Raw genomic sequence first — 115,343 nt, forward strand, 5'->3', positions numbered from 1 at the left:
TAATTCGTCACCAGCAAGCTAGGTCGGCTATATTACGCTTTATTTCTAAAGTGTCAACTAGTAATTCAAATTATTTTAAACTTTCTTTCTAAAACCTAACTTAATCAATCTTAACTAAGTCACTGTTTTATCAGAAGTTTTAATCTTCATCACCGCCGATGGATGTGCATTCTACAGCATTTCTTACCCAACGCAACACCTTTTTTGAATTAATTTACACATATGTCGGTTTTTTATTCATTTTGCATTTTTTTATTCATTTTTTGTTCAAATTTGCTTTAATAGTCGCAATTCTAAGACTACAGAGGATGTTTTTTATTTATCATCGCGTCTAATCGCCGTTTTAATATAAAAACTCCCAGGATTTTTTATGCATCAATCTTCTTATCTATATGTAGGTATGTTTTTAATTGCATGTTCTACACACCTTAATGCCCAAGATGTGGAAACATCGACGACAGATACAAATACAACGAATACTGTTCCACATGATTCACGTACTGCTGCTGCCATAAAAAAACTAACTGTAAATGCCAATGCCGCACAATCAGAGGATGACAAAGATCCGTTTCAGCCATTGAATCGTCAAGTTTATGCAATGAACGATTACTTAGATATTCATATTGCTCGCCCCTTAGCTGTGCAATATGTTGAAAAGACACCAAAGGATGTGCGTGATTCTTATCGCTTATTTCGTAAAAATTTAGGAGAACCTTGGAATGCCTTTAACCAGCTCATTCAAGGGCGCCCTGTTCGTGCAGCACAATCACTTGGACGCTTTACTGTAAACACACTAACAACACTTGGCTTTGCTGACCCCGCAAGTCGTTTAGGTTTGACTACTGAAGATGAAAATTTCGGTGCGACCTTAGGATATTACGGAATCCCATCAGGCCCATATATTGTTTTACCAATTTTTGGCCCAAGCACTATTCGTCAAACAGTTGGTCTAGCTGTAGACAGTCAAGGCCGTCCACAAAAATATATGCTTGATGGACATGATGGCGCTTATTGGACAGAACAGACTTTACGTGGTATTGATGCGCGCTCACAACTTTTAGATATTGATAGTGCAATACAGGGAGATAAATACTCACAAATTCGCGATATTTATCTACAACGATTGAGCTATTTGATTGCTGAAAAGAAAGGTATTGCTGAGGAAAATTTATTTATTGGCGATGAAGATGACAATTTTGATGATGAAGATACATCTATAGACAATACAGATGAGACGACTCAACAGAATCCAGATGATGTCATTAATGAAGATAATGATGTGACAGAATAAATATTTTTTTTCAATTGGCTGGTGGGTTTTTTCCTCCAGCTAGCATTTGCTTGTTATAGTACATCTTATTGTATGTCGTTGGATCGTTCTTATTCTTTATGTATTTCATTCAGCCTACTCGTGATATTCCATATTTAGATCAGGTACTTGATGCGCTTCCTAGCGTGCAAATGATTCACATTGAAGATCTAGATTTATATGACCCAACCATCATTGCAATTGCAGATGTCGCCGATTACCTGCATTATAAATGGACAATTCCCACAATAGTACTGGCCTTCGAACATGAAGGTGCTGCTCTTGCTCAAGCATGGCAACAAGGCGCGCTTGCTGGCTGGGTTTGGGATCATATTCCAACTAATCTACAAGATGCTCTTAGCCAAATTGACGCGCAATATAAGCGTAATCAAGACAGCCGTGATCTACCCTCTGCTGCTGAATTACAAAAAAGATTGCTCCCAAATCCAATTGAACTCAAAAATTATAAAATTGAAACTTTCTTTCAGCCATCTGCCTATCTGTCTGGTGATTGGTATGATTATTGGAAGTTAAATGATAAAGAAATTATTTTTTATTTAGCTGACGTTTCAGGTCACGGGGTTACGAGTAGCTTACTCACCTCTTGGATGGCTGCATTTCATGGACGTTCTAAAACCCCGCGCGAGTTAATTAAAAAACTTAACGGCATGCTTGTTCAAGAAAATATTGAAAAGCACATCACCATGATTGCAGGTACGTTAAACCTTGAAACCCACGTTTTAAAGTGGTCAAGTGCTGGTCATTATCCTCCTGCTATCTTATTTGAACCAGGTCTACCTGCACGTATTTTAAATACCAGTAGTTTCCCACTCGGTTTGACGGAAGACTTAGAAGTTGAAGAGTTTGAGTGCCAGCTTAATCGCTATACGCGCTTCGTCATCTGCTCAGATGGCGCACTTGAACCTTTCGATGGTGGCTTGAATGAACAGCTCGGTCAATTGGTGTATCACTTGCAAAATCAATCATTTCAAGCACCTGACCACGTCGCTGACGATATTGCAATCCTCAGTATACGACGAATCAATTAATCCAAAAATCAAATACTTAATGATAAGTCCTTATGCTTAAGTCGTTAGGCTACTTGAGTAAGCTGTAGCCCTATGGGATAATTTACTATCCTTTTCTGCAAATGGCATTTATATGTCAACAGGTCATGTTGAATATGCAAGCTTGAACGGAACGCATATTTTTAAGCTTATTGGCGAAGTGCGTGCCCAATCTTGTATTAGTCTAGACAAGCTACTCAACAAAATTGAACAGCAACAAAATGTAGTCGGTGCAATTGTAGATTTAACCCAAACTACATTCATCGATAGCACTGTGCTTGGTATTTTGGCAAAACTTGGTTTAAAGCTGAAACAAATCCACCACATCCAAGCGGTAATGTTATCCACAAACACTGACATCACCACGCTTGCAAACAGTATGGGCTTGGGTCAGGTTTTTGTTATCTTAAATTATTGTGGTGATCCAAATGTTTGTACACGCGAACTGATGGAAGAACATATTACACATAACAATATGTTGAATACCGTTTTAGATGCGCATAAAACTTTAATGAAGTTAAATGAAAGCAACCAAAATATGTTTGAGCCATTGGTCAAACAACTGCAAAAAGAGCAGGAAAATCTCGACCAGACTCGCCAACAAAACGTCTAATTTCTAATAAAAACAACGGACTTTCTCCCAATGACCTTACTTTCTGTTGCACAAATGAATTCACAAAATGACATTGAAGATAATTTCAAGGTCATAGAATCATTGATGCAACAAAGCCAAGCACAAGGAGCAAGTTTAATTGTTTTTCCAGAAAATTTTGTTTGTTTCGCTGCAGGTAAACAACGTGAAACAGCTGCTCAGTTTGAAGTTATCCAACAAAGACTTGAGCAACTTGCACACCAATACCAACTTTGGATTATTGCTGGCACACTCCCATGCCCGTATCGTCCAGATGGCTCTATCATTGAAGATGGTCGTGTTCGAACAGTAAGTTTATGCATTAGTCCCGAACGTACTGAAGCTCGTTATGACAAAATTCATCTGTTTGATGTACAAGTTGGTGATGCTGTCGGAGGTTATCAAGAATCAAAATTTTTTGAACCTGGAACTCATACCGTTGTTGCAAAAACACCATTTGGCAATATTGGCTTAATGGTATGTTACGACCTACGTTTTCCTGAATTGGCTCTCAAGTTACGTGCACAAGGTGCAAATATTTTGACAGCTCCCGCAGCATTCACCTACACCACAGGTGAGATGCATTGGCAATTGTTGTTACAAGCACGTGCAATAGACAGTCAATGCGCTGTTTTGGGTTCGGCACAACAAGGTTGGCATGGTGAAAAACGTCAAACTTGGGGTCACACGGGTGCTGCAAATAGCCGTGGTGAGTTACAAGAGATGATCCAAACCGAAGGTGCTGGCTTAATCACAGTACCTTTTGATTTAGTAGAACAAGTGAAAATCCGTGAATCTATGCCACTGATGCAACATCGTGTCCTCATCCAATACTAAGCCCTCAGTTACACGTTATATTTAAATAAATTACAAAAAAGCTGATTATTGTTTAAGCAAAATCCCCCACGATAGACAATTGATGGTTAATCACAGGGGTTTAATAATGACTTTAGAAAAAGCTGTATATACCGCAAAAGCAAAGGCAACTGGTGGCCGAGACGGCCGTGCAACAACTTCCGATGGACTATTAGATATTCCTTTAGCTGTGCCAAAAGTCATGGGCGGCACAGGCAATGGCAGTAATCCAGAACAATTATTTGCAGCGGGTTATTCAGCCTGCTTCTTAGGCGCAATGAAGTTTGTTTCTAATCGAGATAAAATTGCCATTCCTGCAGATGCTTTCGTCGAAGGTGAAGTCGGTATTGGACCAATTCCTACAGGTTTTGGTATTGAAGTCACACTACATATTCACCTTGAAGGCATGGATGCAGCAGAAGCTAAAAAATTAGTTGATGCAGCACACATTGTCTGTCCCTATTCGAATGCTACCCGAAACAATATTAATGTGACCTTAGATATTGTGACTTAAATCTAATACCAGCACAGCTTCGAACAACCTTATCCAATGTCAGTATGTTTTTAGACTCTAAATTTAAACATGCTGACAATATTCTTATCTATTACATCTCATTATTTCAGCGAAAATTTAACATGTCACTATCGGTAATTTTTTGGGGAAGCATTTCAAAATACACACTAGCTTGCTAATATAAGAATGATTCTTATTAATATTTAAGTACATCTTTATATGTTTAAACCTATCCTACTCAGTGCACTACTATTAAGTGCTTCGTCTTTAACTTTCGCTGAATTAAAAATTTCGGAAGAAGTACGTCCTGAAATCAAATCACTGGTTAATCCTGACATTCAACGACTACCGCTCCCTCCAACGCCAGGCAACATCTCATTACCTGCATATGGTCAAGGCATAATTGGTTGGGGTACAGGCCCAGATGGTGCAGCAGCTCGCTTAGCCAATGTCACTAAAGCAGATGTAGAAAAATATAAAACTCAAGGTGTAACTTTAGACATGATACAGACTTGGCAAAAGTTTTATGAAAATGAAACCCGTCGAAATGCTGGTAACCCCACCGCCCCAATTCGTGCTGAACTGATGAAAAAAATTATCAGTTTATGGTAAAGCTAATGTTCTAAACAGCCCGCGAAAGTGGGCTGTTTTTTTAAGATCAAACACTATAAAAATTAACCGATCAAAACATTTTTATAATTTTAAAAAAGCGTTATATTGAATCAATTCAAAATAATCATGATAAAAAATTCATTAATTACAGGGTTTAAAATGAAAAAAATCTTTTCGATATTTACCATCTTTCTTGCACTTACAGCATGTAGCCAAACACCTGCTCCAGATTTTCCAGGAGAATGGAAACAAGTCCCTGAAACCGACAGTCTGCGTAAATTAACGATCTCAAAACAAGGCGATGACTATCAAATTAAAGATGAATTTTGGCTCAATAAAAACAATACTGAACGTACGTCAAGTGCTGCTTCAGGCATCGCTGAATATGATCATGAGGTCTTAAAGTATAAAGATAGTCAACAAATTGAATTAAAACTAACTGATCCAACACATCTCACCCTGACGGACAAAGAATCTGATGCAGTTATTCAGTTTGAAAAAATAAACTAATCAGTAAAAAAAGCCTCGAAATATTTTAATTATTTCGAGGCTTTTTATCGCACTTGTTTTTCTACAAATTTTTATTCAGCAGCTTCATTCGTTACACGTAGCACCTCTTCAATCGTGGTTTTACCCGCAAGCACTTTACGTAAACCATCATCTCGAATTGAGCCCGCATTTGCACGTACATGATTTTCCAATTCAAATTCTGCCGCATTACTATGAATTAAACGACGCGTGTGCTCATCAATCGGTACAATTTCATAAATTGCTGTACGCCCCATAAATCCAGTGTGTGAACACTGTTCACAGCCTTTGGGCTGCGGCACTTGAATCTGTTCAGCATGTTCAATATTGGCAAATAATGATTGTTCAAATTCATCCGCATCATGCCAAGTGGCACAATGACTACACAGCGTACGTACTAAACGCTGCGCAACTACGCCAATCAATGAGCTTGAGAGTAAGAACGGTTCGATCCCCATATCTTTTAAGCGTGTCACCGCACCAATAGCGGTATTAGTATGTAGGGTTGAAAGCACCAAATGGCCTGTGAGTGAGGCTTGAACTGCAATTTCCGCTGTTTCTAAATCTCGAATCTCACCAACCATCACCACATCTGGGTCCTGACGCAACATAGCTTTTAAGGCACGAGCAAAGGTCATATCCACTTTGGTATTGACTTGGGTCTGACCAATCCCTTCAAGTTGATATTCAATAGGATCTTCTGCAGTTAATATATTTTTTGAACCATCATTGAGATCAGACAGTGCCGCATACAAAGTGGTGGTTTTACCTGAACCTGTCGGCCCAGTGACCAAAATAATACCGTGTGGACGATGAACCAATTGCTTTAATCGGTCATAGTCATGTTGCATCAATCCCAAGTGAGTCATGTTCAATCGACCCGCTTGTTTATCCAATAAACGCATCACGACACGCTCACCGTAAGATGATGGTAATGTCGAAACACGCACATCAACTTCGCGCCCAGCAAGACGTAATGAAATACGACCATCCTGAGGAATACGCTTTTCTGCGATATCCAGTTTAGCCATGACTTTAATACGAGACACCAGTAAAGGTGCAAGTTCACGACGCGGCTGTACAATTTCACGTAATTGACCATCGACACGTAAGCGTACTGAAAGTTTTTTCTCAAACGACTCAATATGAATATCGGATGCACCGACACGAATGGCTTCAGAGAGCAAAGCATTGATCAAACGAACAATCGGAGCATCGTCCTCTTGATCCATCAAATCTTCTGCTTCTGGAACAGAATCGGCTAGGCTGAGTAAATCGGGATGATCTTCCAGGCCAGCTGCAACTTGTTGCGATTCACCCGTATCACCTGCAAAACTTGCACTTAACAATTGGTTAAATTCTTGTTCAGTTGCCAATTGATGCTGTGCTGGATGGCCTAAATATCGTCGTGCTTCTTGTAAGGCCAATAACGGTGTACTCTGACGACGTACAATAAATGCCTGATCACCCTCATATCGAAGCAAAACGCCATGCCGCTTGGCAAAACTATATGGTATTTGTAATTGTTTAAGTACTTGCATCACGCATTATAATGATGAAAAAAGTTGTTTTGAGTGTACTCTAAGCATCTGACAGCGTGAAGTCTGTTTTTAGGATTTATCAATTTAAGGGAAATGAACATTGCCATTAGAGAACGAAATCACTGAAAAAAGTAATCCAAAAATTAAATGGTGGGGTGAATATCACTTTGAACTTAATCATCCACAAAGTTGGCAATTTGGTTCTTTGCTGTTTCGTTTAACCCGTGGTATGCAAGAGTGGCGCATGGAATACCATCGTCCAACATTTCAGTTTGATTATGAACAACAGTGGCACCAAATCCACGATCCTGAATTCGGCTTTCCACAACCAGTGAAGATGGAACGTTATATGTTCCGTCAAACCCATGACAAAATTCAGATCATGCCGCGTTTGGCCGACCGTTCTGTGGTGATCAAACCTGTTGATCCTATATATATCCCTGCCGGTCAACGTGGAACCTTGTATATAAGTACACCACTTTGGATTGCAGGCTTCGTTGACCACTTAAAAGAACCGTTTTTTGATCTACCGGTAATTTTACCCAAAGACACTTGGTTTGGCCCAAATCATCGTATGGGTGAAGTTTGCTATGCTACTGCTGTTGATGGTCGTACTGAATTAAAACAATTAAAGCCTCGTGCATTTCGTGCAGTAACCCCTATTGAGTTTCATAACACCAGTAATCAACAAATTCGCTTTGACCGCATGAACGTACCCGTACCTGCTTTACCCTTATTTTATAGTGAAAGTACTGGACGCTTATGGACATCGCAAATTCGTGTCGTCCATGAAAGTCATGACAAACCGCCTCGGGTGAAAATTGAAACACGTACACCGCCTCAAGCTGGTGATGTGATTTATCTACACCCACCTCGAGAGTCTGCAAATGTACTCTTCAATATGTTTGATTCATTCTTCTAAGGGCGTGATATGGCAGATTTAAGTATTTCAAAAGAGATCACTAGCAGCCTTAAAGGAATGGTGAGTAATTTAAACACCGATCGTTTAACTGAACTATTGGTTGCTGTATTACTGGCAGTTATTGGTTTTTTAATTGCACGGTTTATTTCTAATACCTTTATTCGCACTGTCGGCATGCGTTTCAACGCACACCAACAATTGGTCTGGCGTCGTGGTATTTTTTATTTTATTTTCTTAATTTTTGTTATGGCCAGCTTAAAAGAGGCTGGCTTTAAACTCAGCGTATTTTTAGGCGCAGCGGGTATTTTAACCGTGGCATTGGGTTTTGCCTCGCAGACATCAGCATCCAACCTCATCAGCGGGATGTTCTTGATTGGCGAAGGCTCATTTGAAGTTGGCGATACCATTCAACTGACCTTAATTCGCGGCCATACAATTGAAGGTGAAGTGATTTCCATTGATCTTCTTTCCGTCAAATTATTAACCCAAGATAATGTTTATGTGCGTCTACCGAATGAACAGTTAATACGAGCCCCAGTACACAATTTGTCGAAGTTTCCAATTCGACGAATTCCAATTACTCTCGCGATTAACTTCCATGAAGACATTATTAAAGTACGTGAAGTGCTTTTAGATGCCGTCAATAAATACCCCTTAGTATTGGCCGATCCAAAACCCGCAGTCACTGTAACAGCCTTTCGCGAATCATCAATTGAGCTATTATTTGCGATTTGGTGTAAACGCGAAAACTTTTTACAAGTACGTGATGAAATGCAGGAACGAATTCGTAATGCATTTGTCGACAATAAGATTGAAATCCCAGTCCCTAAAATGGGCTTTGTCGATCATCCTCTTTCGACGCAAGCAGTTGATGCTGATATCGATCAATATTCCAATGCACAAGACATTAAACGTGAGCCAAATTTAAAGTAACCAACATTTTTATCTTTAACCTTGGTCAGATCGACCAAATAAAAAAGCCCTAATGCTTATGCCATTAGGGCTTTTTTAAATTCAGACATTATTTTTTGACAGACTGACTTGATATCTGAACATTATCATTCGGCATCGGTGCAATATAAGCAATCAATAACATGGCAAAGCCTGCCGCCATAAAAGAAATCACGCGCATTAAGGTACCAACATGCGACAAATCGAGTAAGACTAATTTTAAAGTCACTAAAACCAAAATGCTGCCACCCAACAACCAAACTGGTCTCAATAGACGCTGACTGGCAAAACGCATACTAATAAGCGCCAAACTGACCCAAAGTACAGTAAAACTCAGCTGCACCGTGGCATCTGTCCAAATATCCAAGCTGTTATACGGGGTATCCAAATATATATGCAGCGCACGTAACATCACGTAGCTACTTAACCACAATAATCCCAATACACTGAGTATCGCCGCCCAACTTCGATCTAACCCAGCCTTAAGTTGTTGATTCAGCATCCATAAAAATGCCGCTAATAGCATTAGACTGATCACATCAAAGGGATTGAAGATTGGTAATACATAGCCCATAAAGGCTTGCTGACTAAAGAGTTGTGAACAAATAATCCAAGCCAAACTTAAAAGCAAGCTACTGCGTGCCTGCCAAAACATTTTCCAGACAGGTTCTTTGGCTTGCCAATAACACCATGCACAAAAGAGTAGCGGTAAAATCACGACACTGATGTATGGCATCGTTGAAAGAAGCGTCAAACTCGTCCAAGCCAAACTGGTTAAAACACCTAAGCTCACCCATTCTTTTTCTTCACGCACGCCTAAAAGCGGGCGCAGCCAAAGCACAGTCAATAACAGCCCCGCCAATGCAAAATAAACTTGCTCTGACACCGAATGCCAAAGCAATTGTCCTTGCTGACTGACTGAAACCACTTGATAAAATGCCATCGCATAAACTGGAATCAACCCCGTCCATTTGATGAGAGACCAACTCCATCCCGCTTGACGAAACAGCAAGAACTCATTCATCAAGGTATAAATCAGTGCCACAAACAACAAGCAAATCGCAAGTTGATACGAGCTATGCAAAGCATCCAGTAACAACACCATCAGCATTACCGTTGCTGAAAGCATTTGTAAACATTGAAATGCAATACTTGAACTAGAAAGCTGCCGATGAAAAGATGGCACTGCATGCGTTACGATAATCGCAGCCAAATAACTGAGACAGATGCCCCAATAGATTTCAGTTGGGAAACGTTGTAGCTCAATCACATAATATAAACTTGAGCAGCCTGCCATGACCAAAAGTGCCATGCCGAGATAGCGACTAATCGTCGACTGGCGGTACAGGGCAAAAATAAAGATCAGTGCGCCTTCCACGGCCCACCCCACTACACTCCATTGCTCAGGCAATAAAATCGGTGGTATCAGTGCTAAGAAAATTAAAGTGAGGCTGAGATAACTTTGCGCAATCACCTGAACGGTTTGACTCCGTTTACTCCATATATATAAAGCCGCAAAGACCGCAGCAAACAATAAGCTCAAACCTGCTTGCCATGTTGTTTCTTCAAAATACATCAAATACAAAGCCAAATATGCGACAACTGGCGCAGCAAAAATTAAGGCAATATCTAATACAGGTTGATATTTAAAAGCCGTGTCTTGCTGGCTTTGCAATTGACAAAAACGGAACCCTAACCAAATAAAGATTGCCGCATGAGCTACTACCAACACGCTTAGGGTATTTCGTTCAGTGTTATAGCCATGGTAGAAGGCATAACTTCCACCAATCAAAGCCGTCATAAAAAAGGCGATTTGATTTAAATATTTCCAAGGTCTTAAGCTACTCAATACCGCAACTGCGATATTGATCACCAGATAATAAGCAATTAACTCCGTCGCAGTGGCATCACGTACCGGCAAGGTAAACGGTGCAATATAGGCAATCAACATTGCCATAATGGCCAATTCCACCGACTGTTGTTTAAGACTCAGCCATATGGTCAGCAGCATAATCGCGATGAAGGCTCCACTGGCAAGGCTAAAACTCGCTATGACCAAATTGTAGTAAGCAAAAAATAGTGTCAGGAACAGTGCTGCCAGCCCCAACCCTTCCAAGGCCAAAGCGAAACTGCGGTTTTTCGGCTGCATCCAATAGCCAAGGACGACCACCACAGCACTGACGGCACTGACAATCAATAATTTGATAGCTAAACTTAATTGCCAATGTTCAGTGGCAAAACGTAATAAAAGCACTACACCAATAATCAAGACAACAACGGCAACTTTTAAAACAGGATTACCCTGAAATAACCACTGTTGAATTTGTGTAGAAAGATTAGGCGCTGCTGTGGATGTTGATGCCTGCTTGGAGTTATTAATCTGTTGATTTTGATGCTTGGTGGCACTGTCAGATGGTATTGCCACAGACTGTGTTGCATTTGTTATTTCAGAATCATTGAGAGCTGGGGGATTTAAAGTTTCCGAATTCAAATCCAGCTGATTTGATGTTGTGTTAAGTGTTTGAGATTTAATTTGAGTATCAACAAGCTGAGTTACACGATGTTGTAAAGCATTCAGTTGCCGTTCTAAGCGTTTCAACCAACGTAAAAAGAAATACACCCACAAACTAATGCCTAAAGCGACCAGATAACTCAGCTCAAGCAGCAAACCAACCACTGTAATGATCGAAGCAATATAGAGCGGAATTTTAGACGTTGTCTTAATGGGCTGCAATTTTGCGCCAATCGTTTCTGCACCATGTTGCAAGTCATCGATATAATTCATCACACTGAGCATAAAGCCCGCACCACAGATGTAGCTCAACAAGCGAACATCAAAAAACCACGCTGCAATCCCTACCATAATGAGCAACAGCAACCAAATCATTTTTATTTCATTATTCTGTTTCAGCATACCTGCTTCGTCATGATCCTGAATCCTTTGATGATACATGAGCCTGACAGATGCTCCGAACATATTCATCAGTTATTCGGTAAGTTGGATATACAATCTTGACTCAGCGTACAGGCAAAAAATCACGTACAATGAGAGTGTTTTCAGGATTAGGAAATTATCAATGCCACCATTTGTCTTGGTCGATGGCTCATACTTTTTATTTCGTGCGTACCATGCACTGCCACCATTAACCACTTCAACCGGTTTACACACCAATGCAATCCGTGGTGCCATTTCTGCCATCCAAAAATTAATGCGTCGTATACAACCGACGCATATGGCAGTTATTTTCGATACGCCTGAACCGACTTTTCGTCACGAACTGTCACCGATCTATAAAGGTGACCGTCCTGCGATGCCGGAAGAATTATCACAACAAATTCCATATCTTCACGCTTTAATTCGCGCATTAGGTATTCCCTTGCACATGCTACCGGGCGCAGAAGCCGATGACATTATTGGTACATTAGCCAAGCGTGCTGAAGCCGCGGGTCATCAAGTCTTGATTTCGACTGGTGACAAAGACATGGCGCAGTTAGTCACTGAACGAGTCACACTTGAAGATAGCTTCAAAGATAAACCGATGGATGTACAAGGTGTTTTTGATAAATTTGGCGTGTGGCCAAATCAAATCATTGACTACTTAACCCTAATGGGCGACGCCTCTGACGGCATTATGGGTGTGCCGGGTGTCGGTGCAAAAACTGCGGCGAAACTATTAACAGAATACGGCTCAATTGGTGGCATTTTAGAAAATGTTGACAAAATTAAAGGTAAAGTCGGTCAAAACATTAAAGAACATGCTGACGGCATTGCGCTCGATCATCAACTTGCAAGCATTGTTTGCGATCTAGATATGGGCTTGAAATATGAAGATCTAAAACTAATGGATCCGAATATTTCTGCTTTACGCGAACTCTATACGGAACTTGAATTTCGTAATCAGCTTCAGTCTTTAGATCATCCGAATAACCCGAATGGTGCGACCTATAAACAAGCAGCAAAAGCCATCACCACGACTGCATCAGTGGCAAATGCACCTGAAGTTGAAGATCAAGCCGATAAAACCAGTGTAGACGATCAATTGGGTGAAGCACGTTATCACACTGTGTTAACTCAAGAAGATTGGGATACCTTGTTTAACCGCCTGAACACCGAAAAACGTTTTGCCTTTGATACTGAAACCACCAGTCTGGACTATCGTGTCGCACAAATCGTTGGTTTCTCTGTGGCACTCGATGCACATGATGCCTATTACGTGCCGCTTGCGCATGACTATGAAGGTGCACCACAACAACTAGATCGTGACACGATTTTGAATCAGATCAAGCCTTTGCTAGAAGATGGCAACGTTAAAAAAATTGGTCATCATCTGAAATATGATGCACACGTATTAGAAAATCATGGTATTCATTTGGCAGGTTGGTATTTCGATACCATGTTGGCGTCTTATGTATTGAACTCTGTAGCAACACGTCATGGTATGGATGATGTCGCACGTTTATATCTCAGTCATTTGACCACAACTTTTGAACAAGTTGCTGGTAAAGGTGCGAAGCAAAAAACCTTTAACCAAATTGAACTGGAAACTGCTGCACACTATGCTGCTGAAGATGCGCATGTGACTTACCGTTTGTATGAAGTTTTGGATAAAAAATTACAAGCGCATCCTGAACTGATCAATATTTTACATAATATTGAAATGCCCGTTGCACGTGTACTCACATCAATGGAAGAAAATGGGATTGAATTGGACATGGATTTCCTTGACCAATTGGGCGTGGAATTTGCCAATACTATTCAAAATCTTGAATCAGAAATTGTTGATATTGCAGGACAAAGTTTTAATGTCAGCTCGCCTAAACAAGTGGGCGAAATCCTGTTTGATAAATTGGGCTTAAAAGGCGGCAAGAAAACTTCTACCGGTCAATACAGTACCAGTGAAAGTGTCTTAGAAAAAATTGATCATCCAATTACAGATTTGATTTTGGAATATCGCGGTTTATCAAAGCTGAAAAGTACTTATACCGATGGTTTGTTGAAACAAGTAAATAATGATACGCATCGCGTGCATACCAGCTATCACCAAGCTTTAACTGCAACAGGTCGTTTATCATCTACCGATCCAAACTTACAGAACATTCCTGTGCGTGAAGATATTGGCCGTCAAATCCGTAAAGCTTTTATTGCCCCTGAAGGTCGTATATTACTGGCTGCCGATTATTCACAAATTGAACTGCGTTTAATGGCGCATTTCTCACAAGACCATGCATTGGTAGATGCGTTCAACCATGGGCAAGATGTACATAAACGTACCGCGGCTGAAGTATTAGGCATTCCACTTGATGAAGTGACCAGCAATCAACGTCGTCAAGCCAAAGCCGTGAACTTCGGTCTACTCTATGGTATGTCTGAATTTGGCTTAACACGTCAGCTTGGTTTTAGCCGTGAAGAATCACGTAGCTATATTGGTAAATATTTTCAGCGCTATCCAGGTGTTTTGGAATATATGGAACGCACCCGCCAAGTCGCACGTGAACAAGGTTTTGTTGAAACTATTTTAGGTCGTCGTCTGTATACACCAGACATTATGGCGAGCAACAAAATGGTCAAACAAGGTGCTGAACGTGCAGCAATTAATGCGCCATTACAAGGCTCAGCAGCGGATATCATTAAACTTGCAATGATTGCTGTCGATAAAATTCTACCGAAAGATCAAGCCAAAATGCTGCTCCAAGTACACGATGAATTGGTCTTTGAAGTGGAAGAATCCATTGCCGATGAACTTTCTGCAAAACTGACTGAAGTAATGCAATCTGTCTTGAAAATTTCAGTTCCACTGATTGTAGAAGTGGGCAAAGGCAATAATTGGGACGAAGCACATTAATTCATTCACTCCTTCCTCCTTTTAGGAGGAAGGTTAGAATGGAGGTGAAATATTCACGAATAGAAATATTTCGATTTACCTCTCATTATGAAGCCATAAAAAAGGACGCCTCAGCGTCCTTTTTTATATTTATTCGATCAAAGACCCGTTAAAAGGGTAATCGCCACTTGCTTCATGATAGTTTCAGCAACCAATAGTGCGAGAATCGCAAAGATGGGTGAAAGATCAATCATACCCATATTCGGTAAAATACGACGGAATGGTGCTAGTAAAGGTTCAGCCAACTCTTGAACAACTTCAATATAAGGCGAGCGTGACTGACTAAACATCACCACCCAACTCAAAATAATAGATGCAAAAATTAAGTAACGACAGAAACGGATCAAATCCTGAATCATCGTCACAAAGGTCATAATAATCAGATGAAACGGACTATTGACCGCTACACCGGATAGATACATCAGACCAAACATTTTCAGCAAATACAGAATCACCACCAACACTAAGGCCGCAGTATTAACCCGCCCTTTTGCCAAAGTGGGGAAAATTCGGCTAAAGATATCAACAATTTTTGTTGCTTTCGCTGTAGCCAAAACCACAGGGTTATATGGACTGACCGCAGCAAGCTGCATTAAAAAACGGAAAAATACGAGCAAAATTGCAACGTTAATAATGATTCCAAAAATTTGAGCAGAGCCCATACTTGAACTTTCCTAAATCAAATCGAATTATTTGGTGCTTTCGCTTAACTCTTGTGCCAACTCTTGACTACGTTTTTGTGCAGCAGCCAACGCAGTTTGAATATTTTGAGAAATCTGCGCGCGATCAAAAACCTCTAGCGCAGCTTGAGTCGTACCATTCGGTGACGTAACATTTTTACGCAGTTCTGCTGGACTGTTTGCACTGGTAATGGCCATTTGTGCAGCACCTAAAGCCGTTTGTAAGGTCAAGGCCGTCGCGACTTTTTCATCCAAGCCCATGTTTTTACCGGCGCGAATCATACTTTCCATCATATAGAAGAAATAAGCAGGACCTGAACCTGAAACAGCTGTTACAGCATCAATCTGTGCTTCAGAGTTTACCCAAAGTGTTAAACCAGTAGAAGCCAAAACTTGACTTGCCAATTCACGGTCTTCGGTTGAAACAGCTGCGCCTGCATACAAACCATGTGCACCAGTTTGTACTAAAGCTGGGGTATTTGGCATTACACGCACAATACGGTCTGTTTCCAACAATTTAGCAATCGTTGCAACTTCCGCACCAGCAACAATTGAAATCACCAACTTACCTGCGAGTAGACCTTTTAATGGCGCTAAAACACTCGCCAACACTTGAGGCTTTACAGCAAACAAAACGATGTCAGCATCACGAATCGCAGCAAGATTGTCATCTGTTACATGCAAATCTTTTTCAGCCAAAAGTGCACGTACTTTTTCTACCGGATCTGAAACTGTAATACGTGTTGTCGGGACACCACGCGCAATCAGGCCACCAATTAATGCCTGTGCCATGTTACCGCCACCAATGAAACTGATATTACAATTTAAAATTGCGCTCATGATTGAAGATCCGATATTGCTGTTTTAGCGTTAAGAGATAAAGTTGGTAACCAGCCTGATTTTGTACAGTAATCCGACTGCGCTAACCAAAAGCCCTGAGGCGTAAAGACACCTAGCATAACATTATCTCGGCTTAATATTTGAATAGTATGACGCTGCCACGGAAAAATTTGCGCCTGCTGTATGGCTTTTTTCAGTGGCCAACTTCCGACACGACCATATAAATGGATTTTTTCCCCGCCAAGGCGTGGACTCAGTTTGAGGGGTTGATTCAACAATTTCGTTGAAAGCCCCATCGGGGAAGATTGAATTTGAAAACTTCCTGAGGCTAACGATACGCTCTGCCCCATTTGAAAACTCAAAACAACAGATTTATTTTCGAGAGGTGATACTAAATAATCCGCTTTGGCCACACGATGAAGTTGCTGCTGAAAACGTACATAGTAAAAACCATTCCAGTGTAATGCTGCCTGCGAATCTTTTCGTGAAGCAATCACTTCCGTCATCAGTCGCTGTACCATATCAAAACTCGGGCGATACTGACTTCGGCCTTTCATCCAACTCGATAAAAGCTGACGTTGTCTTGGCGCTGTGAGTTGCTGTAAAGCATCTAGATTTAAAAGTTCTACCGAACCACATTGTTTTAAATCATCATTTAAGACTTGCTGCAAAATTTCATCTGCATCTTGCATCAAATAACTGGTACGGCTCAGTGCCTGTTGCATTTTAGGAAAACGAGAACTGAGTACTGGCCACAATATTTCACGACTCCATGCACGGTCATATTCGGTGTCAAAGTTAGTGCTGTCTTGAATATTTTGCACATCAAGCTGCCCTGCCCATTGGCAAATTTGCTCATGAGACAGATCTAATAATGGCCGCCAAATGGTTAAATCATCACGTCTATCAAGCTTTTTCATGGCAGATAGACCCTGCACGCCAGCACCAGAAAGCAGGCGCAACATTAATGTTTCGGCTTGATCTTGCTGATGATGTGCCAAGACTAAAATATCTTGAGGATTCAAATGCTGCTGAAAAGCTTGATAGCGTGCAGCTCTGGCTTGATTTTCAAGATTACCATCTTCAACCTGAACCTTTTGAATAATGCATGGAATATTCAGCAGTTGGCATTGCTTCTGAACAAAGCCGCCCCATGCTGAACTCACATCTTGAAGTTGATGATCAATATAGACTGCCCGAATTTTATCGGGGCATAAAAACGACATAAGATGCAGTAGCAACATGGAATCCATGCCACCACTACATCCTATTAAAAACGTGCTGTGTTCAGGCAGTGCCTGAATTTGACTTAAGCAGTCAGCCCTAAATTGTCGCTGCCAAACTTCATTAAACGCTGATAACGCGCTTCGCATCGTTCGTTTGCATCCATTGGTTGCAATTCTTCCAGAGCCTGCTTCAACACGACTTTTAAATCCTGCATGACTTTTTCAGGGTTTAAATGCGCGCCTTCAGCTTCGTCCACCACATATTCCACAATACCGATTTTTTGCAATTTGTCGGCAGTTAACGCTAATGCTTCACTTGCTTGTTCTGCTTTTTCAGCAGTTTTCCACAAAATAGAGGCACAGCCTTCAGGTGAAATCACAGAATAAATACTATGAGATAGCATGATTACACGGTCAGCAACACCAATACCCAATGCGCCACCTGAACCACCTTCACCCAATACCGTTGCAACAACAGGTACTTTTAAAGATGAAAGTTGTGCCAAACTGGTCGCAATCGCTTCTGCTTGACCACGCTCTTCTGCACCTACACCTGGGTATGCGCCCATAGTATCAATAAAAGTAAACACCGGTAGATTAAAACGTTCCGCCATATCCATTAAGCGCTGCGCTTTACGGTAGCCTTCAGGATTACTCATACCGAAGTTGTGCTGTAATTTTTCACGGGTACTGCGACCACGGTGCTGACCTACGATCATGACTGGTTGACCATCTAGACGAGCCAAACCGCCTATCATCGCACCATCATCACCAAAGAGGCGATCACCATGCAAAGCATCGAACTCTGTAAAAATTTCGCCAACATAATCCAAAAACTGCGGACGTTCAGGATGACGTGCGATCTGAACCGTAGTCCAGGCTTTAGATTGAGCTGCTTTATTTTTCATAGGTCGATCATTATCCCTAACTTAACTATCTGTTAATTGATAAATTGTTCCGACTGAATATTCAATTCAATATCCCAATGTTTAAATTGCAGCTGCTCATCATGCAAGTCCGCAACCAACAAAGGCCACTGTTTGGCATCACCAGAAACACTTAGTTGCCATTGTTGCGCATTGTCCACGCTCAATTCAATGGCAGGAAGCATCTCATCGCTACGACTATGATTCAGTAAAACTGCTAAACGAAGCAATAGACATAAGTACACAAGTTTGTTACCACCGACTTTCATCACATCGACACGTGCATCACCACGTAACTTACGGCGATGGTGTGCAACCAAATGTGACAAATGGTTTTGATCAATTTGTGAAAAACCTGGAATGTCTGAATGCTGTAACAAATATGCACCATGACGATGATAGCCACTATGACTAATCGCCAAACCAATCTCATGTAAATAAGCTGCGCGGCGCAGTAAATCACTGTCATCACTGGTTAAGTTCAAAGCAGTAGCGACACCATTAAACAGTTGCTGTGCCGTATTCACCACGCGTTCAGCTTGTTTAGTATCTGCATTATAGCGACCCATTAATGCATGCACAGAACGATCACGAATATCTTCATGTTGGAAGCGCCCCAAAAGGTCATACATCACACCTTCACGTAATGCACCATCGGAGTAAACCAATTTATCAATACCTAATACATCAAACACTGCATACAAAATGGCAATCCCTGCTGGCAAAACTGCTCGACGATCTTCTTTTAGACCTTCGAACTCCATTTCACTGACATGTTTGTATTTGAGTAATTTATCTTTGAGTTTAAATAAGCCGTCGCGGGTCAATTCTTCTTGGTCATTGCTCCAACCCATGTTGACACAAATCTGACGACAAGCCTTAATAGTACCGCTTGAACCCACAACGGTATCCCAACCTGCTGCCTTGTAGGTATTGGCAATACCTGCAATTTCTTTACGCGCTGCATTCACTGCACGATCAAAGCTTTTCAGGCTAATTTCACCATCCACAAAAAAGGCTTTAGTAAATGCTACACAGCCCATCTGAACAGATTCAGTGTGAATCGGCTCAAATTCCTCACCGATAATCAGTTCAGTTGAACCACCACCAATATCAATTACCAATCGACGACCACTATTGGCCATCGTGTGAGAAACACCTAAATAAATCAGACGTGCTTCTTCACGTCCAGCAATAATTTCAATTGGTTTTGGTAAGATTTCAGCGGCTTTTTGAATAAATTCATGACCATTCTTGGCTTGTCGCAAAGCATTGGTCGCCACAATACGTAAACGATTGGCTTGAACAGGACTCAAACGCCCAACAAATCGTGCTAAACATGCCAAACCACGTTGCTGAGCTGCCTCTGTTAAATTCTTATTTTCATCGAGACCAGCTGCAAGTTGAACTTTTTCTGACATTGATGCAACTTTTTTAACTTCCCCATGATCGACACGTGCAATGGCTAAGTGGAAGCTGTTCGACCCCATATCGATGGCAGCAAGTAATTCTTCATCAATTAAAAAATCAGACATTATTTGAAAAGACCTGTTCAGAATTGCACTTAGATTAATTCACATACATGCAATTTAAAAGCCATTTGTGCGATTCAACATCGGATCTTCATAATTTTTCGCGTATCACGCCATAGCAATACACGATCATCGGCATCGTGATCATCCATTAGACAAACTCACCATTCAGGTTGAAAATTTACATAACCCCCTACATTGTTATAGTTGGCTATGTAATACTTATAAGTATAGAGTCAACTTAAAAATTAATTCCGGAGCAAAATCCATGTCTGGCAATATCGTAAACACGACTGATGCAAACTTCCAAACTGACGTATTAGAGTCAGATACTCCTGTTCTTGTAGACTTCTGGGCTGGCTGGTGTGCTCCTTGTAAAGCTATCGCGCCTGTACTTGAAGTACTTTCTACAGAATTTGAAGGCAAAGTAAAAATCGTAAAAGTGGATGTAACTTCTTGCGAACAAACAGCCGTGAACTACAACATCCGTAACATTCCGGCTTTATTGATGTTCAAAAATGGTGAAGTTGTTGCGACTCAAGTGGGTGCTGCGCCAAAATCAAAATTAACAGCTTTCATTGAAGAAAATATCTAATATTTTCTCTAAGATAAAGCATAAAAATACGCTGTCTGATGCAGCGTATTTTTTTTTGTCGATAAATTGACAAATCCTTGATTCTCTCTTATATTGCTTAGTCAAGAAATAAAGGATCTCAAATCCTGTCATTTTCTTACAACACACAACACATAAAATGCCGCTCGGCAACAGAATTGTTTTTCACATATCTCTTCAAATAACGAATCAGATCTCTGAATTGTTTTGTGCAAATCAATTGCTATCGTTTATTGCGTGATTGCGGCAAATTGTTGCTCCCTTTTCCAACTGTACCTCAGAATTTTAGATTCTATCTGATCACCTATGAACTTAACCGAACTCAAGAAAAAACCGATTGGCGAACTCATCAAGATTGCCGAGTTTATGGGCCTCGAAGGAATGGCTCGTAACCGTAAGCAAGACATTATTTTTGCCATCTTAAAGCGCCATGCGATGAACGGCGAAGAGATTTTTGGTGATGGCGTTCTAGAAATTCTGTCGGACGGCTTTGGTTTCTTACGCTCTGCAGCGGGTTCTTACCTAGCCGGCCCTGACGATATCTATGTGAGTCCATCACAAATCCGTCGCTTTAACTTACGCACAGGTGACACAATTACCGGTACGATTCGCCCACCAAAAGAAGGCGAACGTTATTTTGCACTATTAAAAGTTAATCAAATTAACTACGACACACCTGAAAACTCACGTAACAAGATCCTTTTCGAAAACTTAACGCCTTTATTCCCGACTGAACAATTGGTTATGGAATTAGGTAATGGTACGACTGAAGATTTAACTGCTCGTGTGGTTGACTTGGTTGCTCCAATTGGTAAAGGCCAACGTTCAATTATTGTTGCACCGCCAAAAGCGGGTAAAACAATGTTGCTGCAAAACATTGCGCAATCGATTGTTCGTAACAACCCTGAATGTTTCTTGATTGTCCTTCTTATTGACGAACGTCCTGAAGAAGTGACTGAAATGGAACGTACTGTTCGCGGCGAAGTCGTTGCATCAACATTTGATGAATCTCCAGCGCGCCACGTTCAAGTCGCTGAAATGGTGATTGAAAAGGCAAAACGTCTGGTTGAACACAAGAAAGATGTCGTGATTCTACTTGACTCAATTACCCGTCTTGCCCGTGCTTACAACACTGTGATCCCATCATCAGGTAAAGTATTAACAGGTGGTGTGGATGCTCATGCCTTAGAACGTCCAAAACGTTTCTTCGGTGCTGCACGTAATATCGAAGAAGGCGGTTCACTGACTATTATTTCAACTGCCTTAATCGAAACTGGCAGTAAAATGGATGAAGTGATTTACGAAGAATTCAAAGGTACAGGTAACCAAGAGATTACGCTTGACCGTCGCATTGCAGAAAAACGTGTGTTCCCTGCGATGAACATCAAGAAATCTGGTACTCGTCGTGAAGAACGCCTAATGTCTGAAGACAATCTACGTAAAGTGTGGATCTTACGTAAACTCCTTCATACTCAAGATGAACTTGCGGCAATGGAATTCTTGCTTGATCGCATGAAAGAAACCAAAACCAATGATGATTTCTTTGATCAAATGAAACGCAAAGCATCAAACTAAGTTTGATTCTTTAAAAAGAAGGCTATCTATAACGATGGCCTTTTTGTTTGGTTGACTTTATTTACACAATGAAACAATCGAATTGCAATCATGTAAACTTATTTTCAAGTTGATGATTTTGAAAATATTATGAGAGAAAACCCTAGTGTTTTTAGGGTGTTATTTAGCATTTCTCCAATATAAATCTTTTTTTTGATTGTTATTTTCTGTTAAAAACTCCACGAATTTCATGCTTTTTTGACTGATTTTTCAAACTTCCCAGTAGCATTTAAAAAGGTGCAGTGATAGCATACTCGCAGACCAGTTAGGCTGCTCTGCATTGTTCATACCTAATAAAAATTAGGCATAATAAAAGCACATAACAGACTAACGCAGGTTATTTTTTAATCTCAAATTTAGAGAGTGATGCCATGTTATTCAAAAAAATCGCTATTGCTGCTGCAGTTGCTACTACTTTAGCTTTCGTTGGTTGTGCTAAAAAAACTGAAGAAGCTGCTCCTGCTGCTGCATCTGAAGCTGCTGCTTCTGAAGTAGTTGCTGCATCTGACGCTGCTGTAGTAGAAGCTGAAGCTGCTGCTTCTGAAGCTACTGTTGCTGCTTCTGAAGCTACTGTTGCTGCTTCTGAAGCTACTGCTGCTGCTTCTGAAGTTGCTGCTCAATAATCTATACGATTATTCAGTACAAAAAGAGAGCCCTTTGGCTCTCTTTTTTATTGCCTATACTATTGTTAAAAATATCAAATCACAGAATAACGAAGCCTAGATATTTACTCGCATTGCTCACAAAATTTATTTTTTCTTTCTGTCTTTCTCAAAGAGAGTGCTAGCTTTTATAAAGCTGAACAATCGCAAATACAATCCTTAAGCAGAGTTTTATAACGCCTATCTGTAACTCCCATCCAATATCGTTGCAACGTAAAATGATGAACTCATCATAAAATCACGTACTATTTTCTAGCGTTAATCACCCTTTAATTTTAGGCAAAAAAAAGCAGATCAATCGATCTGCTCTGTTCCTACGCGTTGACGGAATTTTTGTCCCGCACGGAAGGTAACTACACGACGGGCAGAAATCGGAATTTCTTCACCCGTTTTCGGGTTACGGCCTGGGCGTTGACGTTTGTCACGCAACTCGAAGTTACCGAAACCAGAGAGTTTAACTTGTTCCCCAGAGATTAGCGCTTGGCTAATCTCATCGAAGAATAACTCGACCATTTGTTTTGCTTCACGACGGTTTAAACTCGTGAGCTCACTTAAATGATCAGCCATTTCTGCTTTTGTTAATGCTGTCATGAAGCCCTCAATGTCGCATGGTAAGTGTTTTCCAACACCTGAAGTATGTTATCCATACCGGATTTAATTTCAGCATCTTCAAGTGTACGTGTTGGATGTTGCCATTGAATTGCAAACGCTAGAGAACGCTTACCTTCCTCGACGCCTTGACCAGTGTACACATCGAACAACCAAACTGCGTCTAAAAGCTCGCCGCCCGTTTTTTCGATAAGTTGCTGAATTTCACTAACATTAATCTTATCACTAATTAAAAGCGCAATATCACGTCGAACCGACGGAAAACGTGATAATTCTGTAAAATTAGATACATAAGTTTGCAAAACAGCCGATTGATCAAACTCAGCAACCCAAGTTGTCGCTAAATCCAGCTCATCTTCTAAAGATGGATGTAAACGACCTAAGTAACCAATAGACTGACCATCAACCAAAATTTCAGCAGATTGACCTGGATGCAACCAAGCACGTTCTGAACGTACATACTCAACATTTAAACGTGCTGAATTTAAAATTTCTTCAACATCACCTTTGAAGTCAAAGAAATCCATTGCTTGTGCTTTACCATGCCAAGATTCAGTGGTACGTGAACCCGTTGCAATTAAAGCAAACGTTGGAATTTGTTTAAGATCATGGATGCTGCTTGCACCTTGATAATCAAAACGTAAACCTAACTCATAAAAACGTACACGACTTTGTTGACGGTTAACGTTGTACTGAACGCAAGGAATCAAGCTTGATAACAAAGTCGAACGCATGACCGCAAGATCGCTAGAAATTGGGTTTGCAAGTGCTAATGGCTGACCTTGTGGATGCAATTGCTTTTCAAGTTTTGCATCAGCAAAGCTAAAGCTGATCGCTTCTTGATAACCCAAAGCGACCGCTGTTTGACGAAGTTGTACCAATTCAAATTGATCTTGGTATTTGGCTAATTTCACATCAATCACAGGCAAGCTGATTTGAATATTGTCATAACCGTGAATACGCGCCACTTCTTCAATCAAGTCTTGGTAAATTGTCATGTCAAAACGATGTGATGGTGGCACTACAGTCCACTCACCTTCGGCTTTAACGGTCACATTACAACCTAACCGAGTTAAAGCATCCGTAATAAATGCACTTTCAACACTATAACCAAGTAATTGATCAACTTGTGCTTGATTCAATTCAATCGCTTCACGTTTTGGCAATAATTCTGCTTTTTCTGCAACGGTAATTGGACCAAATTCACCACCTGCAAGCTCAGCAATTAACTGAGAGGCACGGTGCATTGCGGTCATCGGCAATTCAAAATCTACACCACGTTCATAACGCTGAGATGCATCGGTATGCAAACCAAAGCTACGTGCACGACCCGCAATGTGCAGTTGATCGAAGAATGCAGATTCTAAGAAAATCTCAGTGGTATTGTCAGATACAGCAGAAGACAAGCCACCCATAATACCCGCAATAGCTAATGCTTTTTGATCATCAGCAATCACCATCACATTTTCAGAAAGCTCAACTTCTTGCTCATTTAACAAGGTCAGTTTTTCTGCAGCTGTCGCTTGGCGTACACGAACCGCGCCATCAACCTTACCACCATCAAATGCATGTAAAGGCTGACCGAGTTCCATCAATACATAGTTGGTAATATCGACCAAAATACTGTGCTGACGAATACCTGAACGTGCTAATGCACGTTCCATCCATTCTGGTGTTGGTGCTTTGGTATTGACGTTTTTGATGACACGACCTAAGTAACGTGGGCAACCATCAGTTTCAACAACAACTTTCTTCTCATCAGTAATTGTTGCAGCAACTTCTTTAATTTCAGGGGCAGTTACAGGAAGTTGATTGATCACTCCAATTTCACGTGCAATACCACGAATGCTGAAACAGTCTCCACGGTTTGGTGTAATACTGATATCAATGACATTGTCATCAAGATCTAAATATTCACGGATATTTACACCAACAGGCGCATCAGCAGGAAGCTCTAATAGACCATCGATTTTGTCTTCAAGATCGATTTCTGACGCACCACAAAGCATGCCTTGTGATTCAATACCACGAAGTTTGCCTTTTTTGATTTTGAAATCACCTGGAAGTACTGCACCAATCGTAGCAACCGGTGCTTTCATGCCTGCACGAACATTTGGTGCACCACATACAATTTGTAAAGGTTCAGCTGTACCAATATTTACTGTCGTTACACGTAAACGATCAGCATCGGGATGCTGCTCTACAGTCAAAACCTCGCCAACAACAACGCCTGTAAATGCTTTTGCTGCTGGTGCAAGTTCGTCTACTTCTAGACCTAACATGGTCAATTGGTCAGATAAAGTATCGCTATCAATGGCTGGATTCACCCACGTGCGTAACCAATTTTCGCTAATTTTCATTTCGTTAAAAACCTATTAATTCTAAATTTCTAATCCCCCTCTAACTCCTCCTTTAATAAAGGGGGAGAACCACTCGAGTATTTGCTTCGAGAAGTCCCTCTCCTTTTATAAAGGAGAGGTTAGGAGAGGATTAATAAAAAATCTGTTTAAGCAAATTGGCGTAAGAAACGCACATCGTTTTGGTAGAACATACGTAAGTCATTAATGCCATAACGTAACATTGCAAAACGTTCTACACCTAAACCAAAGGCAAAGCCTTTATATTTGTCAGGATCGATACCCGCTGAACGCAATACATTAGGATGCACCATACCGCAGCCCAATACTTCTAACCATTTACCGCGCTCATCCATAATATCCACTTCAGCACTCGGCTCAGTGAATGGGAAGTAAGATGGACGGAAACGTACTTTCAAATCTTTTTCAAAGAATTCGTTCAGTAAGTTCACTAACAAACCTTTTAACTCAGCAAAGCTCGTATTCTCTGCAACGTATAAACCTTCAATTTGGTGGAACATTGGTGAATGCGTTTGGTCTGAGTCACAGCGGTATACACGGCCTGGGCAGACAATACGAATTGGAGGCTGCTGAGTTTCCATCGTACGAATCTGCACACCGGAAGTATGCGTACGTAACAAATGGTTCACATCAAAATAGAAAGTATCGTGCATAGCACGCGCAGGATGGTGACCTGGAATATTCAATGCTTCAAAGTTGTGATAATCATCTTCAACTTCAGGACCAGTCGCAACTGTAAAACCTGATTTCGTAAAGAATTGACAGATACGTTCTTGTACTTGAGTGACAGGGTGAATACTACCCACCGTTTGACCACGGCCAGGTAATGAAATATCAATCGTTTCGCTAGCAAGCTTTTGTTCTAATGCAGCTTTTTGTAATTCAGCTTGACGAGCAGTCAGTGCGCCTGTAATCGCTTCACGAACGGCATGAATTTGAGCCCCAAAAACTTTACGTTCGTCCGGGTCCATTTTACCGAGTGACTTCGATTGTTCCGCGAGCTGGCTTTTCTTCCCTGTAAATTGCACTCGCACTTGGTCGAGTGTAGCAAGGTCCTCTGCTGCTGCAATCGCAGCGAGCGCTTCAGTGGTCAGGGCTTCCAGTGACATAGTAACTCTCAAAGCAACAATTTAAAAAAATATATAAACCCCTTATTCTAACAGTTTTTAGCCGTTATGATGAAGCGCATTCGCAAGTTAAAATTGCAATAGCATCAAGATTTAAAAAAAGTATAAAATAAATGCAATTTCAACGGGATCCTATCTCTATGGCACTTGATCCAATCTGGAAACAACAACTCACTTTAGTGACGTACGGCAATGAATTCCTAAATCAGGATTTAAGTTTCCAGCGCTGGCTGCAGCACAGTATTTTTGATCAGCACAGTTTCCATTTTCGTGATCTACTTTCGCAGCATTTGTTGGCGCAACATTTTCAAGTTTGGCTCGAAGGCTTAAAAAAACAAGGGGTTCGTCGCTTGAGTTTACATAGCTCAAGTCTTTTAAATGATGAACAAAACCCAAATACCAACGTGGAACTATTACCTTTCGCACACTTCATTGTGAGCCATGAACAAAATAAAAAGCAGGCATGGATTTTTGGTAAAGAATTGGCTGAGTGGTACACCGCAGACAATGATTATGAAATCCCGAAAGCACAACAAATCCAAGTCCGTCGTGAAACCTTATGGTGTTATGACTTAAATCATAAATTAATTAAACGTGTCGATGCCGATTTGCTGCAACCGAATTGGGATGATATTCGTAACTATACCAACGATGAGCTATTTGAGCAGAAATTAGCAGAAGGTTTTGTTGAACCCACTCTTTTAGGCTCACCTTATTTTGGAAAAAATATACCAGCAGATTCAGAACAAACAGACTCTGTGTATCTATCGCTGCTCCCCACAGATGCCCAAGCAGATTTTGCCCATGATAGTCTGCACCGCTTAGACGCCTTAAACAGCTTTATTGAGGCCAAAATTCAACATCCCTATCATGACGATGGCACGGTTTTAACACCTGAAGAGCAACTCAACCTACGGCATTTTTTACAAAAAATTGAAGATTTAACCGCTAAACTGATTGTCAAAATTGCCAACCATTACAAAACTGCGCGTTTAAATCCAAAGATTGAAAACTCCCCACTCGATGGTTTTAAAACTGATCATCGCCAAGCAGCACACAGTAAAATAACGCCGCCACATTCATCACATAAACCAGGTGCAGGTAGCGTCATTACGCTTATTCTTATTACTGTGATTATCTGCCTATTGGCTTATTATTTTGGACTATAAGCGTTAATTGCAACCATCCTAATTTTTATCGATCAAAAAAAGGCACTTTTCATAAAGTGCTTTTTTATTAGGTAGTGATTAAATAATTAAATGGTCGAATCTCAAGTTGAACACGATGCTCATCACGATGTTGATTAATATAGTGATTGACTGAAACCACTTCACCTTCTAGCTGTGCATCTGCACCATACATAATTTTAACGGATTCACCTTTTCGCGGAATCATTTGCAATTCAACAGTGATGCTCCCCTGTCCCATACCACGAATTTCAGCAAGCATTGTGTCTTCCTTTTTTATTCTCAATATTTAATCTCATTAGGAATCGTGCACAAGAATAATTAAAGCTATTTTGTGTAACCAATGACTGAATTAAAAATCATTTGAAGCTACATCTCGTATTCGTATGAATCAAGCTGATCTAAAAATTGTTCTACTTGTTTGGGCGTTTTTAAATGAATCCATTGAATATGTTGATATTCAGCTGCGTTCATCATATTAAGGTATTTTTCACGGTTCTTTTTATGCGTTTTGATCATCCACCAAACGATCGAATCACGCCCAAACATACGCCAAAGGCTTTCCTGATTATTTGAGTCAGCCCATAAGTTTTGCTGAGTCAAGGCTCGACTCAAAGCGCGTTTAATTGATCGATAAAGATTAATCGGAAAGGGCAAATCCAACCAAATCACGGTATCTATTTCTGCCCATTTCACTGGAATACTACGTGTATAATTCCCATCAATCACATAACCATTTTTTGCTTGCTTTACTTCTGCTTCAATGCGCGCAAAAAAGATTTTATCGGGACATTCCTGCCAGTCATCTAACCAAAATAGATTATCCAATTCAATATAGTGCAAACAGAGTTTTTCTGCCAAGGCTCTAGAAAATATCGACTTTCCTGTAGCAGATGTACCAACCACATTTATTCTTTTCATGACTTTTATTCTATTTCAGTGGACTGAATGAATACCACGATAGCAGCATTCATGGCATTGGTTAATCTTTATTCTCATGCATAATCTAGATCACCCTCATCCACATTGATAAAGTTTGGTTTAGGCGTGTGTTCAAATTGTACAGCTAAAATATGCGTTTGATGTCCTAAAATTGCTTTAGCAATACGATGCATACCATCCATTACGCGCCCTTCAGCACATAAAATAATCGGATAACTTAAATCAGCCGCATTGACCAATTGCATATGTTCAATCATTTGCTGAGTTGTCGGATGTGTGTCAGGAAACCAATAGGCTTCGTTTAATTCTTGAATATCGGTAATAAGAATTTCTTTGACGTTTAGTTTTTCGCTTAATGCAACAAGGCTGTGTACATCCCAAATATAGATATCCTCACCCACTTGGCGAAAATGGTATTGTTTGCGCATTTGAGAATTAATCATGTCGGGCTGAATGGATTGATTAAATCACACATTGCCCTTTCAATCATAAAACTAGCCATAAAAAAAGACCGCTAAAAGCGGTCTTTTTCAAGTCATAAAGACTTATGCAGCCAATGCATCTTTAGCTTTAGAAGCTAAAGCAGCAAACGCAACTGCGTCATGCATAGCGATGTCAGCAAGTACGCGACGGTCGATAATTACTTGAGCTTTTTTCAAGCCAGCAATCATACGGCTGTACGACAAACCATTTTGACGAGCACCAGCATTGATACGCGCAATCCATAGAGCACGGAATTGACGTTTCTTTTGACGACGGTCACGGTAAGCATATTGACCTGCTTTGATTACCGCTTGGAACGCTACGCGATAAACACGTGAGCGAGCGCCGTAGTAACCTTTAGCACGAGCAAGAATTTTTTTATGACGACGATGCGCCTGTACACCACGTTTTACACGAGCCATTTATAAATCTCCTTAGATGTATGGGCACATACGGCGAACTGAAGCAACGTCACTTACGTGAACCATTACACAGCCGCGTAATTGACGAATACGCTTAGCAGATTTTTTGGTCAAAATGTGGCGTTTGAACGCTTGTTTACGCTTAAAACCGGTTGCAGTCGCTTTAAAGCGTTTTGCTGCACCACGGCGAGTTTTCATCTTAGGCATAACAACCTCTTTTGAACACCTGTTCGGAACGTCTGCACCATTGCAAAAACGACCTGCAGGTAAGGGAGCGAATATTCTAAAGGATCTTTGATTAAAACGAAAGCGATTATTTTATGCTGAAATTAATCTTAGTCGATTTTCTGATAAAGCATGTGCGATGAATTTATAAACATCTCAGCAGAAGGCTTATATAATATGCGCACATCAAATCAAAAGACCAATTATGAAATCTGCACAGGATGCTTTTGCAGCTCTTCGTTATCGAGACTTCTCGATTGTGACGCTAAATCAGTTTTGCCTTACTCTAGCCATTTTGATACAAGAAATTATCGTTGCTTATTCTCTGTATCAAATCACCAAAGACCCTTTAACTCTAGGCCTTATTGGACTGGCTGAAGCAATTCCATTTATTGCACTCTCGTTGTGGGGCGGCTATTTTGCTGACCGCTTTAATAAACAGACCATTATGAAAATATGTCTGTTTTTTTCAGTACCCATGCCATTGATACTTTGGGCCTTATTTCATAATTATGGTTTAGAAAAAATCAATGTCGATCAATTATCGTGGGGCATTTATGCCGTAATTTTTGGCCTCGGGACAATTCGTGGTTTTTACAATCCATCTGCAACATCACTCAAGCCTTTTTTGATTCCACGTGAGTTGTATGCCAATGGCGCAACATGGACCACCATTGGCTGGCAAAGTGGCGTGATTATCGGCCCAATGTTAGGCGGTTTTATGCTGGCTTTTCTAGGTCGTGAAACTAGTCTACTCACCGTTGCAGGCCTCCTGAGTGTATGTTTTGTGCTGATTAATTTACTTAGCAAACGTAGCTTTCCCAAAATTGAATCAGATAATTTAAAAGACAGTCTGAGCGAAGGTTTTCGCTTTATCTGGAAAACTAAAATCGTACTTTGGTCTATTTCCTTAGATTTGGTCTCTGTACTTTTTGGCGGTGTAATCGCCCTATTACCCATTTTTGCTGAAGACATATTAAAAGTTAGTCCTGAAGGTTTAGGTTACTTACGTGCTGCACCTTCAATCGGTGCATTAATCACCATGATTGCACTCACCAAGTTTCCGCCCACCCATCATGCATGGCGCAACATGCTGCTTGCAGTGGCAGGTTTTGGCGTATTTACCATTCTTTTTGCTTTCTCAAATAACATATGGCTTTCCCTCTTTGCTCTTGCAATGACCGGTGCATGTGACAGCGTTTCCGTTGTTGTACGTCAAACGATTTTACAACTCTATCCACCTGAAAATATGCGTGGTCGTGTTGCAGCAGTAAATGGCATGTTTGTCTCTAGCAGTAATGAACTTGGGGCTTTTGAATCCGGTTTAGCAGCAAAATATATGGGCACCATCATGGCGACGTTGTTTGGTGGCTGCATGACCATGGCGGTCGTCGCGATTAGTTGGGCAAAAACCAGAGACTTGTTTGGCGTCGACATCACACATCAGTCGAAAAAATAATCGGCTATTTTTCATTTAAACCTTGCCAGTATTTCTAATACAGGAAATACTGCGCAGCAATATTGAAGCAAAATCACCCTATGAGTGATGCAAGACGAAACCTATGAAACAAATCCTGTGCTTATCTCTTCTCGTTAGTATTCCATTTACTACAGCATTCAGTGCATCAACTAAAACCCATCAACTCCCTGCACAAAATATTGACGTTGCGCCAGCACATCTTACTACTCGTTTAAATTGGTCAATTTTCCCAAAACCGATTTACGCCAATGAAGATTTAAAACAACGTGACCGAGCTGCCATTATTCGGGTAGCTGCAAATGCCAAAGGTAAAATTACCGATGCGAGTGTTGAAGAAAGTACAGGTGTCGATGCACTGGATCGTATTTTGATTCAAGCGGTTAAAAAAGCTGAAGTGAAACCGCACACAGAAAATGGCGAGGCCAAAGCGATTATTGGTTATCAAGCCTTTAATTTAAGGGTTAAAGGCAATACACCTGAATGTGATTTCAACTTTGATTCAAAAGTTTGGAATGCACAAAATGCAGATAAAAAAACTACTTTTAAATATGCCGCTCAACCTAATTTAGACATCAATAGCAGTGAATTGAAGCAGCATGATCGTAAAGTCAAATTCAACTTCAAAGTGGATAAACACGGGCAAGTGAAAAAGGTGAAGATCAAGCAGGGTTCAGGCATTTATGCAATTGATCAGAAAGTGGTTCAAGCACTGAGAAATAGTCAAATCTCTGTCAAACGTACAGCGAGCACGCTATGGGTCTATAAAAAATCGAACTTTAAAGATGAAATTCAATTTAGATTGAATAGTTGTAAATAACTAAAATCTTCGTACAAAGACAAAAAGACAGAGATAAATAAAATATCCTCTGTCTTTTTTATGCAAAGAAACCAATAAAAACTAAATAAACCACTAAATAACGTGCAACTTTTGCTGCTGTAACGATCAAAACAAAGCGCCAAAAGTTTTCTTTCATTAAGCCCGCTATTAAGGTGATTGGATCACCAATTATCGGCAGCCAACTTAAAAGCAGTGACCAATAACCATATTTTTGGTAGATGCCCTGCGCTTGCAGCATTTTGACTTCAGACACTGGAAACCACGACTTATTTTTATAATGTTCAATTTTAAGGCCGAGCCACCAGTTCACACATGAACCTAAAATATTTCCAACACTTGCCACACTAATAAGCGCCGCAGCACTCCATTGACCTTGCGCCAGTAAACCTAAGAGTACTGCTTCAGATTGAAGCGGTAATAACGTTGCAGCTCCAAACGCACTTAGAAATAAAGCAATGAGCGCCATATGTAGATACTTAAAGCCCTAACTTTTTCTTCGACTTTAGATATTCAACGTTCGACCAAATTACTGCGGCAATAATAACCACGATTCTAGACCATTTATATTGCTGCGAAATCGGCTCAATTGCAGCCCGCATGATGCTTTGATCCTTGGTATGTAAATCTGCAAGAATATTTTGCACATGCACAATTTCAGCGATGAATAGAACTAAACAGCCTGCAATACCAAAAATAATACTCCAATAGATTCTTGGGTTATTTTCAACAATGCGGGTAAAATTTAAGAAAAAGTCTTTCATCACAAAATCATCCAACTAGACTGTCAACAATGTATTTATTTCGGCAGCGCCGCATTCTAACACAGCACGATAATTTTCTTTTGTTTCCAGCTTAAAACTCAATTTAAGCCTTTATGCAATTTACATTCAAGCAGGACACTTTTAATCTGCGTCACATCTATTGATAAAACTTAAAAACTAGATCTATGAAAAAAACTATTGCCTTGAGTATTTTAATATTGCTGCAAAGTTTGACCGCCTTACATGCGGAAATACCAACAAACGCTGCCAAACAAGAAGTTCACACACGTGGTGAAATTGTTTGGCTAAAAAGACCTGTGTTTGATTTTAATAATGCAGAACTTGGCAATCAAAATCGTGAGTTAGCCTTTAAATTATATGTTTTGACGACAGGCGAAATTAAAAAGGCCGAATTAGTCAAAAGCTCAGGGATCACCCAAATTGATCAACGAGTTGAACGTTCACTTTTACGCGCTAAATTTAAACCTTATATTGAAAATGGTGTGGCCTATCCATTTGTAGCTGTACAACCATTTTCCCTCACCACCACTCAAGAAACAGAAAAACCGTGGTGGAAAAAGTTACTCTTTATTCAATAAAAAAAAGAGCATGTTTCCATGCTCTTTTTTTAGACTTGTATCGATAATGCTTTTTGCACTGCGGGTCGAGCGGTTAAACGCTCAACATATTCTTTCACATAAGGATACTCTTCGAGCTGAATTTGCTGCCACTCATGACGTAAGATCCAAGGTAAAATGGCCATATCTGCAATAGAGTATTCACCTGCCACGAATTTTTGCCCGATTAACTGATGATTCAATACTCTATATAAACGTTTGGTTTCATTCACATAACGCTCCGTTGCATACGGAATACGCTCAGGTGCAAAACGACTAAAGTGATGATTTTGTCCAAGCATTGGTCCAAAACCACCCATTTGCCACATTAACCATTGTTCAACTTCAACACGCTCAAATTCATCTTCAGGGTAATACAAACCCGTTTTACGCCCCAAATATTGTAAAATTGCACCCGATTCAAACACTGAAATTGATTCGCCGCGCGGTCCATTTTGATCAACGATGGCAGGAATTTTATTGTTTGGAGAAATCCTTAAAAAGTCAGGTTGAAACTGATCATCTTCCATAATATTAATCGGGAAAATTTGATATTCCAGCCCCATTTCTTCCAAGGCAATGGTAATTTTATGGCCATTGGGCGTGCCCCAATAGTATAGATCAATCATAACGATGTCCTAAAACTTATGTTTCTTGTTGAACTTATTCAATCTTATCTTTCGTTTATAACATGAAATTCTTGCAAAAACCTTAAGCCTTTTTGAATTTTACTGCTGTATTTATGAACTACTTTTCAATATATGACTTAGTATTCTCGCAGCGTAATAGTGAGCTTCATTTCTATAAATATCGACTTGTCTAAATTTAATACAACGATTTTCTATCTAAAAAATTAAGCAGACACATTCTTTTTAAGCTGTTAAAGCACACAACAAAGGTTAATCGTTAGCGTATATATTTCATTATTTTTAGATTATTTTTTATACATAATTCTTTATTTTCCAATATACTCAGCGCTATAACCAATAAAAATTGCCCGATCATAATAGGATCAATAATGAATTATATCCGCCATAACTCAATCAGCCCACTTAGCTTATTTGTCATATTATTCTTCGCCTTAATACTGATTTTATTATTGATGTTTGCATGGCCGCATTATAAAGTTTGGAAACAAGGAATGGATGGTCAAGCTGCACTCGCTGAAGCGGAACAATCCAAAATGATTCAGGTTCAGGTAGCAAAAGCCGAACTTGAAAGTGCTAAACTTCGTGCACAAGCAATTAAATTAGTCGGGCAAGCGGCCAAAGAATACCCTGAATACCGTAAACAAGAATTTATTGGCGCCTTTGGTGAAGCGTTACGTGATGGACGTATTCAACAAATTATTTATGTACCTACTGAAGCCAATATTCCAATTGTAGAGGCAAGTCAGCAACGTCTTGCTGAATAAATTAATTCTAATGATTAGACGTAAAAAAAGCCCTGCTAGTGCAGGGCTTTTTCGCTCAATGAGTGCTTACTTTTTACGTTTAGGTCCAAGTAGCATACCCATTTGACGACCTTCCATTTTTGGTATTTGTTCAACAACACCAAATTCAACTACGTCAGCTTCAATTTTTTGCAATTGAGCAAGACCCAGTTGTTGGTGAGCCATCTCACGACCACGGAAACGAAGGGTGATTTTGACTTTGTTGCCTTCTTCAAGGAACTTGATAATTGCACGTAGTTTTACGTTGTAATCACCTACATCAGTACCAGGGCGTAGCTTGATTTCTTTCACCTGTACTTGATGCTGTTTTTTCTTCGCTTCTTTCTGCTTTTGCTTAAGATCAAACAAATGCTTGTTGAAGTCCATAATCTTACAAACTGGTGGCTCAGCATTCGCTACGATCTCAACAAGATCAAGCTCAACTGCTTCTGCAGCACGTAAGGCATCAGCCAAGCTTACGATACCTTTTTGCTCGCCATTTTCGTCTACAAGACGGACTTCTTTTGCACGAATTTCATCATTCAAGGCAGGACGGTTTGATTTGTTACCGCCCTGTTGATTACGGTCAGGCTGTTTAATCGCTGTTACTCCACAATGTACCGGCCGCGTTCGGCAACGGCTGCTTTTACTAGGTCAACGAAAGCATCGATAGACATAGTACCCAAATTTGTTCCAGAGCGTGTACGTACGTTTACAGTACCTTCCTCTACTTCACGGTCCCCAAGTACCAATAAGTATGGAATACGCTCTAATGTGCGTTCACGAATCTTAAAGCCGATTTTCTCATTTCTCAAGTCAGAAATAGCACGAATACCGTTTTCTTTAAGTTTAGCGACGACTGACTCACTTGCCTCAGCTTGTGAATCTGTAATATTCATTACGCATGCTTGGATTGGTGACAACCAAGGTGGCATAAAGCCAGCGTAGTGTTCGATAAGTATACCAATAAAACGTTCGAAACTGCCAAGAATTGCGCGATGCAACATAACTGGTTGATCTCGATCGTTATCTTCAGTTACATAAGATGCATCAAGACGTTCTGGTAAGTTAAAGTCACATTGGATTGTACCACATTGCCATACACGGCCTAAGCAGTCTTTCAGTGAGAATTCAATTTTCGGACCATAGAATGCGCCTTCACCCGGTTGAAGTTCCCATTCCAAACCGGCAGCATCTAAAGCATCTGCTAAAGATTTTTCAGCCATATCCCAAAGTGCATCATCACCCACACGTTTCTCTGGACGTGTAGACAACTTCATCTGCACTTCTTCGAAACCGAAGTCTTTATACACATCTAAAGTCAATTGAATGAAGTCAGCCACTTCTTGACCAATTTGCTCTTTGGTACAGAAAATGTGTGCATCATCTTGGGTAAAGCCACGAACACGCATAATGCCGTGCAATGAACCCGATGGTTCGTTACGGTGACACGAACCGAACTCAGCCAAACGAATTGGCAAATCACGGTATGATTTTAAACCTTGGTTGAACACTTGTACGTGACAAGGACAGTTCATCGGTTTTACTGCGTAGTTACGGTTTTCAGAATGTGTCGTAAACATGTTGTCTGCATAGTTTGCAGCATGTCCAGATTTTTCCCAAAGCGTGAAATCAACCACTTGCGGTGTACGAATTTCTTCATAGCCGTTCGCTTGTTGAACTTTACGCATGTACTGTTCAAGAACTTGGTAAATTGTCCAACCGTTCGGATGCCAGAACACCATACCCGGTGCTTCTTCTTGCATATGGAACAAATCAAGTGCTTTACCAATTTTACGGTGATCGCGTTTTTCAGCTTCTTCAATACGTTTTACATAAGCAGCAAGCTGTTTTTTGTCTGCCCACGCTGTACCGTAAATACGTTGTAACTGTTCATTTTTCGCATCACCGCGCCAGTAAGCACCAGAGATTTTAGTCAGTTTGAATGATTTTAGGAATTTAGTATTTGGAACGTGCGGACCACGACACATATCCAAGTAGTCTTGATGATAGTACAAGCCCATTTCTGTTTCGTTAGGCATGTCTTCAATCAGACGGAGTTTGTACTCTTCGCCACGTGCAGTGAATTCTTTGATCACTTCGTCACGTGGTGTCATTTTTTTGATGACATCATAATCTTGATCGATGAGCTTTTTCATACGCTCTTCAATCGCTGCCATGTCATCTAAAGTGAATGGACGTGGCATCCAAATGTCATAGTAGAAACCTTCTTCAATGACAGGACCAATTACCATTTTTGCTTCTGGGAACAGTTGCTTAACTGCATGACCCACTAAATGTGCACAAGAGTGACGAATGATATGAATACCATCTTCATCTTTAGGCGTGATAATTTGAAGGCTTGCGTCTTCGGTAATCAGATCAGATGCATCTACTAAACGATCGTTTACACGACCTGCAACTGTATTTTTTGCAAGACCAGGACCGATGCTTTGAGCAACTTCCATCACAGATACGGCATGATCAAATTCTTTTTGATCGCCATTTGGCAAAGTGATAATTGGCATAGAAAATCCTTAAGGAGTGATGCCCCGTACAATAGAGCATATCACCGCGAGATTATGATCGAGGGAATCCCTCAAAAGATAAAAACGGTGGATAAATAAATTTCGACCTAAATTTTACACGCCCTGCCAACTTTAATAAACCTCTAATCCCATGGAAGTTGATTTTTCTACCGCCTTTTACAAGACTCCTGATAATTCAAGCAGATTTAAGCCGAAATGCGCTTTATGCTGTCAACATAATAATCGCGTTCTAATTCATAAAATTATTCCGAATTTCGAACACCTATACCCACTGAAATCTCTATTTAGGCAGGTATCATGCAAGCACATTCACTTATATCTTGGTCGAGTTTAAAACCGCTCCAACCCGCTTATGCGCTCGCAGTCAATGTCCATCTTATGGTCTTAAGGCTTGAAGATGATGATGCAGAACAAGTTGTGGTCATGTATGGTCGCTGTCAGCATCGCGGCGCACTTATGGCCGATGCCCATATTCAAGGGGATAAAATCGTCTGTGGACTGCATGGCTCGCACTATATTTATAAAACGGGCATCAACCCACGTTATCTGAATAAAAATCTGCAAAAATTTAAAGCGTGGGTGGAAGGCGATCAGGTGTATGTCGATCTTGAAGAAATTCAAGCGTGGGAGAAAAGAAATCCTCAACAATATAAGCGTGATCAATACCAAGGCCTATATGCTGACTCTGCGCCCGCGCCAGAAGAACCACATAATAAATTGATCTTGGAACTTGCACGCAATGGCTTAAGTAAATTTGGACATCATGGCCCGACAGCTGCCATGGGCGTGCCTTTCAATCAACTCCCGAAATGGGAGGACATTCAACTGATCACCGCACAACTGTGGAAAATTCCATTGTTAGATGATGCACCCGTAGCAACCGAAGTGGTAATTGGCCCAAATGCTAAAAAACCCTTAAAACTCAAAATCCCCCTGTTTGTGTCAGATATGAGTTTTGGTGCGTTATCTCAAGAAGCCAAAGTTGCCCTTGCAACAGGTGCTGAACTTGCAGGTACAGGCATTTGCTCAGGTGAAGGCGGAATGCTTGCTGAGGAACAAGTGACCAACTCACGTTATTTTTATGAACTTGCATCAGGTCGTTTTGGCTATGACATCGAAAAAGTTAAAAAGTGTCAGGCCTTTCATTTTAAAGGCGGTCAAGCGGCAAAAACAGGTACGGGAGGACATCTGCCAGGCCATAAAGTGGTTGGTAAGATTGCAGAAGTGCGTAAATTACCAGAAGGCACCGCAGCAATTTCACCAGCGACCTTCCCTGACTGGACGGAACTGTCTCAATATCAAGACTTTGCGAATTATATCCGCGAAGAAACTGGCGGTATTCCGATTGGCTTTAAACTGTCTGCACAGCATATTGAAAAAGATATTGATGCGGCTATCGCCATTGGTGTCGATTACATTATTTTAGATGGCCGTGGTGGTGGTACAGGTGCAGCACCTACGCTATTCCGTGACAATATTTCTGTTCCAACCATTCCTGCACTGGCACGTGCGCGTCGTCATTTAGACCGTTTAGGACGGTCAGATATTAGTTTAGTGATCACAGGTGGACTTCGTGTACCCGCTGACTTTATTAAGGCACTGGCTTTGGGAGCAGATGCCATCGCGATTTCAAACTCTGCCATGCAAGCCATTGGCTGTTTAGGTATGCGTGCCTGTCAGACCAATGATTGTTCTGTTGGCATCGCCACGCAATAAGATCATTTACGTCGTCGTTTAGAAATAGACAAATCGGCACAACAACTGGCGAATTTTCTAAATGCATCCGTTGAACTGATGCAAGTCATGGCACGTGCCTGCGGACATCATCATCTCAATCAATTCTGCAAAGATGATCTGACCACATGGAAAAAAGAAATGTCGAACCTCACTGGTATTCACTACGGTGGATTTGATTAAGCTTCAAATCCTGAGCTTTTTTTCAAAATCATTGAGCCTAAAAAAGGAGTCCAAACGGGCTCTTTTTATTCTCTGAACGTCTCGAAGGCCATGAGTCGATCGGCTTGGTACCACCAAAGCTGTGCAAATTGAGGGATAATCATTTCACTTTGCGCAGGGCGAAAAAAAACATAATCATCCACTTCTATGCTGCTTGTCTGTGGAATTTGCACAAGTTCCTGATTACTACTACGACCATATAACCCATGGGGCTGACTGCCTTGAGGATAAACATAGTTCCCTCGCCAATAACCTCCATAAATAAACACAGCCTGAGATTTTGCCCAACGACTTAACCATTCTAACTGCGGTAATTCTGTCCGCGATAACACTTTTAGCACAGGTGTGGCGATCCACAAGGCATTTTGAAAAGCGTGCAAAGCTTTCAGTTCAAAATCTGCGGGTTTTAACAGCATCGAACCAAATGAGACTTCGTTACAGACGCTCTGCTGACAATGAAAACTAAAACTAGGACTACCACCACCATTCCAACAGGTGTGTTCATCACATAAGGACGGATAGCGCTGTTGTAAATAATCTTTGAATTGTTGATAACTTTGCTGTGACAGTTGATAAGTCTGTTCAGCAGATTGAATCAGTCGTGGAATCTTCGCCACATGTGCGTCGTAGCCCATCAATCCTGAAAATTTTAAATGTTGAGGATGTCGAATGATTACATCCAAAATAGCCTTTAGCTCATTGATGGTTTTCAGGCCACCACGGTGTAGCCCCACATCGATTTCAATATTAATGCGTAGACACAGTTGATGCTGCTCAGCAAATTTTAGGTATTGGCCTAAACGCTGTTCACTATCAATCAGCCATTGCACTTGCAATTGCGTTGCCTGCAAAAACGCCTTGTCTGTATGGTTCAAGGCCTGAATCGGCATCGGTTTTCCAAACAACACATCAGCTTGCGGCATCGACTCGAAAAGTGTTTTCAGGTGTGCAAAATGAAACAGCATGTAACGCTGTGTCTTGAGCTGTGTAGCACAATGTTGAAGCAATGCCATGCATGCCAAGGATTTCACCACCAAGCGAGGATGCAGACTGCGTGGTATTTGCTGCTGAGTGATCACCAAGTTGTGATTTAATGCGGCAACATCCACGATTAACTGGGGCATACCTGTACCAATGTGTTTGAGCAAGGTATTCAATTGTTGATAATATGCATCCATGCATATGCTCCAATATCTTTATTAATATCTTATCTTCCAGATTATTCAAAAAATAATTTTTGCAAATAAGGGTTAATCCACTTTTGTGTTGGATCAAGCTCCTGTCTAATCTGCATGAACTCATCCCATTTCGGATATAACGTTCTTAACTGCGCCGCCTGTAGGCTATGAATTTTGCCCCAATGTGGTCGGCCACCGTATTTAAGTAAAATTGGCTCAACCCATTTAAAAATAGCTTGATAATCTTGTTTATAAAATTGGTGTATGGAAATTGAAACAGAAACTTGCTGATAGAAAGGACTCAGCCAAATATCATCTCCGCGCACCAAACGATATTCAATCGGAAAAAACATCGGCGCTTTATGGCGTCTCAATGTATATAACACTTCTTCAAAGCATTGCAGACCGTGCTGTAAAGGTATTTGGTACTCCATCTCATTAAACTTGGTATTCCGAACCGAAGGAAAAATACGACTCGACCAATCCACCACAGTTACAGGTTGAATAAATACACCTAAAAATTTTTGCAGCCATGGATTTAGCTTTGGGCAAAGCCGTGTCAATTCAGCACAAAAATTTAAGAGTACATCTTCTTCGACCCATTCATTCGGTCGGGCAATTAAATCCTCCTCAGTTTCATCTAAAGTTTTTAAGATCACTTGATCGGCATGGCTAAATGCCCAAAACTCGATATGTCGATGTTGATATTGCCACTGCTGCATGTGTTGCATCAATTCGCTAAGGGCACATAATCGTGTTTGTTCTTTAAGTTTATACATCGGGCGGTTTTGCATTTGAATTTTTGTCAAAATTCCAAAACTTCCCATCGCCACGCGGCCTGCATAGAAGATTTCACTGTTTTTTACTGAATTACACTGAAGAATTTCACCTTGTGCCGTTAACAGATCAAAACCATGTACCAATGCTGACAAACACGGCAGTTCTAAACCTGTCCCATGCGTTCCCGTCGCAATTGCACCAGCTAAACTTTGTCGGTCAATATCTCCTTGATTTATTAAGGCCTGATCGAAAACTGCCAGCTTTTCTCCAAGATCTGATAAGCGCGTCCCCCCCTGTACCACACTCTGACAGCGCTCTTCATCAATGTCGGTTATGCCTTTCATCTGCTCCAAACTGATTAACAGATCATCCGTTTGTACCAACCCATTAAAGGAATGACTTGCTCCCACAACACGAATTTTTTTGTTCTGCCTAACCAATCCCTGTAGTTCAAATATATTTTGCGGTTGTGCAAATTTTGGCGTCGCAGAAAATGAGCCCGACCAATTTTGCCAATGAGTTGCTCGCTGTATCGTCATGATATCCCCCACTGTACGAGCTGTTTATTGTTTTTATTTTCTTGATTATTGTTCTGCACTCATTCTCCTAAAATAGGACGAATCAATGCATCGATATTTTCTCATTTATGCCGTTTAAAATGATGATCGTCAATCAAATTTTTATCAGATCAAATATAAGACTGCGGCGTGGTTATAGATTATTACAAAGTTATTTATGTGACTTTTTTCTTATATTTTTCATTGAGTTTTTCAACATTTTTTTAATTTTAAACCAGTGTAAATGTCATTGACGCTCCTTATTTAAACCGAGAGTTCTATCCATGAATGACATATTTTGTTTGTTGTGTACGACTTACAAAATCAGTCAATTTTTACATTTAAACTTGATCGTTTTTCAGCTAATTTATTTAAGCTTTAAAATCAAACTTTAGAACCAAACAGTTCACTTTTACTGCGATTTAATATTTTATAGCTATAAAAATCAAATAATTAAATTTTTAGTGCAAATACTCGACTAAAGCATAAATGCAAGACATGGCATGACTGCCTTATTGTGACAGTAGCTTAAAACAAATATACATGGACTTGGAGTACTACAATGGTTAGCGCATACGATGAATTGCCACGGACCCCGGCGAATTTTGTTGCACTTTCACCTCTACGTTATCTAGAGCGTGCGGCATATATTTATCCAGATCAGGATGCCATTATCCATGGTAATCGTCATATTTCATGGCGTGAAACCTATAACCGTTGCCGTCAGTTTGCCCACCAATTACAACAATTGGGCATTGGTAAAAATGACACCGTTTCAGTTTTACTTCCCAACGTCCCTGCAATGATTGAAGCACACTTCGCCGTTCCTATGGCAGGTGCTGTACTGAATACCTTAAATACGCGATTAGACGCGAAAACCATTGCTTTCATGCTTGAACACGCTGAGAGTAAAGTATTGTTGGTCGATCCTGAATTTGCTCAAGTTGCAACTGAAGCTTTGGCTTTAATCGATCAAGAAATTTTCATCATAGATGTTGCAGATGTGGAATACGAAGGCACTGCAAATAACATTGGACAAATTGAGTTTGAGGAATGGCTTGCACAGGGTGATGCAAACTTTGAATGGCATCTTCCAGGTGATGAATGGGATGCTATCAGCTTAAGCTATACCTCAGGCACCACAGGTAATCCTAAAGGTGTGGTGTATCATCACCGTGGTGCTTACATTAATGCAGCAAGCAACATTATTGCGTGTGGCATGACACCTCGTGCGACCTATCTCTGGACTTTACCACTTTTCCATTGCAATGGATGGTGCTTCGCTTGGACCATGGCTGCCAATGGTGGTACCAATATCTGTTTACGTAAAGTCGACCCTGAATTGATTTTCAAACTAATTGCAGAGCATAAAGTTGATTATTTCTGTGGTGCACCAATCGTACTTTCAATGCTAATCAACACACCTGAAGATAAAAAGACCAAAATTGACCACCGTGTTGAAGTCATGGTGGCTGGTGCTGCACCACCCGCTGCGATTATTGAAGGCATGCGCAACATCGGCATTAATGTCACACATGTATACGGTTTAACTGAAACCTACGGCCCTTCTGCACTATGTGCTTCTCAGGCTGGATGGTCTGACCTTTCGATTCAAGAGCAAGCTCAATTACACTCACGCCAAGGTGTGCCTTACCCACTACAAGATGGTATGAAAGTCATTGATCCTGAAACGATGCTACCTGTTGCACATGATGGTCAAACCATGGGTGAGATCATGTTCCGTGGCAACATTGTCATGAAAGGTTACTTGAAAAACCCTGAAGCCACTGCTGAAGCATTTGCAGGTGGCTGGTTCCATACTGGTGATTTGGCCGTTTGCCAACCTGATGGCTATGCAAAAATCACCGATCGCTCTAAGGATGTCATCATTTCGGGTGGAGAAAATATTTCTTCACTTGAAGTAGAAGAAATTCTATACCAACATCCTGCAGTATTAACTGCGGCGGTAGTTGCCAAGCCTGATCCACGCTGGCAAGAAGTTCCGTGTGCATTTATTGAATTAAAAACAGGCAAAGAAGCGACACCTGAAGAACTGATTGAATTCTGTAAACAACATCTCGCACGCTTTAAAGTGCCAAAAGATGTGGTAATTACGGAAATTCCAAAAACATCTACAGGAAAACTGCAAAAATTCGTTCTACGTGATTGGGCAAAAGAACGTGCTGTCGGTGAGTTTAATTAACCTCTTTTGAGAGTCGTATTTCATTGAAAAATGCGACTTTTTCATAAACACCACACATAAAAAAGCGACCTGAACAGGTCGCTTTTTTTATTCTACAAATCGTACAAATCAGTTATCTGAAATTAACGCAACTTGTTGAATATAATTAAACAATTTCAACTTAGAAGCGGCAATTTGTTCTTCAGGCATTTGTTTAGTGATGTCACGCTGAATACGCAAAAGATGCTGACGAATTGGATGATGTTCAGCTGCATTGTGTGCTTTCATGAACTCTTTAATCACAGGTTCACCCTGTGCAATCATACGATCAACCCAGCGCTGCAATTGTGCAGTTTTTTTCGCACCCTGCTGCGGTGTTAAATAAGACAGAATCATTGCCTCATCTTCATTACGCAACAATTTACCAATACGTAAAAATTGACGACGACGAGCTTCTCCCGAAGTAATCGAACGTACATCAAGTAAAGCATCAATCAAGCGTTCTTCAACTGGAAGTTTCTGAATTTGCTTAACACTCAATTCAGCCAATTGTTCGCCCAAAGCAGCCATACGTTGCACTGCTTTTTTTTGTTCAGTTTTGCTCGCACGTCCATCTAGGGATTCAAAGTCTTCTTCAGTAAAACGCTGTTGCGGTCGACGTGCCACGGTTAATCTGCCTCGTAAAATTTTGCTGCAAATAGTGCTTGAATTTCAGATAAAGCTTTTTCTTCATCTGCACCTTCAATCACTAAGCGTAAAGTTGTGCCCTTGCCCGCACCTAGCATGAGCAAAGACATAATATTTTTGGCATCCACTAATTTTCCGCCTTTACCAATTTGAATCGACGAGCGAAATTTGGTTGTCACTTCGATTAGCTTGCCAGATGCACGCGCATGTAAACCCAGTTTATTAATTACGTCAACGGTTGTGTCGATCATGACCAGTGCTTCATTTCTCTATGTAGAACCTGAATAGACCATTTTGCCTCAAGAGCTTTTTTTAGTCTATCTACAATATATACCGAGCGGTGTTGTCCACCTGTACAACCGATGGATACCGTCATGTAGTGACGATGCCCTTCAGCAAATGCCGGCAACCATTTATCCAAGAAATTATAAATATCTTGAAACATTTCATTGGTTTGCTCACTCTGCTGTAAAAACTGACGAACCGGCTCATCCAATCCTGAAAATTTACGCAGCTCCATATCCCAATGCGGGTTAGGCAGATGGCGCACATCAAACACATAATCTGCGTCGAGCGGAATACCATGCTTATAGCCAAAGGACTGTAAAATCAGAATTAAATTATCTGCTTGCCCAAGTTTCGACAGTAAAGTGTGCTTTAAATCATGTACGCTCTTATCCGTAGTATCAATATGCACGGTAGAACGTAACTGAATTGGAATCAGAAGATTTTTCTCTTCTTGAATACATTCATTTAAACTTTTGAAACGGTTTGCCAGCGGATGTGGTCGTCGAGATGAACTGAAACGCGCAATCAATTCCTGATCACGTGTGGTCAAGTAAATAATATCAACTGAGCCATGTCGCTGTAATTGTTGAAAAACCTGATCGAACTCTTGAAGATCAGCGCGGGTGCTTCGAACATCGACACCCAACGCTAACTGTTCTAGATTGTTTTCAGCATTAAGTTTTTCAACAATTTCGGGGAGTAACGCCAAGGGCAAATTATCAATACAGTAATAGCCAAGATCTTCAAGTACCTGCAATGCAGAAGACTTACCTGAACCGGACTGACCTGTAACAATTAATATGCGCTTCATCGCGGAGTTACCCCATTCCCGTTTTAAGCTGCAGGGTATTTAACCTGCAAATTATCAATTAGACGTGTTGCACCCAATTTAGCTGCAACAAATAACACCACATCTTGATCAAACTGCTCAATTTTTTGCAATTCTGGTGTTCGTGCTTCTATATAGTCCACAACAAAGCCAGCTGCTGTCAATGTGGTATTCATATTCGCTAACACTTCAGCCAGTGCTGTACCAGCAAGCAATTCAGCTTCTGCTGTTTGCAAAGTCTTATAAATCGTTGGAGCAATCGCACGATTTTCAGCACTTAAATAGCCATTACGTGAACTAAGTGCCAAGCCGTCTTCAGCGCGAGTAATTGGCACACCAATCACTTCAAGCGGAATATTTAAGTCACGAACAAATTGACGAATCACTGCCAACTGCTGGAAATCTTTTTGACCAAAGAAAGCAAAATTCGGTTGAACAATATTAAATAATTTAGTGACAACCACAGCAACACCGTCAAAATGGCCTGGGCGCTGTAAACCACATAGGTCATTGGTGATATCACTCACTGCAATATTGGTCAGGCGTGGCTTATTACCATACATTTGCTCTACAGTCGGTGCAAATACAATGTCGCAGCCCACTTCAGCAAGTAAATGCTGATCTTGTTCTAAAGTACGTGGGTAGCTATCGAAGTCCTCATTTGGGCCAAACTGAATAGGGTTAACAAAAATACTGACCACTACCACATCGCAAAGTTTACGAGCTTCACGTACCAAGTTCAGATGACCTTCGTGCAAGTTCCCCATTGTTGGTACAAAGCCAATAATTTTACGTGCAGCGCGCGCTGGATTAAGTGAAGCGCTTAAACCCTGGATCGTAGTTTCAGTTTTCATGTATTACAACTCAATCTGGAATGTATGTTCTGGTGCTGGGAATGTGCCATCGAGCACAGCCGCGTGATACGCTTTAAACGCATCAACAATTGCAGTTTCACCTGCTTGTTCTTTCATAAAATTACGGACAAATTTAGCGACATGGCTAAATGTGAGCCCTAACATATCTTGTTGAACCAATACTTGTGCATCAGTTTCTGCACCTGCACCAATCCCAATTACTGGCGTATTCGGGAACAATGCACTGATTTCTTTGCCGACTTGTGCTGGAACACATTCAAGCAGCAACATGGCTGCACCTGCATCAACCACCGCCTGACAATCAGCAATGAGTTTATCCGCAGTTTCACGGGTACGCGCTTGAACTTTGTAGCCACCAAAAACGTGTACAGACTGCGGCGTTAAACCTAGATGCACGCAGACTGGAATACCGTTACGAGTTAGAACTTCCACGGTTTCTGCCAACCAAGCACCGCCCTCTAATTTGACCATTTGCGCGCCAGCTTGCATGACGGTTTTTGAGTTCTGTAACGCATCATTTAAAGTGGCATAGGTCATAAATGGTAAATCAGTCAAAATAAACGCATGTTTATTTCCTCGACGTACCGCCGCAGTGTGATATGCCATATCTTCAACGGTAACAGGTAAAGTTGAATCACATCCTTGAATGGTCATTCCTAATGAATCGCCAATTAAAATACTATCAACTTCAGCAACTTCCATTGCTTTCGCCATGCTTGCATCGTAACAAGTCAGGCAGGAGAATTTGCGCCCTTCGGCTTTACGTTTTTTTAAGTCACTTAGACTAATCATTTCAATATTCCTCGGATGACGACTTTCACAAGTGGTCTTTCAATACTAAATATTCGCCCAATTCCCAGCATCCAAAACTGTTAAGTTTGGATTATCCAAGATGGCTAAACTTTTTAATAATTGTCCTTTAATCACTAGATTTGGATCGATATCAAGCAATGGTCGCAATACAAAATCACGCTCTAACACACCCACATGTGGAACCGTTAGACGTTCATTTTGAATCTGCTCATCACCATAAATTAACAAATCTAAATCTAATGTCCGTTCGCCCCAATGACGTAGACGAACACGACCCGACTCTTGTTCAAAGCGCTGTAATTCATCCAATAAGGCCAATGGCGCTAAATCAGTCTGAAGTTGTACAGCAGCATTTAAATAATTTGGTTGATCTTGCGGTCCCATCGGTGGACTTTGGTACAACTGGGACACTTGAAGCGGCCCCAGAGTTGCAAGTTTATGTACTGCTTCAGTCAAAATCTGAAGCGAGTCACCTAAATTACTCCCCAATCCAATATACGTCTTAATCATTGAGTTGGCCCAAAAATCACTTGGCTCAAATCCCTTTTCACACGACGACGCTTCATAATTGGATGATCTGCCCCAATTTCACCACTCGCAGAAGCAGCAACAACAGAAACAGTACGCTCATGCGCACTCACTTTCGGCTTACGTTGACGACGATTACGCGGCTCAGGCTCATTTACCAAAGGTTCAATTTCAGTTTGCTGTTGAGCATTTTTTGGCTCAACCTCATCTTGAGTCGCTTTGCGTCGATTTTTCGCACGTTGGCGGTTATATTGGCTAATGGCACGTTCTTTCTCATCCGTACTCATTTGCTGATATTCATCCCACCACAAGCCCATACCTTGCGTGCTGTCATCACCTGATTTTTCGCGCAGCAACAAGAAGTCAAAACCTGCACGGAAACGCGCATGGCCAGAAAGTGCTTCAATTTGTTGTGGTTTTGGATTTAACAAACGAGTTTGCATTTCCCAAACTTCACGAATAAATGTTTCAGCAAAACGTGGGATAATGGTACGTGTTGCTTGACGTTTTAACACGTCTAGACCAGCTTGCGCACGGGCTTCAGCAGGTACCATGCCTTTATTTAAATAAAATTGGCAACGCTCTTGGAAAGGAATCCATAACAACACTGCATAGAAAAATGCAGGGTTAATGGTCTTCCCTATCGAGATTCGTTGATCGGTATTTTTTGCTGCCAATTCAATAAATGCATTCACATCTGGTTTGATATCTGCAAATAATTGATGCCAAATACCAAAATCAATCAGCATCGGAAGTACGCGCTTCAAATGCCCCATCGTGAATAATTTTTGCGATTCATCATATAGACGATGTGGAGAGACATCACGCAGTAATTGAGTTAATTCGGGTGTAAATACATCCAAAATTTTCTCATCAATACTAAAATTCAGTTTTGCCGCAAAACGTAGAGTACGAAGCATCCGAACGGGATCTTCTTCAAATCGTAATTGCGGATCGCCCAATAAACGTAATGTCTTATGTTTGATATCATCAACTGCATTACAAAAATCAAGCACAATGCCTTTGCGTGGTTGGTAATACATGGCATTGATAGAAAAATCACGGCGGGCAAAGTCTTGTTCAATCGTGCCCCAATTATTGTCGCGTAAAATCATCCCAGCTGCTGAGGTAACAGCCTTTTTCGGTGGCGCACGGAAAGTTGCAACTTCAATTAGTTCACGGCCTGAGTAGACATGAGCAAGCTCAAAACGACGGCCAATAATTCGGCAACGTCGTCCAAAGACTTCTTTCACTTGGGCTGGAGTCGCATTGGTAACAGCATCAAAATCTTTAGGTGCATGACCAAGCATGAGGTCACGGACACCGCCCCCCACGATATAAGCTTCATAGCCTGCCTTATTTAAGGCATCAATCACATCTAAAATGGAAGAAGGTAATTGTGCGGTTGATAAACCACATTTTGACGCGCGCAAAGTTTGCAAAAGACGCTGTCTCCTACGTCTGAACGTAAAATTCTTAAGATGTTGCTAATGATATCTCTAACACAATCAAAGGGCAATTTGATTCTCCCTCTGTTGGATTCAAAGCTTAATAGATTTACAAAGTTTTCAGTTGGCTTAGAGTGCCATTCTAGCTTTATTTTTGGCAAATAAAGCTGGCCCAATCCCCTTCACCAACTGAATATCTTCAATGGTTTTAAATTTTCCATTTTTAGTGCGGTATTCCACAATGGCATCAGCTTTTTTTTGACCGATACCGTTCAATGATTGCAACTCTGCTACCGAAGCCGTATTAATGCGGATTTGATTGGCTTGTGAACTCGCTGATAATGCAGGCCGTGCTAAATAATGATTGGTTGACTGTGTCGCTGTTTGCTTTTGAGTTGAATGTTGCTGATGCTTTATAACACCCGCTTTTTTGAGTTGCTGATCTTGTGATTGCTGCAAGGCTTTCCACTCGGCATAACCCGAATTACTTTCGGCATAACCAAATGGTGAAAACAAGACAGCAATACACATCAAATAAAATACTTCAATCTTGAGTTTTTTTCTCATAATTAGCCTGTTGTTTTAAGTATAATTTCGCTTGTTCCCAAAGCTGATCCATTTCAGCCAAAGACAAGTCTTCTATATTTTTTTGTTGTAATTCAGCCTGTTGCTCAATATAAGCAAATCGACTTCTAAACTTGTGAATCGTACTCAGCAGTGCCATTTCACTCGAAACGCCTATCTTACGGCCAACATTGACCAGTGAAAATAAGCAATCTCCAAATTCATCGAATATTTCGTCGGAATTTTGCGATTTTAAAGCATCTTTCAACTCTCCCAGTTCTTCTTCAAGCTTGCCATAAGCACCATCAATATCTGCAAAATCAAAACCAATTTTTGCTACATTTTTTTGAATTGCATCTGCTTGTGACAACGCGGGTGCATGTTTTATTTCACTTAATCTAGATTGAGATTTGCCTTGCTTTTCTTGTAACTTTATTTGCTGCCAAAGTGTTGCAACATCTTCGGCACTTAACGCTGAAAATTGTTCTGCTTGAAAAACATGTGGATGGCGACGAATTAATTTATCCGTAATGGCTTGTACGACATCATGAAAATCAAAAGCCCCTTGTTCACTGTACATCTGTGACTGGAAAACCACTTGTAGTAATAAATCCCCAAGTTCATCTTTTACATCATTGACCTGCCCAGAACGTACAGCAGCTTCGACCTCATAAGCTTCTTCTATTGCATAGCGTGTCAAGCTTTCTGGCGTTTGTTGCTGATCCCATGGACATTGTTCACGAAGTTGTTTCATTACCGCCAATAACTGTTCCATGTGGACACTCACTTTTTTACTCACCAGTACATGTATTCATTCAGTTTTGTTTGCTATGCTCAAAAATCACTCAAGGATTGAGCACAAAAACTAGGAGCAGAATAACATGCAAAGTATTTTTATTAGTGGTGCTGCACAAGGAATTGGCGCAGCAATTGCTCGCTTATTTCATCAGCAAGGTTATAAAGTTGGGATATACGATATTAATGGCAGCCAAGCCCAACAAGTTGCAAATGAGTTAGGAAAAAATACCAAAGCTGGTCAGTTAGATGTAACTAATCCAGAGCAATGGCTGACCGCTCTCAAAGAATTTGAAACATGGGCCGGCAGCATTAACATCTTAGTGAATAATGCTGGGGTTTTATATTCAGGTGCTTTTGAACACACAGATTTAGCTGACCACCACAGAACCATTGATATCAATATTAAAGGGGTGATCAATGGCTGTTATACCGCTCTTCCCTTTTTAAAACGTGCTGGCTTTGCCCGTGTTATTAACTTGTCGTCAGCGTCCGCTATTTATGGTCAAGCAGACCTTGCAAGCTACTCAACTTCTAAATTTGCAGTTCGAGGGTTCACTGAAAGTTTAGATATAGAATGGCAAAAACATGGGATTCGTGTATTAGATGTTATGCCGCTATTTGTCCAAACAGCCATGGTCAAAGATATGGATGCACAAAGTATCAAGAAAATGGGGGTGAATTTAAGTGCTCAAGATGTGGCTGCACAAATTTATACTTTAGCCAATCTCAAAGAAAATGCCTTTACACCAACACACACGCCAGTAGGTGCTAAAGCCAAATTTTTATTCCATTTATCTCGCTTCAGTCCGCAGTTTGTAAACCGTTTGAGTAACCTATTTATTGCCAAATAGAATCGAAAAAAGTGATGAGTTTCAAAAAACACGAAGAATACACCAATTACATAACTTTACATTTTTGTCACATTTGAACAGGACAAAGCAACTTTTTTTGCATAATATTCGACCGTCCTTTACATAGGTCTTTTATTTTCTAACAAAAAAAGTGAAATTATTCATGAAAAAATTACTTGTACTTGCAACTGCGACAACTATTTCTATTTCTGCTTTTGCAACTACGCAATTCGCATCTTCAGAATTAAAAGCGATGGACTGTGCTACACTTGCAGTTGAAAAAGCAAACTCAAAACGTGCAATCGAAGCTGCTGACAAAAACATTGCGAACATCCAAGCATCTGCTCAAGCACCTGGCAAATCTTTAAGTAAATTTGCTGGTTTAGCTGGTGGCGCATTGGCAGCATTTGGTGGTAACTCTGAAAAAGCAGCACGTGCGGGTAACATTGCAAACAGCTTGGCTGGTGAGCAAGATACTTCTGAAGCATCTAACCTTGATATTCAACAAGCAAATAAATCTGCTGCTCAAGCAAACTTAGACAACATTGGTATCTACCAAGGTTCTAAAAAATGCAAAATCTAATCTAAATCCTGTTTAGATTAAATTTGAAAAAACCTTGTTCAGCCAGAGCAAGGTTTTTTTATGGTGAAAATTTCAATTCAATTTTTGGAAAATTAAAACCTTTGCAATTCAATGAGCTTGACCAAGCGATGGTCAGCATTACCTGTGCTAACTGAATATTCTGATAAGCAAATACACCCAATTGAGGATGATGACAAATACCGCCATTTTGTGTCGCATGACACTGTGTATTCAGCTCGGTCAAATTCAATCGAATGCCTAAACCAGATGCTTTAAGAACAGCCTCCTTGGTGGTCCAAACTTTAAACCAATAGTGTGGATCAAAATCAATACTCTCCCATTGTTTCATTTCCTCAGGGTGAAAGATGTGCTGCGCCATTTGTTCAAAGCGTACTTTTCGATTTAAGTCCTCTATATCGACACCCAAATTTGCCATTTTTTGGCTACTGGCCAAAACATAATGCTGCTGACTATGGCTATGGTTGAAATGAAAATTAGGGAAATGACTAAGATAAGGCTTACCAAATTCAGTTTTGGCAAAATCTGAGCTTTTAATTTCACTATGCAGCTTTAGGGTGAGTAATTGATTTCGATATTGATAGATCGCTTGTTTACGATGCTCAATCAGTTCTTTTCGTGTTAAACCATGTGTCAGAGGAACAATATCGTTCAGCGAACTAAAATCCAAAACTATATTCGCCATGACACTCTTGCCCCTTCTGATTATGACTTGCCTTATTTACGGTCTAGTTTACTACATCAAAATATTCAGATTAAAACGAAGCATGACATAAATATTAAACCTAGCTAAATAGCAAACCAAAATTATTTATAAAAAATAAAATATAACGTTTATTTTCAAATATTTATTTTAAATAAACCTTTATTTAGATAAAATACTCTAGTTTTTTAAATACGGTTTATTTAAATATATAGGGGTTTATAAAATGCTAAGAAAATTATTATTCGTATGTACGGTGAGTACTTTAACGTTCAATGCACACGCGGGGCTATTAGATGCTGCCGTTGCGGTGATGGGTGCACAAAATGGCGCAATTATGGACCAAGCTGAAGCGCGTATGAGTCAAAGCCGTGCTCAAGCAGCAAGTGCAGTGGCACAAGCTGATCGTGGATATGCATCTAATTTTAATCAAGCGAGCAATAGCAACAACAGTGTATATAGCACGAGCTACTTAAAAACTTTAGATTGCACCGACCTTGCTGTAGAAAAGAAAACATTTGAACGCACCTTAGAAGCGTCTGAATTAGCAGCAAGCCAAGCCACTGCTCAACAAAATAATAAAATTTCAAAATGGGCTGGACTGGCTGGAAATACCTTGTCTGCCTTTGCAGGTCAATCTGAAACTGCGGGACGTATGGGACAATTGGCAACCGCATTTTCTGGCAACAAAAATGTTCAAACAGATGCTGCAACAGCACAGCAAACCTTAGAAGTCGCGCGTGCGAATCTAGACAATATTGAAATCTATCGCCAAGCCAAAAAATGTAAAATCTAAAAAAAATTAAATATTAAACATAAAAAAGCCCATCATGTGATGGGCTTTTTTAGAAATTTAGCAGTAATTAACGTTTAAATTTCTTCTCTGCTTTCTTAAACTTCTGAACATAGCGACGTTTACGCGCTGCCGTACGTTCATCCATTTGAGACTTACGACCTTCAAATGGGTTATCTGAAGTTTTAAATTCGATGCGTACTGGTGTACCTTCAAGTTTATACACTTTACGGAATACGTTTTCTAAATAACGACGATAATCCGCGGGCGTTTTATCAACTTTGTTACCGTGTACAACAATCGTTGGTGGGTTTTGTCCACCCATGTGAGCATAACGCATTTTAATACGACGACCACCTACCATTGGTGGTTGATGCGCTTCAGTTGCATCATTCAAAATTTGCGTAATCTTCGCAGGCGACACTTTCAAGTGTGAAGAATCATAAGCACGGTGAATTGATGGGTAAAGATCACCTACACCAGTACCATGCAATGCAGAAATTAAGTGAATTTTTGCCCATGGAATAAAGTCAAAACGACGATCAACATCTAACTTACATTGTTTACGATCATATTCAGACATGTTGTCCCATTTGTTGATCGCAATTACCATGGCACGCCCTGCTTCCAGTGCATAACCAATCAAATGTAAATCTTGCTCAACAATACCATCACGCGCATCCACTACAATCACAACAACATGGGCATCTTTCATCGCTTGTAAAGTTTTCACAATTGAGAATTTCTCAATCATTTCATCAACTTTACCCTTACGACGCACACCTGCTGTGTCAATTAAAGTGTACTTACGACCGTCACGTTCAAACGGAATATAAATCGAGTCACGTGTTGTACCCGGTTGGTCAAATGCGACCACACGGTCTTCGCCTAGCAAGCGGTTTACTAGGGTAGATTTACCCACGTTTGGACGACCAATGACAGCTAAACGTAAGCCTGTATCTTGGTCATGTAAATCTGGATTTTCATCTTCAGGGACATCAGCCAATACTTCTTCAAGCATTTGCTGTACACCACGACCATGACTTGCTGCAACTTGTAAAGGCTCGCCCATACCAAGTTTAAAGAATTCAACCAAAGCAGCTTCAGCGTGTACGCCATCTACTTTGTTGGCAACCAAAAATACTTTTTTACCTAAAGTACGTAAGTCACGCGCAATTTGTTCATCAGATGCTAAAAGACCTGCACGTGCATCGACAACAAAAACAATGATGTCTGCTTCATGGATTGCAGTTTTTGACTGTTCTGCCATGTATGAATCGATACCACCTTCAGCTTCACCAATACCACCAGTATCGACAACAATGAAGGATTTATTTTGATAGGTCGCATCACCATATTTACGGTCACGAGTCAGACCGGCAAAATCAGCAACGAGAGCATCACGGCTCTTGGTAATCTGGTTAAATAACGTTGATTTTCCGACGTTCGGACGACCAATGAGCGCAATTACGGGTTTCATAGATTAACCTTTATTCCAGATCAGCCAGTTAGGTCTGGTCTGAACATCAGAAAGCTTAGGAAGAATGGAATTAGGATAAATGCCTAAAATAAATAAAAAACACGGGGCATTGACTGTTCAATCCCCCGCGTTCAAAAATACGGTTTGGCTTATTTTAACATAAGCCGCAGAAAAATTAACGATTCTGCCAAATGCTTAATGCACCCTTACGTGTAGAGACATAAAGTTGATTGTCAACCACACGTAATGTACGAACTTCACCACTGGTTTTAGAGCGTCCAACCAACTCACCTGTCGCAGGATTTAATAAGTGCAAGACACCATCTAAATCGCCAACCACAAGGTCTTGACCAAGCATCACAGGGTTACTCAAATTACGATTAAGTAATTGGTCATTTTCCCACAATTTTTGACCCGATGTAATTTCGTAAGCCACAATTTTACCATCAGTCTGAGCAACGAACACGCCATTACCAACAACTTCTGGGCGTTGAATACTGCTTGCGTCATTACTCCAAATAACTTGCTGGGTTGCCAAGTCTAATGCAGTCACTTGACCTTGATAGCTTGTAGTAATTAAGAATTGACCAGCAACAGTCGGTTCACCATCAATATCAATTAGACGTTGAATATCAGAACGACCATCGGACACTGCAACACGACGTTGTAATTTTGGCACACCGCTAATTGCATCAATCACATAGATATATGCATTTGATGAAGCAATTAAAATATTACGTGCATCAAGTGCAACTGGTGCCGCCATGCCACGTAAGCTAAATTGCACGTTTGGCAAACTGTAAGTCCAAGTTTGGTGACCTGTCGCAACTTCATTCGCGTAAACAGTGCCATCATTGGTCACAGAAATAACACGACCCGCTTGAATAAGTGATGGTGAAAGTAGCGCACCTGTTAATTGTACAACCCACTTTTGCTCACCTGTTGCTTGATCTAAAGCGAACAGTTGACCTTTGGCATTCCCGACCACAACAATGCCATCAGCTGCTTCTACGCCAGCAGTTAAGCCAGATTTAGAAACTTTTTTCTGCCACAGACGCTGTTTGCCATTAAATGCTTCAACTTCACCGTTTGGATTTACGGTAAAAACGACACCTTGATCAACATCCATACGTAAACGCAGTGGATCTGCTTCATCAGTCGACGCAACACTGTTAGAAAATACAGGGACTAAAGTTTTTGCCTGCACTAATTTCGGTAGCGGATTTGGTTTTACTTTTTCTACTTTTCCTTTGCTGGCACAACCAGTCAAAGCAAGTGTTAAAACTGTCAGCGCACAGGTAATTTTGTATTTTCTATTCATTCAGTTGCTTCCACTTGTGTATCTATAATTGGACGTTCAATTTCAGGATCATCAACTAAAACGCCTACACTTTCGAGTTTAATTTGTAAAATTTGACGTTCTTCTTGACGTTCAACCAAAGCATCCCATGCACTTTGGTAAACTTTTTTTGCATTTTCGATATCATTTTTTGCAACATAAATGTCGCCGCGAGCTTCATCAGCTGTCGCTGTAAATGCAGGTTCTTTTACAGCCTCTAATGTTTTTAAAGCTTCATCATATTTCTTTTGAGCCAATTGCGCATAAGCTAAACGCAATTTAACCAATTGAATTAAGCCTGCATCATCAACTTTAGAGTTTTCAACTTTCTTCAAAGCTTTTTCAGCATTTGCATAATCAGCTTTATCATAAGCTAATTTCGCCATAAGCAATTGAGTTTGAATGGCTTGTGGCGAGTCAGGTGCTTCTTTCACAATTTTGTCTGCAGTAGCAGAAAGTTGTGTGAACGCATCACCTGTCGCCGTTTGCGCATCATCCATCAATTGTTGCACTTTGGCTGTTTGCATTTGCGATTCAGCCAAAGTTTTCTTCTGCCAGTATTCCCATCCGAAAAAGGCAATTAACGCAATTAAAATGCCGCTAACAATGGCAGAGCCATATTTTTTAGCAAACGATTTTAAACTATCAAGTTGTGCTTCATCACTCAATGCGCTCATGAAATTACCCTTTTCCTTATGTTATATGGCTTATTTTGAAGAAATTTTTTCGATGATGAATGTAACAAATTCTGCCACATTTACTTCATGCTGTTCAGCAATAGCAAGCTCTTTCACCAAAACTTGACTCGCTGCTTGTTCACGTTCACCAAAGATCACCGCAAATAAAGCACCCGCTTGGTCTGCTTTTTTCATTTGTGATTTCATTGAACCTTGCGAACCAACTTTGAGGCGAATATTACTACCAGCTGCTTCAAGCTGGTCACGGATCTGTTCTGCAAGCACTAATGCTTTACCTTGTGTTACAGGATCAGATACCAAGAACAATTCACAGTCACGTACTGGCGTATTGTCTTCAACTTGCTCTAAAAGTAAAAGTAATCGCTCCATACCCATCGCAAAGCCAACCGCAGGTACAGATTGATCTGCTTTACCTTTTAATTGCCCCACTAAACCGTCATAACGACCACCCGCACAGACTGTCCCTTGAGAACCTAAGTGTGTTGTCGTCCATTCAAAAACGGTTTTGTTGTAGTAATCGAGACCACGAACCAATTTTTGATTAATGACAAAACTTACACCCGCCTCAGTGAGGTACTGTTGCAATTGCGCAAAATGCGCCAACGTTTCTTCACCCATGAAGTCGTGAAGTTTTGGTGCATTTTCTAGAATGCTCTGAGTTTTCGCATCTTTCGAATCCAAAATACGCAGCGGGTTTGTAGTCAAACGGCGCTGAGAATCTTCATCTAAATCTGCTTTATGAGATTCTAAGAATTCAACCAATGTAGCACGGTAGTTAGCACGTTCTTCAGACTCACCCAAGGTATTGAGTTCAAGCTGAACTTTATCTGCCACACCCATGCGTTTCCACAAACGTGCTGTCATCAGAATCAATTCAGCATCTTGATCCGGAGTTGCCACACCAAAGGTTTCTACACCAAACTGATGGAACTGACGGTAACGGCCTTTTTGTGGTTTTTCATAACGGAACATTGGGCCAACATACCACACACGCGGTGTCGCGCCACGAAGCAAGTTATGCTCAAGCATTGCACGTACACAACCAGCAGTCCCTTCTGGACGCAGCGTTAACGATTCTGGAGGATTACCCTTATCCAAAAAGGTGTACATTTCTTTTTCAACGATGTCTGTTGCATCACCAATTGAACGTTTGAACAGATTTGTTTGCTCAACAATTGGCAAACGAATTTGTTGATAACCATAAGCATCCATTAAAGATGCTAAATGTTGTTCAAGACGTCTCCACGCAGGCGTTTGCGTCGGGAGAATATCGTTAAAACCTTTAATTGCGACAATTGAACTCATGATCTACTCAGAAAAACTTGTGCGAATAATCTCTTTTGCTTTAGCGTCTTCAATATCGCTAACACGTTGACGAACCATCGCTTCGATTTCGTCAACCAACTGATTTGTGTCAATTAAATGGCTCTTTTCACCATTACGATACACCAGTGAACGTGGACTTGCACCTACTACACCGATATCCGCTTCTTTGGCTTCACCTGGACCATTCACTTTACAGCCAATCACAGATACATCCATCGGAACACGAACATCTTCAAGACGCTCTTCCAATGTTTGCATCACTTTAATCACGTTAAATTCTTGACGTGAACAGCTCGGGCAAGCAATAAAATTGATGCCGTTTGAGCGTAGCCCCAATGATTTTAGAATATCAAAACCAATTTTAATTTCTTCTTCAGGCTCTGCTGCTAATGAAATACGCATGGTGTCACCAATGCCTTCCATCAACAAACCACCTAAAGCGATCGCAGACTTGACTGAACCTGTACGGTAAACACCCGCTTCTGTCACACCCAAATGTAATGGATTATCAATTTGTGCAGACAATAAACGATAGGCATCCATAGTTAAAAACACATTTGATGCTTTTACAGATACTTTAAATTCATGGAAATTTAAGCGATCTAAAATATCAATATGGCGCATTGCAGATTCAAGTAGCGCTTGACCTGTCGGCTCACCATATTTCTTTTGAATGTCTTTTTCTAAAGAACCGGCATTTACACCAATACGCATCGAAATGTCATTGTGTTTTGCAGCGGCAACCACTTCACGAATTTTTGCTTCAGAACCAATATTGCCGGGGTTGATACGTAAACAATCTGCACCTAGATCTGCAACACGTAATGCAATTTTATAATCAAAATGAATGTCCGCAACGAGTGGTACTTGCACACGCTTACGAATTTCACCAAATGCTTCGGCCGCTTCCATACTTGGCACAGAAACACGCATGATATCTGCACCCACGTCAACACAACGTTGAATCTGAGCAACAGTCGCATCTACATCACAGGTTTCTGTGTTGGTCATACTTTGAATGCTGATCGGCGCATCACCACCGACATAGACCGAGCCAACTTTTATTTTACGTGTTGGACGGCGTTTAATTGGATTTTCAATCATGATTCAGTCTGCTCTGCTGTCCCTTAACGTGATAAACGGAATTCTGCTTTGCCGTTTACAGTGTATGGTGACAATGAAATACTTTCATTATTTAAACTTAATGACACCGCTGTAGCGTCATCCAAACGGATTTGGAATGGTGTTTCACCATTTAAATTTAAAGTCGAAGCCTGACGACCTGTCGCAAGTACTTTACCTGTCGAATCTACAATATGAACCGAGGTAGGACGATTAAAAGTTAAAGTTAACTGATCGCCTGACACTGCAGAACCACCATCCATATTTAAGACTTGAACTTCTGAGCTTGCATCTTGCGCTACAGCATCATCATTACTGCTATCCGATGACATCCCTTGCACAGCAGCCACAATTAGTCCAATCACGACTAGCACTGCCAATGCAATTAAGCCGCGCTTTAACCATTTGCGGTTGCGGTCACGATTAGAACCCGGCAATTTACCCATAATTTTAATCGGTGAATTGTTGAGTGCATGGTTCGGCAATAAACCCGTATCGTTGGCATAAATATCATCAAAACGCTGAATGATATTGGTCGCATCTACTTTCAAATATTTTGCATAGGTCCGGTAGTAACCTTTGATAAAGGTTGCTTCTGGCAAAGACTTATAGTCGTCCTGCTCAAGTGCGGTCAACGTTTTAATTGGAATATTGAGTTCTGACGAAACAGCGTCAAGTTCCAGCTTTTGTGTAATACGTACTTGACGTAAATACTCACCCGGGCGCTGTACATTTCCTAATGCATTTGGAGCGACGCTCGAACCATTCGATTGCGGTGAATTAGGATTTACTTCCATACGGCCTCAGTACTGTACTGTAATTGCAAATAGCGTTGGTATTCAGGACTTTCTGGGAACAAAGCACGCATCTGGTTCACCAGTACCTGCATACCCAAATTGTCGCCATTGGCACGAGCTGTGCGAATGCCAATCCAAAGTGCGCGAGCACCTTGGTTTTTCTGACCCACTGCACGAACAAATTGTTCATACATTTGTGTTGCAGCAGGGAATTGCTGATTCAAATAAAAAATTTCAGACAACTCTAACATTGAAACATAAGAATCACGATTAGCCTGTAAAGCTTGTTTGAATGATTTTTCAGCATTCGCTACATCGCCCACTTTCAGGTAAATACGACCTAAATTTTCCAATGCTTTGAAGCGTTGCTCATAGCCAAGTGTAGACCCAGCAATCGACAACTGTTCAATCGCGTCATTATAGCGCTCAACTTGATATAAGTACGTACCGTAGTTGTTACGTGCTTGCGAATTTTTTGAGTCAGATGAGATCGCCCGCTTAAAATAACTGTCTGCTTTTTCTAGATTCTCTTTACTGCCTTCTTGTTGCAGCAAGACACCCATCATCATATTGGCCTGTGAATCACGTGAATTCACTTCTAATGCTTGGTCTAGGGCACGCTTTGCAGCATCCAAGTCACCAGATTTTAGATGTTCAACAGCCAATTGAGTTCGAATCTTTACAGCTTTTTCCGGGTCTTTCTTACCCACGTCAGGAGTTTGACACGCACTTAATGCTAAAACCGATGCACATAAAGATGAAACGAAAGCAAACTTATAGGTTAACTTCTTCAATTGGCTGCCTCTTTATTATCCTTGTGAGCGCAGAATCTCATTTTGCTGCGCAACTTTCTTTTTCCATTGCTCCGCACGACGTGTACGGTCAGCAACTTGCCCCACTAATTGTCCACACGCAGCATCAATATCATCACCACGTGTCTGACGAATCGTACACACAAAACCGGCATCAGACAAAGTTTTTTGGAAAGAAATAATACGGTTACGGCTTGAACGACCGTATGGTGCGTGCGGGAACGGGTTAAATGGAATTAAATTAATTTTGCTTGGTAAATTTTTCAACAGCTTTAACATTTGCTGAGCATGTTCAGGATGATCGTTCACACCATCCAACATAACATACTCAATGGTCACGTGTTTACGTGAACTTTCATTGCCGTCTTTGGCAATATAACGCTGACATGCCGCAATCAATTGCTCTAATGGATATTTCTTATTAATTGGAACAAGTTCGTTACGTAATTCGTCATTTGGTGCATGTAGGGAAATTGCCAAAGCCACATCAATATCTTGCGCCAATTGATCAATCTTAGGCACCACACCTGAAGTTGACAACGTTACACGACGTTTAGACATGCCGTATGCAAAATCATCCAACATGATGCGCATCGAGTTTAATACCGCATCATAGTTTAGCAATGGCTCACCCATGCCCATCATCACGACGTTGGTCACAGAACGTTCACGATCAGCTACAGGGACATCTTCCATATAAGAATAGTTTGCCATCCACAACTGACCAATGATTTCAGCTTGGCTTAAATCTCGTTGGAAACCTTGTTTACCTGTAGAGCAGAATGAACAATCCAGTGCACAACCGACTTGTGAAGAAATACACAAAGTTTTACGTGCCCCAGTTTTATCTTCAGCAGGAATAAGTACTGTTTCAACCAATGAGCCCGCGCCATCGCCAACGCGGAACACCCATTTACGGGTACCATCTTTAGAATAATTTTTATGCACCACTTCAGGCGCTTTAATTTCACAAATTTTTTCCAGTTTTTCACGTAGTTTGCCTGAGATATTGGTCATCTCAGCAAAATCGGTCACAAAAAATTGGTGAATCCATTTCATCACCTGTCCTGCACGGAACTTCTTCTCCCCCATTTCGTCGAAGAGTTTTTCCATTTGCGGACGTGACATGCCCAGTAAATTCACTTTCTCTACAGTATTTTGCTGCGTCGGAGCGGATGGAGATTGTTGCTGTGCATCAGAAACAGCTGATGTAGCGACTACTTCAGTACTCATGTGTAATTACCTAAACCATGTCTAAAGATAAAAAGGAGATGCTCAGTATTTGAGCGAAGGATTATTCAGGGAATAAAAAAACCAGACAAGCAGTATACCACTTATCTGGTTTGAATACTTCGAATTAACGAGTACGTGGAGCGATCTCAGTTTGAGCGAAGAAGTAGTTAACTTCACGATCAGCAGATGCTACAGAGTCAGAACCGTGAGCAGCATTTTCGTCGATGCTTACAGCGAAATCTGCACGAATTGTACCAGGAGCAGCTTCTTTAGGGTTAGTTGCGCCAAGGATTTCACGGTGAGCAAGAACTGCGTTTTCACCTTCAAGAACTGAAACAACAACTGGACCAGAAGTCATGAATGCAACTAGGTCACCAAAGAAACCACGTTCTTTGTGCTCAGCATAGAAGCCTTCAGCTTCAGCTTGAGTCAAATGTTTCATTTTAGTTGCAACGATTTGAAGACCAGCTTTTTCAAAACGAGCGAAGATTTCACCGATGTTGTTTTTAGCAACTGCGTCTGGTTTTACGATAGATAAAGTACGTTCAATAGCCATGATTGGCTCCTTAAGTCAATTTGACGTGAAAATTTTGCCGCATTATACCGAATAATGCGCTATTTTCTGCTTTTGCGTTGCAAAAAAATTGCTTTTTTCGATATAGGGATTAACTTGCTTCGTCAATCCAGGCCATCTGAATTCCTTCTAGCAGTCCTTCAGTCGACTTTTCTGGGTCATCGCTAAAGTTAGGCAAGGCACAAACCCATGCATGTAGGTCTGTAAAACGAATCCATTGTGGATCAACATCAGGATGAGCTTCGTATAACTCAATTGCGATATCAATAGTATCTGTCCAGCGTAAACCCATGGGTCTTCCTAACATCGTATAAAGAATGATGCGACATTTTATCAAATTTCAGCAATCTGCCGTAAAAACAGTTTTTATTTTTTATTACCATATTTAACACAGGTGCTGAAATGCCTTTTACAACATTAAGCCAAACCATGGAGCACATACAATGATACTACTCCCCACGCTCGCTCCGATAATTGCCCCGACTGCGACATCACTCGGATAATGTAAGCCCAAAATCATACGAGAAAGTGCCACCAACAATGTAAATGGCAACATCAAGATTAATAAAAGCGGTTGGATATAACCCAATACCGTCGTTGCCATCACCGCATGTAATGTATGACCGGAAGGAAAACTGAAATGGTCAAGTGGACGTTCCCCTAGTCGAATCACTTGATGTACTTGATATGGACGTGGTCGTACCGTTTTCTTTTTTAATAATTTATATAATGTGGTACCAATCGAACCACCCAGCACCACATACAATATATGTAGGCTATAGGCAAAACCTTGTAGCAACCAAACAGTAAATAACATCACATACCAAAACAGACCATCGCCCAATCGGCTAATCATTTTAAAAAATTGCGCTACAGCTTGTTGGTGGGAGAAATGATTAAGATACAAACAACCTTTTAAGTCTAGGGAGAGCATTCTTGTTTTTGCATTTTTTAAATTCATCGCTTTACTCCTATTTACAGTCTCATTCTCGACTGTGTTGAGGTCACGCTAGATGTCTCTTGTTATTTTCATCAGATTTTATTTAGCTTTGAATTTACTCTGCTCATTTGACATATAAATGATGCTTTCATGACATTTTGATGAATGCTCTATAGTAGTGGCTTTTTTCACATGATCATCACCATTAAGCCACTAAAGTCTGTTCAACAACGTGATATAGCGCCTGTTCAAATTGTTGTACAGGATGCTGCCAACCCACTTTAGCAGCATCCTGTGCGGCACACATTCCCATTTGTTGTAAGGTTTTTCGACTAGGTAAGCCTTGTATATGCCGTATAAAATCATCTGTGCGTCCCAGTTCACTCAGCCAACCTGTATTTGAACGCACATGCACGCTTGCACAGGCAGCATTATAGGCAACGACTGGTAAACCACTCGCCATTGCCTCAAGCACCACATTTCCAAAAGTTTCCACTTGACTGGCAAACACAAATACATCAGCACTTGCGTAAGCTTCTGACAATGCTTGCCCGCTTAAACTCCCCATAAAAATGACATCTAATCCCATCGCTAACTGTTCCAACCGTTCACGATCAGGGCCATCCCCCACAATAACCAATTGGGTTAATTTATTACTTTTAACTTGCATGGAACGATATGCACTAATAAGCACATCCACTTCTTTTTCAGGTGACAAGCGACCCACATAAAGCATGACACGTGTATCTTCATCAACTTTCCATTGTTGCCTTAATGCTGTACTCAAATGTTGCGGAGAAAATCGCGTGTGATCCACCCCACGACCCACCACGACTAAGGGACAATTAAAACCGAGTGAGCGTAATGCATTTGCCGTATCTTGACTCGGAACGCAGGTCAACTGGGTATTATTATGAAACCAACGTAAATAATGCTGTACTGGCTTCATTAAAAAAGCCAAATCAAAGAATCGACTAAAATCATGGAACGCAGAATGAAAACCGCTAGAGACAGGTATTTTTTGCGCTTGCGCTACATATTGAGCCGTTAATCCAAGCGGCCCTTCTGTCACGATATGCACAATATCAGGCTGAAAAGAGGCTATCGCTTTTTGTATTTTTTTATATTGCGGCATACCAAACTGCATATCTGCATATTTTGGAATACTTTTTGCCCAAACCAAGCATTCTTGATTCGCTTTAAACTCATCAGATATATTTTTTTGCTCGGGACGTATCAACTGAATTTGATGACCTAATCCCTGCAAACCTTTACATAGCTGTAAAAGTGAATGGGCGACTCCATTAATTTCAGGCGCCCAAGTTTCAGTGACCAAGGTGATTTTTAATTTTGATCGGTAAGAACGTTCCAATACCGCGAGGTCATTTACTCGATCTTGTTTGGCCTTAGGTTTAAAGTAAAATTTAAAGGTTTCAGAAAAATTATCTGGTTTTAATAATCTGCTTTTTGCTGAACTTACCATAACTCACCAAGCTTTTATTTTTTTCAAGCTTAGCTGAGGTTTTTGACAATTTAATGATAATGCTTAGTACAAATCCTTCATTCATAAAATCTTTGGACCTTAGAACACCATATTTACAAATACCGTATCTTTATACTTGCCTGCTGGCGTTGTCGACGTCACTCGCTCTACAAGGCGGACTGCAACCACATAATCATTACGCCCAGCACCTTGTTCCGTCGGTACATTCCAAATATTTTCCATTGCACCTGAAACAGTCATACGTGTTTTGAGTTTCACCATACCGTTATTCACAAAACTATTGCCTGATGAATCTTGCAAGTTACGACTATTAAAACGTATACGGTATTTATTTGAGCAATTTACACTAAAGCTACTCGCTGCCTGACTATTATAATAGTTAGCCAAACGCATATGTGACTCACTTACACGACCTAATTCACAGTAACTTGGTGCAGCAAATGACATCGTACTGAGACATACAGTCGAAACAAATATTAAACTTTTCATCCTAAAATCTCCTTATTTACACAGTAATGTCTTGAGTTCAGGCGTTTGGTTTTCTACTTTTTTAGGAACAACAAGGGTGGTCTGACAAGAGCGACCACCACTGGTTCTAACAGTCAATTTGTAGGTTCCGTCAACCAAGCCATATAACATCACTGTGCCATCTGTACCAATTGGATAAATATCTGCTTCCGGCGTATCAATTGAGACCTCACTGCCGGCAATAAAGGTATTGCCCTGTTCATCCAATATTTTGACTAAAACTTGTTGCGTATCGAAAATTGGGAAATTAATGGTATAGCCACGCTGCCTTAGTGCGACTAACCGGTGTGCTGCATTTGGAACTTTGCTTTCAATGGGTAATTGATTTTCATCAAATGAAATATCGTAATTAATATAAGGAACAATATCGTGAACAAAGGCATAACCATTTTTGTTGGTTTTCGCAACTGGCGACATAGAACGCATGACATCAATATCCTCACGCTCACCAACTTTCACAAGTGCAAATGCATTATCTACAAAACTAGTAAATGCATACTGCCCGCCAAGCCACACCAATGCACCGCGATAACCAGTCTGGAATGAATAATCACTATCACTCTTGATATAACTCATAATGAGGTCACCGACATCAGTCGACAAACCACCGTAAGTATTGAATGCAACCTCATCATTTCGATAATCTGCACCAATAGAATAGTTTGCACCATACTCACCAAAGGAATTTTGAATGTAACGTATACCACCCGATTTATTGGTTCCAACATCCGCTTGTACACGTTTACCGCCACCAAAATTATAAGACACAGAAAGAAAGGCACCCGAATCTTTAGAATCACCAAACTCTTGGAAATAGTTTGCGGTGTACATCAAATTTGAAGTGACTTCCTTACTCACACCAACGGTAAGCATTTTACGGTCATCATTACGAAGTAGCGGATCATCCGTTTCGTATTGGGTTTGTTCGATATAGTTAATATTTAAATTTTGAAAAAATGGAAAATTCGGGAAACTGACATACGCCATGTTTTCAAATTTAGGAAATATATGCTCATCCTCATACCCTAAAGCACGATAATTTTTAGTGGCATAACGCGAACTCAGGCCGAAATTAAATTTACCAAAATTACGACTGACCGAAAGTCCCGCAGAATAACCATCATGCTCATCAGTTTTGCTGCCTAAAAAAATACTATCGAGCACGAACCAACGATTCACCGCCTGAGTCCAAAGCAAGCCCGCATTTTTTATCTCATCACTATAGGTTCCACTTGCACCTAATGTTGTACGACTAGTCACACCACGACGCAGATAGGCTGAACTAAAAAATTCACGATAATCACTGTTTACTTCATCATAGCGATAACGCAATTTTCCAAGAGAAACGTTGTAATCGTTCAGACCTTCTTTCAATAATTTACTGCTAATCAAAACTGGAAAGCTTCTTACCGTCGTATTGCCCAACACATCTTGCACAACCATTTGCGCTGTTCCTGCGCTTTCAATGTTTGCCCCAGTCTGTAAGTTGTAATCCCCTGGTGAAATCTTTTTTTGATAGATATTCACCCCGTCAATATACAAATCGACAGTCGAAGGCAGTACTGCACTTCCTTTTAAACTTGGAATGTTCCAATAGACAAAGTCTGGACGTGAGGTATAGTCTGTACCAAAACTTAAACCACCAAATCGCACACCATGGATCAGCGCACTATAAGCAGAAGTGGTATCACCAATAATCAGTTTTGTAGCACTTTTGGCAAAATCGAGTTCAAAGCTACTGTTTAAACGAACAAAATTTTCTTCTTCATAATCATGCCCTTTATTATTACGATAAACGGCATTATTTCTTAAAATCCAATTATCTTTAAAAATGCCCAATTCTGGCAAAGTACCGAAATTACGATTTTCGCTTGTTTTATCGTAATGCATTTCATAGTTTAAGAAGGCACCAAAATTTGCTTTCATTGGCTGGGTGATTAACCCATCTGCTTCGACACCATAGAAATATTTGGAAGGTAAATTTAATTTCAATGCCTGTAAGCCTGTATCAAATTCGGCTTGCATATCCTGATCTGAAACGAGACAAAATGCGTTTTTAATGGGATGGCGTTTAATCCCTTCCATTTTGATTTGAAGTTTTTCTAAATCGCTACATTCAACATAAAATATTTTATTTTCAACGAACAACAGTACTTCGCTTCTACGATCTACCCCATTAATCCAAATGCTTGTTGGAAATAAATCATCCGGCATATCAACGGCTTCTGCATGAGCAGAACTGGCACATAAAATACAATACAAAAGCAATGTAATTTTTTTCATAGCCACTACTCAACTAAATTAAACTCCAAAGGGGTGTCGCCTTTGTCAGTTTCTACAACCACTTTGTAATTGCTTGCACCATTGAGCGTGACATTTCCAATATCGTAACGATTTTTACCGTGTGCCAAGAGATATTTCATATCTGAAGACTCAGCCACCACATTTTTATTTTTATCCATCACGTATAGTTTTTGGATTTGAATATGTGATTTTGCTAAATTTTCAACATTAATAACGGTACGGCCATTTTGTTTAGTAGAAATAAATTTTAAATACGCAGGTTCTTGTTTACCCACAAAAAAAGGCACATTTATGCTGAGTAAAAGTGCAATTTTTGAATCATCATTGGTGACTTGCGGCAATTCTGTATAAATGATTCGCCATGCTTCTTCTTGCGCTAAATTCATGCTTTCAACAGATTGTGTAAAGCCTACACGAACCATTTGTTTTGAATTCGGCTTTAAAATAAAGTTTTTAGGATTAATAATAATATTAGATACCGGAGAGTAAATATCTTCACCTGTCGGGCTTTGTGTCCATTTGACTGCTTGAGCTTCAAAAACGCGTGGAGACTCATCATCTCCTTTAGACTCTAGGGTAAACGTTGCACTTCTTTGCTTAGACTTATCCGTTAAATAAAGTTGCACAGGACTAATTGAAATACCTGCAAATGCTGCAGTATTCAGAAGACCTACAATAAGACTAAAAGAAAGCGCCTTGATTAAAAATTTCATACATCCCCCTTGAATCTTATTAATTTTTTTATATATAAAAACAAAAGAAGTTGACCCTCACATGTAGAATCAACTTCTTAGAAAACGATTAGTACGCTACTTTAATGAATAAAGTATCTTTGTAAATACCAGCACGTTGAGTAGCTGAAACAGCTGTTTTAGGCGCAACTGTCACTGCAAAGTTATCTACAGACATACCTGCTACAGGTGTAGAACCGATTGGATAATTCACACCACCTTTTGAGGTCGTGATTTTTGTAAATACTTTATCAGTAGTGGTTGCATGTTTAACAAAAGTATCTGCACTTGTACCAGCATTTAGTGTAGATAAATTTAGTGTGTATGGCGTATTCGTTGTTACTTGGAAAGAACTTGAGCCTGTGTAGCTAGTTTCAGCCAATTTAATGTCTTTACCTACCAATAACTCACACGCTTTTAAGATTTCCAATTCAATATCGATTTCACCTTCACACGGTGCACCGCCACATTGTTTAGATTCTTTTGGTTTACCTGCAAATGCAGCTGTTGCAGGAAGTGCTAATGCTGCTGCAGTGATAACTGCAGTTAAAATTTTAGATGTAGACATACCATTTCTCCGCATTCTTTTTTCAAAGAAAATTTATAATTTTTAATACCCTAACTTAGAGTTCCATTCCACTCGGTGTGCTTGAAACATCAACTCCACTTGAGTAAATCCATTCTTATGCATCTCAAAATAAAAAAAACCTATTAGTGAAAAATCACGTGAATTTATTAGTTTCTGAAAATTTCCTGCATCGTTATAAAAAAAGTATTGTTTTTATTAATGATTTAAAAAAATCTACAAAAAATTCAAAACTGTTAACCAACTCCCAATTTTTTGGTATTTTTTCGTTCTCCCTATTTTTTGGGATAATCTAAGTAACTGTTTTTAATCGTATTTAACAAAAAAATAAGTTTACAATATGTTACACATTCAACAAATTAATCGCAAAATAACTCAAAATCAGCTTTAATTAAAATTTAATTAAATGAATATTCACATATATTTTTTAAGTATACCGATTAAGAATGCAAATCCATCTCAAAATTCAAATCCTGAATCCCCTATTTCAGGTATGTCTTTTCTTAATTTTTTATAAACACTCGATCACCAAATATTACATTTATTGTCACAATTTCACTTTTTAATTAACCTTAATGACATCCAAATTACATAAAAAGCACACTTAACCCTAATCTTTATATTTTTTAAACTTGTGAAAGATTTTAATAATGTAAAAATCATGTTCATTGGTTCATAAATATTACTCCACTATTACTGTTTTTTTATCGATAACTCTTAATTTATTTAATCAATAAATCTGCTTCAACATCTCTCACTTAATTCATCATTTCATGTTTAACTACTTTCTACATTCACAGCATAAAAAAGCCCCATGCATTCACAAAGGGCTTTTATTTGGATTTATGTTATTCATCATTTAAGGGATATAACAATCCTTGATCAACACGATACTGACCACCTACACCAAAATCAATTTTTTGACTTTCTCCTTTCAACGTTGGAAAACCTACGATTTTTTCCAGTTGTGGTGAGCGTTGAAATGCTTTGAGTTGCGGGTTGTACATCCAGTATATAAAGCGTTTATCTTCAATTTTACGGGCTTCTGAAGTATCAGACAGTACAACATCGTAAAAGCCATCGAAATTCATATCAAGAAAACCAATACTATTTCCAAAGGCATTAAATCCTTCTAGCTTTTGAATCACTTGCCCATTATTTTTATTTATAACATCTACACGTTTTAGCGTTCGACCGTAAGGCTGATCTGCACCCTCCAAACCGTAGAATTTAAAAACCAATAATGGCTTATCTACTGCTTTAAATGCAGGTTCAAAGGTGACCGCTCTCTTTGTATTTGGATTTTTTAAATCACTAAGTTCAGCTTTAAATTGCCCCGAATTAGCATTCAAATTCCCCGTTAAAGTGTAGGGATTGGCTTCAGCTTGATCGGTGGACTGTAGTGAGATTAAATCGCCTTTTTGACTGCCTTTAAACATAGTCCTTGTTTGCTCTTGCAAATTACTCAAGGTTCCATGAGGATTCCAAATCCCTGCATATAAATCTAAAAAGTACGCCCCATCAGTTGACTTCAGCATTCGCTGCATTGAGATTCGAACATCTTTTAAAGTGACTAAATTTTCTGTTGAATTTGGTGTCGTTTCAGCAAAACTAGGGAGTGAGATAAATATAGATAAGAATAGGATGGATTTTATTGTTCTCACGGAAGTCACCACACGAGTAGCATCAATTATGTCAACTCTATCACAATCCAAATTCCACACACATGACACAAATATAGGAGATTTGAAACAAAAATAAATTACAGAATTACTTTTCATTCAAAGTTCACGTATTTCTAGCTTATATGTTTTTACTCACCATCAATCATTCTCTAAATAAACTTAGCTCCACATTCAATGATAAAAAACTTACTTAAGATATGTGAATTTTGCATTAATACAACTTGGTCAAGAAAATAGTGTTCACTTACTCAAAGCTTTTATTTAATTCAATCCAATATGTATAAAACACTGTTTTTTTAAGAAGTAAGAGGAGGAAAAGTACAGCCTTGAATGAAACACAAAGTACGCACCACTTTTCCATTTTTAAGGCATGAAGTTTCCAATATAAAAAACCCACTCAAAAAGAGTGGGTTTCCGCATTCAAATCAACTGATTCGAGAAATTAGTTTTTCTCTTTATCAACGATTTTGTTTGCTTGAATCCAAGGCATCATCGCACGTAACTTGTTACCAGTTACTTCAATACCATGCGCCGCGTTTTGACGACGACGAGCAGTCATAGAAGGATAGTTCAACGCACCTTCTTGGATGAACATCTTCGCGTATTCACCAGATTGAATACGTTTAAGCGCATTACGCATCGCTTCACGAGATTGTTCGTTAATTACTTCAGTACCAGTTACATATTCGCCGTATTCAGCGTTGTTAGATACAGAGTAGTTCATGTCCGCAATACCGCCTTCGAACATTAAGTCAACGATCAATTTAAGCTCGTGTAGACATTCGAAGTACGCCATTTCTGGAGCATAACCAGCTTCAACCAAAGTTTCGAAGCCCATTTTAACAAGTTCAACAGCACCACCACAAAGAACTGCTTGCTCACCAAAAAGGTCAGTTTCAGTTTCTTCACGGAATGAAGTTTCGATGATACCAGTACGACCACCGCCTACACCTGAAGCGTAAGAAAGCGCTACGTTACGTGCATTACCAGAAGCATCTTGGTGTACAGCGATTAGATCTGGAACACCTGAACCACGTTGGTATTCAGAACGTACTGTGTGACCAGGTGCTTTAGGTGCAACCATGATTACGTCCAAGTCAGCACGTGGAACAACTTGGTTATAAAGAATAGAGAAACCGTGAGCAAATGCTAAAGTCGCGCCTTGCTTGATGTTTGGCTCAATTACGTCGCGATAAAGTTGTGATTGGAACTCATCTGGAGTCAAAATCATCACTACGTCAGCTTGTGCTACAGCAGCAGGAACTTCAGCAACTTTAAGACCTGAATTTTCAGCTTTTTTCCAAGAAGTAGAGTTCGCACGTAGACCAACAGTTACGTCAACGCCAGAATCTTTAAGGTTAAGCGCATGCGCGTGACCTTGAGAACCGTAACCAATGATTGCTACTTTTTTGCCTTGGATGATAGATAAGTCGGTGTCTTTATCGTAAAAAATTTGCATTGCTGTCTCCGCTAAAATGCATTTGTTTCCTGTGACTTAACGCTGTGATTTTGTTGTTTGTTCACTTCGTTAAGCCCTCACCCTTCCGAGTGAGGATGAATTTATTTAAAAAATTAGATCGTTAAAACTTTTTCGCCACGTGCGATACCAGATACACCAGAACGGACAACTTCTAAAATTGTGTTCTCAGCCAAGGCATCAATAAAACCATCAATCTTTTCAGTTGTACCTGCAATTTGAATGGTATACGTGGTTGGCGTTACATCTACCACTTGTGCACGGAAAATGTCGGCAGTACGTTTAATTTCAGCGCGTGCTGCACCTAAAGCTTTCACTTTAATCAACATCAATTCACGCTCAATGTGTGCACCTTCAGACAAATCAACAACTTTCACAACTTCAACAAGTTTGTTCAGTTGCTTGGTGATTTGCTCAATCTTGTGATCATCACCATAAGTGGTCAATGTCAAACGAGAAAGCGTTGGATCTTCAGTTGGTGCAACGTTTAAAGTTTCGATGTTATAACCACGTTGAGAGAACAGGCCCACTAAACGTGAAAGCGCACCAGCTTCGTTTTCTACGAGTACAGAGATAATATGTCTCATTGTGTGCGCTCCCCTTTGTGTAGCCACATATCTTTCATTGATTGACCTGCAATCAACATTGGATATACATGCTCAGTGCGGTCAACCATCACGTTAATGAATACACATTTATCATTAATCGCCATCGCTTCAGCAAGTTTAGATTCAAGCTCATTTGCATGGTTAATTTCGATACCTACATGACCATACGCTTCCATTAATTTAGGGAAGTCAGGAAGTGACTCAACATAAGAGCTTGAGTGACGACCTTCATAGTTCATGTCTTGCCATTGCTTAACCATACCTAAAGCACGGTTATTCAAGCATAGAATTTTTACATTTAAGCCATATTGCTTACATGTAGAAAGCTCTTGGATACACATCTGAATAGATGCTTCACCAGTAATACACACAACGTCTTGCTCAGGGAATGCAAGTTTCGCCGCCATTGCGTATGGCAAACCAACTCCCATCGTACCCAAGCCGCCAGAGTTGATCCATTGGCGTGGACGTGTGTATTTATAGTAAAGCGCACCAAACATTTGGTGTTGACCAACGTCAGAAGTAATAATCGCTTGGCTATTGGTAATCTTGTCTAATGCTTCAACCACTTGTTGCGGTTTCATTGAACCATCAGTTGGCTTGTCATAGTTCAAACCATGAACTTGACGCCATTCATTGATTTGTTTCCACCAAGCTGAAATATCTTCTGGATTTGGCTTAGACACATTCAACTGTTTCAATTGTGACAACATTTCTGTCAATACAGGTTCTACTGCACCCACAATTGGAATGTGCGCCATAATCGTTTTCGAAATTGTCGCTGGGTCAATGTCAATATGAATAACTTTGGCATTTGGACAGAATTTCGCAGGATTATTGGTTACACGGTCATCAAAACGCGCACCTACACACAGAATTACATCTGCGTTGTGCATAGTCATGTTTGCTTCGTATGTACCATGCATACCCAACATACCGATGAACTGTTCATCGTTACCTGGATAAGCACCAAGACCCATCAATGTGCTAGTTACTGGGTAGCCCAATAAATGTGCAAGCTCAGTCAATTGCGCTGACGCATTACCTTGAACAACACCACCGCCTGAATAAATAATCGGGCGTTTCGCATGAATTAATTCATCAATTGCTTTACGAATTTGACCTGAGTGACCACGGTGTGGTGGTTGATACGAACGCATCTTCACTTTTTCAGGATATTCGTATGCAAATTTTTCTGCAGGGTTGGTCGCATCCTTAGGAATGTCGACAACTACAGGACCTGGACGGCCTGATGATGCAATATAAAATGCTTTTTTGATGATTGCAGGAATTTCACTTGCGTGACGCACTTGGAAGCTGTGCTTAACGATTGGACGCGAAATACCAACCATATCCGTTTCTTGGAACGCATCTTCACCGATTAAATGGCTTGCAACCTGACCAGACAAAATCACCATTGGGATTGAGTCCATATAAGCAGTAGCAATTGGCGTTACGGTATTTGTTGCGCCCGGACCAGATGTGACGAGAACCACACCTGTTTTACCCGTTACACGTGAGTAAGCATCAGCCATATGGCCCGCTGCTTGTTCATGACGTACGAGGTAATGATTTATTTTGTCTTGTTGAAATAGCGCGTCATAAATATGGAGTACTGCGCCGCCTGGGTATCCAAAAACATGTTCAACGCCTTCGTCCGCTAAAGCGCGAACAAGCATTTCACCACCAGATAAAAGTTCCAACGTGATTCACCCTAATCTTTTTTCACGCACAAATGGAGGGCATTTGTCGTGGTTAATTCATTAACTGTGTGCTCTGTTATAGCACACAAATTTCATAGTTTTCATAGCAATAAGAAAAAAATCTGACCTGCTTGCTGTTTGAGCAATATGGGGTCTAAAACATGTTGGGATAAACATATTTTGTTGGCTTTGTTCAACGTCTCGGCTAGAGAAGATGTCCATTGCTAAAATGCACTCATTCGAAGGGTGATCGATCTAAGGCATATAAAACTAAAGACAGCATTTTTGTGGTTTCGACCATTAAAGTCAAGTTTAAAGATTGGCTTTTTTCTGATTAATTACAGACCGACTGTTTTTTATTCAACAACCTGTTGCAGTTATTCTTAACAGTTGCTTCATTCATAACAATTTATTCAAACAACCATTAAAAACTTTTATAAATCTAATAAATAATTTAAATGAATTATTTCTATTCTTCTGCACTTTTTCAGTTATTACTCCTCTTAGCACTACTGATTTTTAGTGCTTAGGTCACAAAATTGCTCAAAATAAAACCATAACGACTTCCCCAAACTGCGATTACATCGCCCTGTTCGCCCACTTATCTATTCCACCTTAAAAAGGCATAGATTCCAGATTTAAATTAGCGCAAAATTTAGAAATATTCGCCTGCATCGCATTCAAAATCACGGAAAGAAATGTTATGAAAATTGCATTCACACCTATTGCGCTATTATGTTCATCATTGTGCTTAGGTTTAACAACTACACAGGTCTCAGCCAAAGAATATTACAAATGGGTGGATTCGAAAGGTTCAACACATTACACCACTACACCGCCACCTAAGAATGCTCAGCGTAAAGGTAAAGTAAATACTTATGGTGCAAGCCAATCTACTCAAGCCAATCCAACCCAAAATAATGAAAATGTTTCACGTGAAGCAGAGAAACAAGAACAGCAACAACAAGACCAACAACGAGAAGCCAATGACGCCCTTCGCCAAGGTCAAGCAGTTTCTGCCGCACCTCAATAAGATTGATCAAAACACTGCAGTTTAAATTCGATTATTTATCTTGCGAACGCATTGCAAAATTCACTCTAAGTGCTTTTTGCGCTATGCTGTAGCACAAACTTTTTAACCGTTATTTCTAATTTACGTTTATGACTACTCACATTGACCCTGAATATCAAGCCAGTGCGATTGAACCAAGCGTCCAACAGGACTGGGAAACTCGCAAAGCCTTTAAAGTTGCCGACCAAGTAGAAGGCCCACGTCGTTATATCCTTTCGATGTTCCCTTACCCGAGTGGCAAACTCCATATGGGTCATGTGCGTAACTACACTATTGGTGACGTAATTAGCCGTTTCCATCGCCTGCAAGGTGAAACTGTACTTCAACCTATGGGTTGGGACGCTTTCGGTCTTCCTGCAGAAAATGCTGCAATTGCGCATCAAGTTGCACCGGCAAAATGGACTTTTGAAAATATCGATTACATGCGTAATCAGCTTAAAAAGTTAGGTCTTTCTGTAGATTGGGATCGTGAATTTGCGACCTGTACACCAGAATACTATCGCTGGGAACAATGGTTATTTGTTCAACTTTATAAAAAAGGTCTGATCTACCGTAAACTTTCAACAGTAAACTGGGATCCAGTCGACCAAACTGTTCTTGCAAATGAACAAGTTGAAAATGGACGCGGTTGGCGTTCAGGTGCGTTGGTGGAAAAACGTGATATTCCAATGTACTACTTCCGCATCACTGACTATGCGCAAGAATTACTTGACGATTTAGACACGCTAAAAGACGGTTGGCCACAACAAGTGTTGACCATGCAACGTAACTGGATTGGTCGCTCACAAGGGATGGACATTACCTTCCCATCAGCAAATCCAGAAATTTATGCAGATGGTTTAACGGTATTTACGACTCGTGCTGATACCTTAATGGGCGTGACCTATGTTGCCGTTGCAGCAGAGCACCCAATGGCACTTAAAGCAGCTGAAAACAACCCGGATCTTGCAGCATTTATCGAAGAATGCCGTATGGGTTCAGTTGCAGAAGCAGATCTAGCAACTGCTGAGAAGAAAGGCATGGCAACAGGTCTTTCTGTGAAGCACCCTGTCACTGGCGAAGAAGTTCCGGTTTGGATCGCAAACTACGTATTAATGTCTTACGGTTCAGGCGCAGTGATGGCAGTCCCATCACACGATGAACGTGACTTTGAATTTGCCAACAAATACGGCTTAACCATTAAGCAAGTGATTGATGCCAAAGGCGCTGATGATGCAGACTTTGACGCAACTCAATGGCAAGAATGGTACGGCTCGAAAGAAGGTAAACTTGTTAATTCAGGCGAATTTGATGGTTTAGATTTCCAAGGCGCATACGATGCATTCCTTGCGAAATTAGAACCAACAGAGCTTGCGAATTCTAAAGTTCAATTCCGTTTACGTGACTGGGGTGTATCTCGTCAGCGTTATTGGGGTTGTCCAATTCCAATGATTAACTGTAATACATGTGGTCAAGTGCCAGTACCTGAAGAGCAGCTTCCTGTTGTACTTCCAACTGACGTTGTACCAGATGGTTCAGGTAATCCATTGAACAAAATGCCTGAATTCTACGAAACAACGTGCCCATGCTGTGGTGGGGACGCTCGTCGTGAAACAGATACGCTCGATACATTCGTAGAATCTTCTTGGTACTATGCACGTTATGCATCTCCAGACTTTACCGATGGCATGGTGAAACCTGAAGCAGGTCAAACTTGGCTTCCTGTAAACCAATATATCGGTGGTGTTGAACACGCGATTCTGCATTTACTTTATGCACGTTTCTTCCACAAACTCATGCGTGATGAAGGCGTGGTACAAGGCAACGAACCATTCACTAACTTGCTCACCCAAGGTATGGTATTGGCAGATACTTACTACCGCGAAGCTGAATCAGGTAAGAAAACGTGGTTTAACCCTGCTGACATCGAACTTGAAAAAGACGAAAAAGGTCGTATCACTTCTGCGAAATACAAAGAAGATGGTCAGGACGTGATCGTTGGTGGTCAAGAGAAAATGTCGAAGTCGAAAAATAACGGTATCGACCCACAAGCGATTATTGACCAATACGGCGCAGATACTGCGCGTGTGTTCATGATGTTTGCTGCGCCACCAGATCAATCACTTGAATGGTCTGATGCCGGTGTTGAAGGTGCAAACCGCTTCTTGAAACGTGTATGGCGTTTAACGACTGGCTTCCTTGAACAAGGCAAGCAAGCAACTGCGATTGATAAAGCTACGCTTTCAACTGCTGCACAAGACCTACGTCGTAAAACACATGAAACCATCCAAAAAGTGGGTGATGACATTTCACGTCGTCATGCATTTAACACTGCTATTGCAGCGATGATGGAACTTCTAAACGCAAACAATAAGTTTGAAGTAAAAGATGATAACGATGCCGCCGTTGCACGTGAATCTATTACCGCACTTTTAACTTTACTTGCACCATTTGCACCGCACTTGAGTCAAACATTATTGGCTGAGTTTGGTATCGAATTAACATCAGCACAATTCCCACAAGTGGATGAATCTGCATTGACTCGTAACACCCAAACCATTGTGGTTCAGGTGAACGGTAAACTTCGTGGCAAATTAGAAGTTTCTGTAGATGCGTCGAAAGATGACATCTTGGCACAAGCCAAAACACTTCCAGAAGTTCAGCAATTCTTGACTGGCCCGACGAAGAAAGAAATCGTTGTACCAGGTAAGTTAGTGAACTTGGTGGTTTAATATCCTTATGTTCCCTCTCCTGAAGAATTGTTTAAGCACTGCTTTAAACAATTCTGCAAGTGAGGGTTAGGGAGAGCTAAGTTGAAAAAATCACCCTCATCCTAGCCTTCCCCCAGAGGGAGAAGGAACTTTATGAAGGAATTCACAATTCCCAAACAAAGCCCGTTGCCAGTCAACGGGCTTTGACTTTACAATCCACACAGGATTTCAAAAATTATCCCTTTCGGGAAACAGAGGACACCACATGCATTTGGTTCAACGTGTTGCTGCAATTGTATTAACTTTGGGCCTAAGCGCAGGCATGGTCGGTTGTGGATTTCACTTAAAAGGTGCCAATCCTGCTTCTGTACCAGTTGCCTATTCTAAAATGCGTCTCGTCCTGCCTGAAGAGACCGATGACCTCCATGAAAAATTGGCTATCTATTTAGGTTCTGCCGGCGTACAACTAAGCAATAATCCTGATGCCTATGTCCTCCACGTACTCGATTACACCCCTCGTCGTTTAGAGTTAAATGGTAAGTTGGTAGAAACCTTACTGCGTCTAAACGTTACGTTCCGTATTGAAGATGCACAAGGTAATCCAGTCACTGAACCTCGTACATTAATGGCAACACGCAGTTACCAATATGACGTAGCAACGGTGAACACCGATGACCAAGAAGAAAAATATCTAAAACAAGTGATTATTGATGATATTGCACAACAGATTGTGCGTCAGATTTCTTCAAATCGCCTACCAAAAGCCAATCCATTAACTGCACCTAGCAAAGCTGAGTAAGAACCATCCATGAAACTTGACTACCTTCAGGCATTAAAACGTGTTGATGACGCTCAAGGTGCCTGGGTGTTGCATGGTCAAGAGCCCTTACTCGAACAAAATTTACTGGATGCATTTCGTAAGAGCTGGAATAGTCGAGAAGTTGAACGTCAACGTTATGACATCAGTTCAGCTTCCGATTGGAAAAATGTCTTTAATGCGCTCAATAGCCTGTCATTATTTTCTAATCAATTAGCCATTGAGGCGCATGGCAACATTAAACCCGATGCCAGTGCGTTAAAATTATTAAAAAGCTATTTGCAACATAACGAAAGTAATTTACTACTCATTGTTATGCCTAAGCAGGATAGCAGCAGCTTAAAAACCAGCTTTTTTCAAACCATCGATGCCAATGGTGTCAATGTTGCACTGACTGCCAATTATCCCAAAGACCGTCAACAAATTTTGGCCGTTGAAGCACAAAAACTCGGCATTCAACTCGCCAATGATGCATGGCAATGGTTAGAACAGCATCATGAACATAACTTACTTGCAGCCAAGAATAGTTTGATGCGAGTTGCGGATACCTATCCTGAAGCAGACATCATACAAATTGATCATTTGTATGCTTGCTTACAAGATCAGTCACGCTACACCACTTACGATTTAAATGATGCCATGCTGCAAGGCAATTTGGCTCAATCAATTAAAATTTTTCAATATTTGATTGCCTCTGGTGAGCCAATGTCACTCATTTTATGGAGTATCAGCAAGGAAATGCGCTTGCTGATGCAACTGTTTGAGCAACCACAAAATGCTTTACAGCTGGGTATTTGGAAAACGAAAATTGGATTATATCAACAAGCGCTACGCCGCTTGAATGCCAATGAATTTCTGACTTGGCCTGCTCTATTACTTCGTTTAGACGCGTCAATTAAAGGTTTAGGTCATGAAAATCCTGAGCACTTAGTACAACAAGCCATTGCCAGCTTGTGTGGGCGCAGACTCTTCTAGTCTAATGAAAAGGCTGTAATAACCTGCATTTCAGCATAAAAGAATAATTATAATTTCTATTTGTTCAAAAAGTTCACAATTTATCCGTATTTAAATCTTATAATTCAATCATCTTTCTAAACTTTTAACTGCCAACCATGCCAAAAATAAAACCAGCAAAATTGATCGTAGCCATCATCGTTGCTTTGGCAATCGCTGTCACTGCATGGCATTTCCTAAAACCTAAAGAAACTCAGCCGCAATATATTACTGCTGAAGTGAGTCGTGGTGACATTGAAAACTCTGTACTTGCAACAGGTGTACTTGAAGCAACCAAAATGGTGAGTGTTGGTGCACAGGTTTCTGGTCAGGTGAAAAAGATGTATGTGCAACTCGGTGATGAAGTGAAACAAGGTCAGCTGATTGCCCGTATTGACTCGGTACGTCAGGAAAATGATTTAAAAACTGCAGAAGCCAGCATCAAAAACCAACAAGCGCAATTGGCAGTTAAACAAGCAAATCTTGCAAAAGTCCAAGCTGAATATAATCGTCAACAAGCAATGTACGCTCAAGACGCGACTAGTCGTGCAGAACTTGAATCTGCGCTAGCAAGTTATAAAACTGCGCAAGCTGATATTGCAGCCATTAATGCACAAATCGAACAATCACGTTTAACTTTAGCGACTGCAAAAGAAGACTTAGGCTATACACAAATTGTTGCACCTATGGATGGAACCATCGTGGCGATTGTGACTGAAGAAGGTCAAACCGTAAATGCCAACCAAAGTGCGCCAACCATTGTGAAATTGGCAAAACTCGACACCATGACCATTAAAGCTGAAATTTCTGAAGCCGATGTGATGAAAGTCCAAGAAGGTCAAAACGTTTATTTTACAACCTTGGGCGACAGTGAAACAAAACACTATGCTACCCTGCGCCAAGTTGAACCTGCGCCAAACTCAATTAACACCGAAAGTAACAACAACACCTCTTCGTCTTCAAGTACTGCGGTTTACTACAATGCTTTATTTGATGTCCCAAATGAAGACGGCAAATTGCGTATCGATATGACTGCTCAAGTTTATATTATTTTAGATGAAGCCAAGAATGTCTTGACTGTACCTGCCGCAGCCGTTCAAACCTCGAACCGTCCACAACGTAGCCGTAATAATGCATCTGCAAATGGTGAATCTGTTGATAAAAAAGCCAGCGCAGAAGCTAGATCGAACAAAGACAATCCAAACCGTCCTAAACGTTTAGAACTGACTGAAGCTGAAAAAACATTGGTCAAACAAGGCAAAGCCAGCGTTGCGATGGTTCGTGTACTACAAGCCGATGGTTCAGCTCAACCACAACCGGTATTACTCGGTTTAAATAACCGTGTGACCGCACAAGTGATCCGTGGCTTAAAACAGGGTGACAAAGTCGTGATTGCCGACGGTTCTGATACTTCAAATGATTCAGCTAAACGCAGCAACCGTGGTGGTGCTGGCGGCCCAATGAGAATGTAATCATGAGTCAACATCAAACACCTCTACTCGAGGTCAAGAATCTGACGCGTGAATTCCCTGCCGGAGAAAACACCGTCCAGATTCTAAAAGGGGTGAATCTTGAGATTTACCCTGGTGAATTAGTTGCTATTGTCGGTCAATCTGGTTCAGGTAAATCAACCCTAATGAACATTTTAGGTTGCCTAGATAAACCCACAAATGGCAGCTACAAAGTCAAAGGGCGCGAAACGCGTGAACTTGAACCAGATGAACTGGCACAGTTACGCCGTGAATATTTTGGCTTTATTTTCCAGCGTTATCACTTACTCGGTGATTTGAATGCTGCAGGTAACGTTGAAGTCCCCGCAATCTATGCCGGTGCAGATGCAACCGAACGCAATGCACGTGCCAAGCAACTGCTGACTGACTTAGGACTGGGTGAAAAAACCCAAAACCGTCCGAGCCAACTTTCGGGTGGTCAGCAACAACGTGTGTCGATTGCGCGTGCCCTCATGAATGGTGGCGATGTTATTCTTGCCGATGAACCGACCGGTGCATTGGATAAGAATAGTGGTATTGAAGTGATGCGGATTTTGCGCGAACTCAATGCCAAAGGTCATACTATTATATTGGTCACTCACGATCATAATGTTGCGAAAAATGCGACGCGAATTATTGAAATTTCTGACGGTAATATCATCTCAGATCAGCCCAATGTGCCTGAAACAGATGATGAACCTTTAGAAAAACAACAACTCGTTCCAAACACACAGAAAAAAACCTCGAGCTGGCGCTCAGCCGTTGACCGTTTAGGTGAAGCCTTCCGTATGGCGATTTTAGCCATGAATGCTCACCGTATGCGTACATTTTTAACCATGCTCGGGATCATTATTGGTATCGCTTCTGTGGTTTCTGTTGTGGCTCTTGGGAATGGTTCACAAAAGCAAATTTTAGAAAATATCAGCAGTTTAGGTACCAATACCATCACGGTGTATCAAGGTCGAGGCTTTGGTGATAATTCCAGATCCTCCCAAGTAAAAACATTGGTTCCAGCCGATGCGACAGCCCTTGCTGAGCAGCCTTATGTCGATGGCGTTAGTCCTTCAGTCAATTCATCTGTTACAGCACGTTTTAAAGATACAGAGGCTTCAACCACAGTGAATGGTGTGAGTGAAGATTTCTTCTATGTCAAAGGAATGAACTTCGCTTCTGGTCAGCTTTTTGATAAAGAAAGTGTGAATGAGCAAGCGCAAGATGTGGTGATTGATAGTAATACTAAAAATACCTTCTTTGCCGATGGCACCAACCCTGTGGGTCAAGTGATTTTATTAGGCAGTGTGCCGAGCCGTATCATTGGCGTGATCGAAGAACAAAAAAGCATGATGGGCAACTCAGATAGCCTGAATGTGTATTTGCCTTATTCAACGGTCATGAGTCGTATGCTAGGTCAGTCGAATGTGCGCAGCATTATTGTCCGAGTGAAAGATGAATACCCAAGTGCTGCTGCTGAGAACGCCATATTAAACTTATTGGTGCAACGTCATGGCGCGCAAGATGTCTTTACACAGAACTCCGATAGTATCCGTGAAACCATTCAACAAACTACGCAAACGATGACCTTATTGGTGTCTGCGATTGCGGTAATTTCATTGATCGTCGGTGGTATTGGGGTCATGAACATTATGTTGGTTTCTGTGACGGAGCGTACTCAAGAAATTGGTGTACGTATGGCCGTGGGTGCCCGTCAAAGTGACATTCTGCAACAGTTCCTTATTGAGGCTGTATTGGTATGTATCTTAGGCGGTGTACTTGGAGTTTTATTATCTTTGGGTATTGGACAATTGATTAGTCATTTTGCCGGTGGAACATTCCAAATGGCCTATTCAACGACGTCTATCGTAGCTGCATTTGTCTGCTCAAGTATGATTGGTATTGTGTTTGGCTTTATTCCTGCACGTAATGCCGCACAGCTTAACCCTGTCGATGCGCTTTCTCGCGAATAAGGAAATAATGATGCAAATGATCTTAACTAAACTTGCAAGTGCCTTCATTCTCGGAACTAGCTTAGTCGGCTGTGCCGCTGTGGTTAAGACGCCGTATGAAGCTCCTGCAACACAAATCCCGACGCAATTTCAAAATGCGAAAGCCATGAGTCAGCAAGTTCATGCAGATACTTATGCTGACCAATGGTGGACATTGTTTAATGATGCTCAATTGAACCAGTTGGTGAATCAAGTTTTAGCTGCCAATACGGACCTTGCTGTTGCAGGTATTAATTTACAGCAAGCTCGACTACAAGCAGGTTTGGCTGAAAATAAACAAGGGCCACGCGTGAGTTCAAGTGTTTCAACTGGACATAACTTTGACCTTAACTCAGGTGATGACTCATCAAAAGGTGTATCACTCAGCGGTGGCGTTAGTTATGAAGTAGATTTATTTGGTCGCTTGGCCAGCCAGACTGAGGCAGCAAAGTGGGAAGCTTTAGCGACTGAACAAGACCTGCAAGCCACGGCCCAAAGCTTGATTGCAACAACAGCTAATCTATATTGGCAGCTTGGCTATTTAAATGAGCGCTACAGTATTGCGCAGCAAAACTTAGCCAGTACGCAAAAAACCTATGAATTGGTCAAAGTGCAATATAAAGCTGGCGCTGTGTCAGGTTTAGATCTAACCCAAGCGGAACAGTCGGTCCAAAGTCAAAAAGCGACCTTAAGCCAAATCGCCCAACAAAAAGTGGAGACACGTACTGCATTGGCTGTGTTATTGCATCAACCTGTGCAACAACTGAATATTTCAGAGCCGCAGCGTTTACCTCGAATTGCATTACCGACGATTGCAGCAGGTTTACCTGCCGAGTTGTTGTCTCGCCGTCCAGATTTACAAGCGAGCGAATTAAGATTACGTAAAGCTTTGGCAAATAAAGATGCAACGAAAGCGAGTTACTACCCTTCGATTAGTTTGACTGGTAGTTTAGGCTCGAGTAGTACCTCTTTGAGTAATTTATTGCAAAACCCCGCTTTGGCTTTGGGTGCGAGTTTGAGTTTACCTTTCTTGCAATATAACGATATGAAGAAAGACCTTGCGATTAGCGATTTAGATTATGAAAAATCTATTATTCAATATCGTCAGACCTTGTATCAGGCTTTTGCCGATGTGGAAAATGCGCTATCCAACCGTACTGAGTTAAGTCAACAAGTTGCTTTGCAAGAGCGTAATGTACAGCTTGCAGAAAAGACTGAGCGTTTGACTGAAGTACGCTATCGTAATGGTGCAATTGCGTTGAAAAACCTACTCGATGCACAGGAAACCACACGTAATGCGCGACTGTCTTTGGTTCAAACCAAGCAAAGTCAATATAATGCTTATGTAACTTTGATGCAAGCTTTGGGTGGAAGTCCGATTCAGCAATTTCCTTAAATAAAAAGCCCATAAGGGCTTTTTATTTATCTTTCATCTTAAACATTGTGAATTCAAAATTATCCTTAGCGCTAATTTCTTCAGGGCGCTCCTGATCCATCTTGTTTTTCTTAATTACATCTTCATGCCAAACAGGTAATGGTTTGATATGAAGTAAGATTCTTCTTGCGATGAAATTACACACATCAAATGGATAAGCAAATAAAGCTGGAACCCAATTATAATGATAAATGATTCGAAATGATTTCCATGTATCTCTCCAACTTTCTTTTGCACCCACGACCTTTTGACAATAGGTTAGTTGGGTAAACGGATCGATGGTACCGTACATAGGATGCGGTTTCGGATAAAGCTCTTCTGGTCCTTTCATCATAAAATGACAAATAAAAGCCCATAAACCTTGGGTGCGGAATATTCCAATCATTGGAAAGCCAATCACAAAGGTATGTTTTAGGATGCCGTCTTCGATGATATGTGCCCGAAGTTCTCGTAGAGGAATACCAGAAAGCCCAAAACTACTACCCATAATATAAACTACATCTGTCCATTTCTTTTCTATATATTCTTGATCATTAATATAGAAAAAAACTTTACCTGTTTTTCTATTAAAAAGAACAGGCTTACAAATAGGTTGTTTATGATCATATTTAAAGTAAGGACGTAGAAATGCAACACAAGGAAGTCCTATTACAAAAAGTACAGCTATAAGGAAAAAAAAAGCCTCTCCTACACTAGAATTATCAAGAAAAGAAAGAATACCAATGTAGTAAAATAAAAATAAAAATAATGGAAACATTGGAATTAATAAACTTATTCCTTTTCCTAACCTTGCATAAGATTGATCAATCAATTCGATATAATCATCATTCATGCTAATAAATGACCAATTATGATTACGTTTAGAATCATTTTCTGGTTTAAGTAGAACGTCTCCTTCATCTAACTGAGAAAAAGGAACATCCTGTTTAAATACATCATAACCAAAGTCATGATTTTTTATTTTACTTTTCATTTTAATGATATACCGACTTTAGTCCCAACATTTGTTGCTGAATAGTATCAAACCTTTTAATACTCTGATCCGTTGATAATAAACATTTTCGTATCCATAATTTGATATCATTTTCCTTAACAAAATATGCAACGAAAGCGAGTTACTACCCTTCAATCAGTTTAACTGGCAGTTTAGGTTCGAGTAGTACGTCTTTGAGTAATTTATTACAAAACCCTGCTTTGGCTTTGGGTGCAAGTTTGAGTTTACCTTTCTTGCAATATAATGATATGAAGAAAGACCTCGCGATTAGTGATTTAGATTAGATCTCTTTCATAAATCAAAAAACGATCAATCTTTTGCTGATTATCTGTACCAAATAATCTGAAATATTCATGCATAATCTGCGGATGAAATACATCGATTCAAAGAAGCTTTCTGAAACACAGTTTAAGCGATACACAGGCATCTCATGGTCAACCTTTGATTTAATGGTTGAACAACTGAAAATGCATGTTCCTGCTAAAGGTAGACCAACTAAATTGAGCATAGAAGATCAAATCCTTCTGTGCTTAAGTTATTGGCGTGAATACCGAACCTTATTCCATGTTGCAACAAGTTATGGTGTGTCAGAGCCTACTGCTTCAAGAATTGTCCGTCATGTAGAGGACTGCCTGATCAAGTCTAATCTATTTAATTTACCGAAGCATTTGCCTGAGGGCGAAGGTATCGACTGGAATGTGGTGATCGTAGATGCCACAGAAATTCCAATACAAAGACCTAAAAAAACAGAAGAAAAGCTATAGTGGCAAGAAGAAGGCACATACTTTTAAAGTTCAAGCCATTATCCATTATAGAACTCGGCAAGTTCTGAGTTTATGCACGAGTCGTGGTGCTGTACATGATTTCGAACTCTTCAAACGAAACTTGCATCAGATTCCAGCAGGTGCCTTTATCCTTGCAGATAAGGGTTATCAAGGGATGTATACAGTATATCCAAATAGCCTATTGCCATTAAAAGCAAAGAAGCGCTGTAAATTGAATCCTGAGCTAAAAACCTATAATCAAGAAATCAACAAAAGAAGAATTGGGATTGAGCATGTATTTGGCAGTTTAAAAACTTTCAAAATCCTTGCCGAGCGATATCGTAATCGAGGAAAAAGATTGGGTTTAAGATTCAATTTAATTGCTGGAATCTACAATATTGAAATGAGTAAAAAATGACTTATGAAAGAAGTCTATTATGAAAAATCTATTATTCAATATCGTCAGACCCTGTATCAGGCTTTTGCCGATGTGGAAAATGCACTGTCTAATCGTACTGAGTTAAGTCAGCAAGTTGCTTTGCAAGAGCGTAATGTACAGCTTGCAGAAAAGACTGAGCATTTGACTGAAGTTCGTTATCGTAATGGTGCAATTGCGTTGAAAAACTTGTTAGATGCACAGGAAACCACACGTAATGCGCGACTGTCTTTGGTTCAAACCAAACAGAGTCAATATAATGCTTATGTAACTTTAATGCAGGCGTTGGGTGGCAGTCCGATTAAGCAGTTACCTTAAATTCTTTATAAAAAGCCCGAAAGGGCTTTTTATTTCATTCTTTATCAAATTTGTAATTAAGACCACTAAAAAAATAAAATCTTTTCAATGTATACTCCCAAAATATTAAAATCATCAGAATAATTGCATAAATAGAAAGATTGGATTTTATACCTTCCATCATATCACCAGCATAAAAATTAAATGGAGGGTTAATTATAATAAAATAAGGACCAATAAAAAGCATATATATAAATAAAACTATTTGAAAAAAAAGACCATCCCCCCAAACCTTTCCGTTTTTAAGTTCAAAATCGTAAGAATACTTATCCAAATTTCCATCAGAAATAAAATTATTATGTTTATACTTATTTTGATTTTTTTTCATTTTGTTTAGTGTTAACAATAAATCCAAACCCAAAATAAAGAATAAAAATTTAAAAATAGTCAGCCAGCCATCATTTGAAGTTAAGTAAATAGCACCTAGTGAAATTATCAAAACCGTAGAAACATTTAAAAAAAGAAAAATAAAATATTTATTATTATAATTATATCGCTGAAAAAGCCTTTACAGATAGGTTTGTGCAACAAAGCCATACAAATGACATATTCATTTGCTGCTAACAATGCACGGTGAAACTGACCTACACAGACTTTGCCTTCTATGTTCATCACCACAGTTTGTATATGTAAACGACTCTGTGTGGCTAAAAAAACCGTTTGTGCACCCAATGAAACACTACCAGCCACTGTACTTAAAATCGCTGAAGACTTGATTAAGTTATCCCCTGCTCCCCCCAAAGTATTTAACACACCATTATGGATTTCTAGCGCTTCAATACGACCTTCAAATTTCACCAAATCATATAAATACATTAATTATTCTTTTCTTGTTCTGCTATATAAACTTCAGGATATGGGTCATCATCAATCGCTCTACGGTATTCATAAACCGATTCTAATATTAATTTTGCATTATCATCTTGATGTCGAGCCGTCAGCAAATAAATCTCTTCTGGATTTTTAAACCCATACATTTTAAAAACTTGTTCTGACTTTTGATTCATATGGCGTAATGAGTTAAATGCATTTTTAACAATAAACATAAAAATAAAATATGTGATAAAACAGACTATTGTTAAAATTAGAAACATCTCCTTAGTTAATTCACCAGTAAATATAAATAGTAAAAACATACAAACTATACTAATCATGTACCAGACTCTCCCACCCTTCATCATTGACTTATATGCAGGTTTATCGGCTGCACCCATTCCGACTTGCATATGCAATAACCCCGTTTTTGGACTAAGTACTGAAGATAACTCATATATATTCGGTGCAATTTGTCGAGCAATACAAATGACATATTCACCTGTTTCAAACAGACCGCGGTGAAACTGACCCACACAGGCTTTGCCCTCTATGCTCATCACCACGGTTTGGATATGTAAACGGCTCTGTGTGGCTAAAAAAACTGTTTGTGCACCCAATGAAACACTACCAGCCACTGTACTTAAAATCGCTGAAGACTTGATTAAGTTATCCCCAGCCCCCCCCAAAGTATTTAACACACCATTATGGATTTCTAGCGCTTCAATACGACCTTCAAATTTCACCAAATCATATAAATACATTAATTATTCTTTTCTTGTTCTGCTATATAAACTTCAGGATATGGATCATAATCAATCGCATTACGGTATTCATAAACTGATTCTAATATTAATTTTGCATTATCATCTTGATGTCGAGCCGTCAGTAAATAAATCTCTTCTGGATTTTTAAACCCGTACATCTTAAAAACTTGTTCTGACTTTTCATTCATATGGCGTAATGAGTTAAATGCATTTTTAACAATAAACATAAAAATAAAATAAAATAAAAATAAACAGCCTCCCCAAAGCAATAAATTGTCTATTGAATAATCATTAGGCACAATAATCCAAACAATAACTATTACTACAAAGCCAATTGCATACCAAACTCTCCCACCTTTCATCATTGACTTATATGCAGGTTTATCGGCTGCACCCATTCCGACTTGCATATGCAATAAACCTGTTTTTGGACTAAGTACTGAATATAATTCATATACATTGGGTTCAATTTGCTTAGCAATACAAATGACATATTCATTTGCTGCTAACAATGCACGGTGAAACTGCCCCACACAAACTTTGCCACCTATGTTCATCACCACAGTTTGGATATGTAAACGGCTTTGCGTGGCTAAAAAAACCGTTTGTGCCCCCAATGAAACACTACCCGCAACTGTACTTAAAATCGCTGAAGACTTAATGAGATGATCTCCTGCCCCTCCCAAAGTATTTAACACACCATTATGGATTTCCAACGCTTCAATACGACCTTCAAACTTCACCCAATCATACATATTCAAACACTCACTACCGCTTTTACAAACTCTTGATACTCTTCATCTTCATTTTTAAAAGGCGTCTCTTGACTATTTGCTTTCCTAAAAGGTGTTTTTTGACACCAATCTTCAAATGCATTATCTAGTACATAGTTTTTTAGACCATACTCTAAACCCACCAATAAAACTGAAAATACAGTCAAACTTGCTACTACACGTGCTCCAGCAAGCGCAGCAACAACAGCATTTGAAGAAAATCTTAGCGCTGCCCGATTCAATATACCCTTTCCAATATATGGAGCAACTGAGCTTACCAACACTCCAGCTTGCCCTACAGTTAAAAATAAGCTCGCAATCCAGCGTAAACTCATCAATATTATCAAGGTTTTCGAATTACTTTCTTTAATATTTTTTCCATCAACATACAAACCAATAGCTCCCCCTATTGTTCCCAACATCCCAGCAAAAATTCTAAAGGCTGTCGCAGAAGAGGCAACGGCTTTGCCTTGAGTATGGAAATTTTCACCCATAGCCTCAAATGCAACAGCAAGTAAAGACATCGAAGAACCAACCAATTGCGCTGCAATTTCTGGTTTATTTTCAACATCTTTTTGCCAAGCACCGTATTGAAAATAAAAATTCAACATCTCAAAAATACCGACAATTGCCAATATACGATTCTTCGTTATCTGTGATGAAGATTTCACCGCTAAATTGACTTTTGTTCGAATATCGACAGCAGCAGCCACTGAAAAATTCTGATTTCCAGCAACTACTGCTCTTGCCGCAGAGTTAAATTGAACATTATAAAACAACTGCGTAATTGGAATGTGTTTTGCAAGTGGACCTGACTTTAAATACAATAGTCGAGAAATATGTATTTGACTCCCTTGAATTGCTATTGCATTAATTTGATTGACCTGCACTGTTCTCATTTTCAAATCTGAGAATTGTTTTAATGCAGAGTTCAATGCTAAAGACATCCAATAAAAAAGTTTATCATTAACTTTAAAATCTCTTGCTTGAATATATTTCTTACTTTCAGCCTGACTCAACCATTCATCAAAACCTGCATCTGCAGCAACAAAAGCAGAAAATCCTTGTTTTGTATAGTCCATCATATTTTTTGCGGTATCGTCACTGCTAAAAATTTGATTATAATTCTGTATCAACTTCGCATTATTAAAACAATATGCACGAAGAAACAAATTACTCGTTTCTACTGTTTTCTTTAATAACCAAGAGTTTATAAGCTCTTTTCCCTTATCTAAAAAAGTAATCCCATACATTAGATCCATAACGACAGCATGAAAGATAAAACCATTGCTTCCTTCAGGCAACTTGCCACTTTCTAGTACTTCACTCGTATCAAAATATACCAATCCATTTAATAAATTTTGTGAAGTTAACCATTTATAATGATCATCAAAGTAGCTAATTGCATTGTTATATCCTTTTTTCGACTCACTATCGACTTGACTATTAAAATGATCAATTGCGGTTAAATCTAATTGATCTTGGCATTTCTTCCATGCTACTTCTCCCTTAGCAATACCTTTTTTAACAATAACACCTTGCTCACCTTCTTGATTTTTCTCAGAATTATCTGAAGTACCAAGATTTTCTTTTCTTTTTTGTTCTGTTTCTGCAATTTGTTTTTCTAAGAGCTTAACCGTTTCCCAATCTTTATTCCGTCTAGCCGCTTCTAATCGATCTTTTCTGCGCTTATCCAATGCGCTATATTTCTCAATATCCTGCGTTCTTTGAATAAATTCTTTTGTCCTTATACCAATATAGTTTTCTTGAACAGTCTTTTGAATATTTTCTATTAAATTAATAGTTTGCATTCTATGGTGGTTAGAAATACCATTTTTCTTTGTGTTAAGAAAAGTATTTAAATCTGCAAATGCTTTTCTATTTCTAGCTTCGTTAAGCTTAGCGGTAATTCCTATTGCATCATAAAGTGCAATTGCACAATATTCTTTAGGCTTCGCTTTAAATTCTCTATTAATTGCCGCCCATCTTCCAGCTCCAAAGCTGTTCTCACCAATATGTACTTTATTTAAAGTTTGTGAAGATAAACAATGTTGTTGTGTTAAATTACCTCCTTTCCAGCCTTTAATATCAATTTTTTGCCAATAACCCTTTCCTACATACGAGTCTGCATTATTCTCAAATTCTAAACGTTTTTTTGCGGTCAACGGAGCATGCGTGTAAATAATATAAGTACTATCCACATCATTAGGTGTAATCTCTGGAACAGTAATCAATGAAGCTTTAAATGAATGACCTGATTTTTGACAAGCAAAATTATTCGCTTCTAAGGGTGCTTTTTTTCCAATTATGAATTCTTGATTATAGCCATTTTTTGTAATATAACCCTTCCACTCAGGCTTACCTTTTCTTTTAAAATATAAATATATATAACCATTCTTAATAATAGAAACAGTATATTTGTGATTTGATAATTTTATTCCATCACTTACATTTTTACCTAAATTAGAAGGTAAAGTACTCACCCCCAGAGATGCTACAGAATACCTTAAAGGTAAAAAACTAAATCCACTTTCTCTACAAAAATTTGAACATTCTTTAGCATTTTGCTTAGCTGTAATATTCTGTTTATTACTATGAATTGATTGAATGGGAATCTTAGAGTTTTTACCAGCTTTTTCCACTTCACTTTTCATTTTTTGCGGATCTAATGAAATTTTTTTTGGTTCTAATGAATTTGGACTACCTAAGCCATATCCTTTTAAGTTTTTCTTCCATTCCTCACTCGTAGCTTTGTTAATTTGTGCTTGTGAACCTTTTAGCATAGGTAGCTTAGAATTTGTAATATTAACGGTTGAATTTTTTTTATCATTACCCATGAGTAATACTCTCTAAATCATTTAAATCATTTTTTATTAACACCCATTGATCTTTATGAAGAAAATTCATAGCTTCATTAAAATCGTATTCATTTTCTGTCTTATTCCAATATTGTTCTAGAATATTTTCAACTTGAGGGTGAATAAAAAAATGTCGACCTAATATTTCAGCGTATAAACCATAACTCAAAAGATCAGAATATTTATGAACTTCGTATTCTTCATGTGCGACAAATAAGTTTAATAATATATTCTTCGGATTTAATTTATCTCGATCTATTTCATCATATTCAAATGCCGATCTAAACACCAAATTACTAATTTCTATTAAATCTAAAGCTAGAGATTGATCATGTGATAATTTATTAATTTTTCGGGATATAAATTTTTTATCTTGTTTTTTTTCCCAGCTAAAATATCCAATAGGATGTACAAAATTCCATATCTCAAATAATCCTAGTAAACTATTCAATTCCATTTCATTAAATATTTGATCCAAATAGTTTAATACTCTAGGATCATACCAACGGAATAAGATTTTTGAATTTAGATCTTGAACAACTACACTACTTTTGAATTTTTCATTGATTATGTTATTTTCAAGTACACTTGTGCCAAATCCATGTACTAAATATTTATCATTTTGAACTTCAAAATTATTGGAAATTTTTTTAGCGATTTCTTTCCCAACTTTTTCTAGTACGTCTTTCTTTTTTATTTCCAAAAAAAATAAGTTAGTATTCTTTGGCTTATTGCCCTGAGCTAAAGGCAAATAAATGATATTCTCTTCTTTTAAACAGCTTTTTAACTCACTAAAGCTATCAGCCTCTAAAGTTTCATCAAGTAAAACCAATAATCGACCAGTTCGATCAAGAAGAGCACTCATATCTTCAAAGATTTTATCTGTAGAGTAATTTTTAATTTCATTGACCAAATAAAAACTACTCATAAAATCACCTTGGCAGAACCCAACTCTGCAGCTTGACCTTGCTTCGCTGAGCAATCTGGTAAATTTAAAGCTGGTGGATTTACTGATGTCGGCGAAGTAAACTTATGCTGTCCCGCTTTCGCCTCAAACTTCCCACCCGTAGTCGGAAACACGCCCGAACCATTCAGTTTGATCTGCGATCCCCCCGCAGTTAAATTAATCTCTTTAGGGCTGGTGATATAAACCGTATCTTCGGTTGAAATAATCTGAATGCCCTTACGTGCAATTAGATCGAGTCCATCACCTTGTGCCTGAATTTCAACTTTCCCTTTCCCAGCAAATGCTCTCAATCCTTCTTGCGCTGCAAATAAACTGATTTTTTTGCCTGCATGACCAACTAATGATTTTTGTGTTGAAATATTGATACTCTCTCCCGCAGTTTGGCTAATCTGGCCATTTGCGGAAATATGTACATCTTCATTGGAACTCATCGTAATCGAATTTGGCGCAGCTAATACCATTACGGCCGACTTAAACTCAGCAGCTTTTTGCTGATCATCCTGAGTTAATATCTCAATAAAGGCTTGAAGACTCTCCAATACTTCAAGTGGGTCGGTCTGTTGGTTTTTCGCTACATCACTCAGCCCTTTAGCATTATTCAATGCACTTTCGATTTGAGTATGGGCTTCATTGCTCGCTAAATGTACCCCACCTGCCTGTGCTTGCTGATGTGTCGACACCAATAAACCTTGTCCAGCTCGTACCGCCCCCCATTGATCGGTCCGCAGTTCAAAGCCTTCACCCCGACTTTCACTCTCGGCCTTTTCTTTAGGATGGCTTAAATTACCTAAGTTTAACTGTGTCACACCGTGACTGCTTTGCAGTTGGGTGGATATTTGTCCTGTAGTGTCATCAAAGCGTAATTGACCAAAGCCTTCACCCCCGACTTCTTTAGAACGAATCCCTGCTAGCTTTTTGGTATCTGGTAATTGTCCTTTATTATCAAATTTAGTAGGACTACGCTGCGCTTCATGAATACGACCCACGACAAAAGGTCGGTCAATGTTTCCATCAAAGAAATCAACGACAACTATTTCACCAATTCGAGGTAAGAAACGTGCGCCATAACCTTCGCCGGCCCAAGGCGTCAGCACATCAACCCAAGCCGAGTCTGTGTCATTATTATTCGCACCTGCACCGCCATCATGGCCATGATCATCGGAACGGGTAAATAGGAAACGGACTTTTATCCGCCCCCATTCATCAACATGAATTTCTTCACCAGCAGGACCCACAACTTTGGCACGCTGTGGATGTGTTACTGGTCTATGTGTAAGCGGATTAAATTCAGGGACGGTCGTAATATTGCGACGTTGTAAAGCTAAGGTATTGGCTTGGCGTTCATCCGCATCGCTTTGTTTGACTTGCCACTGACTTTGATGGATCAGTTGTGTAACTTGTTCGGTTAAGTCTTTGGGTAAATTATTTTGGTTATAAAAAGACTTGGATAAAATCAAAAATTCTTGATCGGCACCCCGATGCTGTTCAATCTCTGGATGCTCATCCAATTTGAACCAGTAACCAACCTGCGTATCACGTACAGTACTTTTGGCAATAAATTGTTTGGCTTGAGCCGCATAATAATCACTAAAATTTTGATTGAGACGTTCAACTTGAGCACTATTAGAGGCAGTTGCAGCATCTTCACCATTCAGATCTTGCATCCATGCGGGGCTCACATGCCATGCCTGCTCTAAGCTTAAGCTCGCATTATCTTGATTATTACTATGTAGATGTTTGCTTTGTACTGCACCACCACCCTCGTCCTGTTCAAGCACATCCGCTTGCCACCGCTGCACATGTACCGACGTCGGTTGCAGACTGCGCTGACCGATAAAACTGGTCATACTGTCATTTTTTTCAGTCGCACTACTGCGATGAAAACGGATATTACGTCGCTCCAAAGCTTGATATTGGCTATTTTCATCAATCAAACGTAGCTTTTGAGCTGCTATGGGTGTCGCAGACGATGTTACAAAAGATTGAGCTTCATCAACCAACCAATGAATGCCTTCACTGCGTAGTAAACGGGTAATAAAATCATAGTCGGTTTCATTACTTTGCATCATGAATGGTCGAACGTCATACTCTTTTTTTAAGCCACTTAAGTCCAAACTTAAGCTCGCTGCAAAAAGTGGGCTCTTTTTTTGCCATTCCTTAAAAATAATCTCGACCACATCTTTGACCGATTTATTCATAAACACACGGCTATTACGACGCTTATACCACAATGCCGTTGCATCTTCTAAGGTCAACTTATATAGCGTTAATGCACCATCACTTTGGCCTTGAAATGCTTCTGTAATGATCCCGGTAATACGAAAAAGTTGCCCCGCATCGGTCACCTGATCGATTGCGACTTGCGTGCCAATAAATTGTTTGAGTTCTAAGGTCGCAGAAGTCGATAGACAAATCAGTTGAACATTTAAACCCGTACTAAGCGCATGTTCCCCATCAATGCGTTGTAAAAAGACCTGCTGATTTAAATTAGTATTCGAAAATTGGATATGTAAGGCGCGTCTTTGTGGGTTAATACCCAACTTCTCAAGCGCTGAATAAATATTGCTAAGCATAGTTATTATCGAAAATCAATTTTATATAAAATATGCAGCACATTTAATCAAAAAAACCGATATATGCCTAGATTTCAAACGAAGCCTTTGTTTGGCTTTATGTAAACACTCAAGCCTTTTTTCAGCTAAATATCGTTATTTTTGAGAAACAAGTCTCAAAGTTTAGATCAAATATAGATACATAAAAAACCAATGCCTAAGCATTGGTTAATTAATTATGATACTGATGAATATTAATTATCGCCTAAAAATGCATGGATATTTTCAAGTTGCTCTATGGCATGCACATGTCTTTGTACAGCAGCTTTTTGTAAATATTGCTTTGCGGTATTTAGGTCACGTTCTACACCTTCACCATGTATATACAAACGGCCTAAATGGCTTAATGCATCGGCATTCATTTGTTCAGCAGCTTGTAGATAATAAGCCAGCGCTTTATTTATATCTTTCTTCACACCTAAACCATGCTCATACAGTTGTCCCAATTGAGTCATCGCATCTGCATTATTTTTGTCCACTGCAATATTGAGACATTTCAATGCCATCGATAAATCCTGTGGTATCTGCTTTGCGTCTAAACTTTTTTTCGCTAACGTCGTTAATGCTTGAGCATGTCCTAATTTTGCAGCCTTAGATACTGCAGCTAAGGCCAACCCTGCATCTGCTGTAATCTCATTTAAAGTATTTTCAGTGTATAAGCGATATAAATACCATGCAGCATGCGCTGAGCCCTGTTCAACAGATTTATTTAAATAACTCAAAGCCTTGTCACGGTTTGGCAAAGGATATTCTGCTGTACTGTACAAACGACCAATCACATAGTTTTGATCTGCGACACACTGCATCGGCGTATTCAAATATTCCTCTGCAGCTTGCCCCATTAACTTTTGCGCTTGCGACATATGTTGCGCATGGCCAATACCTTGCAAATAACACATTGCAAGCCCCATTTGATTAAAAAAATTAGGCTGTAGTTGATATGCCATTTTATATAATTCAAATGCTTTTGCAGGATCATCACTGACTAAATACTTTTCAAAATACAAAGCTGCAATCACCGTAATCGCCATCGCATCTTTTTGCCGCGCAGCTTCAGATAAAAAACTAAACCCCAATTTTTCCTGTTTTTCTAAATGCCATCCATGAAAATGGGCAAGACCCAAAACTCGGTTCGCTGCTGCAATTTTTTGCTCACGTGCTTGATTTAATAAATCATGATACACCCGCTGACGCTGATCAATATCAATTTTCCCCATCAATACGGCTTGGTAATATTCATACAAATCCTGCTTATCTCCCAACAATAAGCAGCGCTTAAGATAGTGCAGTGCTTTTTCTTGATTACTTGGAAAATATTGATCCGATTCGTAGATTTGTTTTAGCAATTGATTGGCAGCTAAATGATCTTGTGCAGCGGCCTCAAATAGATAACCTAAACCCAAACTCAAATTGGGTTCTGTCAAATTCAGATAGTACTGAGCCAATTGATACTGTGAATTGGCATGTCCTTGTGCTGCATTTTTTTCTAATAATTTAAATTGTTGTTGCTCTGTTTGGGTTTGATCGTCTGGGTTTAATTCTGCCAAACGATATTGCGCCTCGAGATGACCACGCGCCACCGCATGTCGATACCAATATACTGCCTTTTCAGCGTCAGCATTTGCACCAAATTTTGCTTCCGCCATTTGACCTAAATAATAAGCAGCTTCATCACTGCCTAATTGGAAGGCTTTTTCTAACAGGCTGGTTGCATGCTCAACACTCGCTTCCCGACCTAAGCCTTTTAATTGCATCAATCCCATGGCCACATAGGCTTGTGGTATTTCATGTTGCTTGGCCATGTTTTGATACAACTCATAGGCACGCAGATAATCAGGCTGTACATCTGTGGTTAAACGCTCAGCAAACTTCAGCTGCGCATCCAATTGTTCTAGCCACAAATCATGCCCAACTGCTTTGGCTTGATCACGTTTTACTGGATCTGGTCTTTTCCACATCCAAAACGCCAATGTCAATATCCCCAAAATTAGTATCAGTAAAAACCACATACTTGCCCCAAAAATAATATTTTTTAATTATTCCAACATTGTGTCTGATTTTAATTCTATATACAAAAAAAGCACCGCTTTCGGTGCTTTAATTTTTTTCAAAATGCGATAGCAGTCATGCTTTTACACGTTTTACGTCTAATTTTTTCAAAACCTCTGCCACAGCAACCATTGCAAAGCTCGATGTGACCACAACTGCCGAGCCATAACCACCACAGCGCAGTCCTGCACTTGGACATACATCAGCACTAGAAAATGGATTATCAATTGAATATACACAGGTAATGCCAAATTTTTCTTTGGGCTTTTTACAAATGCCTTTACCACGTAACTGTGTACGCAACTTTGCTAACATCGGGTCTTGCTCAGTTTTAGATAAATCCGCCACACGAATTTTTAATGGATCGAGTTTACCGCCTGCACCACCCGAGACAATCAACGGAATTTTATTAAAACGACAATGTAACATGAGGGCGAATTTCGCTTTCACGTCATCAATACAATCTAAAATTAAATCGGGATTGCCGGCTAATATTTCTTTCACATTTTCAGGTGTTAAGTAATCATCAATTAAATTGAGTTTAATCCGTGGGTTAATCGAACGACAGCGTTCAGCCATTACTTCAATTTTTTCATGCCCTAAGGTTGAACTCATAGCGGGTAATTGACGGTTAATATTTGATGCTGCGACCACATCCATATCGACCAAAGTCAGTTCACCAATACCTGTACGTGCCAAAGCCTCAACTGCCCAAGACCCAACACCACCGATCCCAATCACCATGACATGACTTTTTTCATAGTGATGAAAACTTTCATCACTATATATTTTGGCTACGCCAGTAAAACGGCGGTCATATTCATCATCTTGGAGCAGTTCAGTCATAGGTATGGAGGCAGTGTTAAATCAGCCGCCATTTTAGCAAATTCACTGCTATTTTTGTTTGATAAAACTCAATTCAGAATACACATAAATCGCGCGGCTGTTACATCTGTGCTAAATCCCAAAAATAAATATTTACAGCGAATGGAGATCTGCTTTAAAAATATAACCATAGATCAAAAGCTCAAGTGTGTATTGCCATGGACATCCATCCTCTGCCAAATAATTTAAAAATTACCGATGACAAAAATGAAATAGATTTAGATACAGTGCACCGCTTTTTAAGTGATACCTATTGGTCAAAAGATATTCCTAAACATGTGGTGAAAAAAGCGATTGAAAATTCTTTGGCTGTGGCTCTACTTCTCGATGATGAACTCATTGGTTTTGGTCGTGCCATAACGGATTATGCAACTTTTGCCTATTTAGCAGATATTTATGTAGCAGATAAGCATCGAGGCCAAGATTATTCAAAATTGATTGTGAGTACTCTATTTGAAAAATGTGGCTCTGCAAATTTGAGACGCATGCTGCTTGCAACGGCAGATGCACATGGTTTATATCGTCAATTTGGCTTTACTGATTTGGCTCAACCTGCGAATTTCCTTGAGATTCATCAAGCCAACGTCTATCAACGGTAGTGCAAACGCTTCGGATAAAAAAAAGAGGCTTTCACCTCTTTTTTATGTCACAACCTTAGTCTTTATTCATAATAAAGAAATACTCACGATAGTATTTGAGTTCTGCAATCGAGTCACGAATATCATCCATCGCCAAATGCGACGCATTTTTCTTTAAGCCACCCATGATCTCTGGGCGCCAGCGTTTCGCCAATTCTTTCACTGACGACACATCAAGGTTACGGTAGTGGAAGTATTGTTCCATTTCAGGCATTAAACGATGTAAGAAGCGGCGGTCTTGGCAAATCGAGTTACCACACATTGGTGAAGATTTTGGATTTACCCATTTTTTAAGGAATTCTAAAGTTTGTTGTTCAGCATCTTGTGCCGTCAATTTACTGCGACGAACACGCTCAATTAAGCCAGATTGACCATGTTGACGAGTATTCCACTCATCCATTGCATTGAGCACGCGATCTGATTGATGAACGGCTAACACAGGCCCTTCCGCCAGAATATTCAGGTTATCGTCCGTCACAATTGTAGCAACTTCAATAATCTGGTCGTTATCTGTATCGAGACCTGTCATTTCAAGGTCAATCCAAATCAGGCGAGTATCAGGTGTGCTGCTCATAAATGTGCAATCTTATTAGGCTATAAAAGTGAACATAGTAGCAAATTTATTGGGCTTGCGCTGTAATTAGACCCCGCTTCATGCTATTTTTGCCATCTAGTTTTCGTGGTTTTTTAGGATATGAATGGCTTTAATTCGTAAGCGTCGACTGACTGAACAACAGCAACGACGCATTCAGAAACAGCATAAATCCCGTCAAGAAGAAATTGACACGTCTTCCGATTTGGAAGGTTTAGTCGTACAACATTATGGACGACAACTTGAAGTCCAAGCCTTGTCTACGCCTGAAATTCATCCTGAAAAACCTGTGGTACAAGCTGGTGAACCTGAACCACATTGGAAACCAATCGAATTAGGCAGCATCTGGCGCTGTCATACCCGTACCAATCTAGAATTATTGGTTACAGGTGACCGTGTTAAATGGCAAGCAGATCCTATTACCGGCTTGGGTATTATTACCGCAATTCATCCGCGTCAATCTTTACTCACACGCCCTGACCGTTACCACAAAGTAAAACCTGTGGCGGCCAATGTCAGTTTAATTGTAATTGTCTTTGCGCCCTTGCCTGAACCAGCCCCAGGTTTAATTGATCGCTACTTGGTGGCATGTGCAGATGCAGATATTCCTGCTCTATTGGTCATGAATAAGTCAGACTTATTAAAAGACAACGATCCTATTCTAAGTTTGTTAGATGAATACCGAAATTTGGGTTATGAAGTTTTACAAACACAGTCGGATGGCGATTTAACGGAATTATCAAGCCGACTTTCTGGTGAAACTGTGGCTTTTGTTGGTCAATCCGGTGTCGGTAAAAGTACCCTGATCAATGCTATCGTGCCTGAAGCTGCACAAAAGACCAATATCATTTCTGAAAACTCAGCGCTTGGTCAACACACCACAACATCAACCCGTTTGATTGCATTTGGAGAAGGGTCTGCCTTAATTGACTCTCCAGGAATCCGTGAGTTTGGCTTATGGCATTTAGAACTCGACAAGGTTCAACAGGGTTTTCCAGAAATTGAATCGCATTTGGGCTATTGTCAGTTCCGTAACTGTACACATAAACATGAAAAACAATGTGCGCTTCGTATTGCTGCACAAAATGGTGAAATTTTGCCGCGTCGTTTAGAAAGTTATTTACGTCTAATTGACGAAATCACTGAAGCGCAGCAAAAAAATTAATTTTTATTCTGCTATAGCCCTTGAAGGGGTGATTTTGATCACCATATTTATGAGCTATACTCTTGGCAATTTTTAAATTGTAATTAGGTGAATTGTGGAACGTTGGTTCGAGTTTATGGGGAATCACCCCTTCTTATTTGGAACATTGGCTGTCTTGGTCGTATTGTTCTTTATTCTGGAAGGCCAGCGTAATGGTCGCAAAATTTCACCACAGTCTTTGGGTATTTTAGTTAAAGCTAAAAATGCACAATTGATTGACTTGCGTGATGCGAAAGATTTCCGCGAAGGTCATATTAGCGGTAGCCGTAATATTCCATATAGCCAAATTACAAAAAATATTGAAGAGTTAAAGACTTCTGACCGTCCATTGGTGTTCATTTGTAACTTAGGTCAAGTTGCAGGTACTGCACTTCAACAAGTCGGTCATGCTGACGCTTACCGTCTTGACGGTGGTATTAGCAACTGGAAAGCTCAAGGCCTTCCATTGGTTAAAAGCAAATAATAACGCTTCTTAGGAGATTAACATGGCTGAAGTTACGATTTATTCAACAACTGTATGTCCTTACTGCATTCGTGCTAAACAGCTCCTAGAGCGTAAAGGCGTGGCTTATAAAGAAATTAATTTATCAAATGAAGCGCCTGAAGTACGAGTTGAATTGATGCAACGCACCAACCACCGTACAGTTCCACAAATTTTTATTAAAGATCAGTTTATTGGCGGTTTTGACCAACTTTATGCTTTAGAGCGTGAAGGCAAACTCGACGATATGCTGGCTTAATTAAAAACATAAATCGTCACCTCATATTAAGGAATAAACAATGAGTGAAGAACAACAAGCTCAACCACAATTGGCATTAGAGCGTATTTATACTAAAGATATTTCTTTCGAAGTACCTGGGGCTCAAGTATTTACTAAAGAATGGCAACCTGAGCTAAATATCAACCTTTCTTCTTCTGCAGAAAAAGTTGATCCAACACACTTTGAAGTTGCTTTAAAAGTTGTGGTACAAGCAAACAACGGTGGCGATACAGCATTTATCGTTGACGTAACTCAAGCAGGTATTTTCCTGATTGATAGCGTTGAAGAAGAACGCCTACCGTACATTCTTGGCGCTTACTGCCCGAACATTTTGTTCCCATTCCTTCGTGAAGCGGTGAACGACATGGTAACTAAAGGCAGCTTCCCTCAATTGTTGCTTACACCAATTAACTTCGATGCTGAATTCGAAGCAAATTTGCAACGTGCTCAAGCCGCTGCAGCTGAAGGTCAAGCTTAATCGCTTCACCTTAGATATAAAAAAGACCGCTTTTGCGGTCTTTTTTATGCTTTATTTATCCCCTCTCCTTCTTAGGAGATGAGAAACACTTTTTCGCAAGGGGTGAGGTTATTGTATGAGATAACTGAAAATCCCCCTAAATCCCCCTTTAAAAAAGGGGGGACTATAAATGCGTTACTCAGCGTCTGCCATTAGATCAGCGCTCATACCAACCGTATTGAAGCCGGCATCAACATACATGATTTCACCAGTAATACCATTTGCCCAAGGAGAGCATAAGAATAAAGCAGCATTACCTACATCTTCAATAGTCACATTACGTTTCAATGGTGCTACTTTCTCATTCAAGTCCAACATTTTACGGAAAGATTTGATCCCTGAAGCAGCTAAAGTACGAATTGGACCTGCAGAAATTGCATTTACACGGATACCTTCAGCGCCTAAGCTAGACGCTAAATAACGTACACCCGCTTCAAGAGAAGCTTTAGCCATGCCCATTACGTTGTAGTTCGGCATCACACGCTCAGAGCCTTGATAAGTCAATGTTAGTAAGCAACCTTGGCGAGCTTGCAATAAAGGCTTCGCTGCACGTGCCATCGCAATAAAGCTATATGCACTGATATCGTGAGCAATATTAAAGCCTTCACGATCTGTTACTTCTGTGAAGTCACCATCTAAAGTGTGAGCAGGTGCAAAACCAATTGAATGTACAACACCGTCTAAACCGTCCCAGTGTTTTGCCAATTCCACAAATGTATTTTCAATTTCAGCATCTACGGCAACATCACATGGAAGAACCAATGTAGAACCAAATTGTTCAGCAAAATCGTCAACGCGTTTTTTTAGTTTTTCATTCGGATAAGTAAATGCCAACTCTGCACCTTCGCGATGAAGTGCTTGAGCAATACCAAATGCAATAGATAATTTACTTGCAATACCCGCGATTAAAAAGCGTTTGCCTGCCAATAGTCCTTGTGCCATGTGAGTCTCACTCAAAATAATTTAACAGCATAATGCCAAGTCTAAAGCATTTTAGAAATTGCATAATGCATCTTTTTTTAGAAAATGCCTTATTCGGCTTCGCTTAGGCAGCAATACACATACTGAATAGGGCGCGCTTTAATTTAATTTGCTAAATGTAAGGCCTGTAAAGAATTTTGCCAAAGTATAGCAGCCAATTTTGATTCAGGCATTTGCAAACTCTGTGCTAAACCTTGTAATACATAAGGTAAATTGACTGGCGTATTACGGGTTCTGTGCTGCGTAGACAGCTGGCAACAGAGCGGCGTCATATCAGGACAATCTGTTTCTAAGACCAAATGTTCAGCACCGATGGCCTGAACCACTTGATGCAGCTTTTTGGCATTTGGATTGGTGATTTGACCTGTAACCCCTATTTTAAAACCCAGTTTAATAAATGCTTTGGCTTCCTCTACCCCACCACTAAAAGCATGGGCAATGCCACCTTGCTTAAATTGATGTTTCTTCAACAAAGCTAAAACCTCAGCATGTGACTTGCGAATATGTAAAAGAACCGGCTTATCAAATTGCTGTGCAAACGTAATTTGCACAGAAAAATACTCCTGCTGCTTTTGAACAATTGCTGGCTGCTTATGCTGCTTTAAAAAAGTATCTAAACCTATTTCCCCAATCGCAACACAATCCTCTGTACGAAGTAAGTGCTCTAAATCACTCAGATGTTCTAAACAATGCTGCTCGATATAAAATGGATGTAAGCCTGGTGCAAAATAACTGTGCGGCGCATCTTGTAACTGATTCAACATATGCTGTTTTTTCAATAAGTCAGCAAAACGCTTTTGCACAAAACCAATCAAAATCAAGCGTTCCACCCCAGCTTGCTTTGCAGCATAAGCCAGTTGCTCCCGATCTGGATCAAACTCGGGAACATCAAAATGCGTATGCGTATCAAACAGTGAATAGCTCATAAATACTTATTTCGAAGTAGCTGCTTCTGACGTCGCAACAGGTTCAGGCACAGGTAAATACTGTTTTTTCAGGACTGTTTTTAACTGGTCATATGGCACAGTTAAACGTGGTAGACCCACCACATAAGGCCCAATTTCATATTCGGCATATTGCAAAATTAAACCTTGCTGACTGAGATAAAAATTCTCAGACAAGCTAAATTTCCATGCTTGTTCATATTCTTCAACACTATTTGCAAGTTTTGAATCTTTAACCCAAGTTTTAAAAACTTCATGCGCGTGTTTTTCAAGTTGAGCTTTTTGCTTAGGTAGTAATATGTCATTCAATTGCACTTGTTTTTGTGTACTCAAATCAAAATTGTAATACTGCTGTGAGGATGCCCCATGTGCACCGCCCAAATATGAACTGGTATTTAATACCACTGTTGCCAAAGGCTTATCAGCATTTAATATTTTAGGTTTGATCATCAAACTAATTTGTTGATTGGCACTTAATTCTTTAAGCTCTTTATCTAAATTTAAAAAAGCCTGCATATAGGGTTGAGTGGCTTTTTCCAATTTTAATTTAGGCGTTTCAACATTGGCTAAAGCAGATTTTGCTTCAGATGCCGCTGACTCACTTACAGCACCTTCTGCTGCGATATCTTTTTCCTCCACAGGTGATACAGACAAAATTTGGCCCAACTGTTTAAGTATTTCCGTATCAATAAATTGATCAATAAATGCCTGATTACTATTCAGCCTTTCCACTGAAATTTCTGGACAGCCATTGCCATCACATTCAGGTAAATTTAGTTGTAATTTCTCAGAATCACCAATAAGTTTCAGACTTAAATCAGCTTGTTCATTCTTTTGGGTTTCTGGTTTTTTTTCAGGTTCAGCTTGTTGTGGCTGACATGCAGTCAAACCAATAGACACCGCAAGAACTGAACTGATCCATATACTTTTCTGTTGCAACATCGCGATAACCTGTATTTTTTCAATTTATTCACTGTAGTACGTCAACTTTGTCAACTAAAGTTAACCATCTAGATATTATTAAAACATATGCTGATAAACATCAGCTTTCAAGACTTGTTGTGTCTGTGCTTTGGTTAAATAGATATCCAGTTGTTTACCATCTTTCACGATTTCATCGGTTCTGTAATGTAAACCCACACCTTCTTGATCAAAGAACCAATCGGCTTGCCCCCAGTATAATTTTTTTGGCGCGGCTTTTTTTACTTCTGCCGTTTGCTCATCTAACCATTTGGCATAAGCATCTTGCACAAATTGATTCATATTTTGCTGCTGCTTGGCATCTACTATATCTAGTGGCGTGATATTTTTCTGATTGCGTCGATCTGCTACAAAAAAGTAATAACGCTCTTTCACCGTAATATTTTCTTGCTTGGTATCTACACCCACTTGTAACAATACATATTGATTCCGTTGATATGGCACACGGGTATATAGCGCCAGTTCATAGGGTTTATTGCTTTTTATTTCTGCTTGCCAAGCATCTGATTTTTTTACATAAGCTGCAACCGCTTGCTGCAAACTCATATTTTGTTTGGAGCCGACTTGATCTTGAATCACTGTGGCCTGATTTTTTTCAATCCATCCATTCAACCAAGTATCGACAGTATCGATGGTCTGTATATTGATATCGATACAACTCTTATTTTCACAAAATGGCAGTGCCACTTTGGCATCTTGTTCCTGAATATTTAAATAAGGCAAAACATCAGGGTTTGTCACCACAGCTTCTGATGCTGCATCGCTTTGCTGATCAGCTAATTTTTTTTCTTTTCCCGAATCACATGCACTTAAAAATAATGCACTCCCCATGAGGGCAATCGCCGCAGCGTCCTTGAAAATATTCATGCTGTCCTAGACATCAACATGTCAAATAAAAGTTAATTAAAAACTCTATCACAAAATAAAACAGCTTCACGAGGAAGCTGTTTTATTTCTGTAAAAGAAAGACTTAGTGTTCACGTGTATTACGGAATACGATGTCTGGATAACGCTCTTGCATTAACTGTAAATTAACACGGCTTGGTGCAAGATAAGTTAAGTGACCACCACCATCTACTGATAATTGGTCATGTGCTTTTTTCTTAAATTCATTGAATTTACGTTCATCATCACATGAAACCCAGCGTACCGTATTAATGCTGACTGGCTCGTAAATACAATCCACTTTGTATTCTTCTTTTAAGCGATACGCCACTACTTCAAACTGAAGTACACCCACAGCACCAACAATTAAATCATTGCTGTTTTGTGGCATAAATACCTGTGTCGCACCTTCTTCTGAAAGCTCTTTTAAACCTTTTTGTAACTGTTTAGATTTCAAAGGATCTTTGAGACGTACACGACGGAACATTTCCGGTGCGAAGTGTGGAATACCTGTGAACTGTAAGTTTTCACCTGAAGTAAAGGTATCACCAATTTGAATTGTACCGTGGTTATGTAAACCAATAATATCGCCCGGCCATGCTTCTTCTAAATGCTGACGGTCGCCTGCTAAGAACGTTAAAGCATCTGAAATACGTACGTCTTTACCAATTCGCACATGTTTCATTTTCAGACCTTTTTCATACTTTCCTGAACAGATACGCATGAATGCAATACGGTCACGGTGTTTTGGATCCATATTGGCCTGAATTTTAAATACAAAGCCAGTAAATCCTTCTTCGGTTGCTTCAACATTACGTACCGCTGTTGGATGGGCTTTTGGTTCAGGTGCATAGTTACTAAATGCATCTAATACATGGTCTACACCAAAGTTACCCAAAGCTGTACCAAACAATACAGGGGTTTGACGACCCGCTAAGAATTCCTCACGGTCTAATGGCTCATTTGCCATTTGCACCAATTCTAATGATTCTTCAAAAGCTGCCCAAGCCAACTCACCAACTTTTTCACGAAGGTCAGCATGGTCATAACCATCACGAATTTCGATGTCTGTAATGGTTGAACCAAAACCTGCTTTATAGACATAGAATTTTTCTTCGATCAGATTAAAAACACCCGCGAAGTCACGGCCTGTGCCTAAAGGCCAAGTTAAAGGTACGCATTTAATCTTAAGTACGTTTTCAATTTCATCGAGTAGTTCAAGTGGCTCGCGAATTTCACGGTCCATTTTGTTAACGAAAGAAATAATCGGTGTGTCACGCATACGACACACTTCCATCAATTTAATCGTACGATCTTCGACACCTTTTGCCCCATCAATTACCATTAACGCAGAGTCCACTGCGGTTAAAGTACGATAGGTATCTTCCGAGAAATCCTCATGTCCCGGGGTATCGAGTAAGTTGATCATTTTGTCTTTAAACGGGAACTGCATCACAGACGTAGTAATCGAGATACCACGTTCTTTTTCCATTTCCATCCAGTCTGATGTTGCTGCACGGTCAGATTTACGGCTTTTCACCATACCAGCAACCTGAATTGCTTGCCCCCACAACAACAGTTTTTCTGTCATTGTTGTCTTACCAGCATCGGGGTGGGAAATAATCGCGAATGTACGTCGCTGAGCGACCTGCGCCGCTAATTCTTCTTTAAAACTCATGAAGGGCACCTACTGCAAACTCGCAGTGCAAAAGATCAGATCTGATCAATACGGGAAATTGGCGATATTGTATCAGATTGACCATTAAAAATAATCAACCACAGTGGGTAGAAGTAAAATGTTAAACTTTTCTTGTTTTATACAATTACATTGGAGCAAACTTCTCTAAAAATGTGCTGATGAATCAATATATCTAAGCGGATCTTTTGTTTTCTACATAAAATATCTAATCTGACAAATTTAAAATTTTATGAGTTTCAAATTGCTGGTGCTTTGCTTTCGTGACTAAGATTTAAGACTCATACTTTCTTCAAGTCGTGCCACTTCCATGGGTAACCCTAACAAATAACCTTGAAGTTGTTGGCAGCCTAAACGCGTTAAAATATCGGCTTGTAATGGTGTTTCAATTCCTTCCGCTGTGACGTTTAATCCTAACTTCACTGCCAATTGAATAATACTTTCTAAAATCATTTCTTCTTTCGAATTTGGTGTTAAATCATGAATAAATTCACGGTCAATTTTTAATTCATCGACAGGTAAATTTTTCAGATATAAGAAACTCGAATGCCCTGTACCAAAATCATCAATGGCAACTTTAATGCCCATTTTACGTAAGCGTTCGAAGGTTGCAATACTGGCATCAATATGATGCATTGCCGTGGATTCTGTAATTTCAATAATTAAATGCGCAGGACTAATTTCATAACGATCAAATAGCATTTCTAAAGTATTAAATAAATGCTTATGCTCAAACTGAACCGCAGATAGATTGACCGCTATCGGGTAAAGCGGCATACCCAACTTTTCCCACAGTTGAATTTGTTTACATGCTTCTTCCAACGCCCAATAACCCATTGGAATAATCAAACCGGTTTTTTCAGCACCATTAATAAACATGTTAGGTGTCAACATACCCAGAGTTGGGTGCTTCCAGCGTATTAACGCTTCAACGCCACAAATTTCACGGTCTTTGGCATTAAATTTGGGTTGATAAAATAAGACAAACTGATGTTCTTCTACGGCTTTATACAGATCGTTGATCAGTTTAGTTTGACTCTTTTCTTCATGCTGATCGACGGTATAACTAAACACCGAGTAAGTATTTCGTCCTTGATACTTTGATGTGAGCATGGCTGCATCTGCATTAATCAGCAAGTCTTGTAGATTTGAGCCATGCTCAGGATACATCGCAATACCAATACTGCCTGAAATATTTATTTCTTTGCCCGCAATCAAGAAACTCTCTTGCATCAGCTCTAAAATTTTTTCAGACATTTCAGCAGCGGTTTCGACTGTAGCTGACTCTAATACCATCAAAAATTCATCGCCACCAATGCGTAATAATTTAGATTTTTCATCTAAAAGTCGATGAATTTTGGTCGCCATCTGAATCAGCAATTGATCTCCAACGTGGTGACCAAAAACATCATTCACCGCTTTAAAACGGTCAATATCTATATATAAAAAGGCGATTTCTTGTTGGTGAACTCGGTGCTCGGTAAATAAAAAGTGAGCATACTCAGCTAAAAACAATCGGTTTGGCAGTCGAGTTAAATTGTCTTGAACAGCTTGATTTGCCAATTCACGATTGGCGCGCATGAGCTGAATATTTCGCTGTTCCAAACGCTGTTCAAGCACTGCAACACTAAAAGCAGCAATAAGCACCAAGCAAGTGACAAACAGTACAGTGAACAATAATAAGTTCTGGTTCAAATGTGCAGCGACAACTGCATCCATCGAATTTAATGGATAGAAATTGACACCTGCCATCGCCATATAATGCATACCTACGATGCTAAATGTCAGCATCAAAGCTACAAATATGTTCATCGCTTGGCGTTTACGGCCTGCATATTTACTTTTAAATATCAGCCAAAAGGCTAAACCCGCCCCACTGACAGCAACCAGCACAGAACAAATCACAATGAGTGGAGAATAACGTTGCTCATAACCTTCGACCATTAACCCGAGCATACCGGTGTAATGCATGCCAGAAATACCCAGGCCCATGAGCACAGAACCAAGGATTAAACGCGGCAATGGAAGCGTTGGACGTGTGGTCAACCACACGGCAAAAGTTGAAGCAATGAACGCAATTAAATAAGAAGTAAAAGTTAAACCGGCATCAAAACTATGATTTGCAGGTAAATGACTCCCCATCATACCTACAAAATGCATGCACCAAATCGCAGCACCTAAAATCGCACCACTAATAATTAATATGATATTTTCATATCTAGGCCGAGTTCCACGAAACAGCATTTGCTCCAATGAAACTGCAAAGTAGCAGCTCAGTAACGCAACTACGATAGAACCGGCGACCAGACTGTAATCATAATGTATATGGGTCATATAGCGTTCCGCTTAGGTTCCCGTTGCTCATTTAACCACTATCGTCAATATTTTTCTCTTTTCTTACAACTTGTTAGCTTTTGAAAATCGGCTATTTCAGTCGTTATTTGCTTAGAATCCAATACTATAGAGTTTCGGTCAAGTGTTTCTTTCAAGTTTTCAGTTAACTGGTAAAATTTAAAAAAAATCTTTGACTTCAATCACTAAATTAAAAAATTATGCTGAAAAAGTACAACCTATCTTAAACACTTAACTTTACAAATTATATGGTCAAAACAATCATATCTTTATTTTCTAGCTATCTGACCCTTTTCAATATCAACCTGGTTTCATGAATAACAAAAAAAAATCGCCAAAAAAAAAAGCAGCAAATCGAAATTCGCTGCTTTTTTCAACCATAAATCTAAAAACTCGGCATTTAGTCACTGAGCACAATTAATTTAGCATTATTTAGTGGTTGGCTTTGCTGCTGTTCCTTGCAGTTTTGCATAGTCCAATAATACATTTGCCGCTTCAGAAACAAATACTTCTTCTTCAGGTAAAGCTGGACGTTGGTTAGCTTTCATTTTCGCACGAGCTTCTACCAAAGCATCCATCGATGCTTGGTAACTTTCCCAATTCGCATATGGTTTCTGACCAACCACTTTGCGGCGTTGATTTTCAGCATCTAAAGATTTTTGCTCTAGAGCTAACAGTTCTGCTTTGCGTTTGTTTAAATCAAGCACGATACGCTTTTGTTCATCGGTTTTCTTCGCAATAGCTGTACGTTGTTCCAAGTACTTAAATTGCGGATCAATGCTGACACGTTGTTGTGATGACTTAATCAAATCAGGTACATAAGCTTGGATCGAGCCTTCACGTTTAAAGGGTGCTGTTGGAATCGTATCCCACTGTAATGCATTTTTGGATTTGCGTTCACCGAATTCTTCGTTGTAGATATCAACCAGTTTAATATCAGGCACAACACCTTTATTTTGGGTACTGCCGCCAGTCACACGGTAAAACTTACGTTGGGTCAAGGTTGCCTGACCATAAGCCAAGGTATCCAATTGAACTTGAGCTGTACCCTTACCTGTCGTCGTGCTACCAATCACTACACCACGTTCATAGTCTTGGATTGCAGCAGAGTAAATTTCACTTGCTGAAGCAGAAGCCAAATTAATCAATACAGCTAACGGGCCTGCATAGCTTTGTGCACCACCATCGTCATCTTCAAATACGCTCACGTTACCATTACCATCACGAATTTGAACAACAGGACCCGATTTGATCACTTGACCCAACATACGCGCAACTTCTTCAAGAGAGCCACCCGGGTTGTTACGTAAATCAATGATGATCCCTTCGACATTTTGAGCATCTAAGGCTTTCAATGCTTTATTGGTATCTTCTGAAACAGAGCGATATTCAGTACCTGCACGACGTGCACGATAGTTTAAGTAGAATGATGGAATTTCAATCACACCAAACTTATGCTTTTTGCCCTCACGTTCGATTTCAACCGTGCGTGATCGCACACCAGCATCTTCTTCTTGAATCACATCACGAACAATCGTTACGTTACGCGCTTGGTTCATCGCAGCACCCGCGCCTAATAGGCGTAAAGTCACTTTGGTGCCACGTTTACCACGAATCAGCCCTACAATTTCATTGCTCGGCCAACCAATGACATCCACCATTTTGTCGCCATCTTGTGCCACAGCAATAATGCGATCACCTGATTTGACTTGGCCAGACTTACTGGCTGGGCCACCTTCTACGATGGTTTCAATTTTGGTGTAATCTTCATTTCCGCGTTCTGGACGAATCGATACCCCAATGCCTTCCAGCTGTAGTGTGGTTTGACGGTTCAACTCCATCGCATCTACAGGTGGGAAATAGTTACTATGCGGATCATAGGTTAACATCATCGCATTAAGGGTTTTATCAAGCACATCATCACTTTTCAAACGGCTAATACGTTCAAGTTGACGCGTATAACGTTTAGTCAAAGTCTGCGCTGGAGTTAGATCTTCAGGGCCAGTTAAATCCTGGCCATTGGCTAACTCAGGATTATCTTTTAACGCTTTCTGTTTGGCTTTTTCTTCTTCTTTACTGATGGTTAAGTTGATTAACTGTGAAACCAACATTTTATTCCAATGCGCGCGTTGTTCATCAGTCGTTTTAAAGAAGGCCGCTTTTTCACGATCAGTTTCAATATAAGTATTCGGTTGATTTAAATTTTGCGGCTTTTTCAGTTCTTCCAACATATAGGTATAGAACTGTTTTAAACGATCACGATATTGAGCGTGAATCTCATATGGGCCTGCTAAATTACCAGCTTTTAAGTTTGCACCAAAAGTCGAACCAAAGCGCTTTTTATAGCTTTCAATGTCTGGTGCCAAAAACAATGTATGTTCCGGATCAATACTATCGATATAAAAATCTAAAATACGATTAGAGGTATTGGCGTCTAAACGTTGATTTAAATAGTGTTGACGGTCTACCAAAGTCGCGAGTTGACGCGAGACTAATGCCTGCTCTTGAGTGGGTTGAATGCTGGTAGCTGCAACTGCTTCAGTATTATTGGCAGCAATTGCATCATTTACTACATGGGTAAAAAAGAATCCACCTGTCGCAATCGCAACGGCACAAGCTATTGTTTGAAGTTTCATAAATAATTCGTACTTCCTTGGTATTTAGACCAATATCACCGTGTTGGTTTTCGACTTGAATTGAATATATTCAAAATCTTAAACAACTTAATATGTTTATGTCGTGTAGTTTTATCATAATCTCTGCTGACAAAGTGTAGCAAATCATTGCAGAATTCAGGTATTGTTTTTCCTTAAAAATTCCAACACGGACCCCCGAATATGATTGGCGCATTAATGCTCGACATTGCTGGCACAGAACTCACTCAAGAAGATATTGAACTATTAAAGGCTCCGCAAGTCGGCGGCATGATTTTATTTGGCCGCAACATTGAATCTCCTGAACAAGTTCGTGCTTTAACCGATCATATGCGTCAGATTCGTCCTGATATATTAATCGCTGTCGATCAGGAAGGTGGTCGTGTACAACGCCTGAAACAAGGCTTCACCCTCCTCCCTGCGATGGGTAAGTTTGGCGAACTATACTTAAGTGAACCTGAAAAAGCCTTAGAACTTGCCGATCAATGTGGCTGGTTAATGGCGACGGAAGTGCTTGCGGTGGGTATTGATTTTAGTTTCGCACCGGTATT

The 115,343-nt window shown here is 39.9% G+C and carries 107 protein-coding genes and 3 pseudogenes (1 of these 110 running past the window's edge); 40 read left to right on the top strand and 70 right to left on the bottom strand.

From position 1 onward, the window contains the following. Positions 1–370 precede the first annotated feature (370 nt). The 7 genes from A9J31_RS07135 (at position 371) to A9J31_RS07165 (ending at position 5,498) form a co-directional block, all read left to right on the top strand. Complete coding sequence (locus A9J31_RS07135; RefSeq protein ID WP_067763419.1) at positions 371–1,291, top strand: MlaA family lipoprotein; 921 nt, start codon at positions 371–373, stop codon at positions 1,289–1,291. Between the two features lie 98 nt (positions 1,292–1,389). Then, positions 1,390–2,358 carry an RsbU family protein phosphatase GigA gene (gene gigA / locus A9J31_RS07140; RefSeq protein WP_067763422.1) on the top strand — a complete coding sequence of 323 codons (969 nt, stop codon included), beginning with the start codon at positions 1,390–1,392 and terminating at the stop codon, positions 2,356–2,358. A gap of 112 nt (positions 2,359–2,470) precedes the next feature. Beyond that, the gene (gene gigB, locus A9J31_RS07145) at positions 2,471–2,989 is read left to right on the top strand and encodes an anti-anti-sigma factor GigB (RefSeq protein ID WP_067763424.1); all 519 of its coding nucleotides are present in this window, start codon (positions 2,471–2,473) and stop codon (positions 2,987–2,989) included. 30 nt (positions 2,990–3,019) lie between these two features. Then, entirely contained in the window at positions 3,020–3,844 is an 825-nt protein-coding gene (locus A9J31_RS07150) for a carbon-nitrogen hydrolase family protein (protein WP_067763426.1), read from the top strand. Between the two features lie 106 nt (positions 3,845–3,950). Further along, complete coding sequence (locus tag A9J31_RS07155) at positions 3,951–4,376, top strand: organic hydroperoxide resistance protein (protein WP_067763428.1); 426 nt, start codon at positions 3,951–3,953, stop codon at positions 4,374–4,376. Between the two features lie 219 nt (positions 4,377–4,595). Continuing rightward, the gene (locus tag A9J31_RS07160) at positions 4,596–4,988 is read left to right on the top strand and encodes a DUF4951 domain-containing protein (RefSeq protein ID WP_067763430.1); all 393 of its coding nucleotides are present in this window, start codon (positions 4,596–4,598) and stop codon (positions 4,986–4,988) included. A gap of 159 nt (positions 4,989–5,147) precedes the next feature. After that, complete coding sequence (locus A9J31_RS07165; protein WP_067763432.1) at positions 5,148–5,498, top strand: membrane lipoprotein lipid attachment site-containing protein; 351 nt, start codon at positions 5,148–5,150, stop codon at positions 5,496–5,498. 71 nt (positions 5,499–5,569) lie between these two features. Here the strand turns inward: A9J31_RS07165 and gspE are convergent, their stop codons facing one another. Next, the gene (gene gspE, locus A9J31_RS07170; protein ID WP_067763434.1) at positions 5,570–7,057 is read right to left on the bottom strand and encodes a type II secretion system ATPase GspE; all 1,488 of its coding nucleotides are present in this window, start codon (positions 7,055–7,057) and stop codon (positions 5,570–5,572) included. Positions 7,058–7,157: 100 nt separating this feature from the next. Here gspE and A9J31_RS07175 point away from each other — a divergent pair, with 100 nt between their 5' ends. Continuing rightward, positions 7,158–7,979 carry a hypothetical protein gene (locus A9J31_RS07175; protein WP_067763436.1) on the top strand — a complete coding sequence of 274 codons (822 nt, stop codon included), beginning with the start codon at positions 7,158–7,160 and terminating at the stop codon, positions 7,977–7,979. 9 nt (positions 7,980–7,988) lie between these two features. Next, positions 7,989–8,912, top strand: a complete 924-nt coding sequence (locus tag A9J31_RS07180) for a mechanosensitive ion channel family protein (RefSeq protein WP_067763438.1) — start codon at positions 7,989–7,991, stop codon at positions 8,910–8,912. Between the two features lie 88 nt (positions 8,913–9,000). Here A9J31_RS07180 and A9J31_RS07185 read toward each other — a convergent pair whose 3' ends face one another. Next, positions 9,001–11,727 carry a DUF2339 domain-containing protein gene (locus A9J31_RS07185; RefSeq protein WP_425394347.1) on the bottom strand — a complete coding sequence of 909 codons (2,727 nt, stop codon included), beginning with the start codon at positions 11,725–11,727 and terminating at the stop codon, positions 9,001–9,003. Between the two features lie 280 nt (positions 11,728–12,007). On the opposite strand from A9J31_RS07185, the gene polA reads away from it, so the two are divergent. Beyond that, positions 12,008–14,773 carry a DNA polymerase I gene (polA, locus tag A9J31_RS07190; protein WP_067763440.1) on the top strand — a complete coding sequence of 922 codons (2,766 nt, stop codon included), beginning with the start codon at positions 12,008–12,010 and terminating at the stop codon, positions 14,771–14,773. Positions 14,774–14,910: 137 nt separating this feature from the next. Here polA and A9J31_RS07195 read toward each other — a convergent pair whose 3' ends face one another. From A9J31_RS07195 to ppx, 5 genes are read right to left on the bottom strand one after another with little or no spacing between them, the layout of a single operon-like run. Continuing rightward, complete coding sequence (locus A9J31_RS07195) at positions 14,911–15,474, bottom strand: YggT family protein (RefSeq protein WP_067763442.1); 564 nt, start codon at positions 15,472–15,474, stop codon at positions 14,911–14,913. A gap of 27 nt (positions 15,475–15,501) precedes the next feature. Beyond that, positions 15,502–16,332 (bottom strand): pyrroline-5-carboxylate reductase, encoded by an 831-nt coding sequence (gene proC / locus A9J31_RS07200; RefSeq protein WP_067763444.1) that lies wholly within the window; start codon positions 16,330–16,332, stop codon positions 15,502–15,504. After that, positions 16,329–17,705, bottom strand: coding sequence for a tRNA lysidine(34) synthetase TilS (tilS, locus tag A9J31_RS07205; RefSeq protein ID WP_081410289.1), 1,377 nt, complete (start codon positions 17,703–17,705; stop codon positions 16,329–16,331). The genes proC and tilS overlap by 4 nt, the downstream gene beginning before the upstream one ends. Further along, complete coding sequence (locus A9J31_RS07210; RefSeq protein ID WP_067763448.1) at positions 17,642–18,466, bottom strand: acetyl-CoA carboxylase carboxyltransferase subunit alpha; 825 nt, start codon at positions 18,464–18,466, stop codon at positions 17,642–17,644. Before A9J31_RS07210 ends, tilS begins: the two co-directional genes overlap by 64 nt. Positions 18,467–18,498: 32 nt before the next feature. After that, positions 18,499–20,019, bottom strand: a complete 1,521-nt coding sequence (ppx, locus tag A9J31_RS07215) for an exopolyphosphatase (RefSeq protein ID WP_067763450.1) — start codon at positions 20,017–20,019, stop codon at positions 18,499–18,501. A 265-nt stretch (positions 20,020–20,284) separates the two neighbouring features. On the opposite strand from ppx, the gene trxA reads away from it, so the two are divergent. The 3 genes from trxA to A9J31_RS07230 all read left to right on the top strand — a co-directional run bounded on the left by trxA (position 20,285) and on the right by A9J31_RS07230 (position 22,866). Further along, the gene (gene trxA / locus A9J31_RS07220; RefSeq protein ID WP_067763452.1) at positions 20,285–20,611 is read left to right on the top strand and encodes a thioredoxin; all 327 of its coding nucleotides are present in this window, start codon (positions 20,285–20,287) and stop codon (positions 20,609–20,611) included. A gap of 324 nt (positions 20,612–20,935) precedes the next feature. Continuing rightward, positions 20,936–22,204, top strand: coding sequence for a transcription termination factor Rho (gene rho, locus A9J31_RS07225; protein WP_067731074.1), 1,269 nt, complete (start codon positions 20,936–20,938; stop codon positions 22,202–22,204). A 410-nt stretch (positions 22,205–22,614) separates the two neighbouring features. Then, positions 22,615–22,866, top strand: a complete 252-nt coding sequence (locus A9J31_RS07230; protein WP_067763454.1) for a hypothetical protein — start codon at positions 22,615–22,617, stop codon at positions 22,864–22,866. Between the two features lie 333 nt (positions 22,867–23,199). On the opposite strand, the gene A9J31_RS07235 is transcribed toward A9J31_RS07230, so the two are convergent. The 3 genes from A9J31_RS07235 to pheS form a co-directional block, all read right to left on the bottom strand. Then, positions 23,200–23,496 (bottom strand): integration host factor subunit alpha, encoded by a 297-nt coding sequence (locus A9J31_RS07235; protein ID WP_067763456.1) that lies wholly within the window; start codon positions 23,494–23,496, stop codon positions 23,200–23,202. Continuing rightward, positions 23,493–25,874 (bottom strand): phenylalanine--tRNA ligase subunit beta, encoded by a 2,382-nt coding sequence (gene pheT / locus A9J31_RS07240; protein WP_067763458.1) that lies wholly within the window; start codon positions 25,872–25,874, stop codon positions 23,493–23,495. Before pheT ends, A9J31_RS07235 begins: the two co-directional genes overlap by 4 nt. 146 nt (positions 25,875–26,020) lie before the next feature. Then, positions 26,021–27,001: a phenylalanine--tRNA ligase subunit alpha gene (gene pheS, locus A9J31_RS07245; protein WP_067763460.1), complete on the bottom strand. Its 981-nt coding sequence runs from the start codon at positions 26,999–27,001 to the stop codon at positions 26,021–26,023. A 158-nt stretch (positions 27,002–27,159) separates the two neighbouring features. Here pheS and A9J31_RS07250 point away from each other — a divergent pair, with 158 nt between their 5' ends. Next, complete coding sequence (locus A9J31_RS07250) at positions 27,160–28,188, top strand: hypothetical protein (RefSeq protein ID WP_067764112.1); 1,029 nt, start codon at positions 27,160–27,162, stop codon at positions 28,186–28,188. 67 nt (positions 28,189–28,255) lie between these two features. On the opposite strand, the gene A9J31_RS07255 is transcribed toward A9J31_RS07250, so the two are convergent. The 5 genes from A9J31_RS07255 to rpmI form a co-directional block, all read right to left on the bottom strand. Then, the gene (locus A9J31_RS07255; protein ID WP_067763462.1) at positions 28,256–28,468 is read right to left on the bottom strand and encodes a hypothetical protein; all 213 of its coding nucleotides are present in this window, start codon (positions 28,466–28,468) and stop codon (positions 28,256–28,258) included. 107 nt (positions 28,469–28,575) lie between these two features. After that, positions 28,576–29,127, bottom strand: a complete 552-nt coding sequence (locus A9J31_RS07260; RefSeq protein WP_067763464.1) for a P-loop NTPase family protein — start codon at positions 29,125–29,127, stop codon at positions 28,576–28,578. A gap of 74 nt (positions 29,128–29,201) precedes the next feature. After that, complete coding sequence (locus A9J31_RS07265; protein ID WP_067764115.1) at positions 29,202–29,576, bottom strand: hypothetical protein; 375 nt, start codon at positions 29,574–29,576, stop codon at positions 29,202–29,204. A 117-nt stretch (positions 29,577–29,693) separates the two neighbouring features. Further along, positions 29,694–30,053 (bottom strand): 50S ribosomal protein L20, encoded by a 360-nt coding sequence (rplT, locus tag A9J31_RS07270; protein ID WP_004647525.1) that lies wholly within the window; start codon positions 30,051–30,053, stop codon positions 29,694–29,696. A gap of 12 nt (positions 30,054–30,065) precedes the next feature. Further along, a complete protein-coding gene (gene rpmI, locus A9J31_RS07275; RefSeq protein ID WP_067763466.1) occupies positions 30,066–30,260 on the bottom strand; it encodes a 50S ribosomal protein L35 in 195 nt (64 codons plus the stop codon). 223 nt (positions 30,261–30,483) lie between these two features. On the opposite strand from rpmI, the gene A9J31_RS07280 reads away from it, so the two are divergent. Both A9J31_RS07280 and A9J31_RS07285 read left to right on the top strand, forming a co-directional pair. Next, a complete protein-coding gene (locus A9J31_RS07280; protein ID WP_067763468.1) occupies positions 30,484–31,737 on the top strand; it encodes an MFS transporter in 1,254 nt (417 codons plus the stop codon). Positions 31,738–31,840: 103 nt separating this feature from the next. Further along, complete coding sequence (locus A9J31_RS07285; RefSeq protein WP_067763470.1) at positions 31,841–32,575, top strand: energy transducer TonB; 735 nt, start codon at positions 31,841–31,843, stop codon at positions 32,573–32,575. 58 nt (positions 32,576–32,633) lie between these two features. Here the strand turns inward: A9J31_RS07285 and A9J31_RS07290 are convergent, their stop codons facing one another. After that, positions 32,634–33,062 (bottom strand): YqaA family protein, encoded by a 429-nt coding sequence (locus tag A9J31_RS07290; RefSeq protein WP_067763473.1) that lies wholly within the window; start codon positions 33,060–33,062, stop codon positions 32,634–32,636. Between the two features lie 10 nt (positions 33,063–33,072). Continuing rightward, positions 33,073–33,357 (bottom strand): hypothetical protein, encoded by a 285-nt coding sequence (locus A9J31_RS07295; RefSeq protein ID WP_067763475.1) that lies wholly within the window; start codon positions 33,355–33,357, stop codon positions 33,073–33,075. A 185-nt stretch (positions 33,358–33,542) separates the two neighbouring features. Here A9J31_RS07295 and A9J31_RS07300 point away from each other — a divergent pair, with 185 nt between their 5' ends. Further along, positions 33,543–33,956 (top strand): energy transducer TonB, encoded by a 414-nt coding sequence (locus A9J31_RS07300; protein ID WP_081410290.1) that lies wholly within the window; start codon positions 33,543–33,545, stop codon positions 33,954–33,956. A gap of 29 nt (positions 33,957–33,985) precedes the next feature. On the opposite strand, the gene A9J31_RS07305 is transcribed toward A9J31_RS07300, so the two are convergent. After that, positions 33,986–34,603 carry a glutathione S-transferase N-terminal domain-containing protein gene (locus A9J31_RS07305; RefSeq protein ID WP_067763477.1) on the bottom strand — a complete coding sequence of 206 codons (618 nt, stop codon included), beginning with the start codon at positions 34,601–34,603 and terminating at the stop codon, positions 33,986–33,988. A gap of 389 nt (positions 34,604–34,992) precedes the next feature. Between A9J31_RS07305 and A9J31_RS07310 the strand changes: the two genes are divergently transcribed. After that, positions 34,993–35,388 carry a hypothetical protein gene (locus A9J31_RS07310; protein ID WP_067763479.1) on the top strand — a complete coding sequence of 132 codons (396 nt, stop codon included), beginning with the start codon at positions 34,993–34,995 and terminating at the stop codon, positions 35,386–35,388. A 66-nt stretch (positions 35,389–35,454) separates the two neighbouring features. On the opposite strand, the gene infC is transcribed toward A9J31_RS07310, so the two are convergent. Next, positions 35,455–36,006, bottom strand: coding sequence for a translation initiation factor IF-3 (gene infC / locus A9J31_RS07315; protein WP_081410291.1), 552 nt, complete (start codon positions 36,004–36,006; stop codon positions 35,455–35,457). A 5-nt stretch (positions 36,007–36,011) separates the two neighbouring features. Beyond that, positions 36,012–37,934, bottom strand: coding sequence for a threonine--tRNA ligase (thrS, locus tag A9J31_RS07320; RefSeq protein ID WP_067763481.1), 1,923 nt, complete (start codon positions 37,932–37,934; stop codon positions 36,012–36,014). A gap of 318 nt (positions 37,935–38,252) precedes the next feature. On the opposite strand from thrS, the gene A9J31_RS07325 reads away from it, so the two are divergent. Beyond that, positions 38,253–39,671: a glutamate synthase-related protein gene (locus A9J31_RS07325; protein ID WP_213029712.1), complete on the top strand. Its 1,419-nt coding sequence runs from the start codon at positions 38,253–38,255 to the stop codon at positions 39,669–39,671. A gap of 266 nt (positions 39,672–39,937) precedes the next feature. Here A9J31_RS07325 and A9J31_RS07330 read toward each other — a convergent pair whose 3' ends face one another. Next, a complete protein-coding gene (locus tag A9J31_RS07330; protein WP_067763483.1) occupies positions 39,938–41,089 on the bottom strand; it encodes an alanine racemase in 1,152 nt (383 codons plus the stop codon). 41 nt (positions 41,090–41,130) lie between these two features. Further along, positions 41,131–42,408 carry a D-arabinono-1,4-lactone oxidase gene (locus tag A9J31_RS07335; RefSeq protein WP_067763486.1) on the bottom strand — a complete coding sequence of 426 codons (1,278 nt, stop codon included), beginning with the start codon at positions 42,406–42,408 and terminating at the stop codon, positions 41,131–41,133. 580 nt (positions 42,409–42,988) lie between these two features. Between A9J31_RS07335 and A9J31_RS07340 the strand changes: the two genes are divergently transcribed. Then, entirely contained in the window at positions 42,989–44,629 is a 1,641-nt protein-coding gene (locus A9J31_RS07340) for an acyl-CoA synthetase (protein ID WP_067763488.1), read from the top strand. A 108-nt stretch (positions 44,630–44,737) separates the two neighbouring features. Here the strand turns inward: A9J31_RS07340 and yjgA are convergent, their stop codons facing one another. From yjgA to mazG, 9 genes are all read right to left on the bottom strand, one after another. After that, positions 44,738–45,274, bottom strand: coding sequence for a ribosome biogenesis factor YjgA (gene yjgA, locus A9J31_RS07345; protein WP_067763490.1), 537 nt, complete (start codon positions 45,272–45,274; stop codon positions 44,738–44,740). A gap of 2 nt (positions 45,275–45,276) precedes the next feature. After that, positions 45,277–45,546 carry an HPr family phosphocarrier protein gene (locus A9J31_RS07350; RefSeq protein WP_067763492.1) on the bottom strand — a complete coding sequence of 90 codons (270 nt, stop codon included), beginning with the start codon at positions 45,544–45,546 and terminating at the stop codon, positions 45,277–45,279. Next, entirely contained in the window at positions 45,543–46,394 is an 852-nt protein-coding gene (rapZ, locus tag A9J31_RS07355; protein ID WP_067763494.1) for an RNase adapter RapZ, read from the bottom strand. Before rapZ ends, A9J31_RS07350 begins: the two co-directional genes overlap by 4 nt. A 23-nt stretch (positions 46,395–46,417) precedes the next feature. Continuing rightward, on the bottom strand, positions 46,418–47,266 hold the full coding sequence (gene panC / locus A9J31_RS07360) for a pantoate--beta-alanine ligase (RefSeq protein WP_067763496.1): 849 nt from the start codon (positions 47,264–47,266) through the stop codon (positions 46,418–46,420). 3 nt (positions 47,267–47,269) lie between these two features. Next, positions 47,270–48,079 carry a 3-methyl-2-oxobutanoate hydroxymethyltransferase gene (gene panB / locus A9J31_RS07365; RefSeq protein WP_067763497.1) on the bottom strand — a complete coding sequence of 270 codons (810 nt, stop codon included), beginning with the start codon at positions 48,077–48,079 and terminating at the stop codon, positions 47,270–47,272. 45 nt (positions 48,080–48,124) lie between these two features. Further along, a complete protein-coding gene (gene folK, locus A9J31_RS07370) occupies positions 48,125–48,610 on the bottom strand; it encodes a 2-amino-4-hydroxy-6-hydroxymethyldihydropteridine diphosphokinase (protein ID WP_067763499.1) in 486 nt (161 codons plus the stop codon). Then, a complete protein-coding gene (gene pcnB, locus A9J31_RS07375) occupies positions 48,607–50,070 on the bottom strand; it encodes a polynucleotide adenylyltransferase PcnB (RefSeq protein ID WP_067763500.1) in 1,464 nt (487 codons plus the stop codon). The genes folK and pcnB overlap by 4 nt, the downstream gene beginning before the upstream one ends. A 135-nt stretch (positions 50,071–50,205) precedes the next feature. Further along, positions 50,206–50,607, bottom strand: a complete 402-nt coding sequence (locus A9J31_RS07380; RefSeq protein WP_245668219.1) for a ComEA family DNA-binding protein — start codon at positions 50,605–50,607, stop codon at positions 50,206–50,208. A gap of 13 nt (positions 50,608–50,620) precedes the next feature. Next, positions 50,621–51,415: a nucleoside triphosphate pyrophosphohydrolase gene (mazG, locus tag A9J31_RS07385; RefSeq protein ID WP_067763503.1), complete on the bottom strand. Its 795-nt coding sequence runs from the start codon at positions 51,413–51,415 to the stop codon at positions 50,621–50,623. A gap of 106 nt (positions 51,416–51,521) precedes the next feature. Here mazG and A9J31_RS07390 point away from each other — a divergent pair, with 106 nt between their 5' ends. Both A9J31_RS07390 and A9J31_RS07395 read left to right on the top strand, forming a co-directional pair. Then, on the top strand, positions 51,522–52,289 hold the full coding sequence (locus A9J31_RS07390) for an SDR family oxidoreductase (RefSeq protein ID WP_067763507.1): 768 nt from the start codon (positions 51,522–51,524) through the stop codon (positions 52,287–52,289). A gap of 163 nt (positions 52,290–52,452) precedes the next feature. Beyond that, positions 52,453–52,872 carry a hypothetical protein gene (locus A9J31_RS07395; RefSeq protein WP_067763509.1) on the top strand — a complete coding sequence of 140 codons (420 nt, stop codon included), beginning with the start codon at positions 52,453–52,455 and terminating at the stop codon, positions 52,870–52,872. Positions 52,873–52,930: 58 nt separating this feature from the next. Here A9J31_RS07395 and A9J31_RS07400 read toward each other — a convergent pair whose 3' ends face one another. After that, positions 52,931–53,575: a 4'-phosphopantetheinyl transferase family protein gene (locus A9J31_RS07400; RefSeq protein ID WP_067763511.1), complete on the bottom strand. Its 645-nt coding sequence runs from the start codon at positions 53,573–53,575 to the stop codon at positions 52,931–52,933. A 244-nt stretch (positions 53,576–53,819) separates the two neighbouring features. On the opposite strand from A9J31_RS07400, the gene A9J31_RS07405 reads away from it, so the two are divergent. Beyond that, on the top strand, positions 53,820–54,389 hold the full coding sequence (locus tag A9J31_RS07405; RefSeq protein WP_081410292.1) for a hypothetical protein: 570 nt from the start codon (positions 53,820–53,822) through the stop codon (positions 54,387–54,389). Positions 54,390–54,456: 67 nt separating this feature from the next. Here the strand turns inward: A9J31_RS07405 and der are convergent, their stop codons facing one another. The 20 genes from der to A9J31_RS07505 form a co-directional block, all read right to left on the bottom strand. Next, complete coding sequence (gene der, locus A9J31_RS07410; protein ID WP_067763513.1) at positions 54,457–55,866, bottom strand: ribosome biogenesis GTPase Der; 1,410 nt, start codon at positions 55,864–55,866, stop codon at positions 54,457–54,459. A gap of 175 nt (positions 55,867–56,041) precedes the next feature. Next, the gene (gene bamB / locus A9J31_RS07415; RefSeq protein WP_067763515.1) at positions 56,042–57,187 is read right to left on the bottom strand and encodes an outer membrane protein assembly factor BamB; all 1,146 of its coding nucleotides are present in this window, start codon (positions 57,185–57,187) and stop codon (positions 56,042–56,044) included. Beyond that, positions 57,184–57,882, bottom strand: a complete 699-nt coding sequence (locus A9J31_RS07420) for a YfgM family protein (RefSeq protein WP_067763517.1) — start codon at positions 57,880–57,882, stop codon at positions 57,184–57,186. Before A9J31_RS07420 ends, bamB begins: the two co-directional genes overlap by 4 nt. Positions 57,883–57,912: 30 nt before the next feature. Continuing rightward, positions 57,913–59,208 carry a histidine--tRNA ligase gene (gene hisS / locus A9J31_RS07425; protein ID WP_067763519.1) on the bottom strand — a complete coding sequence of 432 codons (1,296 nt, stop codon included), beginning with the start codon at positions 59,206–59,208 and terminating at the stop codon, positions 57,913–57,915. 3 nt (positions 59,209–59,211) lie between these two features. Further along, positions 59,212–60,333, bottom strand: a complete 1,122-nt coding sequence (gene ispG / locus A9J31_RS07430) for a flavodoxin-dependent (E)-4-hydroxy-3-methylbut-2-enyl-diphosphate synthase (protein WP_067763521.1) — start codon at positions 60,331–60,333, stop codon at positions 59,212–59,214. A 23-nt stretch (positions 60,334–60,356) separates the two neighbouring features. After that, positions 60,357–61,148, bottom strand: a complete 792-nt coding sequence (locus A9J31_RS07435) for a helix-turn-helix domain-containing protein (RefSeq protein WP_067763523.1) — start codon at positions 61,146–61,148, stop codon at positions 60,357–60,359. Continuing rightward, positions 61,139–61,942, bottom strand: a complete 804-nt coding sequence (gene pilW, locus A9J31_RS07440) for a type IV pilus biogenesis/stability protein PilW (protein WP_067763525.1) — start codon at positions 61,940–61,942, stop codon at positions 61,139–61,141. The genes A9J31_RS07435 and pilW overlap by 10 nt, the downstream gene beginning before the upstream one ends. 15 nt (positions 61,943–61,957) lie before the next feature. Further along, entirely contained in the window at positions 61,958–63,193 is a 1,236-nt protein-coding gene (rlmN, locus tag A9J31_RS07445; RefSeq protein WP_067763527.1) for a dual-specificity RNA methyltransferase RlmN, read from the bottom strand. 124 nt (positions 63,194–63,317) lie between these two features. Further along, complete coding sequence (gene ndk / locus A9J31_RS07450) at positions 63,318–63,749, bottom strand: nucleoside-diphosphate kinase (protein ID WP_067763529.1); 432 nt, start codon at positions 63,747–63,749, stop codon at positions 63,318–63,320. A gap of 109 nt (positions 63,750–63,858) precedes the next feature. Next, entirely contained in the window at positions 63,859–64,059 is a 201-nt protein-coding gene (gene iscX / locus A9J31_RS07455) for a Fe-S cluster assembly protein IscX (protein WP_067763531.1), read from the bottom strand. A gap of 117 nt (positions 64,060–64,176) precedes the next feature. Continuing rightward, the gene (locus A9J31_RS07460) at positions 64,177–64,728 is read right to left on the bottom strand and encodes a phosphatase PAP2 family protein (RefSeq protein WP_067763533.1); all 552 of its coding nucleotides are present in this window, start codon (positions 64,726–64,728) and stop codon (positions 64,177–64,179) included. 184 nt (positions 64,729–64,912) lie between these two features. Beyond that, a complete protein-coding gene (locus tag A9J31_RS07465) occupies positions 64,913–66,190 on the bottom strand; it encodes a glycosyltransferase family 4 protein (RefSeq protein WP_067763535.1) in 1,278 nt (425 codons plus the stop codon). A gap of 99 nt (positions 66,191–66,289) precedes the next feature. After that, a complete protein-coding gene (locus A9J31_RS07470; protein WP_067763537.1) occupies positions 66,290–66,700 on the bottom strand; it encodes a hypothetical protein in 411 nt (136 codons plus the stop codon). Positions 66,701–66,712: 12 nt separating this feature from the next. Beyond that, positions 66,713–69,022 (bottom strand): fimbria/pilus outer membrane usher protein, encoded by a 2,310-nt coding sequence (locus tag A9J31_RS07475; protein WP_067763539.1) that lies wholly within the window; start codon positions 69,020–69,022, stop codon positions 66,713–66,715. A gap of 5 nt (positions 69,023–69,027) precedes the next feature. Continuing rightward, the gene (locus A9J31_RS07480) at positions 69,028–69,756 is read right to left on the bottom strand and encodes a fimbrial biogenesis chaperone (RefSeq protein ID WP_067763541.1); all 729 of its coding nucleotides are present in this window, start codon (positions 69,754–69,756) and stop codon (positions 69,028–69,030) included. 88 nt (positions 69,757–69,844) lie between these two features. Beyond that, positions 69,845–70,342: a hypothetical protein gene (locus tag A9J31_RS07485; protein ID WP_067763543.1), complete on the bottom strand. Its 498-nt coding sequence runs from the start codon at positions 70,340–70,342 to the stop codon at positions 69,845–69,847. An 866-nt stretch (positions 70,343–71,208) separates the two neighbouring features. Next, on the bottom strand, positions 71,209–72,141 hold the full coding sequence (locus tag A9J31_RS07490; protein ID WP_342669170.1) for an XAC2610-related protein: 933 nt from the start codon (positions 72,139–72,141) through the stop codon (positions 71,209–71,211). A 346-nt stretch (positions 72,142–72,487) separates the two neighbouring features. Further along, positions 72,488–73,504, bottom strand: coding sequence for a ketol-acid reductoisomerase (ilvC, locus tag A9J31_RS07495; protein WP_067763545.1), 1,017 nt, complete (start codon positions 73,502–73,504; stop codon positions 72,488–72,490). Positions 73,505–73,617: 113 nt separating this feature from the next. Beyond that, positions 73,618–74,109 (bottom strand): acetolactate synthase small subunit, encoded by a 492-nt coding sequence (ilvN, locus tag A9J31_RS07500; protein WP_005016393.1) that lies wholly within the window; start codon positions 74,107–74,109, stop codon positions 73,618–73,620. Further along, on the bottom strand, positions 74,106–75,833 hold the full coding sequence (locus A9J31_RS07505; protein WP_067763547.1) for an acetolactate synthase 3 large subunit: 1,728 nt from the start codon (positions 75,831–75,833) through the stop codon (positions 74,106–74,108). The genes ilvN and A9J31_RS07505 overlap by 4 nt, the downstream gene beginning before the upstream one ends. 703 nt (positions 75,834–76,536) lie before the next feature. On the opposite strand from A9J31_RS07505, the gene A9J31_RS07510 reads away from it, so the two are divergent. From A9J31_RS07510 to A9J31_RS07540, 7 genes are all read left to right on the top strand, one after another. Continuing rightward, positions 76,537–76,866, top strand: a complete 330-nt coding sequence (locus A9J31_RS07510) for a DUF4124 domain-containing protein (protein WP_067763549.1) — start codon at positions 76,537–76,539, stop codon at positions 76,864–76,866. A 128-nt stretch (positions 76,867–76,994) separates the two neighbouring features. Further along, positions 76,995–79,616, top strand: a complete 2,622-nt coding sequence (gene leuS / locus A9J31_RS07515; protein ID WP_067763551.1) for a leucine--tRNA ligase — start codon at positions 76,995–76,997, stop codon at positions 79,614–79,616. Between the two features lie 244 nt (positions 79,617–79,860). Then, the gene (locus A9J31_RS07520; RefSeq protein ID WP_067763553.1) at positions 79,861–80,394 is read left to right on the top strand and encodes an LPS-assembly lipoprotein LptE; all 534 of its coding nucleotides are present in this window, start codon (positions 79,861–79,863) and stop codon (positions 80,392–80,394) included. 9 nt (positions 80,395–80,403) lie between these two features. After that, positions 80,404–81,387, top strand: coding sequence for a DNA polymerase III subunit delta (holA, locus tag A9J31_RS07525; protein WP_067763555.1), 984 nt, complete (start codon positions 80,404–80,406; stop codon positions 81,385–81,387). Between the two features lie 137 nt (positions 81,388–81,524). After that, complete coding sequence (locus A9J31_RS07530; RefSeq protein WP_067763557.1) at positions 81,525–82,877, top strand: MacA family efflux pump subunit; 1,353 nt, start codon at positions 81,525–81,527, stop codon at positions 82,875–82,877. A 2-nt stretch (positions 82,878–82,879) separates the two neighbouring features. Further along, positions 82,880–84,859, top strand: a complete 1,980-nt coding sequence (locus A9J31_RS07535; protein ID WP_067763559.1) for a MacB family efflux pump subunit — start codon at positions 82,880–82,882, stop codon at positions 84,857–84,859. Between the two features lie 10 nt (positions 84,860–84,869). Beyond that, positions 84,870–86,273, top strand: coding sequence for an efflux transporter outer membrane subunit (locus A9J31_RS07540; RefSeq protein WP_067763561.1), 1,404 nt, complete (start codon positions 84,870–84,872; stop codon positions 86,271–86,273). A 22-nt stretch (positions 86,274–86,295) separates the two neighbouring features. On the opposite strand, the gene A9J31_RS07545 is transcribed toward A9J31_RS07540, so the two are convergent. Further along, complete coding sequence (locus tag A9J31_RS07545) at positions 86,296–87,285, bottom strand: hypothetical protein (RefSeq protein ID WP_067763563.1); 990 nt, start codon at positions 87,283–87,285, stop codon at positions 86,296–86,298. A gap of 119 nt (positions 87,286–87,404) precedes the next feature. Between A9J31_RS07545 and A9J31_RS15400 the strand changes: the two are divergent. From A9J31_RS15400 to A9J31_RS07560, 4 genes and pseudogenes are all read left to right on the top strand, one after another. After that, positions 87,405–87,587, top strand: a pseudogene (locus A9J31_RS15400) (efflux transporter outer membrane subunit); the annotation flags it as partial. 87 nt (positions 87,588–87,674) lie between these two features. After that, complete coding sequence (locus A9J31_RS07550; RefSeq protein ID WP_067764127.1) at positions 87,675–88,070, top strand: transposase family protein; 396 nt, start codon at positions 87,675–87,677, stop codon at positions 88,068–88,070. Further along, entirely contained in the window at positions 88,018–88,488 is a 471-nt protein-coding gene (locus tag A9J31_RS07555) for a transposase (protein ID WP_067763565.1), read from the top strand. The genes A9J31_RS07550 and A9J31_RS07555 overlap by 53 nt, the downstream gene beginning before the upstream one ends. Before the next feature lie 18 nt (positions 88,489–88,506). Further along, positions 88,507–88,824: pseudogene (locus A9J31_RS07560) on the top strand (TolC family protein); the annotation flags it as partial. A 34-nt stretch (positions 88,825–88,858) separates the two neighbouring features. Here the strand turns inward: A9J31_RS07560 and A9J31_RS07565 are convergent. From A9J31_RS07565 to A9J31_RS07605, 9 genes and pseudogenes are all read right to left on the bottom strand, one after another. Beyond that, positions 88,859–89,302, bottom strand: a complete 444-nt coding sequence (locus tag A9J31_RS07565; protein WP_150922988.1) for a hypothetical protein — start codon at positions 89,300–89,302, stop codon at positions 88,859–88,861. Positions 89,303–89,394: 92 nt separating this feature from the next. Then, positions 89,395–89,679, bottom strand: a pseudogene (locus A9J31_RS07570) (putative type VI secretion system effector); the annotation flags it as partial. Beyond that, complete coding sequence (locus tag A9J31_RS07575) at positions 89,679–90,440, bottom strand: putative type VI secretion system effector (RefSeq protein WP_067763570.1); 762 nt, start codon at positions 90,438–90,440, stop codon at positions 89,679–89,681. The gene A9J31_RS07575 and the pseudogene A9J31_RS07570, both read right to left, overlap by 1 nt. After that, positions 90,440–91,198, bottom strand: coding sequence for a putative type VI secretion system effector (locus tag A9J31_RS07580; RefSeq protein ID WP_067763573.1), 759 nt, complete (start codon positions 91,196–91,198; stop codon positions 90,440–90,442). The genes A9J31_RS07575 and A9J31_RS07580 overlap by 1 nt, the downstream gene beginning before the upstream one ends. A gap of 2 nt (positions 91,199–91,200) precedes the next feature. Further along, positions 91,201–94,053 (bottom strand): T6SS effector BTH_I2691 family protein, encoded by a 2,853-nt coding sequence (locus A9J31_RS15845; RefSeq protein WP_245668213.1) that lies wholly within the window; start codon positions 94,051–94,053, stop codon positions 91,201–91,203. Next, positions 94,046–95,002 carry a hypothetical protein gene (locus A9J31_RS07590; protein ID WP_067763576.1) on the bottom strand — a complete coding sequence of 319 codons (957 nt, stop codon included), beginning with the start codon at positions 95,000–95,002 and terminating at the stop codon, positions 94,046–94,048. The genes A9J31_RS15845 and A9J31_RS07590 overlap by 8 nt, the downstream gene beginning before the upstream one ends. Then, positions 94,999–97,614, bottom strand: coding sequence for a type VI secretion system Vgr family protein (locus A9J31_RS07595; RefSeq protein WP_067763578.1), 2,616 nt, complete (start codon positions 97,612–97,614; stop codon positions 94,999–95,001). Before A9J31_RS07595 ends, A9J31_RS07590 begins: the two co-directional genes overlap by 4 nt. A 233-nt stretch (positions 97,615–97,847) precedes the next feature. Continuing rightward, the gene (locus A9J31_RS07600; protein ID WP_067763582.1) at positions 97,848–99,662 is read right to left on the bottom strand and encodes a tetratricopeptide repeat protein; all 1,815 of its coding nucleotides are present in this window, start codon (positions 99,660–99,662) and stop codon (positions 97,848–97,850) included. Positions 99,663–99,777: 115 nt separating this feature from the next. Next, positions 99,778–100,548, bottom strand: a complete 771-nt coding sequence (locus A9J31_RS07605; protein WP_067763585.1) for a tRNA threonylcarbamoyladenosine dehydratase — start codon at positions 100,546–100,548, stop codon at positions 99,778–99,780. 197 nt (positions 100,549–100,745) lie between these two features. Between A9J31_RS07605 and A9J31_RS07610 the strand changes: the two genes are divergently transcribed. Beyond that, positions 100,746–101,186, top strand: a complete 441-nt coding sequence (locus tag A9J31_RS07610; RefSeq protein WP_067763588.1) for a GNAT family N-acetyltransferase — start codon at positions 100,746–100,748, stop codon at positions 101,184–101,186. Between the two features lie 55 nt (positions 101,187–101,241). On the opposite strand, the gene orn is transcribed toward A9J31_RS07610, so the two are convergent. Continuing rightward, the gene (orn, locus tag A9J31_RS07615; RefSeq protein WP_067763591.1) at positions 101,242–101,799 is read right to left on the bottom strand and encodes an oligoribonuclease; all 558 of its coding nucleotides are present in this window, start codon (positions 101,797–101,799) and stop codon (positions 101,242–101,244) included. Between the two features lie 124 nt (positions 101,800–101,923). Between orn and rsgA the strand changes: the two genes are divergently transcribed. The 4 genes from rsgA to secB all read left to right on the top strand — a co-directional run bounded on the left by rsgA (position 101,924) and on the right by secB (position 104,260). Then, positions 101,924–102,982, top strand: coding sequence for a ribosome small subunit-dependent GTPase A (gene rsgA / locus A9J31_RS07620; RefSeq protein WP_067763594.1), 1,059 nt, complete (start codon positions 101,924–101,926; stop codon positions 102,980–102,982). Positions 102,983–103,076: 94 nt separating this feature from the next. Continuing rightward, positions 103,077–103,484: a rhodanese-like domain-containing protein gene (locus A9J31_RS07625; RefSeq protein ID WP_067763597.1), complete on the top strand. Its 408-nt coding sequence runs from the start codon at positions 103,077–103,079 to the stop codon at positions 103,482–103,484. Positions 103,485–103,506: 22 nt separating this feature from the next. Next, complete coding sequence (gene grxC, locus A9J31_RS07630; protein ID WP_067763600.1) at positions 103,507–103,761, top strand: glutaredoxin 3; 255 nt, start codon at positions 103,507–103,509, stop codon at positions 103,759–103,761. 40 nt (positions 103,762–103,801) lie between these two features. Continuing rightward, positions 103,802–104,260, top strand: a complete 459-nt coding sequence (gene secB / locus A9J31_RS07635; protein WP_067763603.1) for a protein-export chaperone SecB — start codon at positions 103,802–103,804, stop codon at positions 104,258–104,260. A gap of 174 nt (positions 104,261–104,434) precedes the next feature. Here secB and A9J31_RS07640 read toward each other — a convergent pair whose 3' ends face one another. The 7 genes from A9J31_RS07640 to A9J31_RS07670 form a co-directional block, all read right to left on the bottom strand. Beyond that, positions 104,435–105,241 carry an enoyl-ACP reductase FabI gene (locus A9J31_RS07640; RefSeq protein WP_067763606.1) on the bottom strand — a complete coding sequence of 269 codons (807 nt, stop codon included), beginning with the start codon at positions 105,239–105,241 and terminating at the stop codon, positions 104,435–104,437. A 143-nt stretch (positions 105,242–105,384) separates the two neighbouring features. After that, entirely contained in the window at positions 105,385–106,206 is an 822-nt protein-coding gene (locus A9J31_RS07645; protein WP_067763609.1) for a TatD family hydrolase, read from the bottom strand. A gap of 6 nt (positions 106,207–106,212) precedes the next feature. Then, positions 106,213–107,166, bottom strand: a complete 954-nt coding sequence (locus A9J31_RS07650) for an RsiV family protein (RefSeq protein ID WP_067763613.1) — start codon at positions 107,164–107,166, stop codon at positions 106,213–106,215. A 78-nt stretch (positions 107,167–107,244) separates the two neighbouring features. Then, the gene (locus A9J31_RS07655; RefSeq protein ID WP_067763616.1) at positions 107,245–108,072 is read right to left on the bottom strand and encodes a hypothetical protein; all 828 of its coding nucleotides are present in this window, start codon (positions 108,070–108,072) and stop codon (positions 107,245–107,247) included. Positions 108,073–108,175: 103 nt separating this feature from the next. Beyond that, a complete protein-coding gene (locus A9J31_RS07660) occupies positions 108,176–109,768 on the bottom strand; it encodes a peptide chain release factor 3 (RefSeq protein ID WP_067763619.1) in 1,593 nt (530 codons plus the stop codon). A gap of 285 nt (positions 109,769–110,053) precedes the next feature. After that, the gene (locus A9J31_RS07665) at positions 110,054–112,120 is read right to left on the bottom strand and encodes a bifunctional diguanylate cyclase/phosphodiesterase (protein ID WP_067763622.1); all 2,067 of its coding nucleotides are present in this window, start codon (positions 112,118–112,120) and stop codon (positions 110,054–110,056) included. A gap of 446 nt (positions 112,121–112,566) precedes the next feature. Next, positions 112,567–114,774, bottom strand: coding sequence for a carboxy terminal-processing peptidase (locus tag A9J31_RS07670; protein WP_067763625.1), 2,208 nt, complete (start codon positions 114,772–114,774; stop codon positions 112,567–112,569). Positions 114,775–114,975: 201 nt separating this feature from the next. Here A9J31_RS07670 and nagZ point away from each other — a divergent pair, with 201 nt between their 5' ends. After that, a protein-coding gene (gene nagZ, locus A9J31_RS07675) for a beta-N-acetylhexosaminidase (RefSeq protein WP_067763628.1) crosses the window boundary here: on the top strand, positions 114,976–115,343 show its 5' portion. It continues 655 nt past the right edge of the window; 368 of the gene's 1,023 nt are visible here — the first part of the coding sequence; its start codon is at positions 114,976–114,978; its stop codon lies off the right edge, out of view.

It is taken from the genome of Acinetobacter gandensis (assembly GCF_001678755.1).
In the GTDB taxonomy this organism is placed as follows: domain Bacteria; phylum Pseudomonadota; class Gammaproteobacteria; order Pseudomonadales; family Moraxellaceae; genus Acinetobacter; species Acinetobacter gandensis.

What these genes read in the sequence shown, in the direction of transcription:
- A9J31_RS07645 (WP_067763609.1), bottom strand. Translation starts at nt 106,206, where the DNA reads ATGAGCTATTCACTGTTTGATACGCATACGCATTTTGATGTTCCCGAG.
- A9J31_RS07550 (WP_067764127.1), top strand. Translation starts at nt 87,675, where the DNA reads ATGAAATACATCGATTCAAAGAAGCTTTCTGAAACACAGTTTAAGCGA.
- polA (WP_067763440.1), top strand. Translation starts at nt 12,008, where the DNA reads ATGCCACCATTTGTCTTGGTCGATGGCTCATACTTTTTATTTCGTGCG.
- orn (WP_067763591.1), bottom strand. Translation starts at nt 101,799, where the DNA reads ATGAGCAGCACACCTGATACTCGCCTGATTTGGATTGACCTTGAAATG.
- A9J31_RS07665 (WP_067763622.1), bottom strand. Translation starts at nt 112,120, where the DNA reads ATGACCCATATACATTATGATTACAGTCTGGTCGCCGGTTCTATCGTA.
- holA (WP_067763555.1), top strand. Translation starts at nt 80,404, where the DNA reads ATGAAACTTGACTACCTTCAGGCATTAAAACGTGTTGATGACGCTCAA.
- A9J31_RS07610 (WP_067763588.1), top strand. Translation starts at nt 100,746, where the DNA reads ATGGACATCCATCCTCTGCCAAATAATTTAAAAATTACCGATGACAAA.
- der (WP_067763513.1), bottom strand. Translation starts at nt 55,866, where the DNA reads ATGAAACCCGTAATTGCGCTCATTGGTCGTCCGAACGTCGGAAAATCA.
- rpmI (WP_067763466.1), bottom strand. Translation starts at nt 30,260, where the DNA reads ATGCCTAAGATGAAAACTCGCCGTGGTGCAGCAAAACGCTTTAAAGCG.
- A9J31_RS07185 (WP_425394347.1), bottom strand. Translation starts at nt 11,727, where the DNA reads ATGCTCAGTGTGATGAATTATATCGATGACTTGCAACATGGTGCAGAA.
- A9J31_RS07470 (WP_067763537.1), bottom strand. Translation starts at nt 66,700, where the DNA reads ATGAAAAGTTTAATATTTGTTTCGACTGTATGTCTCAGTACGATGTCA.
- leuS (WP_067763551.1), top strand. Translation starts at nt 76,995, where the DNA reads ATGACTACTCACATTGACCCTGAATATCAAGCCAGTGCGATTGAACCA.
- rsgA (WP_067763594.1), top strand. Translation starts at nt 101,924, where the DNA reads ATGGCTTTAATTCGTAAGCGTCGACTGACTGAACAACAGCAACGACGC.
- A9J31_RS07165 (WP_067763432.1), top strand. Translation starts at nt 5,148, where the DNA reads ATGAAAAAAATCTTTTCGATATTTACCATCTTTCTTGCACTTACAGCA.
- A9J31_RS07435 (WP_067763523.1), bottom strand. Translation starts at nt 61,148, where the DNA reads ATGGAAGTAAATCCTAATTCACCGCAATCGAATGGTTCGAGCGTCGCT.
- A9J31_RS07395 (WP_067763509.1), top strand. Translation starts at nt 52,453, where the DNA reads ATGAAAAAATTACTTGTACTTGCAACTGCGACAACTATTTCTATTTCT.
- A9J31_RS07265 (WP_067764115.1), bottom strand. Translation starts at nt 29,576, where the DNA reads ATGCGCAAACAATACCATTTTCGCCAAGTGGGTGAGGATATCTATATT.
- A9J31_RS07540 (WP_067763561.1), top strand. Translation starts at nt 84,870, where the DNA reads ATGCAAATGATCTTAACTAAACTTGCAAGTGCCTTCATTCTCGGAACT.
- A9J31_RS07280 (WP_067763468.1), top strand. Translation starts at nt 30,484, where the DNA reads ATGAAATCTGCACAGGATGCTTTTGCAGCTCTTCGTTATCGAGACTTC.
- gspE (WP_067763434.1), bottom strand. Translation starts at nt 7,057, where the DNA reads ATGCAAGTACTTAAACAATTACAAATACCATATAGTTTTGCCAAGCGG.
- A9J31_RS07305 (WP_067763477.1), bottom strand. Translation starts at nt 34,603, where the DNA reads ATGATTGATCTATACTATTGGGGCACGCCCAATGGCCATAAAATTACC.
- A9J31_RS07530 (WP_067763557.1), top strand. Translation starts at nt 81,525, where the DNA reads ATGCCAAAAATAAAACCAGCAAAATTGATCGTAGCCATCATCGTTGCT.
- trxA (WP_067763452.1), top strand. Translation starts at nt 20,285, where the DNA reads ATGTCTGGCAATATCGTAAACACGACTGATGCAAACTTCCAAACTGAC.
- A9J31_RS07295 (WP_067763475.1), bottom strand. Translation starts at nt 33,357, where the DNA reads ATGAAAGACTTTTTCTTAAATTTTACCCGCATTGTTGAAAATAACCCA.
- A9J31_RS07195 (WP_067763442.1), bottom strand. Translation starts at nt 15,474, where the DNA reads ATGGGCTCTGCTCAAATTTTTGGAATCATTATTAACGTTGCAATTTTG.
- A9J31_RS07285 (WP_067763470.1), top strand. Translation starts at nt 31,841, where the DNA reads ATGAAACAAATCCTGTGCTTATCTCTTCTCGTTAGTATTCCATTTACT.
- A9J31_RS07420 (WP_067763517.1), bottom strand. Translation starts at nt 57,882, where the DNA reads ATGAGCGCATTGAGTGATGAAGCACAACTTGATAGTTTAAAATCGTTT.
- ppx (WP_067763450.1), bottom strand. Translation starts at nt 20,019, where the DNA reads ATGTCTGATTTTTTAATTGATGAAGAATTACTTGCTGCCATCGATATG.
- A9J31_RS07490 (WP_342669170.1), bottom strand. Translation starts at nt 72,141, where the DNA reads ATGAAAAGTAATTCTGTAATTTATTTTTGTTTCAAATCTCCTATATTT.
- secB (WP_067763603.1), top strand. Translation starts at nt 103,802, where the DNA reads ATGAGTGAAGAACAACAAGCTCAACCACAATTGGCATTAGAGCGTATT.
- A9J31_RS07640 (WP_067763606.1), bottom strand. Translation starts at nt 105,241, where the DNA reads ATGGCACAAGGACTATTGGCAGGCAAACGCTTTTTAATCGCGGGTATT.
- A9J31_RS07260 (WP_067763464.1), bottom strand. Translation starts at nt 29,127, where the DNA reads ATGAAAAGAATAAATGTGGTTGGTACATCTGCTACAGGAAAGTCGATA.
- A9J31_RS07475 (WP_067763539.1), bottom strand. Translation starts at nt 69,022, where the DNA reads ATGAAAAAAATTACATTGCTTTTGTATTGTATTTTATGTGCCAGTTCT.
- A9J31_RS07485 (WP_067763543.1), bottom strand. Translation starts at nt 70,342, where the DNA reads ATGTCTACATCTAAAATTTTAACTGCAGTTATCACTGCAGCAGCATTA.
- panC (WP_067763496.1), bottom strand. Translation starts at nt 47,266, where the DNA reads ATGAAAACTGAAACTACGATCCAGGGTTTAAGCGCTTCACTTAATCCA.
- A9J31_RS07590 (WP_067763576.1), bottom strand. Translation starts at nt 95,002, where the DNA reads ATGAGTAGTTTTTATTTGGTCAATGAAATTAAAAATTACTCTACAGAT.
- folK (WP_067763499.1), bottom strand. Translation starts at nt 48,610, where the DNA reads ATGATTAAGACGTATATTGGATTGGGGAGTAATTTAGGTGACTCGCTT.
- A9J31_RS07535 (WP_067763559.1), top strand. Translation starts at nt 82,880, where the DNA reads ATGAGTCAACATCAAACACCTCTACTCGAGGTCAAGAATCTGACGCGT.
- rlmN (WP_067763527.1), bottom strand. Translation starts at nt 63,193, where the DNA reads ATGAGTACTGAAGTAGTCGCTACATCAGCTGTTTCTGATGCACAGCAA.
- rplT (WP_004647525.1), bottom strand. Translation starts at nt 30,053, where the DNA reads ATGGCTCGTGTAAAACGTGGTGTACAGGCGCATCGTCGTCATAAAAAA.
- A9J31_RS07480 (WP_067763541.1), bottom strand. Translation starts at nt 69,756, where the DNA reads ATGAAATTTTTAATCAAGGCGCTTTCTTTTAGTCTTATTGTAGGTCTT.
- A9J31_RS07155 (WP_067763428.1), top strand. Translation starts at nt 3,951, where the DNA reads ATGACTTTAGAAAAAGCTGTATATACCGCAAAAGCAAAGGCAACTGGT.
- A9J31_RS07390 (WP_067763507.1), top strand. Translation starts at nt 51,522, where the DNA reads ATGCAAAGTATTTTTATTAGTGGTGCTGCACAAGGAATTGGCGCAGCA.
- A9J31_RS07510 (WP_067763549.1), top strand. Translation starts at nt 76,537, where the DNA reads ATGAAAATTGCATTCACACCTATTGCGCTATTATGTTCATCATTGTGC.
- A9J31_RS07255 (WP_067763462.1), bottom strand. Translation starts at nt 28,468, where the DNA reads ATGCTTGCTGAAATTCGTGGTATGGGACAGGGGAGCATCACTGTTGAA.
- ispG (WP_067763521.1), bottom strand. Translation starts at nt 60,333, where the DNA reads ATGATTGAAAATCCAATTAAACGCCGTCCAACACGTAAAATAAAAGTT.
- A9J31_RS07670 (WP_067763625.1), bottom strand. Translation starts at nt 114,774, where the DNA reads ATGAAACTTCAAACAATAGCTTGTGCCGTTGCGATTGCGACAGGTGGA.
- A9J31_RS07405 (WP_081410292.1), top strand. Translation starts at nt 53,820, where the DNA reads ATGCTAAGAAAATTATTATTCGTATGTACGGTGAGTACTTTAACGTTC.
- A9J31_RS07575 (WP_067763570.1), bottom strand. Translation starts at nt 90,440, where the DNA reads ATGTATTTATATGATTTGGTGAAATTTGAAGGTCGTATTGAAGCGCTA.
- A9J31_RS07250 (WP_067764112.1), top strand. Translation starts at nt 27,160, where the DNA reads ATGGCACTTGATCCAATCTGGAAACAACAACTCACTTTAGTGACGTAC.
- ilvC (WP_067763545.1), bottom strand. Translation starts at nt 73,504, where the DNA reads ATGCAAATTTTTTACGATAAAGACACCGACTTATCTATCATCCAAGGC.
- A9J31_RS07520 (WP_067763553.1), top strand. Translation starts at nt 79,861, where the DNA reads ATGCATTTGGTTCAACGTGTTGCTGCAATTGTATTAACTTTGGGCCTA.
- tilS (WP_081410289.1), bottom strand. Translation starts at nt 17,705, where the DNA reads ATGCGAAGCGCGTTATCAGCGTTTAATGAAGTTTGGCAGCGACAATTT.
- A9J31_RS07325 (WP_213029712.1), top strand. Translation starts at nt 38,253, where the DNA reads ATGCAAGCACATTCACTTATATCTTGGTCGAGTTTAAAACCGCTCCAA.
- grxC (WP_067763600.1), top strand. Translation starts at nt 103,507, where the DNA reads ATGGCTGAAGTTACGATTTATTCAACAACTGTATGTCCTTACTGCATT.
- A9J31_RS07660 (WP_067763619.1), bottom strand. Translation starts at nt 109,768, where the DNA reads ATGAGTTTTAAAGAAGAATTAGCGGCGCAGGTCGCTCAGCGACGTACA.
- A9J31_RS07310 (WP_067763479.1), top strand. Translation starts at nt 34,993, where the DNA reads ATGAATTATATCCGCCATAACTCAATCAGCCCACTTAGCTTATTTGTC.
- panB (WP_067763497.1), bottom strand. Translation starts at nt 48,079, where the DNA reads ATGATTAGTCTAAGTGACTTAAAAAAACGTAAAGCCGAAGGGCGCAAA.
- A9J31_RS07350 (WP_067763492.1), bottom strand. Translation starts at nt 45,546, where the DNA reads ATGATCGACACAACCGTTGACGTAATTAATAAACTGGGTTTACATGCG.
- A9J31_RS07300 (WP_081410290.1), top strand. Translation starts at nt 33,543, where the DNA reads ATGAAAAAAACTATTGCCTTGAGTATTTTAATATTGCTGCAAAGTTTG.
- pheT (WP_067763458.1), bottom strand. Translation starts at nt 25,874, where the DNA reads ATGAAAATTAGCGAAAATTGGTTACGCACGTGGGTGAATCCAGCCATT.
- pheS (WP_067763460.1), bottom strand. Translation starts at nt 27,001, where the DNA reads ATGTCACTGGAAGCCCTGACCACTGAAGCGCTCGCTGCGATTGCAGCA.
- A9J31_RS07600 (WP_067763582.1), bottom strand. Translation starts at nt 99,662, where the DNA reads ATGTGGTTTTTACTGATACTAATTTTGGGGATATTGACATTGGCGTTT.
- bamB (WP_067763515.1), bottom strand. Translation starts at nt 57,187, where the DNA reads ATGAATAGAAAATACAAAATTACCTGTGCGCTGACAGTTTTAACACTT.
- A9J31_RS07465 (WP_067763535.1), bottom strand. Translation starts at nt 66,190, where the DNA reads ATGGTAAGTTCAGCAAAAAGCAGATTATTAAAACCAGATAATTTTTCT.
- rho (WP_067731074.1), top strand. Translation starts at nt 20,936, where the DNA reads ATGAACTTAACCGAACTCAAGAAAAAACCGATTGGCGAACTCATCAAG.
- A9J31_RS07180 (WP_067763438.1), top strand. Translation starts at nt 7,989, where the DNA reads ATGGCAGATTTAAGTATTTCAAAAGAGATCACTAGCAGCCTTAAAGGA.
- A9J31_RS07400 (WP_067763511.1), bottom strand. Translation starts at nt 53,575, where the DNA reads ATGGCGAATATAGTTTTGGATTTTAGTTCGCTGAACGATATTGTTCCT.
- A9J31_RS07460 (WP_067763533.1), bottom strand. Translation starts at nt 64,728, where the DNA reads ATGAATTTAAAAAATGCAAAAACAAGAATGCTCTCCCTAGACTTAAAA.
- A9J31_RS07555 (WP_067763565.1), top strand. Translation starts at nt 88,018, where the DNA reads ATGCCACAGAAATTCCAATACAAAGACCTAAAAAAACAGAAGAAAAGC.
- A9J31_RS07235 (WP_067763456.1), bottom strand. Translation starts at nt 23,496, where the DNA reads ATGACAGCATTAACAAAAGCAGAAATGGCTGATCATTTAAGTGAGCTC.
- A9J31_RS07230 (WP_067763454.1), top strand. Translation starts at nt 22,615, where the DNA reads ATGTTATTCAAAAAAATCGCTATTGCTGCTGCAGTTGCTACTACTTTA.
- mazG (WP_067763503.1), bottom strand. Translation starts at nt 51,415, where the DNA reads ATGGAACAGTTATTGGCGGTAATGAAACAACTTCGTGAACAATGTCCA.
- A9J31_RS07335 (WP_067763486.1), bottom strand. Translation starts at nt 42,408, where the DNA reads ATGACGATACAGCGAGCAACTCATTGGCAAAATTGGTCGGGCTCATTT.
- gigA (WP_067763422.1), top strand. Translation starts at nt 1,390, where the DNA reads ATGTATTTCATTCAGCCTACTCGTGATATTCCATATTTAGATCAGGTA.
- gigB (WP_067763424.1), top strand. Translation starts at nt 2,471, where the DNA reads ATGTCAACAGGTCATGTTGAATATGCAAGCTTGAACGGAACGCATATT.
- proC (WP_067763444.1), bottom strand. Translation starts at nt 16,332, where the DNA reads ATGAGCGCAATTTTAAATTGTAATATCAGTTTCATTGGTGGCGGTAAC.
- A9J31_RS07150 (WP_067763426.1), top strand. Translation starts at nt 3,020, where the DNA reads ATGACCTTACTTTCTGTTGCACAAATGAATTCACAAAATGACATTGAA.
- A9J31_RS07330 (WP_067763483.1), bottom strand. Translation starts at nt 41,089, where the DNA reads ATGGATGCATATTATCAACAATTGAATACCTTGCTCAAACACATTGGT.
- thrS (WP_067763481.1), bottom strand. Translation starts at nt 37,934, where the DNA reads ATGCCAATTATCACTTTGCCAAATGGCGATCAAAAAGAATTTGATCAT.
- rapZ (WP_067763494.1), bottom strand. Translation starts at nt 46,394, where the DNA reads ATGAAGCGCATATTAATTGTTACAGGTCAGTCCGGTTCAGGTAAGTCT.
- ndk (WP_067763529.1), bottom strand. Translation starts at nt 63,749, where the DNA reads ATGGCTATTGAACGTACTTTATCTATCGTAAAACCAGACGCAGTTGCT.
- A9J31_RS07580 (WP_067763573.1), bottom strand. Translation starts at nt 91,198, where the DNA reads ATGTATGATTGGGTGAAGTTTGAAGGTCGTATTGAAGCGTTGGAAATC.
- A9J31_RS07160 (WP_067763430.1), top strand. Translation starts at nt 4,596, where the DNA reads ATGTTTAAACCTATCCTACTCAGTGCACTACTATTAAGTGCTTCGTCT.
- hisS (WP_067763519.1), bottom strand. Translation starts at nt 59,208, where the DNA reads ATGAGTTCAATTGTCGCAATTAAAGGTTTTAACGATATTCTCCCGACG.
- A9J31_RS07650 (WP_067763613.1), bottom strand. Translation starts at nt 107,166, where the DNA reads ATGTTGCAACAGAAAAGTATATGGATCAGTTCAGTTCTTGCGGTGTCT.
- A9J31_RS07545 (WP_067763563.1), bottom strand. Translation starts at nt 87,285, where the DNA reads ATGAAAAGTAAAATAAAAAATCATGACTTTGGTTATGATGTATTTAAA.
- A9J31_RS07655 (WP_067763616.1), bottom strand. Translation starts at nt 108,072, where the DNA reads ATGAATATTTTCAAGGACGCTGCGGCGATTGCCCTCATGGGGAGTGCA.
- A9J31_RS07605 (WP_067763585.1), bottom strand. Translation starts at nt 100,548, where the DNA reads ATGACTGAACTGCTCCAAGATGATGAATATGACCGCCGTTTTACTGGC.
- iscX (WP_067763531.1), bottom strand. Translation starts at nt 64,059, where the DNA reads ATGGGTTTACGCTGGACAGATACTATTGATATCGCAATTGAGTTATAC.
- ilvN (WP_005016393.1), bottom strand. Translation starts at nt 74,109, where the DNA reads ATGAGACATATTATCTCTGTACTCGTAGAAAACGAAGCTGGTGCGCTT.
- A9J31_RS07290 (WP_067763473.1), bottom strand. Translation starts at nt 33,062, where the DNA reads ATGGCGCTCATTGCTTTATTTCTAAGTGCGTTTGGAGCTGCAACGTTA.
- A9J31_RS07380 (WP_245668219.1), bottom strand. Translation starts at nt 50,607, where the DNA reads ATGTGTATTGCTGTCTTGTTTTCACCATTTGGTTATGCCGAAAGTAAT.
- A9J31_RS07340 (WP_067763488.1), top strand. Translation starts at nt 42,989, where the DNA reads ATGGTTAGCGCATACGATGAATTGCCACGGACCCCGGCGAATTTTGTT.
- A9J31_RS07135 (WP_067763419.1), top strand. Translation starts at nt 371, where the DNA reads ATGCATCAATCTTCTTATCTATATGTAGGTATGTTTTTAATTGCATGT.
- A9J31_RS15845 (WP_245668213.1), bottom strand. Translation starts at nt 94,053, where the DNA reads ATGGGTAATGATAAAAAAAATTCAACCGTTAATATTACAAATTCTAAG.
- A9J31_RS07595 (WP_067763578.1), bottom strand. Translation starts at nt 97,614, where the DNA reads ATGCTTAGCAATATTTATTCAGCGCTTGAGAAGTTGGGTATTAACCCA.
- A9J31_RS07210 (WP_067763448.1), bottom strand. Translation starts at nt 18,466, where the DNA reads ATGAAAAATAAAGCAGCTCAATCTAAAGCCTGGACTACGGTTCAGATC.